Here is a 115,343-nt window from a genome sequence, read left to right as displayed (position 1 = left end):
ACTCATGCTGTTTTGCCTCTGTTGAAGGCGCAAAAATCCGGGCATATAGTCAATATCTCCTCAGTGGCTGGCCGGACAGCGCGGGCGGGCATCGGTGTTTATAATGCTACCAAATGGGGTGTGAATGCTCTCTCCGAAGCATTGCGCCAAGAAGTCCACAAGGACAACATCCGCGTCACCATTATCGAACCAGGTTTGGTGGATACGGAAATTGACAACCAAATTACCGATCCCGTTGCCAAAGAACGGATTCAAGAACGACGTAAGTCAATTCAACCTCTGCAAAGCGAAGACATTGCAGCTGCGATCGTTTACGCCCTCACCCAGCCACCACGCGTTAATGTCAACGAAATCCTCATCCGACCAACGGGACAAGAAAATTAAAGCTAAAGGGCAGGCTTAACGGGCGTGCCCTTTTTTAAATAGAAGCCCCATTATTTATTTTGGTGGTTCTTAATCTTAATTTTGAATGAGTGACTTTTGACTTCCCCGTTCGCGTAGCGTCTCCAAGAGTTGGGGCTGACCTGGAATGGAAGTTATTTGATGTTGTTAGATGGGAGCGTCGAAAGGTTTATTTCGACGCATTTATTGATCTCGCTACCAATCCACATCTGGATTCAGAAAATCTTATTAGTGGGATAGGTTCATAGATAGCCCAATCGTTGCACCAAGAAATCAATGAACGTTTGGACTCGGAGGGAATGGCGGCGATTGGGCAGATAAAGCGCATAAATGCCCATGTCCATATCTACTTGCGGATAGAATTGAAAATCGCTAAGTACGGTTTGTAGCCTGCCAACCCGAATGTCTTCGCCAATTAACCAGGTGGGCATAAGAATTAAACCTGCTCCATCTAGACAAACTTGTCGTAGAACTTCCGAATTATTCGCAACGAGTGAGCCATTAACTTTCACCTCACAGACTTCTTTGTCTCGCTTAAATCGCCAGATTTCATAGCCTGTGGAGTAGCTAAAACGTAAACAATTATGGTGGACTAACTCATTCGGGTGATCGAGTTTGCCATACTGTTGAAAATAGCTGGGACTCCCACAGACTTCGCGGGTATAGGCGGTGAGCTTGCGGACAATCCAACTGGCACCGGAGCGATCGAGGTTCCCCAGCCGAATCACCACATCCAGTTCTTCTTCCACCGGATTGGACAGAGCATCACTCAGCTTTAAATCGAGTTGCATCGCCGGATATTACACCAGAAAATCCTGCACTATCGGTGCAATGTGGAGTCGTCCAAATGCAACGGGCAGATTCACCCGCAGTAGCCCCCGTGGCACTTCATCAAGTTCTGCCACCGACAAATTTGCCGCTTCCACATCCTGAAGAATTTGCACCGCTTTGGCATAGTATTTACGCCCTTGGGGGGTGAGAGTAACGCTGCGAGTCGAGCGGTTGAAGAGTTGAGTATGCAGCAGTTTTTCTAGTGCGTTCACCTGACGGGTTGCAGAGGATACAGCAACGCCTAGCTGCCGAGCGGCTTCGGAAAAACCGCCCGTTTCAACCACTTTGGTAAAGGCTTGCATAGCAGCAAATTGATCCATTTGTTGAAGTCTATTTTTGCGTAAATTGCAAAGGTGTTTAGCAGCAAAGACATATTATCATTTTTTATGAGTGGAGTTCTGGTGAGATCACAAATTATTCAGGAAACCGCCATGACGTTAACGATCGAAATCACCTCAGATTTTATTTGTCCCTGGTGTTTAGTGGCAGAAACACGACTCAACAGAGCGATCGCCCAACTCAATCCGGCGGTAAACATCCAGCGCGTTTGGTATCCTTTTGAGTTAAATCCGAATATGCCGGAAATGGGGATAGATCGCAAAACCTACCGCACCCAAAAATTTGGCAGTTGGGAATACTCGCAGCAATTGGATGCGAAAACGGTTCAAGCAACACAAAATGATCGAATTGGGTTTCGCTATGACTTGATGACCATTACGCCTAACACACTGAAAGCGCATCGCTTAACCTGGTTTGCCATGCAGCAAGATAAAGCAACAACGATGACAGAACGCATTCTGAAGGCGTATTTCACAGAAGGAGAAAACATTGCCGAAGTCGAAATCTTAGCCAATCTAGCGGCTGAGGTTGGCATTGATGCAAAGGCAGCAAAAGCATTTCTGTTGTCTGATACAGGGATACAAGAAGTGCAAAAATTGGAACGTCAAGCGATCGCTCAAGGTATTCGAGGAGTCCCCAATATTCGCATTGGTCAAGAAGTTTTATCTGGCGCTCAATCCGTTGATGTTTTTCTTGCTGCCTTACAAAACGCAATGCATGAATTGACAACTGCTTGAAGCAAAAAACTAACACGATTGATCTAAACGATAAGGACAACACTATGACAAACCATTTAGGCTCACCCTCTAATCCCCGCAGAGTCAAACTTTATGGACAACCTAATTCAGCAGCAGCCTACGAAATTCGAGATTTTCTTAACCGCAGCGTTGTCGAATTTGACTGGATTGAATTAGTTGGCGATGAGGATTGCGATCGAGAACTTAGAATTTCAACGCTGAACGATATCCGCTTGCCTGTTATTGAATTTCCAGATGGCACTCAAATTTTTGCCCCGACCATTCGAGAGATTGCCCAACGGCTCGGTTGGGTAACACAACCCAGATTCAAAGAATATGATCTGTCGATTTATGGTGCGGGGCCTGCTGGCTTAAGTGCAGCCGTATATGCCGCATCTGAAGGGTTACGCACGGTTCTGATTGAACGTCACGCCGTCGGAGGACAAGCAGGCACCAGTTCCTTGATTGAGAATTACATGGGATTTCCCGAAGACATTAGCGGCGCTAATTTAGCCGAACGCGCCCGCCAGCAGGCAGTCAAATATGGTAAACCAACATTACAAGAATTACCTTACATATATCGAAGTCAAGCCAAATCTGGTACTCATTCATTTTATGCCTATGCAACTTTATATGTTATTAACAAGAATAAGCGTGTAACTCTAGCCGTCAGAGGTGTTCGCCGACTAGACACTAATGTAGCAATAATTACTTATTTATTGGCAGAACTTGAATCCCTTAAAATAAATGTAAAAAAGCTCTACCTAGATAGAGGATTTTTTAATACTCCTGTAATCAGATGGTTGCAAGCATTAGACATTCCATTTATGATGCCTGCTATCAAGACAGGAAAAAAGGGAGGAATTAAACAGTTTTTCAAGGGGAGAAAAAGTTATAAAACTACCCATACCATTACAAAAGACAAAGATGATTTAGTCACTTTTGACTTATGGATTATCTGTAAGTATAGAAAGGGGAAGCGTAAAAAACATGGGGTGCAATACTTGGCTTATGTTACTTATAAAATTAAAACAAATTTAGATTATATATATGAAGATTATCGAAAAAGATTTGGGTTCGAAAGTAGTTATCGGCTAAAAAATATTTGTCGAATTAGAACAAACAACAAAAATCCAGTATTGAGATTACTATTTGTGGGGATTTATTTTCTTTTAGTTAATATTTGGGTAAATATCCTTTGGCTGAGAATCAGTCGTAAAAGGAAAGGTAGCCGATTAATTTATAGGACACTTTTTGTATTAAAACAGATGTTGTCCTTTTTATCTCAAGCCATACAGCGCAAATATCAAGTAGTTGAAAGCATTTATATTCCAACAGGTTAGTACTAACAATTTCTCGACCAACTAATCATAAGTAATCATAATCTATACTATGTCTGCTAGTTAGAGAGTTGTGTATTAAAAAGTATTAAAAAATATAAGTATTTCCGCGATCGCTCTTTGCAGAAAAACTTTTTGGTTTACTGATTTATGGTAACGGGCGATCGGAGGATGACAAGTAAACATGTAGCGATCGCAGTCGAATAATGCAGTGCAGCCGACCGGATCAAAGTGATCGGTTTAGACCGAGAGGTTACTGGCTGCGGCTGACCTTCACCGTTAGCTGGCTTAAGTTATCTGTTGAAACACGACCAGAAAGTTTTCTTTTCGAGGCATCGCCTAAGCCAGCTACGCATCTAATTGCACATACCACTTCTAACAAGCATAATCGCCTACAATAGCGATTCTGACAGAGCGTACGATCGCCAGAAACCACCTATGAGATAAAATGCTACAGCATTAGTGCTTGGTCAGGGTAGCAATTCAATGGATATGGAAATAGCGATGTCTACGATGGTCACTGAGCTTGTCGTACCACTACCCTGCAGGAAGCAAGCTAGCAAGAGCGTCTCGTAGAGAAGTGCGGGCTACGCCTACGCTCATTTGTATCTACAAGTGCAATTTGAAACCGATGCAACTGAAAATTGAATAGATACTCGATGAAAATGGGTAGACGCGCAGCCGCTTGTCGTTAGACATCGCCCACTGATGATAGATAGTCAATACCAGTCAGCGATCGCAAGTCCCGCAACTCTAGAAAATTCTTTGATATTGTGAGTGACAAGAGTCGCTTGAAGTGCGATGTGATCGCTATTCCTGCAATCAAAAATATCCATCGGGCCAATTGGAGTTCCTTGCTTGTCTAACTGGGTGCGAATTGTAGCAGCAGCAAGAGCAGCATCATAATCGAACGGAACCAGATTTACTCGGCTCAAAAGTTGCTGAAGTTGCTGGGTGCGTTTTGCTGGGGAGGTGGATTTTTCAATACCGACTTGCAATTTCATTGATAACGATTGTCGGAATACTAATTTCCTCAGCAGGGATACTGACAAGGTTGTAAGCAACTTGTCCTTGACCCTTGAAGTAGTAAATCAGAGTATTGGTATCCAAAACGTACATCTAGAGACTTTCCCGTAAGATGTCTTGTTTAGCATTTAGGTGCTTAGTACGAATAAATTCAGCAAAAGTCAAGACCTCGCTGGCTTGCTCTTGGGGAAGGGATTTAACGAGTGCGTAAATCTGTTCAGCGATGTTCATAATCGGGTTTGAGATCAAGGTTATAAAAATCTTAGCAATCTGACCTTCTGACTGTCTTTAAATTTCATGCTCTCTTCGCAGATTTCAGTCCTCAGCACCCTGACTTCTGATTTAGTGAATGATTTCTCATCAAAGGATCAAGCTAGAGAAGTGTATCAGTCAGCAAGGAAGGCGATTCAAATATGAGAATTGCTTCAAAACTTTCGTTTAAGCGTCAACTATCTCTTCTAACCAAATGTATTTCAAAGGAATTCAATCTTCACACAGAGTTGGATAATCTGGGCTTAGTCTATGATGATCTGAGATATAAGAATAACGGCCCTATAGTTCATAGTTCTACCAAATATCTAACGCTAGATAGCTTGCTTTGTGATCACCATGAAGTGCCAATAGTTAGCTTTTTTCTGGTGCGGGTGGTCTTGACGTTGGTTTTGAATATGCAGGTTTTAAACATTTAGTAGCAATTGAGATTAATTCTCTTTTCTGTCAAACACTTAGCGCTAATCGTCCCGATTGGTCTGTAATCGGACTACCAAACTACAGCGGAGATGTGCGAAATAGAGAGGAAATTTATACGGTTTTGAAATTACTTGGTGTTTCCACACCATTTGAAGGAATCTTTGTAGGAGGTCTACCTTGCCAACTATTCAGCATCGCTGCTAACCAAAGATTTTCTAAAGATGGAGAAAATTTTAAGAGAGTGGGTTTTTCTCACTCTGAATATGGCGACCTTCTTTTCGATTTTATTTGGTACGTTAAAGAATTCAAGCCGAGAGCTTTTCTTATTGAAAACGTTACAGGTCTATTAGATTTAGATAGTGGCATACAACTGTCTGAGGCTCTCGCTATTTTGGCAGAATCTGGATATTCAATTGCTGAACCAACTATAGTAAACGCTGGAGATTACAATGTCCCACAAAATAGATATCGTTTATTTTTAATAGGTCATCTTACAACTAACGAATTTACTTTTCCTACGTCATGTTCAGGTGCTGTGCCATGTTATAAAGCCTTTGAAAAGCCAGTAATTGGTTTGGAAAACCACATAACACGAGAGCATAAAGCAAATTCCATAATTCGATACATGGATTTAAACTATGGAGAGCGAGATCATCTTGGTCGAGTTGCTCGATTAGACCCCAATTTACCATCTAAAACGGTGATTAGTGGAGGTACAAAAGGTGGTGGGAGATCGCATCTTCATCCTATTTATCCGCGAACATTATCTGTTTGAGAGTCAGCAAGATTGCAAACATTTCCTGATGACTTCGTTTTTTGTGGTTCTTCTGCACGCCAATTCACACAAGTTGGAAATGCTGTTCCACCCTTAATTGCATTTCAGTTAGCTCGTTCTATTTATTTCCAAATCTATACAGGTCAATCAAGGTATGAAGTGCTTGAGCCTACCTCTGTCAAAAGCACCGTCTAACAACCGTGTTGCAGCGAGGTCATAGCCATCAACAGCTTGAGTTTTGAATCGGTTGATGGCTGCATCAGTTGTTGCATCATCTACTGTTAGATCAATAGAAACAGCGATCATCAGGTTTTCATGATTTTTATTGACAAATTCTTGTAGTAAATGTTATAAGCCAAGAAATTTATTTCTTGGCGGGAGATTGGGCAGATGCAAGATATAAGTAAACAAACAAGACGCCTAACCCTACTCGCCTATGAACAATAAGGGTGTTAGGATATCTTTCACCAGTTGAATCTGACTTATGAAATTAGTTTGCTCCCAAAGCGATCTCAGTACAAACCTCTCACTCGTTAGTCGTGCAGTACCTTCACGGCCAACTCATCCAGTACTTGCCAATGTGCTGCTCCAAGCGGATGCTGAAACTAACCAAGTAAGCTTAACAGCTTTTGATCTCAGCTTGGGAATCCGCACCAGCTTTAACGCTGAGGTATGGCAAGGAGGTGCGATCGCACTTCCTGCTAAGTTACTTGTAGACATCACCTCTCGTCTTGCAGAGGGCGAAATCACTCTAGATGATGAATCAGCCCTCACAGGTGCAACACCAGGTGGAGAAGGTTTAATTGTCACACTCACACCTAAGAGTGGACATTACCAAGTACGAGCAATGGGGCCTGAAGAATTTCCTGAATTACCTGTAATTGAAAATACAGAAGTAATCCATCTTACTACCACCGCATTAATTGAGGGATTACGGGGTTCATTGTTTGCTACCAGTGCTGATGAAACCAAGCAAGTACTCACCGGAGTGCATTTAACAGTTAAACAAGATACTTTAGAATTTGCAGCTACCGACGGACATCGCCTAGCAGTAGTAGAAACTAGCAACGAGCGTCCTCTAGGCGGAACTAGTCAACTAGAAGTGACAGTACCAGCTAGAGCATTACGCGAACTCCAACGAATGTTAGCTCATAGCGCCTCATCAGATGAACCTGTAGCTTTATATTTCGATCAAGGTCAAGTCGTGTTTGCATGGCAAAATCAACGCTTGACTAGTCGCACATTAGAAGGGCAATATCCTGCCTATCGACAATTAATCCCCCGCCAATTTGAGCGACAAGTGACAATTGAACGGCGACAATTCGTAAGCACTTTGGAACGGATTGCTGTGCTAGCCGATCAGAAAAATAATATTGTCAAGCTCACTATTGACAGCGAAGCTCAAGAAATTACCTTATCTTGTGAAGCTCAAGATGTGGGCAGTGGTAGAGAGTCAATGCCTGCACAAATTTCTGGAGAAAATATTGAGATTGCTTTTAACATTAAATATTTGATGGAAGGCTTGAAAGAGTTACCATCTTCCGAAATTCAGATGCATTTGAATCAAAGCCTAACTCCAGTGATTTTTACGCCATTGGGTGGTTTGAAAATGACCTATTTAGCTATGCCGGTGCAACTTAGAAGTTAAAAAGAATGGTATAAACTCAACAAAAGCTTTATTACCCAATACGCTTGGGTTAAGATTTGATCCCGCCTAACCCTCCTTTTTAAGGAGGGAATTAACCAAGCCTTTTTAACACCTTTTTTCCCTGACCTCACAAAATCGCGTTGCTTCCACTATTACGATTATCATTATTATACAGATTTTTTTTATACCTAGACGTATTGATAAAATTTACTCGCTTTTAACTTGTTACTAATTAACACAATCTAATTGTTACTAATTAACACAATCTAACCTTTTCCCCTCTTCTTTATTAACAATAAAATACAGGACTTACGCAAAAAGGCAGTGAAAGCCTTGATTTACCGTAAGGGCAATTCATGAATTGCCCCTACATTTCGTACTTAATGCGTAAGTCATAAAACAGTCAAATTTTATACGGCTGATTATAAGTAAAAAGCTTTAGATAAGTAGTAAAATTTATTAAGTGTTTTCTGAGATGAAAATATGGAAATTTTACGCATACTAAGTTTGGGATTGCTTTTTGCTAGCTTTCCAATGTTTTTGCTGCTAACCTGCAAAGGTCGATTTTTGCTCAAATCGATGGTACTGGAGATCAAGCATGGAAAGAAATAGGTGATAAGTTCGGATCAATTGATCACAAATCCGGCAGCGTTGGCAAGGGTAAGAAGCTCCCCAGAAAACTTGCTAAAAAGTTATTTCCTCTGAGACCGCTAGGGAAACAACTTGTGCATCCACAGGACAGTGTTTTAGGTGCAGATAGCAGATGGCCTGAACCCGGACTGAGAAATAAAAGCTATAGTCGCCTAATTAAAAATGCCTTCAAGCCGGAATGGTGGAAGTCTAATCAACTGATTCAAATTGATGCTAAGGGTGTCAGAACTTTTGTTAATAAACCGGATCGCTCTTTGGAAACCAATGAGTACAGGTTAATAGAGTACAACTTCTCGCTATTTTTTGGGCTGGCAATTCAAATGTACGAATCTACGCTCATCGCTAACGATACCCCACTTGATCGCTTCTTGGAAGGAAACACCACTGCCCTAACTGGGCAACAGCAACGGGGGAAACAACTGTTTGAAGGTAAAGCTCAATGCAACGTTTGTCATAATGGGGCAGAACTTAGCAGTGCTTCTGTGAGTTCTGTGCAGAAACAAAGAATTGGGATTCTTAACATCCCTAATTTCAGCAGATTTGTCTTTGACAATGGCTTTTTCAATATCGGCATTAGACCGACATTAGAAGATGTTAGTGTTGGAGGTAATGACCCATTTGGGAATCCGCTTTCTGAAACGAAACTGGCTCTACTGCGAACTTTCCAGCAACTTCTCGGTTCTCCATCCAACACCATAGTTAGCTCTAAGGACATAATACTTGCGGATGGTAGTTTTAAAACTCCTGGACTCCGCAATGTCGAACTGACTGCCCCTTATTTCCACAATGGTGGTTCTTTAACTTTGCAGCAAGTGATAGAATTATACAATCGTGGCGGAGACTTCCGCAAGCAAAGCGCTCTTGCCGTGTTGGGATTAACTGAAGCCGAAAAAAATGACTTGCTAGCTTTCCTCAAATCACTCACTGATGAGCGAGTCCGCTATGAAAAGGCGCCATTTGATCACCCACAACTGTTTGTTCCAAATGGACATCCGGGTGATTCTACATACGTGATCAATGATGGTACTGGCAAAGCCACAGATAGTCTACTGGAAATTCCTGCCGTTGGTAGTTATGGTGGTAATGGCACTCCAAATTTCCTCGTAACTTCAAGACACAAGACAGTGGTAAGTAAATAGCATTTCCGTGTTGGGGAGCTTTTGGTGGGGGAAACCCGGCACTAACTCCCCAACAGCGGAAATTATACAAAATATTGAAATCGGGTTGCCAGGTGGAGCGATACAGACTGGCTGCTGATGGCATGAAGAACTTGATTGAAATCTTTACGTATAATTGCTGTTGAACTGTTGCAGTTGACTTCTCTACACCGCACCCAGGCAACTGCCGACGCTATTCAAGTCCTCAATCCTCTTCAGCTTCACATAATCAGCGCTAAATCACCTAAACTACCCAAGATATTAACAGTTAGTTGGGTGCTTGGTTGCGTAGACGCTTCTTCGGCTTGTCGCTAGACATAGCTCGTTTAGGGGGTTACTTAGAACATCGACATCAAACCGCTATTGGTATCCAGGTACTGTGGCGGGGCGGGTTAAAATTGCACGACAAGAGTCACGGTGGTAGCTCCCCAACCTACGGGAGTTGATGGTGCGATTTGGTGATTTGGATCACCGGAATTTCAATCCAAAATTCTGTACCTAACTCTGGCTGAGAATCACATTTAAACACACCACCGTGTTTATCCACGACAATCTGATAACTTATTGACAACCCCAAGCCCGTGCCTTTTCCCACTGGCTTAGTAGTGAAAAATGGGTCGCAGATTCTTGCCTTCAGGGCTTCGGATATTCCTGGGCCATTGTCCGCAATGCGAATTACTACGCTCTTGACATTACCTTCAAGCTCTCCAAGAGCAGTACGGATAGTAATTTGATTGCTATGAGGTTTTGATGGAGATTCCCTGTAATCTTCTAGAGCATCGATCGCATTACTTAAAACATTCATAAATACTTGATTCAGTGGCCCGGCATAGCACTCTACTAAAGGAAGATTACTATATTCTTTGACTAATTTAATAGCCGGACTTTCCGGTTTTGCTTTCAAGCGATGCTGCAAAATTAGCAAGGTGCTATCAATGCCCTCATGAATATCAACTGGTTTTTTTTCCGCCTCGTCAAGGCGGGAGAAATTCCGTAAACCCAAGACAATCTGCCGGATGCGATCAATTCCAACTTTCATGGAAGATAGAGTTTTAGGCAAATCCTCCATGATAAATTCTAAGTCTATTTCTTCAGAGCGATCGCGAATCTCAGGGCTGGGATTAGGACAGTCTTGCAAATAGAGGTCTAGTATACTGAGTAAATCTTGGGCGTAATCATTGACATGATTGATGTTGCCATAAATGAAGTTCACCGGGTTATTAATTTCGTGAGCAACACCAGCTACCAGTTGACCTAGTGAGGACATTTTCTCAGTTTGGATCAGTTGGGTTTGAGTTTGCTGTAAATCATGCAAAGCTTGAGTCAGTTTTTCTGTCTGCTCTTTGGTTTGATTATGCAATTGGGCTTGTTGAAGTGCAACCCCAAGCTGATTAGCAATTTGAGTGATGAACTTAATTTCCGAGGCTTCCCAATGGCGGGGTGCAGAATTCTGATAAGCTGCTAGCAAGCCCCATAGCTGTTGCCCGATAAATATAGGTGCGATCGCATACGCCTTTACTTGTAATTGCTCCAAAACCGCAATGTGACACTCCGAGTGGCCAGACTGATAGATATCATCAACTATATAGCTTTCATTATGGCGATATCGTCCACCTTGGGTTTCTTGTAAATAGCTATCTTTCCAAACTGTATTAAGATCATAACCTACAAGTTTTACCCAACCATCAACCACAAACTCGGCGATATATTCACCACTCCAATCTGGATGAAAGCGATAGACAGCCACACGATCCGCTTGCAGTGATTTGCAAATTTCTTGAGTGGTAGTCTGAAAAATCATATCTAAGTCAAGAGATTTTCGGATTTTTGCAACAACTTCAAACAATACCCGTTGCTGTTCTGCCGCTTGTCGCAAATCAACAGCCTGATGCTTAGTTTGTTCTAGTAAATCAGCTTGTTCCAGTGCTACAGAAAGCTGTGCAGCAACTTGGGTAGCGAACTGGATTTCTGAGGATTGCCATTCACGCGGTTGGTCGCACTGGTGAATGCACAACAAACCCCACAGTTCATCACTTTTAGCCAGTGGCAAAACTAAATTGGCTTTAACTTGGAGTTGCTCCAGCATTTGGACATAACAAACATTCAGTCCAGAGTTGTGGATATCAGCGATCGCATGGATGCGTCCCTGACGATAGAGAGCATCATACTTGTTCTTAAAGCAGTTGTCTTGAATTTTTAATGTTAAAGCAGAAGTAAACTCTGGCAAAACACCCTCTGAAAGAATTTCACCTTCATCGAGTTCGGAATTCGGGTCAAAGCGGTATACTACCACTCTGTCAGCATTCAAAGAGCGACGGACTTCATAGACAGTTGCGGCAAAAACTGTCTTGAGATCAAGAGATTCCCGAATTTTCGCAACAACTTCAAACAACACCTGTTGTTGTTCTGCCGCTTGTCGCAAACTTAACGTCTGCTGTTTTGTTTGCGTGAGTAATTCAGCTTGCTGGAGTGCTACACCTATTTGACCAGCAATCTGGCTGAGAAAGTTAATTTCGTATTTTTTCCATTGGCGCGGCCCAGTGTGTTGATAAGTTGCCAGCAAACCCCAAAGTTTCTGCCCAACAAAAATCGGAGCAAGCACAAAAGCGTGAATTTGAAACTGCTCTAGATTGTCGATATGACACTGAGCAAATCCCATATTATAGATGTCATCTACCGCAAATGTTTCATTGTTGCGGTAGCGCCCTCCCTCTGTGTCTTGTAAGTAAGTATCATTCCAAATAGTATTAATTCCTAGTTCCGATTGATTCGACCAATATGGACTAGCAGCCTCAAAATCGCCGACAAATTTCCCACCCCAATCAGAATCAAAACGATAAACAGAAACACGATCAGCTTTGATTAATTGACAAACCTCTTTAGTGGTTGTTTGAAAAATAGTATCGGTGTCAAGAGACTCACGAATTTCAGTAATAACTTTAAACACAGCCTGTTGTTGTTCAGCTGTCCGTTGCAGTTCAAGTGTACGCCTTTTGACTTGTTGTTCTAAATTTTCATTGAAGGTTTGAACCTGTTGGTAAAGTTCATACTGCTGAATTGCTGAAGCAAAGTGTTTACCAATGTCTCTAGCTAGTTCAATCTCTTCAAGTGTCCATTTGCGAGCTTGTGCCTTTTTAGATTCGCGCCAAACCTCAAAGGATTGTCGGGGGTAAAGTTGCCTTTGATCGCTGTCATACTGCCCCGCCCATAGAGTTTCTGTATCTATTTCATTGCGGAAAATACTTAAATAGCCCAGCAACTGCTGACGATACTGGAGTGGGATCATCAACATGCTGCGAATTTTAGTTGGTTGAAAAGCAACTTGCAAAGTTCGCAAGCCAGGAGTGTTATATATATCTAAAATCGCCCAAACATCATAATTACTAGACTTATAGTGTTCCTGCCAGACACTATACTGCTCTATCAGTGGATATATAGTTTGTTCTGGCATCATAGGTTGCTGTCCACAGATATAAAGCTTGATACAACTATTTCCTGGTATTAAGCATTCTGTTAAACTGGCTACGTTGCCATTGTGGAAATTAAAAGCTTCATTTCTAATGCAAAGCCTGCCACCAACACCATCAAATGCAGCTACGGCCGCTTCTAAGGCTGGCTGTAATACAATCGTGGGTAGTGAATGCAGTAGTGTAGAAATGCGATTAATGATAGCTTCGCGTTCGGCTTTTTCACGCGCTTGAGTCAGGAGGGTACTTTGAGCGATCGCCACAGATAGCTGATCAACTACCATCTGTACTGCTTCTAGTTCATATTCTGAAATCAAATGCGCTTGCGAATTATGAGACACCAGTAGCCCCCAAAGTTGATCTTGATGGAGAATAGGCGCTACTACAGAGGACTTTACCCCCATTGCCGTCAAATATTCAATATGGCAAGAGTCTACAGGGCGGTAACGGATCTCCTCTGATATGGTTTCTCCATTTTCCAACTCACGTAGGTGACTTTGACCAATCTCTTGAGTATCAACATTAATAACAGAACGCACCCGTGATTTGATAAATAGTTCACGGGCATCCAGTGGAATATCATCAGCAGGAAAATTCAATCCCACTAGCGACGGCAACCGATTTTCGTGAATTGACTCAGCAATCACCTGACCACTGCCATCGGCATGAAATTTGTAAATCATCACTCGGTCAGTTTTTAGTAGCGATCGCACCTCTGCTGTTGTCACTGTGATAATTTCCTTGAACTCTAAACTTCGTCGAATACGGTTTGTAATGCGGCGTAGTAAACTTTCTTGATGGTGACATAAGGGTAAATCTTGTTCAGGGTTGGAGGTCATTGCTTATAACAAAATAAATTAATAATTCGCAAACTGGCATAATTAAATCTAAAGCCATTCTGGTATTTATTTAATCAATTTGTCTTCAGTGCAACTACGGGTAAATCATTAATAAAAATCTTTATTTACCTTTTATAAAAAATCACCAAGATCTCACAAAAACAGACGCTAAAATAATTGCGTCTGTACTAGCTACAAGAAAAGATTCTTGCTTTTTAATTTTGAGTTTTTGTCAAACATTGCCGGAGCAACAAACTTAAACGCTTATATTGTCAGCAAAGCTGATTTTCAGATAGTCGTCTTCCATCTTTGCCCCTGCTGGTTGTAGGGCTGCTAAGGCTTGCGGCAAAACTAAGTTACGACGATGGTTGCCAATAGTAATGTTTAATTCGTCTCCGGTTTTACTCAGTTGAACTTGGTCTTTAGGAATACCAGGTAAGTAAAGTTCTAAGCTGTATTGGTTTTCCTTTTGCACGACTCTAAGAGTCGTTTCTTTGTAATAAACCTGAGTTGGATCTTCATCTTTATAAAGGGTTTCCTTCAGGCGTTCTAATGAAGCCAATCCACACATCTCCTCAGCAAACAGGGGAACTTCCTTCACAGGTAGAGGGTGAAAATTATCATGAATTTCCCGGCGATATTGCTCCTGACTTTCCTTCCAACGTTGGAAAAATGGATCTTGGACAACGCTAGGAATAATCCGATTAGCCACTACTAAATCTGTTGCAACATTATACAAACTCAGATAAGCATGGGCACGCAGAGACTCTTTAATCACCATCTTTTCGGGATTAGTAACGAGCCGCACTGAGGTTTGAGTATTGTCTGTTAATACTTTTTCCAGAGCTTCAATTTGTTCATAAAACTCATAAGGTGCATCCATCACTTCTTTATCAGGTAGCGAAAAACCAGCAATTGGTCTAAAAAAAGGTTCAACCAAAGGTCGAAGTGCCACCGAGATGTTTTGAAATGGTTTGTAAAAACGGCGCATATACCAGCCACCGACTTCAGGTAAACTCAGCAAGCGCAGTGCTGTGCCCGTGGGGGCTGAGTCGATAATTAAGACATCAAACTCACCTTCATCATAATGGCGTTTCATCCTTACCAAGCCAAAAATCTCATCCATACCTGGTAAAATTGCCAATTCTTCCGCCTGTATTCCGTCTAAACCCCTCGCCTGTAAAACTTGAGTAATGTAACGTTTCACAGCACCCCAGTTTCCCTCCAGTTCTTGCAGCGCATCCAGTTCTGCACCCCACAAATTTGGGCGAATTTTTTGGGGTGCATGTCCCAGTTCCATGTCAAAACTGTCTGCCAGAGAGTGAGCGGGATCTGTACTTAAAACCAATGTCTGATAGCCTAGTTCCGCACAACGGAGTCCAGTTGCAGCAGCAACGGAAGTTTTGCCCACGCCGCCTTTACCGGTCATTAAAATTACACGCATAGATGCTTCTGTCCTGCCTGAGGATTTTATTACATTTATTTACATTATCGACTGTTTAAAGAAAATAAATGCTGTTTCACCACGTTTAGGCGTGAACAATCTTCTCGATATAACTTTTAACCAAAAAGCTTTACCAGAAAACTACTGTAAAAAATTCAATTTAATAACCGTAGAGTGGGGATTACCCACCTTTACGATTGAAGACAACGACACTCGGATTGGAGTTGAGAAAGGTGTCGATCCAATAGAAGGGGGTGCTACAGGTACAATCAAACTGATTGCCGATCGCAAACCAGTACAAAGCACCACCTTAAACTTTCAAGCTCAAGGTGGTACAGCTAGTTCAGCAGATTATACTCTTGGCCCGGTAACTACAAACGAGCAAGATTGGGCTGAGGAAAATGGTAAATGGACGAAAACAGTTAGCAACGGCTTAACCGCAGTAGATGATAAAGTTTACGACCCCAACGAGACTGTAATTATTAAACTCAATCCTGGGACTAACTACGAGATTGATAATGCTAAACAACAAGTAACATACACAATTAAAGACAACGAACCCCTGATCAGCATTGAAAAACTACAAGATCCGATAGAAGCCAAGCAACACGGACAATTTAAAGTCGTATTCGACCAAAAGCCACCGCAAAACTTTAGCCTGTATTTACAATTGCCAGGAATCGATACAGTTGAATCTGGTAAAGCAACAAGGGGAACTATTGCCAATACAAAACCAGATTCTGACTATAAGTTGTATTACCGCTACAAACTAGACGACCAAAAGGAGCAAAAAGACTTCTCAAAAGATGCCATTAATACGGATTAGTTCTATTAATAAAACCGTTAACGAAGGTATCGATCAAAATGGACAATTTTTGGTGGAGTTGAGCGACCCTGCACCAGAAAATGGATTGAATATATATTACAACATTAGTGGTTCGGCAGAGCGATCGGAAGATTATCAGCTACTGGGTAACGATATAGGCAAGATTCAAATTGCCCCTGGTGAGAAAAAGGGGGAAATCAGCTTTAATGTTATTGATGATAATTTTGACGAACAAAAAGAAGCGATAACGATTGATTTATCCCAGCGTAATGGCTACATTCTCGATAATACATACAAGTCTGCAACCATTGATATCGAAGACAATGACAAAGCCAGGATTCAGATTGTTAATGTCAACACCCTAATTAAGCAAAATGGTGAATTGCAGGAAATTATTGCTATTTCCCTTAGTCCTTTAACGACTTCAGAGAATGGAAATAGTGCAACCTTTGCAGTGCGCTTGGATAGCCAACCTCTAGATGATGTGACAATTACTTTCGACGGTATTAACTTTGCCGAAAGTAAATTTAGTACCCCTTCGTTGCAATTTACTAAGGATAACTGGAATCAATATCAAAAAGTTATTGTTACTGGTGTTGACGATCAAGTGTTCGATGGTGATTTTAGCTACAAACTTGCTATTAAGACTACTAGTAAAGACGCGAACTATGCAAGTAATGACATCAGTCTGATCGAAATTGATAATCGCGATAATGATAGTAATTTCATCAGTGTCCAAAAGTTAAATGACCCCAATTTAACTAAGGAGAACCGCCAGGAAGAAATTAAGGAGTCGGTTCAAAAGCTAGAATTACAAACCAAAGCAGATATTAAAAAAGACTTGGAAAAAGAAGTTAATCTTGACTTCACCACTGTCAACAATACGAGTCCGCAAGCGAGTTTTTCTCTCAGTAATTCTGTATTGAAAGAAGATGGCAACCCACTCAAACTAACCGTTAACCTGGATCAAGCTGCGCCAGCAGATACTATAATTAAATACGGCGTAGTTAGTGGTAGCGCCACTGAGAATGTTGACTATAAGATTACTGGCGGTAGTTTTGCCTTATTGCGTCAAATTGGTAATACTAATCCCTTTAATGGCTTTAATGTTGGCAAAAATGCTAGTATTGCCTTCGGCGATTTAAATAATGATGGACTTTTGGATGCTTTAGCCGTTGGAACCAATGGTATTATTAACTACTACCAAAGTAACGATACTGAGAATAGTCCTTTATTTATTCAAAAATACGACACTGCTAATCCTTTTAACGGGGTTACTGTCCCTGACGGGGCGATCGCAATAGCTGATCTAAACAAAGATGGTTTAGCTGATGTAGTTATAGGTACAACTGGTGGCACTCTTAGATATTATATCGGTAGCAAAGAACAACCTCAATTTACCGAACAAATTGACAAGAATAATCCCTTCAATGGTATCAATGTCGGTAATAACAGTGCCCCCGTTTTAGTTGATTTCGACCTGAATGGTTTAACCGATTTAGTCGTTACCGCTGGCAATGGTAGTACTAAATATTACAAAGCTATCCTAGAAGGGAATGTAACAAAATACATCGAGCAAATTGATACTGCTAATCCGTTTAACAATCTCAACGGTCAACTTGGCTTTGCAGATTTAGATAAAGATGGTGACTTAGATGTAACTGTTGGTAGCGCTGATGGCACGCTCAAATACTACCAGAATAACAATGGAGTATTAAGCGCAACAGCTAACAATGACCTCGCTGGTGTTGGTAATAATAGCCGTCCGGTATTTGTCGATTTAGATGGCGATCGCCAACAAGATTTGGTAGTAGGTAACTTAAATGGTACTTTTGCTACATTTATTAATCTACCCGGCGTGAAAATTGCTAAGGGTCAAACTAGCGCCAGCATCGATATTCAGCCAATAGGCGATCGCATTGCCGAAAATACCGAAAGCATTGATATTCAACTATTTGACGGGACACAGTATAACTTAGACCCCAAAAATCCATCTAGTTTCAAGACTCAGATTACCTTGGAAGATGATAATGACAAAGCTGGTGTCACTATCAAAGCTTTACAACAAACAAACGTAACTACAGAGACTGGTAACTCTTTAGATTACGAACTAAACCTCAATTCTCAACCGATTACAGCTGTCACCGTATTTGTTGGCGCGAATAAACCAACAAAGGCGAAAATTATAACCCAGCCGGCTTCGACAATAAATCCAAAATTAGCTGATTTTCAAGCTCTGACATTCACTCCCGACAACTGGGATAAACCGCAAAAGTTTACAGTAGTTGGTGTAGATGACAAAATTGATGATGGCATTAATAAGCAGGTTTCTTACCAACTGTTAACCACGCTTGAGAGCGAAGACCTCAAATATCACAAGCTCAAGGTTGCACCAATTAACTTAACTAATACCGACGACGACACCGCAGGCGTTAACATCAACCTGCGCGGTGATGCGGGTAAAATTGAGGAAGGTACAACCAACGTCTTCACAGTCACCCTCAAGAGTCAACCAGTCGGGGAAGTCAAAGTAACTGTTATCCCAAGTGATGACCAAATTATCCTGAATGGAGAAAAACTAAATAGAGAAATTACTCTCACCTTTAACGAGAAAAACTGGGATAAAGAACAAGTCGTGCGGGTATTAGCGGTCGATGATAGTTTGGTGGAATACGATAGCCAAAGCTTAGTTTCCTTCAAAGTTGAGAGCGAGAAAGACCCTGTTTATAACAATACTAAATTGGCTCCCGAACCGCTCAAGGTCACAATCATCGATAATGACCTACCTACAGCGAAAGTCATGGCAGGTTGGAAAGGATCGGAACTCGAAGGTGCTTCCAGTGGGTTTATGGTGTATCTGAATCATGCTGCACCGAAGTGAGCAGGAGGTACGGGAATTAAAGTTAACTACGAAATTATTGGTGGTTCAGCAACCTATGACACCGACACAAGCAAAGCTGACTATCAACCCATCCCGAAAAAAGGTTCAGTAACTATCGCTCCTGGTGATATTCAAAATAACCTATTGATTGTCCCTATTGACGATAAATTAGTTGAATCAACCAAACTTAACGTTACCAGTAAAATAGTTACTCGCAGCGATTTAACCCTGGATGTAACTATTAAAGTTGATTCGAGTAAAACACTATCTACCAAAATTGCTAAAAATACGGAGTTAACTATTAAAGGGTTTAAAGCTGTCGTCACAGAAGATACTGAGCTAGACCCCAACCTCAGTCAAACCCTAGAGCAAAAAGCTACTATCAAAGTCTCGATTGCTAATGATGTTAATGACCTTAAAGGTTCTCAAAGTAAATTAGGAGCAATCGATCTGAGTGTCGTCGGATCAACCGTTGACCAAAAAGAGTTAACCCTTGGCTTACAAACGCTCGACTTGCAAAGTACCAACCCAAACCTCGCAATTATCAAAGGTACAGAATTAAATTTTGGTAGTGGTGTAGTAGCAACAATTGCAGATAATGCCACACTGCAAAACACTACAGGTCAAGTTGCAGGTCAAGTTAAAGTCTTAATCGATCCCCAAAAAGCTAACGCGATTAAGGAAGATTCTAAAACTAAATTAACAGACGAAACTATTCAAATTAAACTCCTACCGGGCGAAGGTTATCAATTAGGCGATGAAAAAACCGAAGCCATCTTAGGTATTGTAGATGACGACCAACCAGGAGTGAGAATTATTGAATTTGGTGATAATACCACTGTCGTTGAAGGAAAAACCGCTACTTTCCAAATCTCTCTCCTCAGCGAACCAACAAAAGATGTAACCATCACTATCATCGATCCGAACGGTCAAACTCGAGTTCTGAATAATAAACTCACCTTTACCCCTCAGAATTGGTATAAATTACAAACCGTTACCGTTAGTGGCGTTGACGAAGGAGTTATCGAACCTGGGGACTTCCATACCTCTTTCCTGAAATACACAGTCGATAGTGAAGATGCTACCTACAAGAACTTTGCGGTTGCCGACCAACAAATAAATATCATTGATCGCCTGATCGATAAAGAAGAAGCGATCGCAGGTGTTAGGGAAGGTTTAAGGAGTAGCAGCGAAATCCTGAAGAATTTAGAACTACCAATCATTGGTAGTGCAGATGGTAAAGTACCTTCGATTACTGAAGGCTTAGATGATGAAGTAGCGAAAGCCATTGATGGTACAGACAACCTGACTACTAGTAAACTTGAAAAAATCTTATAAACAACTCTGCACAACTTTAAGATTTCCCTGAAAAAATTTGGGATCGACTCCGAAATCAAACCCTTTGCAGGTGTTGATGTGAAAGTTGAGATGACCGAGGATGAAATCAAAGTCAACTTTAATGTCTCAAATACCTATAATCTCTTTGATTTTCCCCTTGATGCCGATTTAGGTTTACCCGCTTTGGGTTTAAAAACCCAAGGAAATGTTTCTAGTTCCTTTAATTACAACTTCAGTCTTGGGTTCGGTTTCCATAACGATTTTGGTTTTTACATTGACACAGAAAAAACAAAATTTGATGCTGGTTTCAATGTTAGTTTAGGCGAAGGAGTTTATGGAACTGACAGTAAAGGATACTACTTTGAGGCAAACGTAGACAAAAAGAATCCCGATACCAAACCAAAGCGTTATTACAACGACCTACAATCCGTTGGTGAGTTTACCTTCTTAAAAGACGAAAAAAACAACAAAGATTACTGGGATAAAAACAACAACGGCAAAATTGACGACAAAGACCAAGATATTACCAAAGACCCGATTTTAGAATTAGACAAGAATGGCAACAAAAAAATAGATCGGAACTTATAAGGGAAGGCAAATCTTTGGTTCATGCAGCTTGATGTTGCTAATGACCCCAATAATCCCAGCCAGTTAAGTATAAACTTTGGCGCTAGCTTGTCGGATGACTTAAGCAAAAAAGTTAACTTTTTGGATATCAACGGTAATGGGAATCTCGACTTTACTGATACTAATGGTAACGGTGCGTAGGATAAAGGCGAACCCTATACCGAACCGACAGGAAAGGTTAAAACTGTTGCCGATCCAAAGAACCCAAAAGCTACAGTTCAGGAGTTAATATTTAACCCCCAAGACCCCGTTCATAAGGCACTTGACAAGAACAAGAACAACCAATTTGACGCCTTGGAGATAACAGTTAATGCTAAAAAGGCTCAAGTTCTGACTTTTGAAGAGCAACCAGTAGAAGTTTTCTTGGATGTAAACGGTAATGGTAAAGCCGATGCCTTGGAACCTATTGGTACGGGGTTTAAGGACGCTAGTGGAAGCTTTATCTTAAAATATGACTCCAAAGACCCCAAACATCAAGCTGCTGACAAAAACAAAAATGGTACTTTTGATGTCCTACAGCTGGTTTAGATATAGTTGATGGTGGTGAAAGAAATGGCACTGTGGTATTGGTGACGACATCTTAATTGGTGGTGCTGGTGCGGATAAATTTGAATTCTTATCACTCACAGATAATGGCTATGACAAAATTAGCGATTTTGATTCAAGCGATAAGATTTATATTGCCATTAAAGGATTTGGAACAGCAGATATAAGTAAGTTCAAATACAACAATGGTATCTTGTCCTACAACGATATCAACTTAACTTCAATTGAAAATAATGGTTTGTTAGTCCAAGATTTATCCATCGATAAGCAAATCGTTTTGTTTTAACTATTCTCCAAGAGGGTAGGTAATTCTTACCCTCTTTTCTATAGCAATCCGGTTTGATTTTTGTTGGCAAAGGAATAGCGTTGTTAACAAGTCTAAGTATTTGTAGGGTGGGCAGTGCGTGAGCCGCACTGCCCACCCTACGTATATTTCAAAAATCTTCCGAGGATTTCTATATTCTCAATAATCATCAAAGTAATTGTAAAGACCTATGTTATTAGATAAAGTTCTTCAGCGTGGTGTTGTTAAAGTTAGTATTAACAGTTTTGCTCCTGGCTTTTCTGTCCTCAAAACAGACGGTAGTTATACAGGATTTGATATTGATTGGTCTCACTCTTTAGCTGCGGCTTTATTTGGCGATGCTAATAAAGTTGAGTTTGTTCCACTCGATTTTTCTAAAGGTTTTGATGTAACCACCAATAGTTTGGTAAATGGGGAAGTTGATGTTATTGCTTCACCTACTACTGTTCGCAATACTTGGGATACTAATCTCAAAGTTGACTTCTCACCCATCCATCTCTACAACAGCCAACAGATTTTAGTTAAAGGCGATCGCAATATTAACAATATCTTTGGTTTAAAAGGCTTGACCATTGGTACTCCTAAAGGTACAAACGCTGGTAAAAATCTGGTTAGTTTTTTCAAATCCCAAGGTATTGATTTTACCTTACGCTAGTACGAACAAAGTCAATTAATTGAGGCTTACGCGAAAAAAGAGATTGATGCAGTATCCACAGACCGCACCCTTCTGTATAGTAGTCTTCAGTTCTTGAGCGATCCGAAAAATAACAAAATCCTTGACACGGAGATATCGAAAGAACCTCTAGCTGTTACTATTCCTGAAAATGACTCGGAATGGGCAGATGTAGTTAAATGGGTAACTTATGCACCTATTCAAGCAGAAGAATTTGGTATCACCTCAAAAAATCTTAATGAAGTTATCGCCCATAGCACCAATCCAGCAATAAATCGTTTCCTTGGTTTAGAAGATAATTTAGGTAAAGAACTTGGACTTAACAAAGATTTTGTTACCAACATTATTAAACAGGTTGGTAACTATGACGAAATCTACAACCGGAATTTTCCTGGTTTAGAACGCGATCGCAATCATCTTTGGGAGGATGATGGTTTACTCTATTCTCCTCCCTTCGCTGGTACACTGCCAGATAAATTTACGCTAACTGATAACAATAATCGCAATCTTTTTCAAGAAATCAAGGAACGTGGAAAGGTTAAACTTGGTGTAACTGGTAATTTTCCTGGTTTTGCTGTTCAGAATGCGGATGGTAAATGGCAAGGCTTTGATATTGAATTAGGTAAAGCTGTTGCAGCAGCTGTTTTTGGTGACCCGAATCAGCTTGAAGTTACCGTCGTACAAAATTTCTCCCAAGGTTTTGACGATGTAGCTAATGGTGCAATCGATATTTTCGCTGCGGGTATAACTAATAACTTAGTTCGAGATGCAGCACGGGGTGTTGATTTTAGTCCTACTTATCTTTATACCGGACAAGATTTTGTCGTCAGAAAAGACAGTGGAATTAGCTTGATTTCCGATTTAAACGGCCGCAAAATTGGTATAACTAACTCTACAAGCGGCTTACAAAATATTCGAGACTATTTAGCAAAGTTTGGTGGTAGTTTTATTCCTCAAACTTTTGCGACAATAGCAGAGATGCTTGACGCTTATGACCGAGGTGAAATTGATGCTATTTCTACAGACCAACCTATTATTGCGGGGTTAATTACCAAGCTATCAAATCCCGACGACCACAAGCTGCTTAATAATGTGATTTCTAAGGAACCTTTAGCCTTAGCTATCGACGAAAATCAGTCAGCATGGGGAGATTTGATTAGATGGGTAACATACAGCTTAGTACAGGCAGAAGAGTTTGGTATTAGCTCGGAAAATATTCAGAATTTAGTAGAAATTAATACTGACAATGACCCGACAAACAACTCTACGGATGAAATTCGTACTTTCTTAGGTATTGACAGCAACATAGGTAAAGGATTAGAAATTTCTAATGACTTTGTTGTTAATATAATCAAGGCAGTTGGTAATTACGGAGAAATATATAAGCGAAACTTTGGTAGTAGCATTCTCAATCGTGATGAAAATAAACTTTATCTCGATTATGGTCTGCAATACTCGCCTCCTTTTGCAGTTAACTCAATTGCTGCTACCGTAACACGGCAAAATGCGATCGCTTCCTTAGCTGAAAACGTTTATACCAGTAAAGGATTGAAAGTTGCTGACATTACGATCGATAAAGAGGGATTAGGTAAAGAAAGCCTCATTCTTAAAAATACTGATGTCGATTTATTTGAAATTCGTGGTAAAGAATTATTTTTAAAAGCAGGCGCTCTCCTTGATTTTGAGACTAATCCACAATTAGATATTACCATCGAGGTTAATGAGCCTGGTTTCAACAATGAAATCAAAAGTAGTGCTTCTATCTCCATCGCTATTACTGATATCAACGAATCTCCCGTTACTCTCAGCCTCACAAAGAGCGAAGAAGGCAAAACTTGCTTCGTTTAAATGGAGACCTGAACCGCGCCAATTTAGAGTTTGCATTAATTAATAAAGATATTGGCAAGGACAACGTTCACGAAGTTGGACTATTTGTGGTAGACGACACCCAAGGTCGCGTTAATGGTTTACTTCCCAGCGATCCCGGTTACTTACAAGCTGCCCTCAGCCGCAGTCAAAGCATTTTTTCCGTAATTTTCGATGAATTTGTACCCAACCCGACACGCAATTTAGAAAACTTTAGCGGTAAATTACTCTCCTTCTACTTAGTTTAAAACGGTAGTACTGATGAAGTGCTAAGTAATCCTGCGGCACAAAGTAAAGTTCTATTTGGTTGTGCCAACAATGTCTTACAAATTACTGACAATGGCAGCAACCAGTTTCAGTTGAGCTTTGAAGACCAACTTGGCGACCCTAACCCCGACTTAACGTTGAGTGTTAGCCTGACGCAAACAGCCTCACCCCTTGGTAGCAGACTCCAAGAGAAAGTTGAACGGCAGTTAATTGACCTTACAGAATTTAGCGGTCAATCAGTCCAAGCTATATTACCCATCGTCAAAAGCGAAGCTGTTTATCAGAATACAGTCGGCTTCTACCGAGTCGAAAATGAACAGGGCACAGTCCTAGACCCCCTGACGGGACAATTATACAATCCTGGAGATAAGGATTATACAGAATATGCGTTACGTAGTGCGTCATCTAACGGGCCCTGTCATTGCGGCAGAGCCGCAAGTCAAAAGGCGGAAGCCCTCCCATTAGGCATTAAGAGTTAGAGACTTATTTTCGAGACAATTTCTAAAAGCTTGTTCTAGACTTCGTTTAGCTCAGAGTTATCTCTGAATTCTGCTGTATGTCCCATTTCTTTACTTCTTATTCCAGAGACTTAAAAATGCTTGAGAGATGGCTGGGGTGATCTGACTTTGTAAGTGATTTAGTGCATCACGATGATTTTGATTGTTGTCATCATAATAAGTGAACACATTCGTCAGCTTGACAATCTCAGGATTTTGATCATTTGTCCCCCTCCATTTGTTAGTAACTTTGTATAAAACGTCCTTGGGTAGATTTTGTTGTAAGTTATTTAGGGCTGCGATGTAAGAAGGATTTTGAGGATTATTTTTGAATTGGAAGCACAAATCTATCAGCTTGAGTTGTGAGTGTGGCTGCGGCTGAGGCTTATTTGTTAGACTAGGTTGCTGTAGAATTTGACGCTGTTCAGTAGTAGCAATGCCATTTTCAGTTAAACCCTGAGATTTCTGAAATTTTTTGACTGCTGTATAAGTGGCTGGCCCATAAAAAGGCTTGTCTGAAGGAATTTCGGCATTGGTTGCAAAACCGTGAAACTTCAATCTATTCTGAAGTCCTTTGACTGTATCTTCCATTACACTTCGAGTCTCCAAATCAGCGTTACCATTAACCCCAAGTTTTTGTGAGTACTGTTTCTGAAACTTTTTAATCGCTTCTTCAGTAGGATCATCTGTCAAGGAGTTGTTATTCCGCTTCCAGGGAGCAAATTTTGTCAAATCAGGCTTAGGGTCTATCTCAGGAGCTAAATATCCCAGCCCGATCAATATATGACGGATGACTTCAGGGCTACTAACGGCCATGCTTTTTGGTTCCTTTGCTACTAAACTACCATTTAATGTATCTGGTTTTACAAAAATTAAGTAAGTAGAAATAAACAAATCTAACATGTCTTGTTTGCAAGGCGTTTCAAAAGTTAAGCAATGTGTGACGAAAAGCTGCAACTCTTTGAGAGGTTCGGCGTAGGCGACTACACACGGAGAAAAAAGCTGGTTTTAAGTCTTGGTGGGCGATCGCGAGCGCTTATTCTCAGCTATTGATGATGATACTACGCAATGGTTCCTTTACACCAGCTTGTAAGCGGCTCTCCGTACTTGTGCGATCGCTCAACAAATTGTTGTTGAGCGACATGGGCGATCGCTGAAGGTGGATTCAGTTCTAGGATAAGGAACAGAGTTTACGAGTTGTGATGCGTAAAGCCCCCTGCGTCTTTATAATAAGTCTTTAAGCGGACATGATATGACTAGAGGCAGCAGCCCAGATGAATGCATTCTCAGGCGGGAGTTTGGGAACGAGGAAAAAGGGTAAGCGATCGCTTCGGGTTACTTCCAAATAGCGATCGCATCTATTACAGCAGATTTAAAGTTATTGAAGTACAGTGCTTTGGTCTACAAACCAGATAAAAAACCTTTTTGACTCCTAACTCCTAACTTCTAACTCCTAACTCCTAACTTCTAACTCCTGACTCCTAATTCCTGCTGTAATGATATTAAGCAGTTTGAGCGCTCTTTTTTGATGTTTGGTTTACGCCACCTTTCAAGCGGGTTATCCTGCTTTTGCGGATGCGCTCGCTTTTGCGAATACCACCCGCCATCTCATATTCGCGGCTATCGTTACCATACTTGAAAGCAACTCCCATCAACATTTTCGCAGTAAGATTACCCAAACTTGTTTCCAACTCTTCAATCTCGGTTCGGTAAGAATCAATCATGGCTAGAGCGCTGTTATACTCATCAATTTTGGTGCGTAACTGCTCAATTAGTTGTGTCAAGTTTTTTAAGTTGTGAGCATCCCCAAAATCTATGGTTGGATCAATCGCCTTCAGTCCAGAGGCTCTTAACTCAGCCTTTTCTAGAATACGGGATATTAGTTTTTTACGAGACATAAATTTACTCTTGTCAAAAGCTTATAAAGCTAGCTTGTCTTACAAAGACTGGATATCGCACCCGTATAATCCGCAAAATATTGTGTTTTTTAGGACTAGCTTAATGAGTAATTTCCGTCGTTTTTTTGCAGCATAACGGCAGATCGAGTGTTAATAACGACAACTTCAGCATTCATAACAACACCTGAAATTTTCCTTATAAATGCTTCAGTTTTAGTAACGAAAACTTCAAGATTCATAATAACAGCTTAAGTTATACTCACAGCATCTGAAATTTTTCTTATATATATTTAAGTGTTAGTAACGACAATTTTAGCATTCATAACAACACCTTAAGCGTTAGTGACAACAGATTAAATTTTACTTATAACATTTTTTGGCATAGTGACAACAGTTTTTTGCATAGACGTAACCCGGTGTAGGCATCGCTCTTATTTCAAGAACTGCTGCGATCGTTTTTAGCTATTTCACCATTTTGGCAAAAGAGAGCTACGATCGCATTACCTAAGAGAAAATTAGTCACCAGAAGCAATGAAACCGCGTTATTCAAGGGACACTATAAAAAGTGTGCTAACAAATGCTATGATAGTCAGTCAAATAACAAAAAATGCAAGCTTGAGACAAAAGTATTGTCAAGTACAACTGATATTGGCACTCTAATTAGCCCTTAAAAAAGAAAACTTACCATTGGCACCGTTTGGTTCCATCTTGAGTTGTGCAACGTAAAACTCTTTTTGAATTACATCACCTACTGGTGTAAAAGCAATTTCACCGAGAGGAGTTTGATATTTTCCTCTTAGTAACTCCTTATTCAATTCTGTACGCAACTGTGGCAGTGTCAATTTGTTAATATTACTTTTTTTATCTAAAGATTGAAGAGCCTCTATATATATCTGTAACGCAGCAAAAGCTTGAGCACTTACTTGGGGTGGTTCTCTATGATATTGTTCAAGGTAGGCTTTGCGAAATGAGGTGTTAATTTCATTGGCATACACAGGGCTATAAGCTTGAGCCACAATCACGCCATCACAAAGCGCTCTGCACACAGAAAATATATGGGATGTGTTAAAACCATTGCCACCAACAATTATTCCTTTATAACCAAGTTCTCGTAATTGTTTAACTAAATTACCTCCATCTACAGCTAACCCGGATATAATCGCTAAATCTGGTTTTAAATTAATAGCATCGCTGGCTTGAGCTTGAAAGTCGGTATCTGTAGTTTGAAACTTTTGGACTGTGACTAAATCCAATCCTAAATTTTTAACTGTTTTTTGAAATATTTCTGTTTCCGACTTATTGAAAGCGTCATTTTGAGCGTAGAATACAGCTACTCTTTTAAGATTAGGATTTTGCTTGAGTGCAGCTTTCACTGAATAAGGAGCGACGACAGCAACAGATGAAGAAACACGAGCCACATAATCACCAATTTCGGGAATGCCTTTAGCAGTGTTTGATGCTCCAATCACTGGAACTTGATTGCGTTCTGCTACGGGGTCAGCGCTAAAAGCTTGTTGTGATAGCGTAGGGCCAACAATGCCAACAACTTTATCTTTACTAATTAAAGTTTGAAAAGCATTAATGGCTCCAACTTCATCGCCACTAGTATCTTGATATACTAATTTAATTGGTCTCCCATTGATACCTCCTTTGTCATTAAAATACTTCTGGGCAATTTTTACTCCATCAGTTCCCTCTTGACCAAGTAATGCTACATTGCTCGTTTGTGCGAAGGCGATACCGATAGGAATAGGATTAGCTGCACCTGTTGTCGCTGTTGGATTATTTGCAAAATTCGCTTCATTACTGCCACTTTTAGCACAAGCTACCAGCAGCATAGAGCATGTAAATAGTAAGGCAGTTTGATGTGTGAGCGCTTTTTTCACAGATGTATGACGATGATGTTTGTTAGGATAATACTGGATTTTATTGTAAAAGTTGAAACTAAATAAATGGTCAGCCCCAACTCTAGGAGACGCTACGCGAACGGGGAAGTTAAAAGTCAAAAGTCAAAAGTCAAGTGAAACTGGTAACATACTCGTTATAGTTTGCATTTGCGAGTGAAAACGTAAAAACACTTATTTAATGAGGTGATTGTTTACTTGTGGCTAAGTAGAGCAATTATCTACTTTTTTGTATTAAGAGTGTTGGGATGAGGGGGCTAGCACTGCAATCGTTAAAGTATTGCGACAAATATAATTGTCATAATCAATCCCTGTGGTTAGGGATTAATTATGGCGATCGCTCATACGGAACTGCGATCGCTTTTCTATTGGATCGACCCGCCATTACTTCTATAGTTTCAACTTAGACTGCATATTTTTTATGCAATTGTGGCAGGAGTTATGGGGTCAATCTGCAATATTTTCAGAAGAAAACCAAGTCTGTGACGAGGAACCGAAGAACTGTCATGTCCTTTACACGTCTGATAGAGAAGGCATATTTTACGCGCCACCCTTTACTCAAAATGAATTTTCCTCAGTTCAGCGATGTCTAGTGACAAGCTGGTTCACGTCTACGCTTAGAAAACACGGGAGCAAGTAGAACAGGGTTATTCTGGTTGCATAAGTCGAATAGACCCCCCTTATAAAGGGGGGAAACTTGAAATCTTGCCCCCTCCCCTTTATAAGGGGAGGGGTGATTCAAGGATTTTTGCAAGAGGTCTATTGTTTTGAAGGCACATGGAGACGCTAAAACAACAAATGCGATCGCCGAAGTAACAAATGCGATCGCCGAAGTAACAAATGGGTTCGCCGAAGTAACAAATGAGTTCGCCGAAACAACAAATGAGTTCGCCGAAATAACAAATGAGTTCGCCGAAGTAACAAATGCGATCGCCGAAGTAACAAATGAGTTCGCCGAAATAACAAATGAGTTCGCCGAAGTAACAAATGAGTTCGCCGAAGTAACAAATGCGATCGCCGAAGTAACAAATGCGATCGCCGAAATAACAAATGAGTTCGCCGAAGTAACAAATGAGTTCGCCGAAGTAACAAATGGGTTGACTAGCAAGAACCGCAGGCATCGCCATGATTGCAACAATTTAGCTTTGTCACGCCAGCGTAACGCACCGCAAATCTTTGGTGGATGAAGTTTTTTCGACTTGTGTGTACACCATAGCCCTTTAGGAGAGAGGTCAAAGTGTATTGCATACAAACGAAAAGCGCTATATAAACTAAACTAGTAAACTTGTATTTTCACTTCCCTTGGAATGTTTCGTTCTCCATGCAACCTGCAATCCGGATTTTGCTACCACATCACCACTTTTGACTTTTGACTTTTGATTTTTGACTTCCCGCTAGGGCGTGGCATCCAGCGTTTTTACAATTGGGCAGGACTTTAGAAGAATGTGCGGCGAAGTACCGCAGGTTTTGTCAGAAGTACCGACCACAGGCGAAACCAGAACAGCGAAACCACTGGGGGAGCAGCTTTTTACCATCGGTGATCAAAGGTGGGAAAGCTAAAAAGTCGTCGCCTGGACAGATGAGCCTACCTTGGGAGAAGCAGAAGGTAACTGAAAGTACGGAGGTGCATGAGATTGCGGCAAAATTTATTCAGGCAAACTGTTATCAGCCGCTAGTGCCAGGTATCGGTTTTGCGTAATGCTGATTATTGCGTGGGAAATGAGGCTGAAATAAATGTTTGCAAACTTCTGAAAACCTTATATGTTACACTTTGCAAGTCGCAAGAAAATAAACGACTGCTCAGCGCCGGGACCCGCCCCCTCACCCCAAAAAGGTAGGCTACCCCTTCTGTTTGCATAAAAGTTGTTTTTAATACGCTTGTACAGTTCGTCGGATGACACGAAATTGTCGTCTCCGCCTTTGTCTTGTACTTGATTGTCTCCAGTTCCTTTTTCATCATACCATCCGACTGCCTTGGCAAACTGAATATAATTTTGATAATCCCAGTCATTCCAGTACTCCTTAATAGTTTCTTTAACAAACCAATATCTAGTGTCTAGTTTTATACCAAGTCTATTCCCAGTTTTGATCCATATCTCCTTTTGCACACTAAAGCCAAAACGATTGTCTGCATTCACCCAAAGGTGGTCTATTTTTTGTAGGTCTGGACAAGAAAAATTATTGATAGTGTCATAATCTGAAATATCTTTTTGAGCAACATTAAGCATTAGTTCTTGTGTTTTTTGGTCAGCCCACTCCCAATTTTTAGCTTTCAAAAAATATTCAAGTTGAGCATATAAATGTTTAGTAAAAGATGCTTCAACTTCTTTATCTTGAGGATTTAGCTCAATTAAACTTCGATAAAGCGATTCAATATTTTCGCCTGTAAGCAACTGATTATCTTTGGTAAAATCAGTCTCATTAGGATGATTTTTTAAAATATGAAATGCTGTATTGTAAGATTCTATAGCTTTTTTGATTTGTTTCTCTTGGGCTAATAAATAACCTTGACTTTTTTGGAATAATACTTGAATTTGTAAGCCTTGACTGGAATCTTTTGCTTTCTTATCACCTTTCGCTAAAAACTCCTGACTTTGCTTAATTTCTGATTCTGCGGATTTTAGCTTTTTTAGCTTTTGATATGCAAGTGAACTAGTTGCGAAGACTAATGCTTGTTTAAGTTCGTGATTCTTAACATTAAAAGATAAAGCAGAGAGCCTTAAAGCCTCAGTTGAACTAAAGGTAATCTCTTCAGAGGTAGAGTTAGTCTTTTTTTCTAGTTCTCCAGCCAAATCATTTAATTCCTGAACAGCTTTAATTTCTTCCTTTGTTTTATCGAGTTGTGTTTGAGCAAATTTAACCTGTTCATCTGCTGCCTCAACCTGCTTTCTAGATAATACCCCTACAATCGCTGCTCCTGTTAATGTTACAATTAAAACGACAATCCCAATACTAATCCTTCGTTGAGCTTTCCTATTAGCCTCACTGAGTAATTGGTTTCTTGCCTCGACTGCTTCCTTGTCCTTCCTCTCTCGTTCCAAAGCTGCTTCTTGTTTTTGAGCAGCAATCTCCTCCTGAATTTCTTTCTCTTTACTAGCTGCTAAATACTGCTTATCTTGATAACTTAAATTTTTATCCTTTGCCCATTCTTCTGCTTCTTGTAATGCCTTGCCTCGCATCAGCCATGAATCCTCAGTACTTCCAGAAGCGACCCAAAAGCGAAAACTTTCTGAATATGGGCGCAGATTTTTTAATTGGCTTTCAATCCAACTGGAGTCAAATATTTCATAATAAATTTGGTTATAAATTCTTAACTTCCCTTGCTGTCTAACAACCAATCCTGATAATTGCAATTCACTCTGCTCTAAAGTATCATCTGCTATTACCTGCGATCGCTCTTCACTCAATCTGACTTGTTGATAAAGTTCTAGTAAGTACCCTGCTCGTTGTTCATCTCGCAAAATTCTGGCTTGAATTGTTCGTAAATGCTCAGGCTCATCCTGTGATTCCCAACTTTCAATAATCCGCGACTTGACAATTTGTTCAACTGAAGGAGGATTTTCTTGCTCAGATTCCTCAACCAGAAACTGACAAAGCTTTTGAGTCAAAAATGGTTGTCCTCCCGTCCACTGCAAGATTTTCTGCATTATCGCTTGGGGACTGCTGAATTTACTACCTAGACCACTTTCTAATGGTTTAACTTCGTGCAATTGAAAACCTTTGAGGGAGATAGCCTGACCAATATTAAACGGAGTACGCTGTTTATCTCCAATCAAATTACTAGGTGATGCGACCCCCAATAAACAGAACGTAAGGCGATTATATTCCGGGTTATCAACACGCTTGTTATAGCAGGCGCGAATTAATGCAAAAAAGTCATCTGTGGGAAAGTTTAGGCTCAGGACGCTATCGATTTCATCAATAAAAATAACAATATTTTCTTGGACTTCAACAAGTAATACTTCTTCCAAAAACTTGCGAAATCTCGTCACCAATGTATTTAACTGGTTCTCTGACCACCAATCACCAAAATCCAAATCTAATCCAAAACTATCAATGAGCGTGTCGATTAAATCTGCATACCATTGTTCGGGAGGTACATTCTGAATACCTCCAGCCGAAAGGTCAACAGCTGCACACTTTACACTGTCCTCTCTCAATTGCTGCATGGTTCGCACACGCAAGCTAGACTTACCGCTTTGGCGCGAATTTAGTACGTAACAAAACTTTCCTGCTTTTAGTCCTTCGTATAATTGGGCATCAGCTTCTCTTGTGACATAGGTACTGGCATTTTCAGGCAGACTTCCAGAGAATATGTATTGGTCCATGATTTACCTACTCCAAACGAGTTGAGAAATACTGACGATACAAATCACAACCAGGAACACAATCATTGCTAGAAAGTTTTACTAACCCCAAACTATGCAACTTAAAGGCAACTTCAGTATCTAACCTCACAGGTGTATTCGTCATCACTACTTTTTTATACCCTAACTCCAACTGAGGATTATGTTGTAAATGCCACAGTTGTTGTCGCAAGTGAGCGCTGAAAATTCCCTGCTCTGTTGGTGCAAGTCTTAGCAGTTCTTCTAAGGTTATTTGCTGGCTTTTGAGGTGAGCGATGGCTTGTTGCATCAGATAGGGATGTCCCCCTAACAAGTCTATCAACCTACTTAAGTCCTGTTTCCCCAACAGCCCTAACTCATTCTGCTTGGCGAGTTTTGTTACTTGTTGCAGATTAAATTCAGGTAAATCAATCGCCAGTCCCACATTAAAGGGGGAATGATTACTATCCAAAGAAGGATAAGATTCAGTAGAGTGAACTACTACTAACCGCAGTTTCTTCCAGATATTACCAATCTTGTCCCCTTGTTTAGCTGCTTCATACCACCCACGCAGGAGTAAACAGAATTGGGGAAAAATCTCTGGATAATCAAACAGTCTCTCAAAGTTATCTATAGCTAAAACTAAAGGAGTATCAGTAACCGATAATAAATATTTTTGGAAATAGCGAGTGCAGTTCTTATTCAGTCCAAAAACTTCTTGCCAGTGTTTATCTAGTTGGGGTTCTAGTTCCAGAGTGTCAGCAACATAAACACACAACCATTGTAGAAATGTTTTTAAGTTAGCCAGAATATTGACATCAGCAAGTTGTAAATCTATTTTTGCAGTTTGATAACCCTGGTGTCTTGCATAGTCTAGGGTTTTCTCCAGCAGTAATGTTTTACCCATTCTTTGCGGGGCTTTAAGACGAATTAACGCTCCTGGTTGCACAAGAGCCTCATAGCATTTATTTTCAATGGGTGGTCGTTCAATATATATAGTTGTATCTGCCCCCATTACAGAGTTCTCAGCTACTTGTAACTGTTGTTCAATTGCATTTAACTTGTCACTAAGCTCCTTCAGGGTGCGTTCTTCTGACTGAAGCTGGTGTTCATATTGAAACTTGCGTGATGGATCTGTTTCAATAATCCATGCATTTCGTATCCTTGCAATCCTCTGGCTTAGGAGTGCGTAGGCTTTTTCGAGTGAGTCTTGTTCTTGCTGCGTAGGCGAAGCCCGCCATAGGCATCGCTCTCTTTGATTTTGTGATTGTGCTGAATTACTTGATCTTACTGTCTGCTGCTCAAGGTGAATATTGTAGATGTCACCGCCAATTTGCCCAGTATTTACAGACTCAGCATTAATCAATCCACTGCCAAACTGGGAATTGCGTAAGTCGTTGTCTGCTTGCTTCGGGTCTTCTGAGTCGGGCATGGGTTTGATTTGAGCGTTCTTAAGCGTCTCTGTTTTGAATGTTACCACCTATTTGGTTTGAGTTAACTATCTGAGCATTGACAAGTCCACCAGCAAACTCTGGGTTATGCATATTGTAGGTTAAAACTTTTCTAGGATTTTCTGCCAGTGCTTTTTGAACTGATCCTTGCTGTTCCACTATCTCAAACAGGCGGTTAATTTGTGTTTCCTGTTTGGTAATTAGCAAATCTTTATCTTCAAGTCTTGCTTTGTATTGCGCTTCTAAAGCTTTATTCGCAAATTCATAGCCCTGCATAAAGTCGTTGTGGATTTTCGCTTTGTCCGCATCAGGGACAACAGCTACTCTGACTAAAAGAACGTCATCACCTTTCTTCTCAATGCTTTGAACATCTAGTTGACTGCCTTGGTTTTCAACTTCTAATTTTTTGAACGAGTAGGCGAAAGCATCCCAGTCGATACCGTTGCGGAAGATTAAGTCAACTGTTTCTAAGGATTTTTGGAATAGCTTGGTGAATTCTTTAGGGGCGAAATTACCACTGCTGGGACGACGTTCTTGTTGATTTTGGCGGAGGTAAATATAGTCACAGATTACATCATCCAACCTTGTAGCACTATTAATATTCCAATCTTCTAAATAACTACCAGTAAAATTTGCCGAAGTAAAATCTGTCGATAAAGCTTGAACTCTAGTAAGGTTTGCTTCACTTAAGTCAGCTTTAGTTAAATTAGCATGGCTAAGGTTTGCATCACTCAGGTTAGCTCCTTTTAAATTCGTTTTCAGTAGATTAGCCTCACTAAGGTCATAGCCCATTAGATTCGCTTCACTAAGATTTGCCTTACTTAGGTTAAATTTAAATATAAATTTTTGTAAATGAGAATAGTCTGTTCTTGGGAGATGAATCGCATCTACATTAAACTTAACTCTAGCAAATTTAGTACCATTTAACATAGCTCCAGTAAAATCACTATAATCAATACGAGCACCGCTTAAATCAGTATTAGTTAAATTAGTCCTAACTAGAATAGCTCCATCGATCAAGGCACCTATTACGTCAGCATTAGTTAAATCAGCATCCGTGAAATCTGTATCGTTAAGGTTAGCTCCATTCAAATTAGCTCCATTCAAATTAGCCTACTTTAGCTCGATATTACTAATATCACTCCTACTTAAATCAGCTTTATTTAAATTAACACCATTTAAATTTTTAGGAAAGTATTTACATTGATTATCTGAAAAATGGATACCTGGGCTAACTATAATCCCATTCAATTTAGCTTCTTGAGAATACCAATGATGTATAACATTTCCGCTTAAATCAGGTATTATATATGGGTTTTCCTTTCTCCAATCATTCCAAATTTCCACTCCTTGGTTAAGTATTGCCAGATGTTCCTCATTCGCCATCTTGAGTTAACCCCTCTGCTTTATCTATGCAAGTAAACTACTCTGCCTCCTGCCAACCTTCTAAAGTTGCCACAAGTATGTTGACAACTCATTGTTCAGTAGGCAAAAAACCAAACTCCGATTTAATATTCCAGCGCTTACCGTCGTGAAGCAGTAGCGTTAACTTGTCGGCAGTAAATTCAAAATGCAACTGACGCTTTTCAAACTCTGGCCAAGCAGCTTTAAAGTTTTGCTTTTTTAAATCCCGAAACGCAACCGTCATGTGGGGCGCAAAAGGGCGGGTTTTAGAAACCTTGTCAACAATTCCCAAGTTGCCTTCTGTATAAGCTATTAAATCAGCTTGCAGAGTCAAAAGTTCTTGACTTCTGACTACATTAATGTATATGACACGAGGCGCAAAGGCATCAAACCCCCTGAGTGTAATTGCTACTGGCTGTTGTCCACTGGCAAACTCCTTCAAAGATGCTTCTAATAGTGGCAAGTTAGCATCTGCCCATTCAAAGGGCGGTTGCAGGGTAATATGAGGCGGAGACTTTAGCGCTCCGCTACTAGTATAGTGATCAGCAAAGTAGTGCTTAATCTGGTTGGCGTAGTCTTGAATGTCTTGCGGTGGTAAAAGGGCGACAAAAAAACGGCTCATTCAATTTTAGATTTTGGATTATAAGATCATTGCTGTTCAATACTCAACAGCAAACGCCCAAAGGATATTATAGATAATAGATATAGCCCTGCGTTAGGCTAAAGCCTAACGCACTCTAGTTAAGATTTAGCCATATTGCTACTCAATGCAGGCATTATTCCTCGTTTTTAGCGATGCCTGCGGCGGGCGTAGCCATCGCACTTTATAACAACTAGTACAGGACGGCGGAAATAAGCAGACCATTGAAAAGCCTTAAAGAGCTTATTCCATAATACTTTTGACTTTTGAATGAGTGATTTTTGACTTCCGCCTTGCGGTACTAGATGTCTGCTGCCGAGTCGAACGGCTACCACATTCCTGATTAAGGCGAGGACAGCTACCTGCTGATATCCTCCCACTGGATGCAGGGCGCTCATTTTTCATTCTAGCCATAGAAAGCAGTAGAGGCTTTTATCGACGACTGGGGATTTTATTACTTCAGATGATTTTCAGTTAAACAAACTCGTATTTAAGATTATAAATAGTGAAATACTAAATTTGTGGGGAATTAATTTTCGCTTGCGACTAAGGAGTAATAATGGTTTTAAGACAATATCAACGTGCTGTAGGCGTATTTACTCATCGTCGAGATGTAGAACAGGCACTATATGAGTTGAGAGATTCTGGCTTGGCAATGGAGAAAGTATCTGTAGTTGTACAGAATGCAGACCGCAATCATGAAATCGCCGATAATGAAATTAAAGATCGCACTGGTGATAAAGCTGACGAAGGTGCAACAGTAGGAGGGCTTTCAGGGGGCGCTGTTGGTGGGTTGACTGGTTTATTAGTAGGTCTTGGTACTTTAGCAATCCCTGGAGTTGGGCCAATAATGCTGGCTGGCGCAGCGGCAACTGCTTTGGCTACAACCCTTGTAGGGGCAAGTATTGGTGCTGCAACCGGGACTTTTGCTGGTGCATTAGTTGGTTGGGGAATGTCGTCAGAGCAAGCTAGAGCATATAACGATCGAGTAGAGGATGGACACTATTTAATAATCGTGGATTGTACATCTGTTGAAATTGGTAAAGTAGAAGCAATTCTACAGCGTTGGGGTATTGAAGAGTTTGGCATTTACGAGCATCTCAACAGTGAGCGTGGAACTACAAATTATCTGACCACGACAACTTCTGCTACTGCCATTCCTAATAAAAGTGGGATTTTACCTAAATATGCTATTAGTTACTTTCATAACATAGATAATGCTGAAGCGGCAATTAACGATATGTATGTCGCAGGTTTTTCAGTAAACCAGATTTCCTTAATTTGCAAAGACTTTTCTCAATTCAAAGGGTCAACAGGCGTTAATTTAAGTGACCGCTTTGACGCTATGAGGCTAGGAATAGCAGATGAGTGGGCACGCTTTTACAACGAGCAAATTGAGCAAGGCAATTACATACTCATCGTTAGTGGCACAGATAATGAGCTTGATCAAGCTAGCTCTATTCTGGGCAATTATGGGGTTCAAGAGTGTCAAATTTATGACCCAATGTTAATTCGTTCCTGAAAACGAGTACCGGAAAATTTAACAATTTTGTCAGAGCAAATCAATATACAGCAATACTTTCAAAATACTGCGCTCTTTAGCTGTATCTGTTACAGCTGATCAGGAACGCAGAAAGTTAACTATTTCAAGTCTGTCAAAGGAGGAAAATATTCTTGATCAAGTAGAGTAATGTGTTAATAATATTCCGCCCGGAAAACGGGCGAATATATTACGATCAAGGAATTGTGCTAGCTAAATTACATTTCTAAATCTCCTGAGAAATTTAGAAATGTAATTAATAGCCCTCTATAGTATAACCAGCAGATTGAACTATCTGTTTAATTGTCTCTTCAGAAGCCGAACCTTCAACAGTTATGGTTTTTGCATTAACATCCACATCTACTTTGGCATCAGATACCATAGTCTGAATAGATTTAGTTATTTTTTGAACGCAGTCATCACCTTTAATATTTGTAACTTTCAATTTAGTTGCCATTACTTACCTCATTACGTCAACTGGAATTTCCATTTAATCAATATAATAACAGTTGAGATAGTGACATACATCTTACTGAAGTAAGGTAATTGGGGATTACAGTGATAGTAGTAAATAATAACCGTACATCAATCTTTGTTAACAGAGTTTGCTGGCAATAAAACGAATTAATATGCCAAAATATATCAAATAATTTCTGAAAATACACCTAGTACTACTAACTTCTAAAAAGCCGCTTTTTTAGTTTGTTCTGAAGATTCCACTAGACATTGCAGATTCTCCTATAGGCGTTCCTGTTTGACATAGTTATTCTCACAGCATTGGCTGAACATACAAGCGTCTATACGTAAGTCACAAAACCTTTTTATCTGTAGTTTTTAACTTATTGTTATTCTTCAGGTACTTATGCCCAACTTATATAGCATATAGACATCCAAAAAGCAGCTATCTTGTGGCATAGATATGCTTTGGGCTTCGCAGCAAAAACATATATTGGCAGATTTGGTGTGATTGTAAAACTTGGACTTTTCGATGTTAAGTCCATACTCCATCTCATTGGAGCCAATTCATTCCCGCGATAATTTGCTATATTTCATCAGAGAGCGTAATCTTGCTTAATATATAGATATTGATAGATATAACCAAGAGACTCAATACGTTCGGTGTGCAATGGAATTATTAAATTGTGCCTTACCGATAATCGCTTGTAAATGACTTCTAAAATGTAAACTGCAAGAAAATCCTCCATTATTATGACTGTAAAACTCCATACTGAAAAAGACTTTCTTACGGCAAGCACTAGTATAAAGATAGATAAAGAAACAGAAAACGAAAAAGTTCTATGTTCTCATTGTCAGCGCACCGTTACCAATGGTATTAAATGTAAAGGGATTTGTGTGGCTGACAATGACTATTAAGGTATGAATTTTATCAAACATTTATGGTAGCGGCAGTATTAACACCTCTATGGTGGCAAGTTCCTTGAGTTCAAGAATTAACTCGTCTTTTAGCACCAGAAGATTTGTTATGGTGTCGTGTTACTAAAATTGCTCAACAATCACTCGCAGAAAGATTTTTAGTATTTCCTGCCGAATTATTTGAAATCTTGGTGATGCACTTGGTGATGCAGTTGCAGCAGAGGTGGGCGGTTTCGTTCTTGGAGCAGTGACGATGCTACTATTACGTCGCAGGACTAAGCAAGGAACCCAAAGGATATAGCAAATCAAGTGGTAAAAAGTACTTGCCATAAAAGTAAAAATACTGACTTTAATCGCCGTCTCAAAGCAACCATAGTAGTTTTATTGGTCTGGGGTGGTGTGAGTTTGCTGCACTGGCTACCAGAAACACAATGGTTGATGCTGGGATTAACGGCAATCCTGAGTGTTCAAACGTTACGGATGCTGGTAGCAAAACCAGCAGCGGCGGTGATGGAGAGTGAGATTTATTTACCGTCAGTCTCGATTTTAGTTCCGGCTAAAAATGAAAGTCCAGTCTTGGCTGATCTAGTTTACAGCTTATGCCAATTGAATTATCCAAGCGATCGCCTAGATATCTGGGTCGTTGATGACGGTAGTACCGATGAAACCCCGCAGATTTTGAGGGAATTACAAACTCAATTTCCATCTTTACAAGTTCATCGACGGGAATCAAAAGGTGGTAAATCAGGGGCCTTGAATGCGGTGTTTCCCTTTACCCAAGGGGAGATTATCCTAGTCTGTGATGCGGATGCTCAGTTAAGAGCTAATTTTCTCCGGCAAACAGTACCTCTGTTTCAGAAGCAAGCTATCGGTGCAGTGCAAGTGCGAAAAGCGATTTCTAATGCTAATACCAATTTCTTAACCCGTTGCCAGCAGATGGAAATGAACTGTGATAGCTTTCTGCAAACGCATCGCATTGCTATTGGTGGAATGTCTGAACTGCGGGGTAATGGGATGTTAGTTAGTCGGGAATTGTTAGAAAAGTGTCAAGGTTGGAATGAGAACACTGTCACCGATGACTTGGATCTTTGCTTCAAACTCTATTTAGCAGGTGCGGAAATTGAGTTTGTTACAGTTCCATCAATTCAAGAAGAAGGTGTAACTACTTGGGAAAAACTTTGGTATCAACGCTGTCGTTGGGCTGAAGGTGGCTATCAGCGCTACCTCGATTATTTTCCGGAAATTTTTACTTTAGGTTGGGCGAAAGAAATTGATTTACTATTGTTTTTTATATTGCAATTTCTTCTGCCAATTGGACTAATACCCGACTTACTTTGGACTATATTTTATAGCCATCATCTCGTTCTGTTTCCACTCCAGACACTACTCAGCATCATTCTGACAATTGCTTTTATTGTTGGACTTTACCTATTTCAAAATTTACGAGGATGGTCTTTGCTTTGGGCAACAATTCAAGGGTCATTATATATGGTGCATTGGATTCCTGTGATGATTGTAACAACTTTAAAGATGTGTGTGCAGGAGCGATCGCGCTGGGTGAAAACTGAACATCGTGGTCAAAATCCTGACAGTGATTCTGGCAACAAATAAAATAAAATCTAATATGCCTGCAAAAGATATTTATCACGATGCTGTTAAAAATTCTTTAATTAAAGAAGGTTGGATAATTACAGATGACCCCCTACATTTAAAATGGGGTCAAAAAGATATGTAGATTTAGGAGCAAAACAACTTTTAGCCGCAGAACAAGGAACTAAAAAAATAGCCGTAGAAATTAAAAGTTTTGTCAGTCCTTCAGAAATGGCAGATCTCAAAGATGCCATCGGCGGATTTATTATGTATCGTGCTGTTATCAGTCGCCTATAACCTGATAGAATATTATACCTAGCAGTGCGTGACAGCGTATTCACAGCTTTATTCGAGGAACCAATTGGTACACTTTTAAGAGAAAGTGAAAATCTAAATTTACTTGCTTTCAATCCTGAAACTGAGAGGATTATCCAATGGATACCTTAGATAACTATCGACGCATAATCAAAGAGGTGTTAATACCTTATACACAAATTCCCTATTCTTATGCAGAAATTGAGTGTAGAACAGTCTTTGATAGCGAAAATGACAGCTATTTGCTGATAACTTTTGGTTGGGATGGTGCTAAAAGAATTCACGGTTGTTTAGTTCATATTGACATTATCGATGGCAAAATCTGAGTACAACGTGATAATACAGAAGATGGTGTTACCTACGAATTAGAAGCTGCTGGAATTCCTAAAGATAAAATTGTCTTAGGATTTCACCCGCAAAATGTCAGGCAATATACAGGATATGGTATTGCATAAATTTAACTGAGAAAATCGGAAAAATGAGCGATGCCTACGGCGGTAAACTACGCGCTGGCTGAAAACTGAGCATAGTGATATAACGGCATAAGGTTTATCCCACAATTACCGGATAATAGTTAAGTTGCTTGAATTTGAGGTTACTTATGAAGCCACTACATTATTTAATATTCCATCCTGACGAACAAAGGACAAAAACTGAAGTCAAAGGTGAAGCTTTGATTGAGAGCCAAGTCACAGATTGGCAAGGTTATGTTTGGGTGGATAAACCGGATGGGTCAAATGAAGACCCATTTGTATTTTCAGAAACGTGGCTCTATTCATACTGTCATGCCGCGCAATTACGAAGAAAAGAATCGTTAAAACATGCCTATGTCAGAGCAGGATCATATCTGTTTTTCTGTAGTGGAGATGCTGCCCAGAAAGGAACTATTCAGTTAGACACAGTTTTTATTGTAGATCACGTAGCCAAGTGGATGGATAACCCACAAAGGCTACCTGAAGAGTTTCAACAGCACTACCAAAACAAGAACTCTGACCTATGGCTAAGACATTTCATGCATCCTTTTCATTGCTGTCATAAGGGAAAATACACCTATGTGAGTAGGCAACAGTTTCATAAAAAAGATGACTATTCTTTTTTGCCAATTTCTCAGAACGGCGATAGAGTAGAGTTTAATTTAAAGTTACTTACACCCGATCTTAAATCGAAAATAGAACACAAGACAAGTGGAAGATATCCAGTAATATTAAGCGAAGAAGAAAAAACATAATTACTGAGAATAATATTATCTCTAACGAGTATTCAAGTAATTCAAAATCTGACTCGATTGCACAACGATATCAAGATAATAGATTCTTACAGCACACGCTGTGGAGCAAAGCCGGTAAGCAGAGGAAAGTATTAGGTGTAGCCTTGCTAAACTCAATCGTGATTTATGAGTAGCAGTTAAATTGTGCAACCATAAGTGATGTCTACGACGGGCTGCGCCTACGCTATTTCAAAACAACTTCAGGCAATCTTTTTCCACTCAAGCTACCATCAATATTAAGATAAAAACTAAAAACTAGAGCCAGATGAGTCTTAACCTTAACCTGCCAGCAGAACTAGAAAACGAACTTTACACTGAAGCCTTTCAACTCAATTTACCCTTATCAGAATATATTTTACGTATTTTATATACAAGAAAATCTGTAGATAATTTACCCAAAACTGGAGCAGAACTTGTTACATACTGGCAAAATGAAGGTGTAATCAATTCACGCCCCGATATTACTGATAGTCAAGCCTATGCTCGTCAGTTGCGCCATCAGGCTGAAACACGGGAGCAATCATAGGTAAATTTAATGTACTTATTGGATACAGACATTTTGATTGACATTCAGCGCGGTCACACTCCTGCAATTGCTTGATTTGCCAGCCTTCCAGAAGTACCGAGTATTCCTGGCTTTGTTGTTATGGAACTCATCCAAAATGCTCAAAATACCCAACGAGTCCGCAATACTCTCAAGCTCGTTGCTCCCCTACCTGTAATTTGGCCTAGTGAAACTGACTGTGCATTTGCTCTATCAAATTTCACCAGCTATCACCTATCAGATAATTTAGGCTTACTTGATGCTTTGATTGCCGCTTGCGCTGTTGGCAGAGGAGCTACACTATGTACTTTCAACATCAAGCATTACAGGATTATAACTGACCTTACTACAGCACAACCTTATACACGCTGAAGTTGGAATTGAAGATATGAGGCTAACATAAATAAACTTTTTATTGATAAAGTGCTAGAAAATCTCAAAGCCATGCCCTAAAACTTGCAAGGAAGGCAAGGGAAAAAATCATGTTGGATTTACTGATTCAAAACGGGTTAGTTTTCGATGGCTTAGGCTCTCCACCTGTGCGTAGAGATATCGGCATTCAAAATGGCCGCATTGTCACCCTTGCACCCTCCTTAACTACCCCAGCGCGTGAAGTGGTTGATGCTTCTGGATTATGGGTGACACCTGGATTTATAGATATTCATACTCATTACGATTTAGAGTTAGAAATTGCACCAGGATTGAGTGAATCAGTGCGTCATGGTGTTACCAGCGTTGTCATTGGTAACTGTAGCTTGTCTGTTGCGATCGGTGAACCCCAAATCCTGGCTGATATTTTTCAGAGGGTAGAGACACTTTCCCATCGGCTGATTGCAAAATGGTTGAAAAAGTCGGTTTCCTGGCAGACACCAGCAGAATATTTACAGCATTTGCAACAATTACCCCTTGGCCCCAATGTTGCCCCAATGTTTGGACACAGTGCCTTACGCGCTCATGTGATGGGATTAGAACGCAGCTTAACCGTTCAGCCGACAAAATTTGAACTAAAAGTTATGCAGCGCATAGCCACAGATGCTTTAGAGGCTGGCTTTATTGGCATTTCTATTGATATGTTTCCCTGGCATCGGATGAGTGGAGAATGGCAAGGCTGCACAATTCCCTCTCAACACGCCAAATTTAAAGAATATGCAATGTTGGCGGATTTGTGTCGGCGGGGCCAACGCGTTTTTCAAGTCACACCCAATTTACAACGACTTGCATCCTTTATGGAGATTCTGCGTATAGGTTCAGGGATTGGACAAAAACCACTGCGGCTAACTGTCCTCTCAGCCTTGGATGCCGTACACGATCGCAAACTATGGCGAATTTTTTCCCCCCTACTTTTTATTTGGAATCGGCTTCTAAATGGTAATGTGCGCTTTCAAACCCTAACCGAACCCTTCACCATTTACTCTGATGGATCTGTGACTCCCTTATTTGAAGAATTCTCCACAGGGGCACAACTCAATGGCTGTCAGTCACCAGAGGAAAGGCAACAACTATGGGCATCGGAAATTTTTCGTCGTCAGTTTCGCAAAGAATGGCTGAGTAAATGGCGTAAATCATTCCATCGTCAGTTAGATTTGATGGAAGTTATTCACTGTCCCGAAGCAAGTTGGCAAGGGTTAAGTTTTGCCCAAATCGCTTGTCAAAAGCAACAAGAACCAGTAGATTTATTCATCCACGCACTACAAAAATACGATACAGATTTACGCTGGGTGGCAACAGGAGCAAACGATCGCCTAAAACCCCGTTTAGCGATGATGCAGCATCCCTATATTTTGCCTGGTTTTACCGATGCAGGCGCTCACGTCCGTAACCTGGGGTACTATGATGGAGCTTTGTCTTTGCTCAAACAAGCAGTTGCAACGAAGTTCCTTTCACCGGAAGCTGCGATTTGCCGCGTTACCGGAGAACCTGCTGGTTGGTTTGGTCTTGATACGGGAGTTCTCAAAGTTGGTGCGAAAGCGGATATAGTTTTACTCAATCCTAATGCTTTAAATCAGCCAATTAGCCCCCAGGTGCAGATATCAGATCCAGTTTTAGATGGTGAACCTCGGATGGTTAAGCGTGGTTCGGATGAGATTGTGCAAGGGGTTTATATTAATGGAGTTCGGGTTGTTTGTGGGGGTAAGGTGAGCGATCGCTTGGGACGGGAAAAATTGGGAACTGTTTTGTTTCCTTGTTGAAGTATATCACGCACAGACGCAGAGAAAAGTTTGAGATTTTAGCATTGAATTAATTTTATTTCACATCAGCAATGACTTGGCCAATATCTTGAGGAGTTGCACCTGTTGCTAACATTGCCCGAATCAACAATTCAATTGATACTGAAGCATCACCATTTTCAGCTTTAGCAATCCGAGGTTGGCTAGAACTAATCCTAGCAGCGAGTTCACTTTGAGTCATCAGTTTTTGCCGACGCTCCTTCAAGTTTTGGCTGAGAGCTAGCTTAATTTCAACAAAGATAGTTTCTTCAGGTGTTAGCTCCAAAAAATCTGAAACTGTGCCAATTTTCCAGCCTTTAGATTCCAAACGTTCTTTCTTCGCTTGATCCATCACATTACTCCTGTTGATCGGTATCGTATTTGCTCAGGCGCTTTTTGCAAACTTCAATTATCTTCTTGGATATTGTTCTCGTTGTTTTATTAAAGACTTCAACAATCAAAATTGCATCGTCATCAATTCGATAAATGATTCTCCAGTTTTTATCTGCATCTCGAATACGTAATTCATCACAGTGAATTCCTATACTTGGCATAGGGCGTGAATGTGGCAACCCAAGGGATTCACCTTCCTGTAATTGTCTGAGCACAACACCTGCTTCCATGCGTGCTTCTTGAGTGAAAGGTGGGGTTTTAACTTCACCATGTAACCAAACTAAAAGTTTACTTTGATCTCCCATGCTGTATTTATATCATATCTGATATACCGATATAATATACCTATGAAAGGGAACTTTATTTGTAGAGCGATGCCTACAGCGATCGCACTCTTCGCACTAAATGGGTATAGCTTTACTTGATCCCAATATTTGAGATAAGGTGAAATACTTGTGAATTCAATAGTCCTAGAACTACGAAGAGATGCCCTCAACCCTTCTATTTCTGTCCTAATTCTTCTCCGTAAGGCTTATGTAGTTGCTAGGAAGCTAAACATCAGGCAATTTCAAGAATGGATCGAGTTGGAACTCAATGGGTATAAAGGGCATCCAATACCTGAATATCGAACTGTGAGAGGTCAACTAAGAGCATGGAATCCCTATCATAGGTGGCATCAAATAGTCACGGATGACCAGAATATTTTAAATTTTTTTGAAACCGTTTGCAAGTGCTCTATTAGGCAATCAATTAGTGAACTATCTGCTTTGACTAATGATGCAGATAATGAATTAAATTTCCAACTGCCGCCCACAGTAAAATCATTTTTGGCTTCTCTTGTGGATACTTCGGTAAAAATTAGCATCAGCAAGGCAAGTTTAAAAAGGATTGTGGAGTCTGTTAGAGATGTGATTATTGAATGGGCTTTAAAGCTAGAAGAAGATGGAATCACATGCGAAGGAATGGTTTTCTCTCAAGAAGAGAAACAGACTGCTGCTAAACAAGATTATAGTGGTTTCATTCAGATTATTAATAATATAGAGCAGTCACAAATGCAAAATTCTTCATCCGAAAGTCAATCAAGCTCAGAATCCTTCAAAAATGACCTTCGTGGAGCAAACGTGGGCAATTTTGCAAACCAAGTTTCCGGTAACGCACGACAGCAAGCAAATCAGCATATCCATTTATCCGAATCGAAGAAGACTCTTGCAGAAGCAGCCGAGGAGATTCAGCAACTCTTGAAGCAGTTAGAGCAAACGAATCCGACTGCAACTGATCTACAAAAGGTGGCTTATGTTAACGATGAAACTACTCCAAGTTTCAAGCGTCGTGTCACTGGTGCGCTCCAAGCAAGCGGTGAAACAGCAATTGACGAGTTTATCTTAGAGAATAAGTATCTTAAAGTTATCAAAGCGGCTATCAAGGGTTGGTTGCAGCCAGGTAGTTGAGTGCGATCGCTGTTCTTGTCAGCTACGTTAACGAAATATAACGCGCTATTTTCATGAGAGTGATACCTACGACGGGTGGAGCGATCGCTTTATTCAGCAATTGTACCTCACCGATAATCACTCCTCAATGGCTTGTAAAATTTAAACAGCAAAAAATTCTTCCATGCTTATTCTTATGAATGTAAAACTTCAGACCGACGAAGACAAGCTACAGGCAAGCACTAGTATAAAAATAAATGAAGAAACAGAAAACGAAAAAGTTCTATGTTCTCATTGTCAGCGCACTGCTACGAATGGTATTAAATGTAAAGGTATTTGTGTGGCTGATAATGAGTATTAAGGTATAAATTATATCGCTCTTTATTTTTGTCGGCTATGTTAACGAAATATAAAGCACTATTTTTATGAAAGCGATGCCTATAGTGGATAAAGTGCGATCGCTAAGTTTCAAGGAGAGCATAGCCACGAAATCTGATGCACTACATAACCCGACATTTTGGCAATGCTATGATGCTGTTAACCTGAAGTCAGTAAATAAACAAATCTAGTTATGCTCTACAAAATTCCACTACTACTTACACCTCAGCCAGAGGGTGGGTTTACGGTAACTTCTCCACTTTTGCCAGAACTGATAACCGAGGGGAACTCTGTGGATGAAGTTTTAGTGAATGCTAGAGATGCATTTGAAGCGGTTCTTGAAGTATATGAAGATTTAGGTAAAGAGCTTCCTCACAACCTACAATCTGTAGACCAAAACTCACCAGCCTTGATAGAAACAATTATCTCTACCAGATGAACTATAGAGAAGTTGCTAAGAAATTATCTAGGCTTGGATGTGAAGAAATCCCTAGACGTGGTGGAGGCTCACACAGGAAGTGGTTTAATCCAATTACGCAGAAAGCAACTGTACTTCCTGACTGGAGTGGCCGCGATCTAAAACTAGGAACATTACGAGGAGCCATAAAACAACTAGGAATTGAGTGGTCTGACTTTGAAGAGACATAACAAGTCATTGTACTTACTGTAAGTAGGGGATTGTATAATTGCCCTCATTACAAAAAATCGATAGCATGAGGGTATAACTCAAGTTATACCAATCTATGAAAACAGCGATTTCCATCCCCGATCCTCTCTTTGAAACTGCTGAATAATTTACAAAACGCATGGAATTATCCCGTAGTCAGCTTTATGCTGTGGCACTTCAAGCATACTTGCGATCGCATAAACAGGATCAAAAAATCTTTTGTGATTATAGAAGGTTCGCATTTTCAGCAAGATTCAGCGAGGTTATAATTTGGTTTATTTTTCTTGTCATGCTCTGCATTATTGTTAGAATATTGGCATAAAATTTAACCAAATCACCTCTTTTAACACATCCTTTTATGACGGACATCAATTTTAATTCTAAACAAAAAGTAAGAAATCGAATGAATAATCAAACTCTGGATCATCCTTTTACTGATTATTGGGATATTTTTCTTCTTAAACATCAGCATCCAATTAATATTACTCTACACATTCTGGGGATATTCTTTTTTTACAGTTTACTCTTTTATACTTGGAAGTTACAAAACTTCTGGTTACTCTTGGGCTTACCGTTAACTCAATTATTGGGATTAACCGGACATTTCTTATTTGAGCGTAGCCATATCGATTTACAAGATGCTGTTTTTTCTTGGCGGGCTTCTTACTGTTTAGGTAGAATGTTAATCAGGATTTTTATGGGCAAATATCGAGATGATATTCGCCAACGACAAGAAAGATTAAATAATTAGCTATCAAACAATTATGCACATATTCAATAATTGGAATGTAATTGCTAAGGGTTGGTATATTGCCTGTCCTAGTCATGAGATACCTAAAAAAACAGCAAAATCTGTAGAAGTGTGCGGTCAGAAAATTGCCATTTTTAAAGGTGAAGATGGGCAAGTACGGGCTTTGGAGGCTTACTGTCCTCATTTGGGGACAGATTTAGGAATTGGGAAGGTTGATGGTAATTGGATTCGTTGTACATTTCATCATTGGGCATTTGATGAAACAGGGCTTTGTAAAAATATTCCCTGTCAATCAGAAATTCCTACTCAAGCTAAATTACAAGTTTATGCAACAGAGGAAAAGTATGGATTTATTTGGATTTATCCAGATGCTGAAGCACCAGAGGGAGTGGTTGATTTTGATGAATTAAAGGGTAAAGAAATTGTTACAAAAACTGATATTACATTTGAAAGAAATTGCCATAATCATATTTGTATGATGAATGGGATTGATGCTCAACATTTAAAAACAATTCATCATTTAGACATCAAAATGGATCTGTTGCTACATCGCAGCGAATTAGGCACGCAAATAGACTTTACAATGCGGGGACAATTTCCTCAAACTACTTGGAGAGAAAGGTTAGGTCAAAGATTTCTTGGTTCTACATATCAGTATTCAATGCGTTATGCTCATGGTTGCATTGGTTTGTTAACAATGATGAAAGAGGTCCGGTTTTTTCCCCCACTGTATATGATATATGCTTATACTCCAATTGCACCTGGAAGAACGATAATTCAACTGATTTATGTAACTGAAAAACGTAAAGGTATTGTGGGATATCTGCTAAGTCAGTTTTTGCTATTCTGTACGCGTTTGGCTTACTATATGCTCAGAGATGAAGATGGCAAGATTTACGATAATATTCGCTTTAATCCGAAGTTGCTCCTTAATATTGATCAGCCATTAGCTCAATATATGGAGTATGTAAACCAGCTAAAACCGTCTCGATGGTCAAAAATAGGGATGTAGAATAGTAGATTGGGTTAGCGACAGCGTAACCCAACAAAAGCTTTGGTAATGTTTCGTTTCTCAACCTAACCTATATCTGAATTCTTTTGTAGAGTGGACAATGCCTATCAACCCTTATTGAGAAGGTGCAAGATGTGAATACAGAATTGTAGTGTAAATAACCATTTTGGAATCTGTCACATTACACCGTAAATTTACCAAATTGGTCGATAAAGTGTTAATTACAAACATATTACAAATCGACTTTAGGTAATTTCCGAATAATGAAGAGTTTGCTGATTCCTGTTAAAAAGTTGCAACCAAGCGATCGCACCGCAATGTATGTGTTGCTGCAAAATCACTTTAAAGGTATAACCTGGGATGGGTTTCAAATTGATCTAGAGCGCAAAAACTGGGTTTTGTTGTTAAGAGATGAAACATCTAATGTACTCAAAGGATTTTCAACTCTGATGTTATGCCAAAAAACTTTTTTGGGAGAACAAATTAGTGTGGTATATTCCGGCGACACTATAGTTGATCCTAGTGCTTGGTCGAGTACAACACTACCACGTAGTTGGATTGCCGCCATCAATTTTCTGCATCAACACTATTCAGAAAATAAACTTTACTGGTTGCTAATTTGCTCTGGTTTTCGCACTTATCGTTTTCTCCCTACCTTTTGGCAAGATTTCTACCCCCGTTATGATGTCACAACACCTGCCGATGTTAACAATCTAATGGTGAATTTTGCACAGGAATACTATGGTAGCTTATATCAAGAAGCAACTGGTATTGTCCGGTTCCCGCATCCCCAAATTTTACGGGAAGGGTTGATTGAAATTCCATCAGGACGACAGACTAATCCCCACATTCAGTTTTTCGAGGAAAATAACCCCGGCTATCGGTTAGGGGATGAATTGGTTTGTTTAACTGAAATTAACTATGACAATCTCACCCGTGCTGGACAACGGATGTGGCGGTCAAATTCATTATTAGAATCTGTGCAAGATTATGTTCTTATTTAATTTTTACTCATACAAATTAAAAAAAAATGCGACAGTTCAGGTATTGAATCAAAGCTGCTAATCACCGAATTTTCGATGTTAAATTTTGGATAATGGAATTGTTGGCAAAGCCTCTCGTAGAGAAGATTCAAAATTCAAAATGGTTTGAACCCCCCGAATTTATACTTGCTCTGCGAGAAGCAAGCTAGATGGAATAAATTTAAAATCCAAAATATAAAATTAATTGACAAGCTCACTTCGGCTACGCTCAGTGCATCGCCTGATTTTATTGCTGGGGTCAATCTAAAATCTAAAATCTAAAATTCTTTGACTTTCCCTGCCTACCTCTATATATCAATGTTTAGCGAGCATAGGTGATATTTTATGCATTCTACCAGCCCACACTCAAACTTTAACAATCCAACACAATTTGTGGAGGGATGGTACTGGGCATTACCATCGAGAAAATTAAAAATTAGCAAGGTAAAAGCTATAAAACTGCTAGGTAGAAATCTGGCAATTTATCGGGGAGTCAGTGGTCAGGTGGTGGTGGTGGATGCTTATTGTCCACACATGGGCGCTCATTTAGCAGAAGGTAAGGTAGAAGGTGATGGAATTCGCTGCTTTTTTCATAATTGGAAGTATGACAGTCGCGGAATTTGTGTAGATGTTCCTTCTCTTGGAAAACCGCTACCTGTGTGTATTAAAACTTGGGACACGGCGGAAAAGTACGGCATGATTTGGGTTTGGGTGGGAGAAGAAAAGCCAAGTTCGCTGCCCTTCGTACCAGAACTAGAACAGGCAGATTGTGATTATATATTGGGGACTCGGTTTGTCAAAAACTGCCATCCCAATGTCTTACTAATTAATGCAATTGATGCTCACCACTTCAATACAGTACACAATCTGCCCTTAGAGATTGTATTTGATTCCCAAGATATCAATCCCAATGCTATTACCTTCACCAACACTACACGGGGAGGGGATGATTCCTGGTTAATTCGCCTGATTCGCCCTTTATACCGCAACGAAGTTACTTATAGTATGTGTTACTGGTATGGCAGCACTGGCACTGTGACGCTAGGCCCAGATTTCCTACATTTCTACATTATATTTACACTGCGAATGATAGAAGGTGGTAAAACTGAAGGGCAAACAATTCTTGTGACTCCCAAGCGTTCAGGATTTTGGGGATGGGTTTTAAATCGTGGTTTGTTATGGTTAACCCAGCAGGTTGGTAATTACTTTGCAAAAGGGGATACACAGGTATTTCAGACAATTCAGTTTGATTTGAAGACTCCCACTAAAGCAGATCAGTCTATTCTGCAATTTATTCAGCACGTTAATCACCAGAAAGCCTTAACCTGGGTAACTTGGGACACTGTTAATTATCCAAATATTCAAACCCGATCAACACCTAACCCGGAATTCACATTAATTGAACAGGAAAAAAATGGATTTCAAATATAACATTGTCGGTTTTGACTTACCGCACACAGATTCTCATGACCGTTTGCGACGGATATTAACAGCAGCATTACCAAATCAAAATAATTATGCTCCTTCCCTGCAATTAAATTATTGGGATGCTGAATTTTTCAACTTACATCAAGTCAAAATTTTTCAACAATCTAATATTAATGAACAATTTGCTATTCTGGAACTTGCCAACCGCAGTCTGTTAGAAGAATCATATTTCATTGAAAAAGCAGGTGTTAGCTACATGGCAAAAATGGTACTGTTAGCAGAAACAGTTGAAGAACGAATGCTTTATGGATTGTTTACGGCTGATGAATCTACCCACCTTCACCAAATTAGCCATTTTTTACCAGAAATAGAAGTAACTAGCACGGATGATCCGTTTTTGCGCTTATTATCAGAAGTGGTTGAAAGTGCAGATAAAACAGTTTTGTTGTTTGTGCTGCAAGTTGTTTTAGAAGGATGGGGTTTAAGCCATTATCGGCGTTTAGGGAAGGAATGCCGCTATCCAGTTTTAGCAGAACTTTTTTCCAGTTTTTTACAATCTGAATCCCGTCATCACGGCACGGGAACTATCTTGTTTAATCAAATTCCAGTTTCAACATTCAGTCAAACAACAATTATCGATGTATTGGCACAGTTTTTGTTTATGGTACAGGTGGGACCACAAAGCTTACTAGCAGCAGTCGAACAAGTAAAAGGACATCTGACGCGATCGCAAAAAATCCAAGTTCTAGAAGAACTGAATACCGAAACCCACAGTGGAACGCGATTACAAATATTGCGATCGCTCATGGGGGGAAAATCAGCCCAGTCTATCCTGCAAAGCTTAGAAGAACGCGGAGCCTTTCAACCACTCCCCGCCCATCAATGTGTGTAATAAATATCAATCTTATCTCTGCGTAAAATAAAAACGAATATGGAAAAAACTATTCATCGCAAATTACAAATTAACCACACCCGTAACAAACAGCAAGACCATACTGCTTTAATGGATGAAGCAGTTAGCAATTTTCGCTATGAAGATTGTCAAAACGAGTATTGGAACCCAGAGGAATTTTCCCTACTATATGGTACACCTTTATGGGAACAGTCCAGCCAACATCAGCGTGTAATTTTGAACCAACTTTACTGGGTAGCTTACTACTCACAAATTGTTTCTGCTGAAATTGCAACTATTTTTTTCAATCAAACCAGTGCAGCCGGACTTTACGCTCAAGAAGATTTTCGCTTAATCTGCGATACATTAGATTTGGAATCCTCCCAAGAGCGATCGCACATTAACGCCTTCCGCACAATTGCCAAACAGGTTGAACAAGCGTTGTTTGGGGAACTTATTTTTACCTACCCCATGCGCGGTCCGTTTACGGAAACGATGGTTTATGCTGACACCAATGCCCTAAAAAATTGGTGGAAAAAAATTCAACTTCAATACTTTGGGCTGATTTCTGCAAATAATACTTTTTTGGCTTGTCAGTATTTCACGGTACGGGGAGTGCGGACATTAAACGGCAAGTTAGTACAGCACAAACTCAGCAATTATTATCATAAACATCCCCATCCTGAAGCTGCTCCAATTCCTGCTAAAGTCTCCTATTACCACTTTATGGATGAAAGTTTTCACTTCAATAGTTCGACAATTATATCTCACGATGTTGTTACTTGCCTTAAGCCACCGACAGCTTTTGAGCGACTGGTAGCTAATTTAGGATTGTGGGGATGTCAGCGCGATCACTTTCATTTTTCAGCTGCGATTAACGGCATTTTTTGGTATGATCCGGCGCTGTATAGCAATATTTATCAAGTGTTGCGATCGCCTATTTTTGAGATGAGTGACAAAGATGCTAAAGAAATGATGCGGCGTTGTTTTACAGAGGATTCGGAAGGATTACAGCGCAGTTTTTCAACTCATCAGGAGGCGATGAAATCTTATCAAGTGTATGTTGAAAAACTCGATTATCTTTGGCAACGTAATCAGGATATGTCGTTGATGGCTACTAATTCAATTTCTCGATATTTGGCAACTCAAAAAAGAGCTTTTCAAGGTTTTGAACATAAAGAGGATTTGTTTTTATCTCACGCAGAGACGTAGAGGCACAGAGAGGAATGGAATAGTGTTGTTTAGGTAAAATTGTTTTGTATTATGGCTAACTTCTGTAAGATATCCTTTCCAGGAAGTGATTTTGTTCCTATCACTGTGGAATCTCATCAAAATTTGTCTGAACATCTCACGATTCAGAATTCACCTGTTTTGTTTGGTTGTCGGACTGGTATTTGTGGCACTTGTTTGGTTGAGGTTATTGGTGATATTCCTCCTCCTCAACCTGATGAACAGGAAATGCTGGAGACATTAGCACTCAAAAATCCCAATGCACGATTAGCCTGCCAGCTAGACCTAACAGCTAATATCGCAATTCAGACATTAGAAAAATAAATTTGCTTAATACTCCAGTGTTTTTATACATCTTACCCATCATCAAGGCTATTGCTCTATTAAAACTGAACTGATGATTTATCAGCATCTTGGAAATTAGCCTTTTGATGATTTGAATTGCGAAAATTTGCACTTCCTAGAGAACCTATAAATATAGCCTTATCAAGATCGGCTTCTTCAAAGCTAGTGTCGTTAGTATAGGAATAGCAATTGTCAAATTCTGCTTCCTTGAGATTAGAACGACGGAAATTTGTATCCTGGAGCATTGATTTAAAAAATTTTGCCTTTCTAAGAAGGACATTCTCAAAAATAGCACTTGCAAGATTAACCTCTCGAAAAACTACTTCACTCATATCTGTTCTTCTATTTTTTCCACTGAAATTAGTACATTTGAGACTAGCTTCTTCAAAACTCGCTCCTTTAAGATAAGCATCACCAAAATCAGCCATATCAAGACTAATCATCAGACCTCTTTTACGAAAAACAGCGCCCTCTAGATCAGCATTTCTAAAATTGGCTCCGCCAATATCTGCCCCGCTAAAAATAGTATTCTTTAAGCTAGAACCTTCAAAATCAGCATTGGTTAATATTGCTTCACTGAAATCAATTCCATCGAATTTTTGCCCCCTGCCTCCACCCATATTTATCCGATGTACTCGCTTCCATTTTTCATCAAGCTTAGTAGTGTCGTCGATTATAGCATCTCTTAAATTTGTATGTTTGAGTTCAGCTTGACTCAGGTTAGCACCTTGTAATTCAGCTTTTACAAGAACGGCAAGCTTAAGCTTTGCACGATTGAGTTTTGCATACTTTAGATTGGCATATTTGAGATTGGCACTGGTTAGGTCTGAATCCTGTAAATCTGTTTTTTCTAAATAAGATTCATTCAGTAAAGCATTGTTTAACTTGGATTTATTTAACCTTGCTCCTTTAAAAACTGATCTTGTAAAATTTGTTCCTTGTAAATTTGCATTTGAAAGATTTGCATTTTCTAAATTAACGCCTGAAATTTTAGCTCCTCTCAAATCAGCGTTACTGAGTTTAGCCTTTTTCAGATCCGCACCTCTAATGTCACAAAAGCTAAGATCTATAACTATATCTCTCGGATCTTGCTTGTTATTACGTCTACAAATTACTGTTAATGCTGCCTGAATGTCAGTTGTTACTGAAATTGACTGCTCTGTTCTAATTTTTTTCAAAATTGATTGGTATGTAGATTCTCCTGACTGATTATCATCTACTTCAGGTTCTGGTTTAAATACTGATTTTCCTTTCAGTGATTGATCTCTAATATAAGATGTGAGAACTTCTATTACTGTCCAGTGTTCTTCTGGAGAACTCCGAGCGATTTGTTCGAGTGCAAAAATTCCACCTACTCTAACTCCTAATTCATTACTGCCTAGCTGATCGACGGCCTTAGCAAATCTTTCGGTTATCTGTTTTTTTTCTGAAGCTACTAGATTGAGCCATGCTGTATATGCAGTTACGAGAAAAAGTAACCCACTAATTAATTGAAATACAGAACTGTTAAACGTGTTCTGTAAAGTAAGAATATCACGCTTCATCGCAATATAGTCTTTAGGCTCAATCGGTTTATTCTGATTGACTTTGATTGAGTCTATTTGTTGTACAAAGGATTCAAGCTGATGTTTTTGACTGAACCAATAGCCTGCACCCACAACAATAGACACCACAATAAGTCCCATAGGAACAATATCTTTTAACTTAGGCATATTTACTCGCTTTTAGAATAAGGTTAATAGCAAATTCTATTTGATAAAACAGCTAACTGAGAGTGGTATGGAATAATTATTTAGACTGACTGTTTCAGTTTCATATCCTGATTCAGATAATTACTCAGCATAACACACCTGTATCATAAATCGGACGGCGAACTTTAGGATTACTTTATGCTAAACCTGTATCCTTATCTATAAATGATTGCTCTCTCCCACCCACCATGCAATTTGCAGATTTCTGGTACATTGTCGCACTCAGCGAACAGTTACAACTTAACAAAGTATTATCACGCACCGTTTTAGGAGAATGGTTAGCAATATTTCGTGGTGAAGATGGACAACCCGTAGCTTTGCGCGATCGCTGTTTACACCGCAATAGCCGTCTCTCATCAGGTAAAATCTGTAAGGGTGCTTTACAATGTCCCTATCATGGTTGGGTATATGACGGAGTTGGTAATGTTATTGCTGTTCCAGCCGAAGGAGATGATTTCAAACCTTCCCCACAGCGTCGAGCCAAGTGTTACGCTACCAAAGAACAGGATGGCTATGTGTATGTGCGGTTAACCGATGGCGTTGATTTTGAACCCTTTTCTATGCCTCACTACAAACAAACGGGATGGGAAACGGTGCGGGTAATTAACCGTTTTGCTAACAATGTTACTAATTGTGCAGAGAACTTTATTGATATTCCCCATACGGCTTTTGTTCATCCTGGTGTTTTCCGTACTTCCCGCAAACAAAAGTTAGAGATGACTGTAGAACGCTGTCATGGTTCGGTTTTGGTGGAGTATCGCAACGAAAACAGTAATTTGGGATGGTACAGTCGTTTTCTGAATTTGCAGAGTGCAGAGATTAAACATAGCGATCGCTTTTATATGCCAAATATTACCTCTGTGGAATATAAAATGGCACAGAATCGCCATTTATTCATTACCAGTCAATCTATTCCCGAAACCGATAATTCAACTCTGGTTTACACCGATGTCACCTATAACTACGGTATCTGGAATAAGTTAGCACGTCCCTTTGTGCAGTGGACTGCTCAACACATTATCTGCCAAGACGTGGAAATTTTGGGTATTCAGGGGGAAGCGATCGCTAAATACGGGACACAATTTTATAATACGTCTGCGGACACAATTCATATATTTCTAGAGTCAATTATAGCAGCTATATCTCGTGGAGAAGATCCGCGTTTATTGCCAAATCAATCAGTAAAAGTTACATTTTGGGTTTAAGAATAATTCGTAATTAATCAATATCAGTGTGAGCAATCAGAAGTGAGAATACAAAGCTTTGCACAATTACTAATTTTTGCTTTTTTTATCGGATTAGTTGGTTGGACTATTACCAATCAAGTTGGACGAACTCAACTTAAAATAAAAAGTCGTGAAGATTGGTTACTAGATGGTATAGGATTAACTATTCAAGGAATTTTGATTCCCTTACTACAAGCGACTTTAGTTTATTTTTTTTATCAACATTTACTACCCACTCAACAAGGATATTTAAAAGTCCCATTAATTACAAATTTTATTATCAGTTTTGTTGTAGTTGATTATTTATATTATTGGAATCATCGTTTATTACATACTAAATTTTTTTGGAAAGTTCATCAAGTCCATCATACTATTACTCAGATGGATGTATTAGGAACTTCTCGCAACACACTTTGGACAAGTTTGTTAATTGTTTATTTATGGATACACACTTTGTTTTTGTATCTGTTAGCCGATCCGACAGGTTATTTACTTGGAGTAAGTCTAACTTCTGCCTTAGATTTATGGAGACATAGCCGCTTGATGATTCCCACAAATACCAGGCTCTATCAATTATTATCTTCTTGGTTAATCTTACCCCAGGATCATACTTGGCATCATTGCCGCGAAATCTGCAATTATAACTATGGGGCTAATCTGAAAATTTGGGATAAGTTACATGGAACATATTATGAAAACAAAAAATTGCCATCTATGATTGGAATTCCTATCTCATTAAGCTTGGTAAAAAAACTTTTATTTCCATTTTAATGACAATTTTAAGTAAAATATTTTATTTTTTCCCGCCTTTATATTATTGCTAACTGGCGCAGCAATAGTCTATCTCGCCTATTCACCTAATATCTTCAGCATTCTAGCAGTGTTCCTTTCTATTTATGGGCTACCAGTGCTAGTTTACCGCTTGCATGAATGGGTTTATCCTGTGCAGGAAGGTATAAGTTATCTACTAGGTAAAGAATATAGTCCTTGGTGGGGTAGTCATCAAATCCAGGCAATTTATATTGCAATTCCAGCGTTGGAAGCAGTGCTGCGACTGATTCCAGGGGTATTTTCATGTTGGTTGCGATTGTGGGGTGCTAAAGTGGGGCGAGATGTGTACTGGACAACAAGATTGGAGATTGCCGATCGCAGTTTATTAGAAATTGGCGATCGCGTTGTTGTTAGGCATGGTGTCGGTATCTATTCTCACATCATTAAACCCCGCAAGCAAAATTTAATGTTGTATGTCAAAAAAGTCAAGATTGGCAGCAATGTTTTTGTGGGAGCCGGATCTAATCTTGCTCCCGGTGTAGTCATTGGTGATGGTTCTTATTTACCAGCAGCCACCAAACTTTATCCTAATCAGCAGGTGCAATAATGCGTCCGATTATTCAGCTTTTTGGGCAAATTCTCGCACCAACTGCGAGGCGATTTGATCAAGCTTTGGATAACCCAGAGTTAATGCAGATATCTGTAAAAAGGGAGATTTGCGATCGCTTAATCAAGAGTGAGTATGGCAAAACTTTGGGGATTCATTCTGTAGACGATTGGCAGCGTGTACCAATTGTAGATTATGATGCACTCGAACCCTGGTTAAATCACAAAAATCAGCAAATTGCCTTCACACCAGAACCCATTTTGTTCTATGAAAAAACCTCTGGTAGTAGTGGGGCAGTAAAATGGATTCCTTATACTCAATCTTTGCGGCGATCGTTTAATCAAATGTTTTGCGTCTGGGCGCATGATTTGATTGTACACGGCCCAAAATTTTCCACAGGTAAGATTTATGCTTGTATCTCGCCGCAATTAAATGTAGCGGATAGCCAAACTTTACAGGATGATCTAGATTACTTAGATGGCTGGTTGCGTTGGTTTTTGCGTCCTTGGTTGGTGATGCCAAATAAACTTAATCGGCTGCATGACGCGAACTTGTTTAAACATCAACTGGCTTTAGCATTATTAGAGGCTGAAAAACTAGAAATTATTTCTATTTGGAGTCCTAGTTTTCTACAAGTACATTTAAAATATATTCAAGAAAATCAGGATTTATTACGAGCAGAATTAAACAATCGGATGTCACGTAATCGCCTGCAACTCCTCACCAAAAGTAATATTCCCTGGATGCGACTCTGGCCAAATTTGAAGCTGATTTCTTGCTGGGATAGTGCCAATGCAGCAGATCAAGCTCAGGGATTGCGATTGCAATTTCCAGGTGTATTAATTCAAGGTAAAGGACTACTAGCAACCGAAGCACCAATAACAATTCCGTTGATTGTAGCTGGGGGATATGTTCCAGTTCTTGATGAAGTGTTTTTCGAGTTCGAGTCCGATACTGGTTCCCTGTATGGTTTACATGAACTCAATATTGGCAAGGAATACACGATCATTTTGTCGCAGAAAGTAGGTTTGTATCGTTATCGAATTGGCGATCGCATCCGGGTAACTCATTACTATCGCCACACTCCCTGTTTAGAGTTTCTTGGACGACATCAAGCCATTAGCGATTTGGTGGGCGAAAAGTTGCAAGAAACCTTTATCAATAATGCTCTTAGTCTGTTGAACTTGCAAGAAACTAATTTTAAAAGCTTGATGCCGATTGCCGAACCTCCACACTATATTCTATTACTAGATTCAGCAAAAGAAACCCCAGAAATTATTGCTCAACAACTGGATCAGGCTTTATCAGAATCACATCATTACAAAAGAGCGCGAGCGATCGGTCAACTTGCACCACCACAGGTTTTAATCTCTAGTCAAATTCCGGAAGTGTTAGTTTCCCATCGTATCCGCACTGGAAGTATTTGGGGAGGTATTAAGCATCCAATTCTTGCAACATCACCCATTAGCACTGAACTTTTACAAGAATTGAAGTTGAAAATTGCCCAGAAATAGCTTACCAAGCATTAGGGCGTGTTTTCAAACTCGCTGTATCCTAAAAAATAAGCGATGGCTGCGCCAACGTCTTCGACGAACGCAGGCAGGATGCATTCTTGACAGGTTAAAACAAAATTACTTTTTTCAATAGTAGTTATGCGATAAATTATCGAATCATCTGGGTATTTAATTAAACTTTGTACAGAGTTGTTGTTCTTAACAATATTTTTTGAATTTAGAATTGCTGCTCTTGGCTAAAGTTGTGGGGAGATGTCAAAACAATAGTATTGCCTCTGTTGACGATATCTCCAACAAGTTAACCCGGAATCTGAGTCAGAATTGGTAAGGTAATCACAAATTCTGTTCCTTGACCTGGGGTAGAATTCACATCCAAAGTTCCACCATGTTTTTCTACAATAGACTGAGCGATCGCTAGTCCTAAACCCGTACCTCTACCAACATCTTTGGTGGTAAAAAGATGGTCAAATACTTTTTGTTTTACTGATTCACTCATGCCTTTACCATTATCAGCAATCTTCACCTCTACCTGTTTCTCTTTCAATGAGGTGGTAATTGTAATTCGGTTGGAATTAGCTTTAATTTCTTTAAAACTCCGACCTGTATTTGATTCATCCAATGCATCAATGGCATTCGCTAAAATATTCATAAATACCTGATTTAATTGTCCTGGAAAGCATTCAATTTTCGGTAAATTGCCGTACTCATAGTTTACTTCAATGGCTGGACGTTCTTCGTTAGCTTTTAGGCGATGTTTGAGAATTAGAATCGTACTATCAATACCTTCATGGATATTAAATAGCACTTTGTAGGCTTGGTCTGCACGAGAGAAAGTGCGGAGACTGGTACTGATATTTTTGAGCCTGTCACACGCCATAGTCATCGAATCCATCATTTTAGGCAAATCTTCTAAGCTATATTCCAAGTCGATTTCTTCAGCATGGGTGAGAATTTCATTTCCAGGAGTAGGAAAGCTTTCTTCATATAATTTCAAGTGTTCGATAATATCAGCGAAGGTAGGTTTGGCTTGTTTGAGACTCGCAGCAATAAAACCCAAAGGATTATTCATTTCGTGAGCCACCCCTGCGACTAAGTTACCTAATGCAGACATCTTTTCACTTTGTACAATTTGTAATTGAGCGTGCTGAAGTTCTTGTAAAGCTGCTTCTAGCTGTTGAGCATATTCTAGCGAACGCTGATAAAGTCGGGCATTTTCTATAGAAATTGCCGCTTGAGCGCAAAGTAAGTTGAGCAGTTCGACGCGCTCATAGGTAAAGGTTCCAGTCACCAGATTGTTTTCTAGGTATAACACACCCAGCAACTTTCCTTGATGTAAAATCGGACTGCACAGAATACTTTTGGGCTGCTGTTGCTGAATGTAAGGGTCATGAATTAATTGCGGATGTACTGTGGCATCAATAATCACCACAGGTTGTAAGCTGTGTTTGACGGTATTAATTAAGCCAACTGGCACACCCGTTGACTCTTCAATTGGCTGTGAGTTGAGCAACATTGAGGAAAAATTGATTTTGGTATTTCCCTTGCTCTCTATAGCGGTAGCACTACTAGTAAGTTCTGCTAATGCTTGAATCCGTAAATTACCTGACTTCACAAGCATTAACACGCACTTATCTGCTCCGGCATTTTCAATAACGATATGCAGCAATGATGAAAGCAGTTTTTCGAGTTCGATTTCGCCTGAGATAGTTTGGGAAGCTTTGAGAATGGTAGCTAAATCTAGAGCCAAAGAGACACTGCTACTACTGAAAGTATGGTAAGTGGTAGCGGTCTCCAAGGTGAAGATAGTTTCGTTAGTTGAGAAAGGAAAACGGGTTTGCTCTAAGATGGGGGCGAGTAATTGGGGATAACGTTTTTCCAGATCGGCAACTTTGGCTTTGGCTCCCCAGCGTGCGTAGCAGTAGTAAGCTTCTTGCATATATGCTTGAGCCACTTTTTTTTTGCCCCAATCAAGGTAAAATTTAGCTGCTAGTTCGTTAGCCAGAGCTTCTTGTTGAATATATTCGTTTTCTTTAGCTCCAGCGATGGCGCGATCGTATAAGTCAAGTGCCTCAAATCGCTGACCTAAGACCCAATGACGCTCTGCCTCTACTAAATCAAATTGATGCTGAAAATTCATCGCTGCAACTATGGCTCGAACTTTTAGGTGTTTCTGATTTTCGTCAACCTTCAAGAGCAATTTTGCTTGTTCAGAGGGTTCAACTTTAGAATAGACAGATAGACGAGCCAAAGAATCGTAGTAATAGAAAACAGATACAGATAGCATTCCTGCACCACCTTTAAGGTAGCGCTCTCCTTTATCTCCATTGCTAACTGCCGCTAGAGCATCATCAAACAAGTAGCTAAAAATTAACTTAATTAGATAAAATTCATGGAGTGTAAACTGATCATTCTCTTTGAGTAGAGCAGGTACGAGTTTTTCCTCATTCCAGTATTCATCAATTAATAAATTTGAATTTTGACTATATTCAGTTATGACTTCAATCGTTTGTCGAAGAATACTAAATCGAATCGAAAAAGATTCGCTACTTACAAAATTAGACTCGAAAGTTTTGATTTCTTCTTGCAAAATATCTAAATTTTCTGCACTCATCAAATAGGTATAGAAAAGTCGGAAAAATGTTGATACAATTATATGTACAAAATCTCCAGCTTCTAGTCCAAAAATATAAGATTTTTTTAATAAATTGATGGCATCTTGGACAGGTAGCTTGTTAAATTGATTAAATGCAGCTACTTTAAAAATAGTCATGCTTTGAACAGATTTTACTTCAAATCTGTCTACAATTCTTAAAGCCAACTGCCCAAACTTGTAGCCTTTTTCTAGTTGATTTAATACTGCATTTAAAACAATAGCAAAGTCAGCGTATCCTGGTGCTGAGAGTGGTGCATTGCCGTATTTAAGCGATAAATTAACTTGTTCACAGGCAATAATCGGAAATAGGTGGGGAGCAGCCTGATGCACAGAGGGAGTGAGGCTGATCATAATTTTCAGGGCAACTAAAGCCTGAGGATCAGTCATCAGAGGTAGATCAATTAAGCTTTCAATCTGACGCTCTCCCAATATTGACAACGTGTTTTCTATAGCTTGGTGAATATCTGAAGGGGTAACAGATTCAGATAAGGGTATTCCAAGCTGTTGGAGAGTTTGACACCCAATCTCAATTGCTTTAAGCAGCTGCCCTTGTACCTGATAAGACTGGAGCTTAATTTCATAAACCTTCACTTTATCTAATAGAGTTGTCGCTCGTTGGAGCACAACTTTAATCAGCGATTCCATCTGCTCAAATTCATTACTGAGAAAGGCAACTTCAGCAGCAGCTTGATATAAATTTCGTGTCAAATCATTAGCAATTTCCCAGCCATCACTAATTACTAACTGAATACCCTGATTGAAATATTGTAGAGCTGCATCATAAGCGATCGCTTCTTTAGCTTTGTGACCTGCATTGAGATTGAGTTGAGCTAATTGCTGACGTTTACTTGGCTGGGTAATGAGTGGAATTGCACAATTGAAATGACCGACAATCTCAAAAAGCTGCTCTGCTTGCTGGGCTGATGACGTATTTTGTAAAAGTAATTGCCCGATTTGGAGATGGGTTAACTGTTTCTGTTCTTCTGGAATCATAGAAGAGGCAGCTTGTTGGATACGATCATGCAAAAATTTGTATATAACTGCCTTTTCTATTACGCTACGGTCAGCCGTTTGCGCGTCTATATTCTTTGTTATCTGGTCGCTGTTTTCTAATGACAAATGCTGATAAAACTTATAAGCTTCACTAGTAGGTAAAATTAATCCTTCTTGTAAAGCTTTCCATAAAATAGCTGCCGTTTCTATTTCGGATTGTTCTGAAACTATTGCCAAAGTTGCTAAATCAAACTGATTTCCAATACAAGCAGCTAACTGTAAGACTTGTTGAGTGGATTCAGGGAATCTGCGTAATTGACCCACCATATATTCTACGACATCATCTGTAACTGCTTGCTGATTTACTTGTGTAAGATCACATTCCCAACAACCGGAATCAAAGTCAAATTTAATGAGTTTCTCTTGATGCAATCCTTTGAGAAATTGTGTTGCAAAAAACGGATTACCTTGAGTTTTTTGATAGATCAATTGAGAAAGAGGCGATGATAAATTTTCTGTACATTTCAGTGTGTCAGCAACTAACTGATTCACTTGGCTTTGACTCAGTGGTTTTAAAGTAATTGTATTAATCGTTGCTTGCGTTTTTTGAATCTCGCTCAAAGTCAACATTAATGGATGTCCTGGATTGACTTCGTTATCACGATATGCACCAACTAACAAAAGATAACCTGTATCAGCTATCAATAGCTGCATTAAGTTTAGGGATGCCGAATCTGCCCATTGCAAATCATCTAAAAACATTACTAATGGATGTTCAGCACTAGTAAAGACTTGGGTAAACTTTTGGAATAATAAATTAAATCTATTTTGTGCCGCAGCTCCTGATAATTCTAGAGCAGGTGGTTGTTCACCAATAATTCTTGATAATTCGGGGATAACTTCAATAATTATCTGTCCATTTTCCCCAATAGCTGCTAATATCTGGCTTTTCCATTGCTGGATTTGAGCATCATTTAGAGTTAACAATTGCCAGATTAAATCTCGAAATGCTTGCACAAAGGCACTCAAGGGAATATTACGTTGAAATTGGTCATATTTCCCTTTGATAAAATAACCGCGTTGACGAACAAGGGGTTTATGAACTTCGTTAATAATTGCCGTTTTCCCAATCCCCGAAAAGCCAGCTACCAGCATTATTTCTGTCGCACCTTTGCTGACTCGCTCAAATGCTTGCAGGAGGGTTCCCACTTCTGTTTCTCGTCCATAGAGTTGATTAGGGATAATAAAGCGATCGCACACATCTCGTTGAGCAATTGGGAAACTCTTAATTTTGCCTGTTGACTGAAGTTGAGTTAAACAATTTTCTAAATCAAATTTAATTCCTAATGCACTTTGATAACGCTCTTCGGCATTTTTAGCCATCAATTTGATTACGATGTCACAGAGAACTTGGGGAATCTCTTTTCTGTTCTCTATTAAGAGTTCCTCCGTCCCTTGCGCGTCTCCCTTAGGAGAAGTTCTGCTCGCCGTCAGCTAGTGCTCAGTCTTCTCTCTATTCCCTAAAAGTGGTACTTGTTTAGCAATATGACAATGCACTAACTCCATCATATCGTTTGATTGAAAGGGTAACTCTCCTGTAAGTAATTCATAGAAAGTGATACCTAAAGAATAAAAATCAGTCCGGTAATCCATCCCTCGATTCATTCTTCCTGTTTGTTCTGGAGAAATATAAGCGAGTGTCCCTTCTAACACATTGGGACTGATGAGCGTTTGAGTTGATCGTGGTAGTAAAGATGCAATACTAAAGTCAATTAATTTAACTTGTTTGGTTTCTGGATTAATTAAAATATTCGCGGGTTTAATATCTTTATGAATAATCTGAGCGCGGTACAGTATATCTAAGCTATTGCACAGGGCGATCGCTATCTGTAAAAATTCCGTGAGATTTCGTAGACTTTTCCCTGTTCCCCATTCTTTAAGAGAAATTCCCCCAAAGTCTTCCATCACTAACGCATAACCATTTTGGTATGTTACCAGACTGTAGGTTTGGATGATTAGAGGTGAGTTGAGATTTTTGGTAATGGTGTATTGATTGCGAAACGACAAGAGTTCCGAGAAGCTAGGATAATGATTTTTCAGTAGTTTAATCACCACAGCTTTATGATCAGTCTCTCGATACCCACGATAAACTAGAGTTCTCGAACCATTGTAGATTTCTTCTGTTGCGTAGTATCCGGGAATACTGACAAGAGTGCTGACCATGTTGCTAAATTCTGGTGATTTTCAATTTATTGTTCCCAAATTAGTAAAGCCAGTTTGATGTCAGGTAGTAAACATTATTGTGGCTTAACTTTAGATTCATACAAAGAGAAAATTCTCCAGAATAATCAGATGACTGCGTTTTAGATTCGTATTGACAGAGAAACGGGTAAGCGGGGGGCACAGAAAGACTGGACATTGGATGCCTCTTGTCAGATTGAGGCGCAGCGCAATTGGTCGAGCTAGTTTTAAATTGCCTGGATTGTGAACAAGCGCCATTTGGCAAAGGAACGCTGGTAAGATTTCGTGGACAAAACGCTCAAATATTGCACCCAGCATTTACCATAGCGTCTGCACTTTACTGCTTGCGATCGCATTGCTTTATTATCCGGCTATTTGTCAAGTTGACAGGGCTAGGGTACACCCTCACCCGCTCAATTAGGACTCAAGTGTTGCAATTGGTAAGCGTATATAAATCCATCCTTAACTCCAATTGCCCACTTTAACGTGCTTCAAGTCCATTGTCAAAACACTGAAATTATTTGTGATACTCATTTCGGGTAGCAGTCCAGATTACTATTTAGAACAGGGCTATAGCAATCCTAAATGAGTCGTGAAAATCTCCGATTCCTCTCTCTGCGCTCTCTGCGCTCTCTGCGCCTCTACGGTTAATTTATTTCTACAAATGATTTAGGACTGCTATATTTCATTCTAAAAGCTTGCTTGAGTGTGTCTAATCCAAAAGAACATAATCTTTGAACATGCGCCATGTTTTAAAATATTTGAGAGCGATATAAATTAAGAGTAAAATTCCGAGCGATTGCAAAAATCTCAGGTAAAGGTTTAGTGCGGATTCTAGAACTATCTTCTCCTTGAGTTACATCTCGAACATAATGAATTTTATTCTCAACACCCCAATATCCTCGGATGCGTTCACCAAACTCTTGTGCTGTTGCACTTAAAGAAGAGATGCGATCGCGCACATATAAAGAACGCGATCGCTTGTCTGATGAGCCGGACTGACTCGCCGGCGAAACGGGTTAAGCCAGCAGTAAGAGGAGGTCTAAATACCCTTATGTAACATAGTTACGAATTACGGATTTTTAAAGATCGGTGTTTGTAACGGACTATGCATAGTAGAACAATTAGCAATACAAGCGCTTTGATCATTGATGGCTCCACTACCTTTTTCACTTCCGTAGGAGTTTTAGGAGTAACATTACATGGAATCTCAATGATCTGTGTGTGATCAGAACCATTACCACTAGGAGTCAGATCGCATTCGCCTTTGCTGGTGAGAGACAAAGGTGTAAGTGTATTTCCTGAAGAAACAGATGCTTGATCTGAGGAACTATCGCCATTCAGTAGTAAAAGCAGAATTAAACCAAGACCCCCAATTCCAATTATTGGCCAGAGTGGAAAGGAATCAGAACTGTCTTGTACCAAAACATCTCCCACAGAGCCAGGGAAAGTATCGAGTCCCATAGCTTCTCCCTCCAACGCTATTGGATTGTCACTCAGCAAAATATCTCCTGCGACATCTTCTCCCAAAAGCTGATTCAATTCCTGTGGAATCGCGTTATTGGGACGTCCGAGTTCCCCACCATCTTCGGAGTATGGAAAGGATAGTACTTCAAAAATCCTCTGTTGGAGTTGATTGTGATCTCCAGAACTCAACGCATCCAAACCTGTAGAGATTTTATCTAAATAAAAATTAGTCATCTGTGGCGACAAACCCAGAGACTGAATCTGCTCCTTAATGTTGGAAATTTTTGAGGCCTCCTCAAACAGCAATCGTCCGTATGACAATTTCAAGTCTAGTAATCCATTACGGAGGCTGACCGAGTTATTGACTCCTGAGTATGGTGACCAGTAAAACTGCTTGGTTACAAGTCCAAGTCCTTCTACTGGGTTGCGACCAAAAGGTTGTCCAAGAAGGTATTGAGATCCATCCATGATTGCGGGGGATTGGTTTCTCCAAAATGAGGCGAAAGGCACCGCAGAGAGATTGGGATTGTTACCGTAAAAGCTAGCGAAATTCTGGAAGTTTTTCTCCCCACCTGCCGCTCGGATCAGGAGATTTTGATAGCTAGTCCCGTTATTTAACTCCACTAATCGTTGGATTACCGATCCAGTTTTATTGCAGGTCAGACCAAATCCCACATTACATGCAGGAATTACTCGCATCTGGCTGAGATTCTGGTTATTGATTTGATATTGGAGATACTCATACTCTAGTCCTTGTTGGATACCATAGCGTCCAATATTAAGCTGTGCAAAAGCAGACTGGTACGTAGTGAGTACTACTGCAACAGATGAGAATGCGATGGTCGCAAAGCCAACCGCCTTCAGCATCACAATTCTTTGAACAATTGATTTAGGCAAGATGCACCTCCACTAAACGACAGCAATTTAATTGGGCATGGGGCATTGCTTATTTATCTGCATCTCCCTCATCCCCCAGTCCCCACTCCCCAGTTCAACTCTTAGGTAAATAAATGTTGATCGTGATTCCGGTACCTTTAAGACCTCCTGATGAGAGTGTGTGATATAAGACCAATGCCCGGTTTGGTTGGTCGAAAAGAAACCCCCGATGCGTGGGTTTGATTTTCCCTTGCTTTACTAAGGAAACGAAGGCTTCTAAATACCTACGTATACCTTGACGGTTCTCTTGACTAGTATTCATATGACGCTCAATCAGCATCATAAAGAAGTCCAAGCTACGATTTTCCTGCCCTTGAATCAGACTGCCCTGATCTAGGAAAGAACTTGCTATGAGCCTGCTATCAACTTGTTTAACTTTAAACAGAGTAAAGTAACGCCCTTCTTTTTTAGGATCGTTTGCATAACAGACCCAGGAACCCTCTTGATTCTGTGTAAAACCCTGTTCAGCAAGGTAAGAAAGCAAAGAATTACTTGCCTTGGTTTGTGGTGGAGGTAATAAATCTTCAATCGGATCTAAAGAGCAAATCCTCTGCGTTGTTTTCCGTTGAGAAGCAGCAGGAGGCTGCTGGGTATAGACACGTAGAGGCTTGTCATCAGACATTGCCATGCTAGACATCGTAGCCAATGCAGATACTTGGAGAACGAGCGCTCCAAACAAACGAACAATGATATTCATGTTTTTCCTGTTACTCTTGCTTACGTTGTTAATAATCGAGTCGTTACTAAATCAGGATTGATTTAGCCTTACTTAATCATTTGTTAAATTTAAGAGTTTGCCTCATTTGGTCGAGCGTAGGCTAAGTTTTCACCAATCAAATAGGACTTTTATATAGCTAACTAAGCATAAAGAGAATCAGTATCTAAATAAAACACACAATAATAATGTATTATTGACAATAAAAATTGAGCTTTTTGATATTTTTACATATACAAAAAACAATTGACATCGGGTCAAAACTTTTTATTTACTATTGTCTAATTTTTTTTACCATTATCAGAGGGTTTTATACCTTCCTAGCTGGCTATATATGATTCCTAAAAAAGGGCTTTGTTGGCTCTTTAGTACCTTATATAAGCAGACTTGCAAAAGCTCTGTGCTTTGCACGTTGGTGCTTTTGTTGATTTCCTGGGTGGGTTGAATAACTTTTTGTTTTTGGAGGCAGCACACCTAACTAGCTATTTCAGCATGGTGACAATTTGATGTATAAAATAATATCTCATGACAGTAAAATAATATTACCATGAGCTTGAGACATGCAACAGGATTGTGGACAGTTGTCAAAGTTGTACACGGTGAATTCTAACCACCTCTTCATTAAATTTCATGGCAAATAGCTGAGAGCCAAAGTCAATACACAACACAGAGCGCTCATGGTCGGATTGAAATTCGTCAATACTGGAGTGTCCCTGTTGAGCAACTAGAGGAACTACCAAATCAAGAAAAATGGCTAGGACTTCGGAGTGTAGGAATGGTAGTATGTGAGCGCAGGCTTTGGAATAAAACAACAATTGAAGTTCGCTTGTATATTAGCAGTTTAGAGCATGATGCATCGGTATTAGCCCATGCTGTACGTAGTCATTGGGGAATAGAGAATTCTGTACATTGGGTACTATATATGACATTTTTTTTATGTTCGCGAAGCGGCTCTGAAAGAGCAGATGCCAGCCGCATCCGTAAAGACAATGCCCCTTTAAATTAATAGCTTAATGTCTTAAATAAAACTTAATCGCCGAGTAAAATACGTATAAAGAATATACTTTGATCACTAACCCAAATTGCTAGTTATGCTGCCGAGCGATCGCATCAAACAAAGTTAAATTAGATTACTAAGTATAAAATTTACGATTTAGCTATAGCAATCCGAAATCATTCGTGAGAAAATACGTATAAATATTAATGTAATATATAAGACTAAATACAGGGTGTACTAATGTGGATGCTTTAGCGAAGGTCACTGAAGGTATCGCTAACAGAGTTTATCGAAAAGAGCCAAGACAAGCGTGAGGTCAAAAGAGCGATGCCTTCTCTTTCAGAGACGCTACCGCGAACGGCAAGGCTTCTCTACGAGAGGCTACGCCAACGCCAACGCAGTCAAGATGTTACTCTCAGGATACAAGCACCTCTGCAATTATGCCAATAGAGCGTTGGCGCAGCCCGCCACAGGCATCGCTCGATATGGCGGTTACTTGAACCTATCCCACTATTTTAAAAATCCCTACTTCTTTTCGTAAAATGTGCTTGAAAACCTTGATTTTTCGTTTTCAGTTCTCAATAAGCTTAAGCTTTGTAGCAGAAATATTATTAGTGGGATAGGTTCAAGTAACATCGACGTAATACTCTCATTGGTATCTAGGTACTATAGCGAAGTTGGTTAAAATTGCACTACCTCTGTGTTCGCCTCTGGTCTCGTAGAGAGAGTTGGCAGCGATCTTGAGAGACTTAACGGGAAAAGTCAGCTTGAATAACCACTACCAATCACTTTTTCTACTACTCATTTGCAGCAAACTGAATTATGGGATGCGATCGCAAAAATTGGATATTAAAGCTTTCTCTGCTTGATGGGTTGAGCCGGATTACCTGCATAAATAGTCATCGGCTCTAGTGAACTGCCGGTAACGCCACCTAAAGTCAGTATTGCTCCCCGACCAACAGTGACTCCTGGGCCAATTACGGACTTGGCAGCAATCCAACTACTCTCTTGAATATGGATTGGAGCATCAATCAATTTAAAATCGGGATGATTCCAGTCATGATTTCCTGTGCAGAGATAGACCCCTTGAGATAGACAAACATGGCTTTCGATGGTGACAGGAGCAAGGTTATCTATCCATGCATCTTCTCCAATCCAAACAAAATCACCAATGTATAACCGCCAAGGAAATTTTACCCGCACTCCAGGTTTAATGCGGACACCTTGACCGATTTGAGCTCCAAAACTGCGGAGTACCCAAAGCTTAAAAGCTGAAAATGGTAGCCAATAACTTTCAACTAAGGGCGACCCAACGAAATACCAAAGAAGTTGCTTCCAGTATGGTGCGCCTGGAGTGTAATTGCCGACTGTGTATTGATCTAGACGCATGGGGTGGGTAAACAAGAGTAGGTTCAAATAATTCGTAATTGATAATACTCGCCTCCGGCGAGAAGCAAGCTACGTAATTCGTAATTGAATTCTTAACTACGAATGACGAATTACGAATTAGTAATTAGTTAAAGGCTGGCTCCTGTATGACCTGTGACGATCCAAAGCAGGGAGCAATATCACGAATAATATGCAGGAGGGATTCTTAAGTTCGGTTCGATGGTACGATGATCGGAGTAAAGGCAATGCCTTGACTAGCAAGGATAAGGGTAGCGATCGCCTTGGCTCTGGGCATGTGATAATCTGAAGTAATTAGAAATAGGTGTTGTCTTTGCTATTGCTGGAAAACCCTTACTAAGGTAGTAAAGTTAGTCACAGTATCTGTAGCACGGTAATCAAGGTAAACCCGGCTATCCGCAATACCTGCGTCTTGGAAAATTGCCCGTGATTTGTTGGGAGGGCTGCCAGAAGAAACCCAAATTTTTAGGACTGGATGAAATTCGGCAAACTGGGCAGCGAATTCTTCTCTGTCTTCGCCACCACCAAGCACCAGGATAGCTTGGGTTGGGGCGCTTGGTAGTAGGCGATCGCTAACCGTACTGGAATGAACAGTAGCATTACGATAATCAATGCTGCTAGGGCTAAAAAGACCATTTCTTTTACATTTGTGACGATCAGAAGATTTCACCAAATATACTGATTTCTCCTGTCGTTTAGCCCTCAATATTGTCAAACTGTAAAAAATATTTATTTATTTGCTTATGAAAGTAGCAAATCCTGGTGTTAAATATAGAACTTTAATAATTCAAGTTTAGATGAAAATATGTATAAATGTGAACGAAGATTTGAAGTTTATTTTTTATAAATAGAGGGCTTTTTAATTCCATGTTTGACAATTTTACGAACTCCATTACGTAGGGCAGCATCGTCTTGTGACATGATATCTCTCAACTTTTGTTCTTGTCGGACTCGGAAGGAGGTAACGTGAAAGTAATCATAATCATATAACGCAATAATTAGTTTTTAAATTTCTCAGCTTCTATGAGTCGAATGCTCAAGAGTATTTCTGCCAGAATACGCTGAAAGGCATAATAACAACCATGCCAACCATCTAGAATACCGCCTTTGATAATCAAGCAATAAAATAAAATTATAAAAGGTGCAAGAATTTTTTGTCTGCGGATGCGATCGCCTAAATTAAGTTCACTAGTAGGAGTTTCTAATAATTTTTTTACTTCCAACACCGTATAACGATCCTGTGCCCATAACCAACGGTTTAGGGGTTTGCGATCGTCGTGGTGAATATAGGTAGAAAGTGTTGCAGAGCTACCGAACTGTTGCAAAAGTTGTGTATGTCCATCATCTATATACGTAACTTTGCTTTTACGAAAAAGCACTTGACGGTGTGGAAGTATACTACTACGCATTGGTTTACCAAACACACAATACTTGAATCTACCAAAATAGCCATCAATCTTTCCATCCACTGGCAGATCAGCAATTTCAGAAATTAACTCATCAGTGACTATATAGTCTGCATCTAGAGATAGCACCCACGGCGACTGAACTTGCTCTAAACCATAATTCCACTGCCTAGCATGGGTATCAAATTCCCGTTGCAATAAGTGAACTTGTGGATAGGAGTTAAGAATTTCTAAAGTTTTATCAGTACTATAGCTATCAATAACTATAATTTTATCTGCCCAAGTGAGTTGCTGAAGTGTGCGTTCAATATTTGGGGCTTCATTATAGGTGAGAATAAGAGGAGTAATCTGTTTTAGCATATAAAAAGTAAATCTATCATAATCAGATCAATTCCCTACAAAAGTACTGGAACAAAGCATAGACTTCCAAAGATAGGGAAATCTGCCTGCAAAATTAAACTTGATGTTTGTATAATTTTCTGTTTCGAGTAAAGCAGTCATAGTTGCTACAGAAAAAAACTTTATGTGACCACCATCCCAGAGAGTAGTGAAGTGCTTATCCATTTTTCCTGAAACAGCAAGCATAAGATTTTTGAGATAGCCATGATAAGGGGTAGTAAGAATTAAATGACCATTTGGCTTGAGGCATTTTTTGGCATTTTTAACCAACTCTTTGGGATAAAATAAATGCTCAATTACCTCAGCAGCAATAACGATATCAAATTTTTCTCCTAATTCTGTATCAGGGAGATTGTAAATGCTGGCTTCAATAAAGCGGCAGTTGGGAAAAGTCTTATTAGCTAATTTAACACCAGACTGAGATTCTTCAATGCCAACAACCTCATAGCCTTGCTGTGCAATTAAGTTGCTCAAACTGCCATTACCGCAGCCAATATCTAAGATCCGCAGCTTTTTTTGATGTTCAATAATATCAACATATTCAGATATCATCTCTATTAAAGGTTTAATAAGATACTTATGATGGTGTCCCGATTTACTCTCAGAATATGAATATTCGTATTCGTTACTAGATGAAATCATAACTAATTTTCTGTTCTAAGATTTATTAAAGATGTTATTAATAACATCGTGGTAAACTTAAATTATTTTTGAGGTTATTAAACCAAAGTTGGAGGCAACTAACATTGATTCAGGAATTAAGCCATCTGATTTTAGCGATTCTAGCAGAGCAGCAAGCTAGTAAGGGTTAGATATTACTTTCCACTGGTTAATCTGGTAGGATAAAATCCGCCGATAGTTTCTCCCAGGTGATAGGAGGTAAGGTATTTCGCGGTTGAACTTTTAAGCGTATCATGGTTATAAACGATCACTAAAGTAATCCAGTACTCCTATCTTGATACTCCCCGGTCTAAAGAAACAGGATTTTCATGCGTTTTTGTTATAATATCTTGATAAACTGAAATCAATTTTGAGGCTATACTATCCCAAGTATAATTTTCTAATATAAATTGACGAGCGCAATCGCCCATATTTTTCGCTTGTATGGGATCTTGCAAAAGTCCAATTAAAGCATTACCTATTTGATCAGCATTAATGTCAACTACACTAGCTGCTTTAGCCTCCGCAGCTTCCGGAAAATTACAGCCATTTGTGATCACACACGGTAAACCCGCAGCCATACCCTCCAATACAGACATACTAAATCCTTCAGAATAGGAAGGAGCAACATAGATTTTAGCGGCTACTAAAGCTGCATATTTAATAGTACCTGTAAGCATTCCAGTAAAAGTGACAGCATCCTTACAGCCTGCTTCGCTAAAATAACTTTCAGCAGTGGGTAAAAATCCTGTATTGTCTGGCCCAGCAACAATTAGGTGAGTTTCAGGAAATTTTTCGTGTGCTTTAGCAAAAGCAGGGGCTAATAAATCTAATCCTTTTTTTGGATCAATGCGACCTAGAAATATAATTAGTGTTTTGTTGCGAGTATTGGGAAACTGTTCATAAAAAAGCTCCGCGCTAGGTAGAGATTCAAAATTTGTGCTATTGATACCATTAGGAACAAAAACTAAAGGCGTTTTTAAATTAAGTGTGTTTATGTGTCTAGCTTCAGTAGAAGCTATCATTTGAATAGCATTAGCTTTTTGTAATGATCGGTTTTCAAACAAAGTGAAGTAAATTTTTTTCTTCCAACCTTTATAAGCTAATGCCCAAGGTTCCATCATTCCGTGGGGAGTTGCAATATATGGAACTATGCGAAATTGACAAGCCAGATGAGCAGCTAGAATTGGATAAGAAAAAATGGCATTAGTGTGTACTATGTCATAGTCAGATACATTTTTAAATAACCATTTCGTCATTAACCAAGTAAACTTGTAATCTAAAAAATTCAAATAAGGAAAATACTGTACTCTATAATTGTTTTCCGTAATCCATTTATTTAAAGGTACATCTAGAATTGTAGAACCATTAGCATTAGTAGCTACTATATCAACGCTAACACCTAATTTACCAACTGATTCTGCTAAATCAAGAACAACTTTTGTAGAACCACCATAGACATTTCCTAATGCAGGGATAACCATTAAAATTTTCATTGTTATTTTTTGCCATTTTCATGAACTGCTAAAGCATATTCAACTGCTTGCATTAGTCCTTGAGCAAAATAGTCAGGAGAGAATTTTTGAATATGTTCTAAAGCAGCTTCGCCTATTTTCTGTAAGTCAATATCTGCTGAACTCATTTTCAGCATTAACTCAGTTAGCTGTTGACTATTCTCAGGATCAAAGCCAAAACCATTGACTCCTTCAATGATTAAATCTTCATAACAGCCACATCTATTGGAAACTAATACTGGTAAAGCTGCTGCCATTGCTTCATTGACTACTAAACCCCATTGTTCTTGAATACTGGCATGGATGAAGCAACCTGCATGGGCAAAGTAAAGCAGCATTTCATCTTGTTGAAGAAAGCCAGGAAGATGAATATGCTTTTTTAAGCCAACTTCGAGAATTTGTTGTTCAATATTTAGCCGCATCTGTCCTTCACCACATATAACCAAATCCCAGGCACTCTCACCCATTATCTGATGATAAATTGCATAAGATGAGATCAAAAATGAAAGATTTTTTTTGGGAATAAAGCGATTAACCGCTAAAAAGTAAGGATTATTAACTGGTCTAGGAAGAGATTTAATTTTATTCGGATGAAACGCATCATTTTCTACTACATCATATCCTACAAATGTTGCTTCTGTGGGCATACCTAATTTAACTAAATATCTTTTATGTGGTTGTCCTCCTACCAGAGCAGATTTATATTTTGTAACAATAATACTTTTTAATGCCTCTCGCCACCAGGAACGAGGGGAATCATTTTCAGTAGTTTCTGACAGTAAAATAGCAGGCTTACGATGCCATAAGCACCAAGCTAAAGTGAAAAGCATTGCAGGTTGAAAATAACCCGCAATTGCTATAACACTGGGATTTACTTTTTTAAGAATAGAATTCAACTTTTGCACTAATTTAAAAATACTAGTTTTTTCAAGAGCTTGTTCTTTAATCACTGAAATTAATGACAAATGTAAATTATCAACTTTTATCTGCCAGGCATATTCGTCTTGATAACGTGCTAATTCTATAGCCACTACCTGATTTTGCAGGTTTTGATTGCAATTTGCTAATCTCTCGATTCTAGCAATATGATAAGGTCCATAATTAGAAAATAAAATTCCAATGGTAATCTTCATAAATTCTCAAGTATTGTCTCCTAATTCTGAATTGATAGCAGAATATTTATACTTGGCTCTAGAATAGTAGACTGTTAAACTTACAAAAAAAACTTGAAATATTGCCTCTTGCCAAAATCTTCCTATGCCGTGCGTTAATCCTACCATTGCTGGACTAACTAAACCCATATAAAGTAGGCTGCTAAAAATGCTTTTTTGATAAACAGCAGATATCCAAAGATTTTTAAAAAAATATGCAATCAGAGCAAAATAAAAGCAGCCTAAGTAGCCAAATTCGGAAAATGAATCTCCAATACCAGTCTTCGTACTCCCAGTAGGAATTATATAACCATACAAATTATTTAGTGTATCTTTTGTTATTAAATTGAATTGTAAAGATTTTTTTAAGTCATAACCTACGATTTGTCCAGGAACATATTGAAATACGATGCTATCCCACCAACCACTTCCATATCCATATCTACCTGTCTTCTCGGTTGCATCTGCTATTAATGCAGCATTTCTCAATTCCAATATGTCACCTTTTTGCTGTGTTTCAAATGCTCTTTGAGAGGCGGATAATACTTCCTGCCACTTACTGTTAAAAACCAAATCCCAAAAATGGCTACGTAACTCCCCAACTACAGGAATAATAAAAACTAGAAGCACTACAGCTGTGATAATTGCCGCTCTTGGGGGTACATAACGCAAAACTAGCCAGAATGAAAGACCTATAATAATTATGAATGTCATCGTGGATTGCCGCCGTCCCACAAAAATTGGTTGTACTACAGGCCAACCAGCAATAATTGTCAAAATGATATTAATAACTTTGGGACGCTTTAATGTCTGTAAAAGAAAAATCCCGAAAGCTATGTTGATAACTTGAGCTAGAAAGACATATATAGTAGCTGGTCCTGTCCATGTCCCACTATCACTTCTTTGGATAGTTGTAATAGCCAGTAAAAAACCAAACAAGTAGCCTTGAAACATAAGGGCGATTCCTGCTATAAATAACTTCCGCTGGTCGATAATGATGTTTAATTTTTTCAATAATTTTGTATTAGGTTTCATTGTATAGCCTATCCAACAGGCAGCAGCACAGAGGCATGACATCAATAAAACCCTTTCTAGTGCGTCTTGAGTCACTAGACCAGGATTGTTAATTAATGCAAATACTTGTGGCATAAGAAACGAAATAAACATGCTACCCATGAAGAATGGATATTGATAAATTCGCTCTATGCGAATTATTCCCCAACCAAATAAGCATATGCAAATAATAATTAGTAAATCTCGATATATTTCAACCATAAAATATAAACTTAAGAGCTTATAGCAATTTTAGTTAATTGGTAAAAATTGGGCGATGTAAAAACCTTTTCAAAAAACCGGATTTGTGAGTGCTTGCAAGATACTTATTAATTAAGTAAAAATCAATTCAAGCTTGCTTATGCATTAGTATCGTGTGCAAGACAGTCACGAAACATTTGTAAGTAACTTGGAGCAAGACTTTGCCAGGAAAAATTTATACGTACAAACTCTTTGCGCTGAATTCTGTCTTCCACTAATTGCGATCGCTCCAATAGATCAATTAAAGCTGTACTCATAGCACCAGGCTTTGAAAAGTCGGCAAACACTGCCTGCTCCCCCAAAACATACCTCATGACTGGGTGATCGTTAACAATACAGGGAAGTCCGTAAATCATAGCCTCTAGATAGACTCTTCCAAATCCTTCTTTGAGGGAACCAAGTACAAATATATCAGCCGCTTGGTAATATTTAGCAACTTGCTCATAAGGTACTGAGCGAGCAGTAAACCCATCTTTGCCTAACTTTTGAGATGCTAAATCAATAATGGGAGGGCTATTAGCGTCCATGTATCCTAACATGACTAAGTACGGTCTAGGTTCTGGTAAAGCAGCTACTTCATCAACTACATAGTCCATGCGCTTATGTATAGCACTAATCCAGCCTACACTGATAACAATTGGGCGATCGCTAGGTAAGCCTAGCTGTTGTTTAATATTTTGTCGTTCTTCATGATTGAGCAAAGGATCTCCATCTGGTACGTTAATGCCGTAGGGAACAAGAAAGTGCTTTGAGGGTGGTTCTCCAGCTTTTAATGCCAGTTCTCTGTAAAATGGTGCTACTTGTTGAACATAGTCAGTTCTAGTAAAAGGTGGATTACAAGGGCCTCCATTAGAAAAGAGTAACTGATAAGGTATACCAATTTGCTTACGCCACCAGTATAGTTGAAAACCAAGGTTAGAATCGCTGTAGAAGATGATATCTGGCTTGCCCTTTTTAATATGGGAAACAAACTGAATAAAAGAAGATAACTGTTCAACTACATAGCCATTGCGTCGGATAAACTTACCCAAAAAAGGTGCTAGTTTTCCATTACGAGGCAAATTCCACAATCGATGTTCATCTAGTTTTTCATCTCCTGCACCCTTGAATAGTTCAATTTGCAGTCCTTCAGTACTATGTAGCCCATTAAAACATTCACGGGCAAAGGTTTCGATACCTCGGTTGATGATACCTACACCTGTGCAGGCAAGATAAACTTTTATTGTTTTGTTCATTTGATTATTTTTATTTTAAAGGTTCCATCCAAAACCAGGACATCTGCTCTGGTCGCCATTCACTAACTGCCCAGTCAATGTATGAACTAGGTAAAAGTTGAGTGTAAAAGGTATGGTAAGGAAAATCATTTTTATATCGATCTTTTTGCCATATTCGCTTTATGTAATGAGTGGATTCAAATCTAGAGTAGATTTCTTCAGCCAAACCTCTGGTAATAAAATCGTGTAACTCAACCAAAATACAGGTATTTTTAAAAGATGGTACTTTATCAGGATTAAGCAGATTTAGCTCATAGCCTTCAACATCACAAATAACTAACTTTTTACTGTTTCCCAAAAGCTCCTGTTTTAAGTCTTCTAGTTCACATTTGCCACAGATTTTAATTTGGTCAAATACAGAGTTTAGTTTTGCCATTTGAGCGATCGCATCCTGTCCCTTGGCTTCCATTTCGTAAACAATAATTTGTGTTGATGGATTTTTCAAAGCCATTCCTACTGCATAGTAACCTTCTCCCCCACCAATATCGATTATCTTTTGAAGATCTAACTGGCAAGCCTTTTCTATAAAGGGGTTGAGTTCTCTTTCATAGATGCCAAGTAACTTAGGGATATAAGCACTCCCAATAGATTTTTCAATGTATCGCATACCAGCAAAAGGACCAGCTTGCACTTTATAAGTAGTCTTAGCTTGTGTTAAATGGGTTAAATAACCAATTGGACGCCAGTTCTCTGGAACGATTTTTCTCACAAGGTTAGCTAGCATAATTTATACTTGATAAAGAACAAAAAATTCAAATATTTATAGCAATGTCAATTCTCGATAAAGATATACTTAATTTAAAAAAACGTAGACACATATCGGCTTACCGTAGGCTACCGTCAAGAACGCCCAGAAAAATAGGGCTACTCATTAAATGCAAGTTTATAGATAATTGGTAGAACTAGTGGTATGTATTTAAATTTGGCTATTTTTGCTTTCGTATTCCGTCAATTGGTTTACTTTCATTTCAAAAGTTAAGTTCGCAATTATGCAACTAGATTAATTCCATGAAATGGGCGTAGTGGTGCATCTGGTAATACCCTAAGAGCATCTACAACTTCCTTGTAATCCAAAGTATGTCCTAGTTGCTAGGAAGCAGTAGTACGTTTTCTTCTAGTTTAAATTTCCTCATATCTTCAAGAGAAAAAGATTTACCTCTTGTTCCATCCTCATTAACTTTAAAACATTTGTAGCCCATACCATTAATATAATTGACCAAATCTTCTAGGCTTAATCCCATATCTATCACAGCTTGAGGAATCACCTCTATAAGTAAAGCACCAATTTTTTTATTGAGCAGCATTGTCTGAGCACCTTGGAGAACTAGCAATTCTGCTCCTTCAACATCAATCTTTACAAAATGGATAAAGTCTACATTTTTTTATGACAATAAACATCAATTGTTATACAATCAGACAGAAAATTACCAAAGTGGTAATTTTCTGAAATTTGGATTTTGTTTTGGCATGGACTATCCAATCTATCAGTAAAGTTGATATAACCACAAACATTTGATGCTGCTAATTTATTTTGAATAATATTATTTTCTAAATGATTGTCTTGAATATTAGACTGTAAAATAGAGAATGTAGATGGAATTGGTTCAAAGGCATGGATGTTGGTGTTGTGACAACTTAGTGCCATCATAATGCTAAAAACCCCTACGTTTGCCCCTATATCAAAAGCACAACCTCCATCTTGTATAAGAGACTGGGCAAGTTTTTGTTCACGCTTCAACGTCATATTATTAATACTATTATTAACATAATAAAATTCACTAAAATGACGAAAATGACCTAATAACCCCCCAGAAGGAATCTTAATTTTTGGATCTAATCCAATGAACTTTTGTAATGACCATTTAGAATATAAAGTAGCTATTTCTTGATTTGAAAGAATGGTTTTAGTATTTTTAAAAAAGTTTCTCATGTTTTTATGGTTGTATAGTAAGAAAGCAAACTTACGTAATTTATGAAACTATTGTTACACTAAATATATTAATGAAAAAATAGTAAAAATCGGGAAACAACAAAATCTTCGGTATGAAAGCATTATTCTACTTTAGATGCATTTGCCCTGGTAGTAGTAGGATAACAAATGAATATTTTTTATCCTTATTATGGATATTAAGTAAATATTTAATCTAAGTAAAGTTACTCAATGCTTTTATAAGTAATTGATTAATTTCGTCTGAAATTGGTTGTGGTTGAGTATCTTCAGAAAAAGCAGAACGAGTACGGTCGAGAATTGGCAGTAAGAAAGCATGAATTAATCGTTGTACAAACCGAATATGTGGCGGTCTCAAGTGATTTATGAACTGATAGCGTGGTAAATTTGTACCTGGTTTCCAGTATTGCAATTCAGGTTTGTCGTTACTCACAACAAACTTATGCCAATCTGCTTCTGACCATCTTCTGACCAATGGTTCTGACCAATTTTTGCGATTAGTTAAATCAGCCACCATGATTGCTCGTAATCGATTGCGACGAATTAGTTGAACCGGATCGCGGTGAGGATAGTGTCGAATTGGTAGTCTTTCCCTTGCCACCAAACCTGCATTAATAGGAAAAGAGCAGGTTTCAGGCCATTTCATAGTGCTGCGATAGCGACATAAGCGGGGTTCGCTATAATAGCTAGCCGTAAAATAACGCCGACGTTCCGCAATTGGGCGTTGGCGATCATTAATAGTTTCTTCATCTCGTTCCCATGCTGCTACTTCTGCTTCGGTTAATTGGAAGTCATAGTACTGGTGATAAACAATAGTTTCAGAGGGGCGCAGATATGTTTTCACAAATTCAGGTGGTGGAATGTGGTGAAATTCATCAGCATCAACTCTTAGAAACCAATCACCATCTCGCATTTGCTCACGGGCAATATGAAACATATAGCCACGCAATTTATTTTCAGAGAAATATACTGCTTCTTTACGAATTGGCTTAACGCGCTGATCATGGGAGGCAACATCTAAAACAATTTCCCATGTATTATCAACGCTACCAGTATCAAAAACGTATACAACATCAACCCATTGGAGGAGATGTTCTAAACACTGCTTAATAATATCTGCTTCGTCACGTACAGGAAGTAAAGCATGAAATTTCATAATTTATTGGAAATAATGTTCGACTTCTACTAAAGGTACACATTCTCTTTGTTTAAGCATCCGATAAAGTTGGAAACAGTCTGAATTGACAGGAGAGCGCATACTAAAATCAGTCAAAGCTAATTTAAAGCCTTGCACCAATCCCTTGAGCATATTTATTGGACGCTTAACCTTGATACCGTAAAGTATTCCTTTGACCGATGTACCCAGCAGATAGGGTAAAAGATACTGTGATGATGCGTTGCAATAAAGGAAAAGAATATCGTTTTGTCGGCCAAATACATCGGCTTTAACCGAAACTCTATTAGGGTGTTGAAAATGATGAATAGGGTCAGATGTTCCTAAGCGAACAAAGAAATTATTTTGCATAAGGCGAATACATAAATCTCCCTCTTCTCCCATATAGAAGAAAAACTCTTGGTATCCCCCAGCTTTTAAAAAAGCTGATTTCAGTACAGCATGAGCAGCTGCAACAAAAGCATGAGTCAGATACACCTGAGACTTATCTGGAGCTTGAGTATTGACTTTTTCAGTTTGAAGAATATTACAAAAGGGAATAGCAACGGCTCCAATACGACTATGATCAAATTCTGCTAGGGTTTGCTCAACAGTGTAAGGAGATTGAAGAATAGAATCATCATCTAAGGGAAAAACTACTTCAGTGTTAGCTAATTCTACTCCTCGGTTACGGTGATAACAAGGGCCTCTGTTTTCAGAGGAACGATGATATTCAATTTCAGGAAATTCTTTAGACATCATTTCTTGAGTACCATCACTAGAAGCATCATCCATAATTAAAATCTTCACCGGGACACTTTGATTCTGAGCTGCATGAATAGCCTGATGCAAAAACTCACGTCGGTTATGAGTTGTAAACACAATTGTGGCTTTTGGTAGCATACAATTTACTTCATTTTGTAAATCAGAAAGATGCCAGTCCTGATGTTGAAGACCATTATAAATTTTTTAAACAATTTAAAATAGTCGCTGTTTATACTGAGTTAAGTGACTAAATATGGATTTTTCTAAGGCCATTTTGCTCATTGTTACTAGTAATTCAGGTTGAGTACAAAGTAACTGTAATTTCCTCACAATCGCATCTACATTGCGTATTGGTACGATAAATCCATTAATGCCATCTTCTACGATGGAGCCAGTGTTTGGTGTTGCGATCACAGGTAAGCCGCAGGCTAAAGCCTCGTAGGTTGCAGTAGCAGAACCTTCGCAAATGGAGGGGAGTAAAAACACGTCTGCCCAATTATAATGAGCCATAATTTGGGAGCGGGGAACTTGCCCCACCAATTCCAAGTTCTCCTGCAAAGCTGCTACTGCATCAGGCAAAACTTGAACTGGACCCACCACACGAAATATGGCTTTCCCTTTCAATTGTTTAGCAGCTTCTAGTACGTAAGGTATTCCCTTACGCAATCCTACAGAACCTATAGTCAATACTCGCAACAGTCCTTGGTGTGGGGTTTTAATAGAAGGCTGAAAACTGGCATCAATACCATAGGGAACAACGACACAGCGCTCTTTTAGTCCTTGGCATTGTTGAATAGTATCACGCACAAAGTCTGAACCGCATAGAATTACATCAGCCAGTGACCACTCTTGTTGTTCTCGTTCAATGTACTCTGCTAGATATTCATTTTTCTGTAGGGGTTCTTCCCAACCAGGATGCAAAGCTTGTTCTTCTTGCAGAAGCTGCTTTTCTATTTGATAAGGGGCAATAGTTTGTTCCATCACTGTTTTTAATCCGGCTTGTTTTGCCGCCTGTAGAAGTTCCAGCCCTGCTGTATTGAAAACATACACGCCATTGCCACGTAATCCTTGACGCAGAATAAGCCGCCCAAAAGTTTTTCCTGCCCAAAGAAATGTTTTTGTAGTCTCAGAGGCAGAACTAGCTTTGCGTAAACGAGAAATATATTCAAAGCCAAAACCAGAAAAAGCTGTGATTAGGTTGGGGTTAATTCCATAGGGAATTCGACCGGTAAGCCTTGCTAAAGACTTACTCTGAAATTTTGGGGGAATCAAACGCAAATATTTAGGAAAGCCTTTAACAGCACATATATCAGTATAAAAGTGTTCTAACTGTCCGGCTTCATGTAAAATACGTGGAATAGCGTAGTGCCTTCTAGCACCTAGTTGAGCTACTGTGAACTTATCTTTATTTTGCCCAACGTTAAATTGATTAATAGATTGTATTACTGATTGCATAAGTAAGAGCTCCAAAGCTTTTTTAATACTGAATAAGAATATCGCTCTAAATAAAATTGTTGTAACTGAGCTTGATCAATTTCACCCTGGGCTAGTTTATGTACCATCTGTTTAATAGCAGAGACGAATACGGGCGTTTTGCCAAAAGATTGATTTCCCTGTTCAGATGATTTGTCTTTATTTTCAACATCTGCATAAACTCTTGCCTGATCTGTCCTCCAACGTTCAGGCGCAACTATTAAAACATTTAAATTATTAACTCCATAATCAGGTATTCCACCAACTCCATAGGCTACAAAAGGCACTCCACAAGCCATTGATTCTAACAGTACTAAAGGCGCTCCCTCAGCCCCTACAGTAGGCAGTAAGGTCAAGTCATAAGTGCTGATCAGATCAACATAGGCTTGTCCATCAGGATACCTACCAAAACATTTAATGCGATCGCCAATAGCTTGAGATGCAATATATTCTCTAATTAATTCTTCCTCTGGCCCGCTACCGTGAATGTGCAACTCATCCAGTACATCTTTGAGGTATTCCCATTGCTGCACTAGCCAGAAAGCTTGCTTATGTGGTACTAAACGACTGAAAAGAGCCGCTTTAGCTTTTCCTAATTCAACAGTTCTTGATATAGGCTGAGGCAAACAAGCAGTTAACTCTAAAGGTTCTGGTATCGCTGGAATAGCTGTAATTTGTTTTTCCCAGCCAAAACTCTCTGCAAAATTTTCTGCCACAATCGGAGACTGTCCTATTACTTCATGAAAACACCACCGTACTATCCATCGAGAATGACGCCAACTACCGACAAAACCCGACATCACTTCATGAAAAATCCGCTTAGTGTGGGAACCTAAAAAGAGAGGTGGGAGAAACAAGTTCCAACCTGTACCAACTGCGAGATATATATCTGGAAAAAACTCTCTAACATTTGTTGTAATTTTTGCCAGATATTGAATTTTAGATACAAAATATTTTTTTCTTTCTTGAGTGTGACAAAAAATAAAATTAACCTGATCACTCTGAAACTGTTGTATATCTTGTAAATCTAAAGGCGAAGGTAGTTGATTTGCAACTGAAATAACAATAACTTCAAATCCCTCCTCTCCTAATGCTTTAGCTAGCCATTTCAAATGAGTCTGGATACCACCTTGTCCTAAAATGTTTCCTGCAAGTAAAATTTTCATATTTTGTAGGAAAATTAAATATGTCAATAATAGATTTCACTTTAATAAAATTTTGAAATATTCATAACTTGGGATCTAAATTAATTTGTAAAAAAGCTGCAAATATTGCAATAAAACAAAAACAAACAGAATTTTTTAAAATTTTGGTAACCTTTAGTAATTTAGGTATTCTAAGCTTGATTTTAAAATCCAATTTTTATGTTTAACTAATAACTTAATATAACAGTTAGTGAATATAAAAAATTTTATGTCTAACTTACCCAATCGGTTTTAAAGTTCTTTTTTCAACTAAGAGAAAGAAAAACCATGCCACTAATACTGCTAGTGAAGATGCACTAAGTGTAGGAATCAAGGTAAGAAATCTTTCTCCCAAAGGAGCTACAGAGATTTTAATAAATAATAAAACAGGTCGATGTATCGCGTATAGTGAGTAAGAAAAAAGACCAAGTTTAGTAAATAAACTTCCTAGTTTACAACTCCAAAATTTATTTCCTTGAGGTTTTATGCTCCAATACAATAAACCACCCAATGGCAATGTAGAACTAAAAGCTACTAGGCTAGAAAGTTCAAATAAAGATGCTATGAGAACAATAATTACTCCTAAAGTAGCGATTAGCCAATATCTTTTAGGGAGTGCAGCACGTCCTGCTTCTACTTCTGCCAGGTAAAATCCAAAAGTCCAAGTAAACAAAAAAGGTAAAAAAATAGGATTACCAGAGCCACGATAAGGAAGTAAATCCGATAAATTCAGTAAAAAATCACCAGATATATATATTAGACTAATTGTAAATGTCAGAGCTAAAGTCTTTACCACTCCATATTTACGAGAAATATAGAAAAGTATTGGATAAACTATATAAAAGTGTATTTCCAGAGCTAAAGTCCAGAAAACTGTGTTACTTCCAAAATATGGTGCTGCTAGCCCTGGTAGAGCTAATAAGCTCATAATAAAAGTAAATAATGAGTTGCTCTGTCTAGAATCAACCTCCGCTGGATAATGTGTTCTTACATAAGTATCAACTAAAGCGGTAATTAACAAAGCAGCTATGTAAGTTGGGTATATTCTCCAGATACGTCGGATTGCATACTGTTTGAGATTTAAGCTAGTTTTGCAGTCAGAGATTAACTGCTGTGCGCCTCGTCGGTGGATGCAGTAACCACTAATTATAAAAAATAGATTTACAGCTAGACCACCGAAGTATAAAGGGGCTGTAGCATAGCCTAACCAAGAATTAATATCTATACTCAAACCATATTGCTTCCATATCTCCCCCAAACCAACCCAAAACATAGGTCGAGCATGGTAGAAAACAACTGTGAGGGCAGCTAAACCTCTTAAAGCATCAATGGAGTTTAAGCGTGCTTGGTAAGACAGGCTAGTAGATGTCATAGAAATTTTTGATTTCAAGTTGATTGAATAATTTGCTCTTTAATAGATACTTGAGATTTATACAAAGACCAATACTCACCCTGAAGTGCTAGTAGTTCTTCATGCGTTCCTTGCTCTGCAATTCTACCGTTATACATAACAATAATCTTGTCAGCTTTCTCAATTGTAGAAAGGCGGTGAGCAATTACAATTACAGTACGAGCGCGGCTGACTTCTTCAATTGCTCTCTGAACAATCCTCTCAGAATTTGAATCTAATGCACTAGTTGCTTCATCCAAAATTAATATGTCTGGGTCGCGCAAAATTGCCCTGGCGATCGCTATTCTCTGCCTTTGTCCACCAGATAGCCTTGCACCCCGATCTCCCACAATAGTATCAAAACCTTCTGGCAATTCCTGAATAAACTCATAAGCATAAGCTTTTTTTGCAGCTTCAATAATTTCTAACTTCGTCGCATCTGGACAACCATAAGCAATATTTTCCTGAATTGAAGTATGAAACAAGAATGTTTCCTGACTTACCATTGCAATAGAGTTTCGCCAAGAAGCAATTTGATATTCTCGTAAGTCAATTCCATCAATTTTTATCCTGCCAGAATCAGGATCATGAAATCTCATCACTAAATCGGCTAGGGTTGATTTGCCACTACCTGATGAACCAATAAGGGCGGTTATTGTGCCTTTTTTAACAGGAAAACTTATACTTTTCAGGGTAGGTTCTGAATTAGCAGCGAAAGTAAAACTAACATTTTCAAAATTTATTCCAGATGTCAAACCTCTGTATGGCTTCTGGCCATCTGGTAAATGTAGTTCATCTGTAGATAACAAAAAATCATTAATTACTTCTAAACTACCTGATAGTAATGCTAGTTGGGAGCGTAAACCATTAAGATGATTAATTCGCGGTATCATTCGCAATAATGTATACGTATAGGCTAACAATAAGGGTAACCCCCCACCTCCTGTGGCAGAAACTAGGTTTGAACCTACACCAAGAAGCAACAACAGTAGGGTAATTCCTGCCGTTTCAGTCAGGGGAACTATTGCTGAATTATATTTAAAAGCTCCTAGTTCTGCCACATAACGGTTTGTTAAATATTTGTCAGCACGCTCTAGCTCCCTTGATTCGGACTTAAACGATTTAATTACTCGAATTCCACTCAGCAACTCTGTAATAAATGAAGAAAATTCGTCGATAGAGTTAGCCGCTTTACGTCCATAAATTCTAACAGAATTTAGCACTGCTTTGAAGAGCAAAGATACTACTAATAAACTTATTACACTAATTATTGTTAATACAGGTGATAACCCAATAAGTACAACTAAAAGTATAAAAACCATCAGTATTTCTCTAATGATTTCTATCACTTGAGAAGATAAAGTTTCACTGCGTTGGGCTTGTTCATTTACGAAACTTAATAAAGTCCCTATATTTGATCGATTATAAAATGATACTTCTAGTTTTAAAAAGCGTTCAATGCAAACTTTACGAAGTAAAATTCCAATTCTGAGTTGTAAATTATTAATATTAATATTTGAAAAATATAAAAAAATATTTTTAATAATTGTTAAGCTCAGTAGACTGATGAACAATATTGGCAAATGCCAACTTTTAGGAAAAAAGGCATATAGTTCAACTATATTTCTGACAATTATTGGTGATTGACTGATATTAGATAAACCACCCCCCAATTCTTGAAGAATTAGCATCACAACAGGAGTGGAAATTCCTTCTAAAACAGAGGTAAACAATGCTAATATCAAAGATTTAATTGCTAAATATCGCTGATCAATAATTAATTTTATAAGTATACTAATAGCTTTATTTTGCAGCATTACTTGATAGCTAGCGATATTTGATTGTCATAAAGTTTAGGAAAATTTTGTTTTGTCTGCTCTAGGGAGTTAGATAGCTTTAACTAAAGTCTGAAATTTTTGATTTATCAGCGTTGCCAGACTAGAAGCTTCTGTCCATTAGCCTCTACAGGCTCAACTGCTAAGTTTAGTCCTACTGACTTTAAAGAATCAAAGATTTCATGATGAAGTTCTTCAGAGGCATTATGCAATTCCATAAAAATTAAATTTACCTGTTTGAAGATATCTATATGGGAACGTATAAAGGCAAACTCACCTCCCTCAATATCTATCTTCATCAGATCAATGACTCTTTTACCCACTACTTCTTGCAAATCAATGAAAGAAATATTGAAAGGTTTTGTTCCTTGGCTGTACTGCATATTCGTAGCCAAATAATTCTGCGGTTTAATCCAAAGTGTTGCGCTACCATCTTTTTCTCCTAGAAGACCTTGCTTAATTTCAACTCGGTGGCTTAGACCAGCATTTGATATATTTTTTTTGACAATTGGTAAAAGATATGGATTGGGTTCAACAAGAATATATTCGGTATCTGAAGTACCAAACTTAGTCTGAAAACAAATGTCTGCCAAAATACTGAAATGACCACAATGTGCGCCACAGTCCACTACTAATTTTGGAGAGCTATTAACCCATTGAAATACTTGCCAGTAAAATGGATGGCAAAAAACATCTTTAAAGCTAGCTATTTCATATTTATTTTTAAGTGTAACTTTGAATTGATTTTGCAAATTAAACTCGCAAGTGATCCAACGAGCTAAACGTCTGTAAAGAAAGAATGGTAAACTCATTTAGCAATACAAGTAATATAAGTTGTTAAATCTTGGAAGTTTGCTTTAATTAATTGCCTTGCTTCCATCATCAGCACCACATCCTGCATCTTATATTTTGCCTGCCATCCCAGCTTGTTCTTCGCTCCAAAACTTTAGATCCTCCTAAATCCTCCTTAAAAAGGAGGACTTTGAGAAGGTTTTTCCCCTCTTAAAAAGGGTGACTAGGAGGGATATCGATACAACGGTAGACTTTTCAAACAATTCTTAAGGTTTAACTCACAAACTGGAAACCATTCAGACCTTGATAACCAACTTGTCTGGCGCTCCTACGAGTAAACTCCCCAACAGAAGGGTTTCCGAGAGAATCAATCACTCCCGTTACTTGCTGCCATAGTTCTTGTGGTGCTACCGAAATTTCATAACTACGATCATCACATTTACGAATGTGATACCAAGTTGTTTTCTGACACTTTTCGCACCAAAAAGCTTCTAACCATTCCCCTTCTATAGGCACTGCGGTTTGGTTAGCTACTAACATCAACGCATTCCGCCGACTTATCCCTCGTTGCTGTAATTGACCTGCTTGGTCAGCAAACATTTTATATTTCTGACTGACGCTATCGATATAGCAGCTATGAATGGGGCAATAAATAGCCCGTCGCTTGGAACGTTTCCGATTTTGGTCACACCTTCTCTGCAATTTCACCTCCTATATAGACAAAAACTATGAGCAAGGAAGGCTATGTTGGAGGGACTGAGATCAATAAGACCATCAAAGCCCAACTCCGAAAAAATACGGCAAAAATACTCAATTAACTCCAATATGCTTACGCTTACTTTACCTCACTTTCAGACATGGTTCTGATCTCATCAGACAATAGCGCCTGTTGCAAAACATCTAAGTATTGTTGAGAGATAACTTTCGGTGTAAAGTGCGATGATCGCAAATACTGGCGACCTGCTTTGCCCATCTGCTCTCCTGTTTGTGGATCTCGACTCAGAAAGCGAATAAATTGCGCTAGACCTTGACCATCTCCATTGTCAAATGTCCCACCACAGTTGGCTTCAGACATCAGTTCTCTAAGATATGAAGTCTGTGAGCAAATTACTGCTATTGGTCGCCCAGAGGCTAAAGCTGAATAAAATTTGCTGGGAACAACTAAACCCTCAGTAGTTGCATCTACACTCACTAGTGATAGATCGCAAGCTGTTAAAGAATAGGGTAACACTTGCTGATCTTGATAAGGTAAAAACGTAAAATTGTTCAGCCCTAACTGATTTACTTCCGTGATTAATTCTTCGCGTTTAGCACCACCACCAATACAGACAAACTGAATTGGCTCATCTTGTAGTTGTTTTGCAGCTTCCAACATGGTGTCGATGTCATGGCAGCGACCCATATTGCCAGAATAGAGTACGGTAAATTTGTTAACTAAATTATACTTCCAAGCAAACCAGTTTTCTCGCTTGGCAATCGGCACAATCACTTCTGGGTTTGCCCAACTGTGAATTATAGAAATTTTATCAGCTACTTCGGGACAATGCGCTACTACCTGTTGTTTCATCGCCGGACTAAGTACTATAATCCCCTTAGCCTTTAACCAAACCTGTTTGTTGATCCCACGCCACAAGCGTACTAGCCAATTACCTTTTGAAATTACGCCTAGTGCGATCGCAATATCAGGGTATAGGTCATAGAGTATACACACATAGGGCAATCGGAACAATAAATAAGCCAAATATCCTATAACTGGCAAAAACGGAGGAGCTGTAGTTAGTAGTAATATATTGTTGCGACGCCAAGCTTTCAGGAGATAGAGCGTAGCACGTAAGGTATATAGTACCCCATTAACAGCTTTACCACGAATCCTTCCCGGCCAGAGTTGGGCTGTGCGCGATCGCTGAATTCTGATTTGGTCAGCCCATTCAACTGCTGGGGCCGTATGAGAGCTAAACGCATATCCTGGCTGACTTGTAAAGACTTCAACATCCACCCCTTGCTTCCCTAACTGTTTCACTAGTTCTTCCAGCAACTGCCCTGTAGCAGCATAATCTGGGGGAAAAAATTGGGTGACTACAGACAATTTAATTGATTTTTGAGCTTTTACAAAAGGTTCATTCCTTACATCTAACTCAGTAGAAATCGATTGCAATAATTTTTGATTAATCCATTCATTAAGTTGATTAATTCTCATCAGCTATGTTCCTAGTCTAGAGTAGAAAAATGCTTGTTTATTTACTCAATGTTTGAAATATTAAAGCTATATATTAAAGTCTCCTTGAGCGAAAAAAATTAAAGCGAGAAATCTAATCTATCGTCAGGAGTGAGATGCTTTACCAAGAGAAAACAAAGGTGTCAGTCGTCAGAATAAAGCCTGAGTTTTGTAGACTTTGGGATGAATAAAGGGGTTTACAATCCCCACTAAATCTATATATTTAGTGGTCAACTTTCGTAGTGGCGGGTTTGAATCCCCCACTGATAGCGCCACGCAAAGCAAGTCCGCGTACCCCTTCTCTTAAGCAAGCTAGCAAGAGCGTCTCGTAAAAGACCGTCTTGATTCTGACTCCTGAATTCTTCTTTAATTTGGGGCACTACGCACGGGAGCAACGCGAAAAAGTGAGAACCAACAAATATTGTCACGTTGTCACTTTAAAAACTTTTTCAAGCTAATAGCATCAGTAAAAACACTAAAAAAACGGGAATTTTGCTCAGTTTATTATTAATAAACCAATTTTATTGATAAGAAAAATCAAATATAACAAAATCGCGCTGCTCCCCTACGCACCCTGTGGCAAAGCTTTTCTACGAGAAGCTACTTAAATGACAACACTAAATTAATACGTGTAATTACTTAGCTAATCTTGTGCATCCTAGATTTTGTTTTAGGCTGTATTTGATTTATTACGTGTAATATCCGCTGCCCAACACGGTATCATGTTTAAATCCAGAAGACCAAAACTTCATCAATATTTTATAAAAAATTAATATTTTAAAAGATATTATCGCAAAACTTTTATAATATCAATATTTTTAAGACTTATGCACTGTAGAAATTAATTAGTACATATATACTATTATAACGAATATAGGGCGTTTCAGGCTTTTACTAATCATCCTTTGATAAGTAGCCCAGGCATAGTCAAACCCGGCTATCGCTGATAAAACGTCGAAAATCAAGTTTGAATAGCTAAAACTCGTACTGGATATTTGGTGTTTTCTGTCAATGTTTAAATTCTATTGTTATACTTTGGGTGAGCAGAGACCAAAGGTTACATTTTTACAAAATCTTTACAGACTAAATTTAAGGATAAATACTGAGCTTTCATCAAATAGATATAAACTAAATATTATATATTTGGTATATATTATTGCTTAAATTCAAACTGCCTAACTGAAACTTTCAAAAGCCTTTCTACTGCTCCTGTTCAATGTATTACCAAGTATTAAACATATGATCGAGAATTATCCTTCTCAAAACTCAAATTCTAATCGCAGTAATAACTCTGTGCCTCCATTTCCTCAAAATCAACCTGTTCCATGGGCTGAAGAACAAGAAGATGACTGGAACTTTCAAGAATTTCTAAGTATTTTACGGCGACGCTGGCTACTCATGGCAAGTGTAACGATTGCTGTAATGACACTTGTAATGATTAACTTGGTGGTAAACCGGAAGCCCCCAGAATATGAAGGCAGTTTTCAACTACTGGTAGAACCTGTAGAACCTGTAAATAATGACAGCAAAGTTATAGATGTTGTCAAAGATTTTAATGTACAAAAGTCTAGTCTAGATTATGAAAGTCAAATTCAGGTTCTTAAGAGTCCTGAACTGATGAAAAGCACTCTTAAACAGTTGCAAGCCTCCTATCCAGAAATAAACTATTATTCTCTTCTCGAATCATTAAAGATTAATCGGTTAGGAGAAACCAAGATTATAGAAGTTCGTTATCAAAGTAGCAATCCAAAGCAGACTCAAGTTGTACTAGAGCGAATAGCAGAAAATTACTTAGACTATAGTCAAGTAAAGAGGCAAACCCAATTACGTCAAGGGGTTCAGTTTATTGAAAAACAATTGCCATTTATACAAAATCGGGTCGATCAGATCCAAAAAGAATTGCAACTTTTTCGACAAAAGTACAATTTTAACGACCCAGAAACCCAAGTAACGCAAATTGCTTCACAAACTGTTGATTTCTTTCAACAAAAACAAGCAATTGATCTACAGTTAGCCCAAGCTCGTGCTAATTTGGCTATCCTACAAGGAAAAGATGGAGTAACGACAACGCTGAATAATGCTATCCTACAAGGAAAAGATGGAGTAACGACAACCCTGAATAATGATATCCTACAAGGAAAAGATGGAGTAGCGACAACCCTGAATAATGATATCCTACAAGGAAAAAATGGATTAACGACAACGCTGAATAATGCTCCTTTATATCAACAGTTGATTACTCAAATACGCCAATTTGATGTTCAGATTGCTACAGAATCAACTCGTTTGCAAGAAGAGAATCCAATCATTCAAACATTAAAAGAGAAACGAGCTAGTCTTTTACCTTTGCTACGTCAAGAGAAAACGCGCTTATTGGATGTGAAGTTTGCCGAAGCAGCGACACAGCTTCAAACCTTAGAAGTACAAAACCAAGAACTTGCCAAAATCGAACAAAAACTTGCACAAAAACGCGAGCAACTACCAGTTTTGGCACGAGAATATGTTGATTTACAGCGGAGATTACAGATTGCTACCGAAAGTTTAAATCGATTTCTGTCAACCCGCGAAAATATCCAAATTGAAATCTCCCAATCGGATATTGGCTGGCAATTCCTTAAAGTACCAACTACCCCAGATAGTCCTATTTATTCTGTTTCTACTCAACGCAATTTGATACTAGGATTGGTTGCAAGTATCCTCTCAGGAATTGGTATTGTTTTACTTGTAGAAAAGCTAGATAATACCTACCATACTATTGATGAACTGAAAAAAAAGGTCAAACAGCCATTGTTAGGAAATATTCCTTTTGAAAAGCAAGTTACAACTAAGAAAAACCGGACTATTAATCAGAAATTTCCCTTAGCAAATATACAAAATTCTCTTTCTCAGGGAGTTGCTGGGTTGGCTGTTTTACCAGATAATGAGTATGATTACTTTTCTACCAACTTTTCAGAAGCTTTACGGGTACTTTATAGCAATATTCAACTACTCAGTTCCGATCACCCGATTCGTTCTATAGTTATTAGTTCAGCTATGGCTGGTGATGGTAAGTCTACAGTTGCCCTCCATCTAGCTAAAATAGCTACAGCAATGGGGCAACGAGTCCTACTTGTAGATGCTGATCTTCGTAAACCCACAATTCACGACCGAGCAGCTTTAAATAATCTATGGGGATTAAGTAATTTAATTTCTACAAACTTGCCAGTGGGAGAAGTAATACGACAACTACCTTCCATGAGCCAATTATCTGTAATCACAGCTGGCCCAATACCACCCGATCCCACAAAGTTGCTCTCATCTCAAAAAATGAAGCAACTAATGGCAGATTTCCATAACAGTTTTGACTTAGTGATTTATGATGTCCCTCCCTTGGTGGGATTAGCCGATGCTAGCCTGATAGTACCCCACACTGATGGGCTTTTGATAGTAGTCAGGATTGAGAAAACAAATTCCTCGATGTTAAAAGTAGCTTTAGATAATCTGAAAATTTCTCGGTTGAATATATTAGGCATAGTTGCTAATGCTCATAAAAGTACCACCAATAGTTATTATTAGAAAATAAATAGTCGCGTCAGCACTACCACTAGCTAACTACAACCAAAGTGCGTTGGCGCAGCCCGCCGCAGGCATCGCTTTTTTCCAAAATACTGCGTGGTAGGTACCAGGAGTTAGAGGCGGGAAGCCGCGAATTGCAGGCAATCGAATGACGGTTGGCGATATTGCCATGCTGTTAGCTCTCACCGGGGACGTGCAGCAACTGAACAGCTTGGCGCTTGTCAACCTCAGAACGCAAATCATATTTTTGTGCTGTAGCCGGATCGGCATGGCCAGCTAGCTGACTGACAGTTAAAATTGACGGCGATCTGGTTTGTGCGTTCTTAATTAGGACTTAAGCATAGTACATAAATACTATACTTGATTTGGGTATTTCAGCCGTGTTTAGCACAAGGGCGATGTCTGCCTTGAAAAGTGACGCTCCTGTCTTGAAAAGTTCAGTTCGCCTTTGGCGTTGCCGCAGACAAGCCTCTCGAACGCGAACAGCGTCTTCAAAGGAAAAGAGAAGGCTTTACGCTGCCTATCGGCGGGAAACGACGCAATACACTTTTCGCTACGTCGAAGAGGCTGCGCTAACACAGACGCTCTCTACGAGCCGCTCTTGCTAGCTTACTTAAGAGAAGGGGTACGCAGACTCGCTTTGCGTGGCGCTAACGGCGTCAGCCGCCGCTCCAACTTTTCGCTACGACGGGCTACGCCTGTGCTTATGTTGCGAATAAATCTTTCTTGATGCGAAGCGCCTGAAACGACCAAAAACCGTAATTCATATTATGGTTAATTTGTACAGTGTGTAAGTCCTACTTAATCAGCCCTTTCAAGATGAGCATATGTACTATCAAAGTTTTTATGGCATTTCAGGCATCGCCTGGAATTGAACAAAGAGATTATGCATTACTAAGCTGTTCCACAAAAACCAAAGCAGATATTGGACGCTCGTGTCGTGCACCCCCCAAGAAATGTACAATTTTAGATTATCCAAACTAGATGTAATTTAGCTTACATTTTTCGATTTTGACTGCCTATCCCCAATCCCTAATCCCCAGTAAAGAGTCCCTTTTATAGCCCTATTCTTGCGTATATCTAGTCTAGCGTAGGCGCAGCCCGCCGCAGGCATCGCACATTCCCTTATAATCCCTGAAATCCTTTTACCATGTACATTTACCATTTACGGATAAGCCTATTAGCTAGCCTACCGAGGCCGCTCATACTGTAAGATGTCTATAATCTAGCTTGATGATGTGAAAAGCTAAATAAAAATATCTATTTGATAATTGCTGAAGTTCGGATCAATTTAAATTTTTAACTGCTTATGCGTCCTCGCCAAGAAATTACGGAGATGTTCTCAACCTTCGTTGAGTTGGAAGGAGACAGATTCAGCAAATGGTTGATTGATATCAAACTGCATCGAAGTATCCAAACTTGTTTGGAGTCTTCACCATTCGTCCCTAACTCAGAAAACTTTTGGGCGTTACATTGGTACAAGCACTGGCGAGAGCAATCTAATAGTCTTGCTAAAATGCATCTGTCTGCTTATTTACAAGAACCAAATTATTGGGCTGCCAAAAAAACAATTGGGAAATTTACAAATAGTCAATACAGCCTAGCAGATTATTTTCAAATGGCGAATGCTGAAATCGAAACAATTCTTAAAAACTTTAATCCAGAAAAATGCTCTAGTTTAAAAGCCTATAGCACTATGGCAATTCCTAGTCGGTTAAAAGACATTTTACGTCAACGCAAGGAAACTGATATTTGCACAAATTGGGCATTGTTACGCAAAGTAAGCAAAAAGCAGTTATTAGAAGCTCTTGATCACGCAGGATTATCACCTACTCTAATTGCCCAATATCGGCTGGCTTGGACTTGTTTCAAAGAACTTTATGTGCAAAGCCAACCAGGAGGCACAAAGTCACTACCAGAACCAGAACCCCAACTTTGGGAAGCTATTGCCAACCTCTACAACCGCGAACAAGAAAATCAATTAACTCAACCTACTCCAGAATGCGCTACTGAGAAAATTGAACAGTGGTTAACCCAGGCAGCTATCTACGTGCGTATTTATCTGTATCCACCTGTTAGTTCTTTAAATTTAACGATATCAGAAGATGACAGCATGACAACTCTTGATTTGCCAGATCTATCCTCTGACTCATTAATCACTGAGATGATAGCCCAAGAGGATGCCCAAAACCAACAAAATCAACAATTTCAGATTCAAGATATATTGTTAAAAGCTTTACAAAATATTGAGGCTAAAACCCAGGAAATACTTAAACTTTACTACCAACAGGGGCTGACTCAGCCACAGATTGTACAACGTCTACAAATGAGTCAGCCTACTGTTTCTCGCCGACTCCTTAAAGCTAGAGAATCCTTGCTAGCAACATTGATTCAATGGAGCCAAGACACGCTTAATATTTCTGTAACTTCCAACCTAGTTAAAGATATGAGTACCGCTTTGGAAGAATGGTTGAAAGTTAAGTATGGCAAATCTAGCTGACGTTATGAAAAATGAGGTAGTAAAATGACTTCTGCTTTTACAGAACCGCAGGAACTATTGTTAGAAATATCACCATTATTACAGACAAGTTCTTGGCAAGAAAGCCAAATTTACGCCACACCTAGCAGTCGCTGGCGTGCTTACATGAATCAAATTTGCCTTCATGCGTTTTTGAATTGGGTAAAAACTGAATATGTTCCGGAAGCAAGTATCTGGTACAGTTCCCCTGGTATTCCTGCTTTTTGGGAATTTGTCAATGGCACAGCAATTTTGTTAAAGGAAAAGCGAGTCGTTTTAATTCCTAGCGAGGCAATTGATGATAGCGAGTTAGAAGTTCCTCAAGAATGGGTAGACATTTCTACTTGGGCAGCAGACTATTATTTACCAGTACAAGTCACACCAGATGGCGAGTGGGTAAGAATTTGGGGCTACATAACCCATAAAGAACTTAAATCATTGGCACACTATGACCAAGTAGATAGGACTTATTGTATAGATGCACGGCACTTAATTAAAGACCTTAATGCTTTTTGGATCACCTACCAATTTTGTGGAAGAGAGAAGATGAAAGCTGCGATCGCTCCACTACCAGAATTATCGACTACTCAAGCAGAAAATCTTGTGCAACGGTTAAGTAATTACTCTGTAACATTTCCTAGACTCGCAGTACCATTTATAATCTGGGGAATGCTACTAGAGAATGAACAGTGGCGACAATGGTTATATCAACAGCGACAACGAGCGCAATTTTCCCAAGTACAAGTGAATTTCAGTCGTTGGCTAGAACAGATTTACGATGCTTCTTGGCAAGCTATAGAAACTTTTTTTGAGCCAAACTCCAGTAGTCTAGCTTTTAATTTCCGCAGTTTTTCTGGGTTAAATGCTGCCGCTATCAAACGCGCCAAGCTGATTGACTTGGGAATGGAAATAGAGGCTCAAAAAGTTATTTTATTAGTTGCCTTAATACCAAAGGCAAACCAACAAGTTAGTCTTCGCGTGCAGCTACATCCAGCTTGTAATGAACCTTATCTGCCTGCTAATATCAAGCTAGTTCTACTTTCAGAGCAAGGGGAGATAATTCAACAAGTACAAGCAAGAGTTCAAGATATCTACGTGCAATTGAAACTCTTTTATGGGGAAGTGGGAGAATGTTTTAGCATCCAGATTGCTCTGAATAATTATCAAATAACAGAAAATTTTATGATTTAGTCATTAAGAGCTAACCAGGGGAAACGCATCTTATTTACTGATAAAAACTAACAAAAATTTTAGAATTATCCAGATAATTCTAAAAATTGATAAGATTATAAGCAGAATTAATCAACTGTTATACCAAAGCATGAATTAGCTTATCTCAGATTGAATAATTCTTTATTAAGACTAATAAAACTTATTTCTTGGGTACATAAAACTAAATTTTTGTAGAAAAAAGTGAAAGTTTCACGTGTAATCTTCAATTCAAGCGTTAGCTAAATTGTCGAAAATTATCCAGCAATTGTGATTTTGTGCTTGATCTTCATTCAATATTTTTTTAATGCACTATCAAATTTACTAGACAAACTTTAAAAGTGCGGTAGCCGTCGCCTGCCACTAACTTTCCTTCACAATCATGATCATTTTGATTCGTTCAGACACTTGTTTGCCTTAAAATCCTCCCTTGTTATAGTGTTGACAAATTCCGCCTTGCTCAAACTATGGCGCAAATGCGTGCATCCAGCGATCGCAATTAGTCATGAAAAAGAACAAAAAACTGCTCATCTAATCACTCTAAACCTTGTAAAACACAGCATTTTAGGCGATTGTGTTGACTAACTCACACTATCTGACTTTAATTTATCTGAAAAGAGAATAATCAGGGCTATTAGTCGGGGATTTAGCAATGGCATATTGATTATTGGCTCAAACTCAGATAAATAGACAAAACCCTGACTAGCAAAAGATTTTATATTTTAATCTGGTGAGATTGATTAAACATGGCTATACATATCTTAAGCTTCGGGATTGAATATTTAGATGCGTTTGCCCTGATAGCTACAATATGTGAGTTTAAGTTTTTTGTTCAGTAAAGGATAACACAAATGGTCGCTCTAAACGATAAAATTGGTTGACTTTTATAAGGTATAGAGATCAGCTAGACAATACATTTCACACTTGTGCCAACTTGATTGCATGAGTTTGTAATTGGGTTAGCTGAGTTAGGCCATTAACTTGCCACAGAAGGTTAATGCGTTGTTTGTATTCAACCTTCTACTATATCAATCAAGCGGATTGAACAGATCGTTGCATACTTTAGATGGGTTTGTTCTGAAGAGCCAGCGGCGTCAAATAGGCGTTGATTAGTCATTAGTTAATTACGAATCGCAGAGTTCACTTGACTTATGAGTAAGCTAGTTGTTTTCAGTTTGTTAGGAGGAGATTTAAATAAAGGATTTCCTGTTGTCACAGCTCAACTTTGGCATCATAACCAATTTTTACTCGTCAAATTAACAGGGAGTCTGCCAGCAGTACCAGAACTAAGCCAACTCTACCACAGATGGCAGTTACTCTACGAAGCCATCCATCAACGCCTGGGTAGCAACCAGCGGATAAAAGTGCATTCGCAAGATATAACCAATATTTCTGTGAATGACTTCGATGAAGTGTGTCAACAGCTACAAGCAAATATCAATGCTTGGTTGAAATTTGAGTCATTTCAGAATATTGAGCGGCAGTTGCGGACTCTACTTAATCGGGATGATGAAATTAGAATTATTATTGAAACAAATATAGTTCTAATGCATCGGTTGCCTTGGCATCTGTGGGATTTTTTTAAAGATTACCCTAAAGCTGAATTAGCTTTAAGCAATCATGAATATGCATCTCCTCAAGTATTGCCAAAATCTCCTACAGGTAAAGTCAAGATTTTGGCAATTCTAGGCAATAGCGTTGGTATTGATATTGAGCAAGACGGCGCTTTGTTACAAGGTTTAACAGATGCCCAAACTACGTTTCTTGTCGAACCAACACGTAAACAACTTGATGAGCATTTATGGGATCTAGATTGGGATATCCTATTTTTTGCAGGGCATAGTACTAGTATTGCTGATGGGGAGATAGGAAAAATTTACATCAATCAGACAGAAAGTTTAACAATTTCCCAGCTTAAAAATGCACTGAAGACAGCAATTAGTCGCGGCTTAAAACTGGCAATTTTCAATTCTTGTGACGGAATTGGTTTGGCACTAAATTTAGCTGATTTGAACATTCCCCAAATGATTATAATGCGGGAAGGGGTGCCAGATTTAATCGCACAGGAGTTATTAAAAAACTTTCTTATTGCCTTTGCAGGTGGCAAAACACTTTACCTAGCTGTGCGAGAAGCACGAGAAAGACTTCAGGGATTGGAAAATGAATTTCCTTGCGCCAGTTGGTTGCCAGTGATCTGTCAAAATCCTACAACTGTTCCTGCTACGTGGCAAGAACTATCTGGCAATTTTGGTGATATTAAATTTGTGGGTAAAGTTCCGATAAAAGGTAAAATGGCGACCCCAAAAACTAAATTTTGGACTGTACTAATTAGTACTTTTATTGTGGCTGTTTCAACAATAGGTTTGAGATATTTGGGAGTCTTTGAGAAGATTGAACTGCAAACTTTTGACCAAATGCTACGGCTGCGACCTAAGGAAGACCCAGATCCAAGGTTAATAATTGTTGAAATCACCGAAAAAGATATTCAATCTCGACAAGAGACAACGCTTGGGCTAAAATCAATTTCGGATAGTACCTTAGCTACATTACTTAGGGAATTACAAAAGGATAAACCGCGAATTATTGGATTAGATATTTACAGAGACTTTGGCGACCCCCCGAATAAGTTACAACCAATAAAACTTTCCACAGAAATTAGTAAAGAGAATGTTGTTGTTACCTGCAAAAGCCGCGATAGTAAATATGACCCCCAAGGTGTTAAACCTCCCAAAGAAGTACCTGTAGAACGTCAGGGTTTTGCTGATGCAATTCAAGACCCTGATGGTATCGTCCGTCGCCAAATTTTGATGATGGCACAAGAGCCTTCTTCGACTTGTACAACGCCTTATTCGCTCTCGTTGCAATTAGCTGCTCGTTACTTATCCTACGAAAATATTCAACCTAAATTTAATGAAGATTATATACAGTTTGGCTCTAAAGTGTTTAAACGTTTAAAACCTGATCACAGTGGTGGTTATCAACAAGGAGTTGATTTAGGCGGAAATCAAATACTTGTCAATTACCGTAATACTGATTATCAGAGAGTTTCCCTTGAAGATATATTGAGCGATAAAGTTGATCCTGATCTACTTAAAGATAAGGTAGTTATCATTGGAGTGACAGCTAACACTGTCAGCGATACTTGGTCAACTCCCTATAGTAGTGCACAGCAAGATTACCAAGAAATACCAGGGGTATTTATACAAGCGCAAATGGTTAGCCAAGTTTTGAGCGCAGTTTTAGACAGACGTCCAATTATTTGGGTTTTGCCTTGGTGGGGCGATATTCTCTGGATATACGGCTCGTCTGTAGTTGGGAGTCTGATTGTTTGGCGTGTTCGTTCGCTGTCAGATAAGGGATGTGCCATCTTTGTGACAGTTGTCATTTTATATGGAGTTTGTGCGATCGCTCTTTTAAAACAAGGGCTATGGACACCATTTATTCCCTCTGCTTTTGCTGTGGTTGCAAGTGGTGTTGTAGTTATATTTATTCAAAGTCGGCGGGAATTTTCCACTACTCCACAATCATTAGTTGAGTAATGTAAAACTATCTTCTATTAATTATAAGAAGGGGTAAAAGTAGCGAGGCTGCAACGAGTAAGGTGTAACACTGGCGTAGAGGTCAATTGAAACATTTATCAACGTCACAAATCCGTGATTAACCTTGCCATGCGGAGCAAGAATTGCAGTACAGTTTCTTCGCGGGTAATAATATCAACTCTGCCATCCATACCCAATTGAATTTGACATTTCTTTGAAGTGCGACCTAATGCAAGTTTCTCTGGCTGAATTGTGACTTCGTAAAAAGCGCCTACAGCAGTAGCTTTGGGGGTAGAATTTGTATCAGCATTTGCATCGTTTTTTTGGGAACTAATAGCATCTGGGGAAATTGCTTTTACTTCGCCTTTGAGAGTGCCGTAATCGGGATAAGGACAAGCACTAACTCGCATTTGCACCTTTTGACCGATTTTTATCTTACCTTTTTCCTCAGAACCGACAGCTGCTTTGATAACTAAAGGTGCATGACCGGGAACAATTTGGACAACTTCCTCCCCTGCCCGGAGAGTTTGACCGGGGTTTCTCAAATTTAGCTTGGAAATAATCCCGTCTGCTGTAGCCGTAATAGTAGTTTGCTTTAGGTCGATTTCAACTTGCTTGAGTTCGTTCTCTTGGCGCTCTAATTGTTTTTCAGTTTCAATTTTCTCCTTTATAAGTGTTTGACGTTCTCTTTCTAAGGTTGCTTTATTCACTTCCCCAGAGGCTTTTTCTTGAGCAATGTGTTCAGTTGCAACTGCTACCTCTGCATTGCTTGGGTTGAGAGCTGCAATAGCGCGAGCGCGTTTAGCAATAGCCCCATTAACAGCTTGTTTTAGCCGTTCATTTGTTTTTTCTTGTGCCTGATAAGTTGCTTTTTGCGCCTGTACAGCTTGTTGTTGCTGTTTGACAGCCAGCTGTACTTCTTCTACTTGGTCGCGGGATAATGCCCCTTGTGTGGCGGCACTTTCATATCGGTTCTGCTTTGATGTCGCTGCTCCTAAAGCCGCCTCAGTCGCGTGGAGATTAGCTAGTGCTGATTGTAACTGTGCTTCCCCTGCATATAATTCTTCTTGGGCCATTTTGATATTGGCTTCTGCTTCTTGGAGTTCAGTGATCGTGGTAATTTTTTTGTCTTGATGATCGCGATCGCGTCCCTTCAATTCAGCTTTAGCAGAGGCGATAGTCCGATTGGTGCGATCGCTTTCAGCTTGAATTTGATTATCTAAAGCATTAATTTGAGGAACAGTTTGAATTAGTTGTAACCTAGCTTGTTGAATATTGGTTTGCAACTCGTTTTTTTTGGTTTGCAGTCGAGAGTCATCAATAGTGGCAATTATATCTCCTTTTTGCAGCGTTTGATTTTCTTTGACGTAAATCTGCATTACTTGTCCTTCTGTCGCAGCCTGCACAATTGGCAATTCACCCGTAGTCCGGACAACAGCTTGCCCTTTGACCGTAACTTTATATTTAACAAGCGCAGCCACCGGAACAGCTAACGACAACACAAACAGGATTATTAGTCCGCCAAATGTAGTCCAACGGCTGATTGGTGGGAGAAACTCGTTGTCTTGAACTAAGGGTAAAAAATTTTTGGGAGAGTTACTAATCATAAGTGCTGAGTATATGTAAGCTGGCAAACAACTATTAATTAATTCCGAAAAACTAAAGAAGATTTAAAACCATTTTTCTCCGGACAAATCTCATCAATAAAGCTTAAATGCTCTCCGGGAATCTGACGTAATTCTTCTGGAGTTCCTTGAATTTTTAGGTGTCCATCTTCAAGCAACACAATCCAATCAGCCCGTTTTATAACTTGAGGGCGGTGGCTAATCATAATTGTAGTTTTGCCTTGACGGTGATTAAGTAATCTATCCAAAACTTTAGTTTCACTTATTGGGTCAAGAGCACCTGTGGATTCATCTAAAATTAATACAGGTGGGTCAGTAACAATTGCTCTAGCTATAGCTAATCTCTGTCTTTGTCCGCCAGAAATATTTGCACCAAATTCGCCTAAAACAGTTTGATATTTATCGGGTAATTTACTAATAAATTCATCTGCACCAGCAATTTGGCAAGCAATAACTATCTCCTCAAAACTAATGTTTGGATAACTGAAGTGAAAATTATCAACAATCGAACGGCTCCAAAAATGAGGTTCTTGGGGAACTAATACGACTTGCTGTCGCAAACATTCTAAAGATAAGTCTTGCTGGTTGTATATGCCATAACGGATGTTACCAGATTGGACTTGATATAAACCAGTAATTAATTTGCCTAACGAGCTTTTCCCACAGCCAGATTCACCTATTAAGGCTACTACTTGACCACCAGGGATAGTTAAAGAAAAATTTTCTAAAAGGTCAGTTCTACCAGCATGGTGAAAGTTAACTTGAGAACAAGTAATATCTGCATTGCCAGGAATTTCTGCCCAAGGTTTTTTAAAGTCATTTTCATCTTCTGGAGTAGCATCTATCACTTCTGTCAAGCGTTGAACGACAATTTGAGCAGTGATAAATTGATCAATTAGCCCGACTACTGAAGCTAAAAAGCCAAGAAAGCTGCCACTCATACCGCTGTACGCCAGCAGTTGACCGATAGATAATGTCTGATTAATCACCAAGCTAGAACCTAACCAGAGTATGCCAATATTCGTCAATTTGGAAAGAATACTCGTAACTGTGCTGCTGTAAAGCCCCAACTTCATCGTTGTCCAGCCTAAGTTAGCAATCCGACCAAAATTTGTCTGATACTCTTGCCAAGCTTGCGGAGTCGCTTGGGTGGTTTTCAGGACTTGAACACCGCGAAAGGTTTCGACTAAAAAGCCTTGATTTTCCGTACCTTTAACGATTAGGCTGCGAGTTTTCTGACGCAAAGCGGGAAGAAAAAGCAGGTTTACTCCTGTGACGATGACAAAAGCGGCGACGGAAGCGAGAGTAAGTTCCCAACTATAAAAAAGCATGAAACCCAAGGAAACCAGAGCCACAAAAAATTGACTGGGTAAACCAAGGACAATTTGGGAAACTAGATTATTGATCGTATGAACATCAGCAATCCGGCTAACGACTTCCCCACTGCGACGGGCTTCAAAATATGATAAGGGTAAGCGCAACAGTTTTCGCCCGTATTCTAGAATTAGCCCGTATTGCAACCGTTGACCAAAATGACCAATCAGGTGAGATTGTACTAAACCAATGGCATTTTGAATTAGGTTCATGGCAATGACGCCAATTGCCACTGTTGTTAGCAATTGGGTATCTCCCCGCACTAGCACGTCATCGGTGAGGAGTTGCATCATTAAAGGGGAAGCCAGGGACAACAGCCCGATCGCAAAGTTGATTGCGATCGCCTGAATTAGAAGGTTACGATAGGGCTTGATGCGGGCAATGAAGCGCCCAAAACCGCCTATTTTATCTTCTGATTGCTCATAAAAGCGGCTGTCGTCTGGCATCAGCAGCAGCATCACACCACCACTCCAACCCGCCATTAACTCTTTTAAGCTGAGATAACGGATACCAACTGCGGGGTCTGAGATCACACATTTTTTCCCCTTTAGCCCGTAAAATACTACCCAGTGGTAGCCTTTCCAGTGAATGATCGCTGGTAAGGGGACTTCATTTAATTTCTCAAGCAGTTCTGGGGTAGCTTGAACTTGACGGGCATGGAATCCCAGGGTTTCTGCTCCCCGCCTTAAACCTAATAGTGTAGTTCCTCGCGTTCCCGTGCCCACTGCTTCTCGCACGCGATTGAGGGCAAAGGAGCGTCCGTAGTATTTGGTTACTGTGGCTAGGCTTGCTGCACCACAATCCTCTTCACTGTGTTGGAGAACAACCTGGTATTTCATAATTAAAGACTTATTGTATTTTAAGAATAAAGGTCGGGGTTTTAGCCCCGACTTTGACTAGGTGTCCATTTTCTGAGAAGGTAGTTGCAAGCGCTTGCAAGTTCTTGCTTGAGCTTCAACCCGCAACGCAAAACTTGGAAGGCGATACGGATATTTAACTGCCTCAGAAATATATACTCTGAGGCAGCTTTGCCCTCTAGACAAAAATCACTCTTAAGGTTGCTCTTAAGTCAAATCTACCCTACACGAAAAGCGGAAGTGATTACGTTGTTATTAGCCCCAAGATAATAGCTTCCTGGTCCCAGAATACCAGTAGATTGTCCTTTAAAATTTGAGTCGTCAAAGAAATTCCACCTACCCCGTATAATCTTAATGGATGAGGCTTGATCGTTAAAACCGTTAACTTTGCCTTTGTTATTTAGCCCAATGTTGGGATCACCATCACTTATCGATGCATTGAGCCGTAGAGACTTCCCTGTGAAATTTAAATTGTCGTAGAAAATTACATCTGGGTCGTTGCTTCCCTTGTAATGAACGCCACCACTACAGGTAGCAGCCACCTCATCGTTAAGTTCCTTCACCGCGCTGAAACTCAATTGTGCTAATGTTTTCTTGTTCATATCTCCTCTGTTGTTGATGTTAGACATTGTTTCTCCCCGAAATTTCAAATTGGAGCTGGAACTGAAGGTAATTGCTGGTTTGGCTTGACTCTGATTCTTAATTGGTAGCAGTGATTGAATTTTATTCACTGTTGGGAATCAGAGTTGTTTCCGGTTTCCTAACCTGACTGATTCTTAATTGGTAGCAGTGACATGATTCTATTCACTTGATTCAATAACGCCAATTTGGTAATATCCTCTCTTGTGCATAAGTTGATTGTCCTCATATTTACAGTACTTACGCATTGACAAGAGATTGATTATGTGCGTTAAAGCCCACCTTCTGTTTTAGATATTCGAGGATAAAGTCACGAGCTACTTGAAGAGATCAATACCGTAGACATCGCCTGTTTTTTCCTTTTTGATTGACTGCATTTATTGTCTATTTTGTCAAAACAGAAGTCCTAACTTAATACTCAAGATTGAGGCTGACAAGCTAAATTCCCTTTTCTATAAGAGAATGTAATGTCTTTTAGAACTGCGCGTTTGGATTGGTTAGAAGGTCTAGGAATTGCGATTGTCAGTGCGATCGCTTTGAACTCGAATTTGACTCGGAAAATACCACCCAGTGGTAGCCTTTCCAGTGAATGATCGCGGACATTGGAACTTCATTGGCGTTGCATAATAGAGGGATGAATTGAGGTGTTATACTGTGCATTGCCGATACTGCAAGTTGACAGTTATAAGAAAAAATGGTAAACAAAGAGGTAAGCCAAACCTATTTTGAATATCTTTTAAAAGTGCGCGTTTGGACTGGTTGCAAGGTCTAGGAATTGCGATCGCCTTATATGCAAATATCACTGAACACTGCCAAAACTGCCTCAAAAATTCATACTTTGAGGCAGTTTTGCTGTCTAGACAAAATGCCTAGAAAAATTGTAGTCAAACTCACGGTTCACGCTCGAAAGATGAGATCGTGTCGTTACCAATATCAAGGTATCCAGTAAAAGGATATGCTCCAGGGCCGAGAGTAATTTTGGTGCCTTTGAAGTTGGCATCTGCATAGAATGCCCAATTTCCTTGGTTAATTCTAATTGAGGATATTTGGTCATTACTCGCGTTACCTATATAAGAGTAGTCACTATCTGTAAAGAAGATTGGGTTCTGAAAATTGATATCTCTGTAAATTTCTAATGCATAACCACCTTGAATGGTAGCAGCCTTTTCACAGCTGAGTTCTTGAAAAAGAACATCGTTGTTCATATCTACTCCGTGGTTGTTGATGTTAGACATTGTTTCTCTCCAAAATTTTAGATTGGGGTTTCAACTGAAGGTAATCGCTGGCTTGCTCAGGGCAAACGCATCTAAATTACTCTTGATCACAACCAAGGTTAAGAACCAACGAAAAAATCAGCATTTCTCGTTTGATTTATTTTCCCCTACTCAAAGCGATGTCTACGACGGGCTACGCCTACGCTAAATCTATGTCAAGAAGTATCTATAAATGCAACTGTTTTCAGCTTATTGACAATAAACCTTTTTTGTTGACATTATGCGGCCGCCCTGCTGGCTTGATAACCTGACTGATTCTTAATTGGTAGCAGTGACATGATTTTATTCACTGTTGGAAATCAGAGATTTTTAGCTTTGCTAACCTGACTAATTCTTAATTGGTAGCAGTAACATGATTTTATTCATCAGAGCAAACGAAACGCACGTAATTTGTGAAACCCTTGCTGTATAAGGATATTGATGAAAAAATAGCCTCAATGATAAAACGTTCAAATCCTTGCTATTAAAGGATTCTTATACTTTAGATGCGTTTGCCCTGGTTTATTCACTTGATTCAGTAACGCCAATTTGCTAATATCCTCTCTTGTGCATAAGTTGATTGTCCTGACACTTACAGGACCAGCCCTTTCAAGGTGAGCATATGTACTATCAAAGTTTTTACGGCATTTCAGGCATCGCCTGGAATTAAACAAAGAAATTCTGCATTAAACTCTAAATTTTTGGGCTGTAAATTAAGCGATCGCATTCGCCAGAATACCAAAATTCGATTAAAACGCCATTTATTTTCTAGTACAAGCGTTCACGTTGAAAGGGCTAACTTACAGGACTTATGCATTGACAAGAAACTGACTATATGTATTTGAGCTTACCTTCTATTTTAGATGTTCGAGCATAAAGTCACGAGCTACTTGAACAAATAAATGCCTACGGCATCGCCTGTTTTTTGCTTTTTTCTACTTCACTTTTTGTCTATTTTGTCAATGCATAAGTTCTAACTTCTACTCAAGATTAAGGCTGACAAGCTAAATTTCCTTTTCTATAGGAGAGTGCAATGTCTTTTAGAACTGCGCGTTTGGACTGGTTACAAGGTCTAGGAATTGCGATTGTCAGTGCGATCGCCTTATATGCAAATATCTCAGTTGCCCAAATCATCCCAGACGGCACTCTGCCAAATAATTCCAATGTGAAATTAGAGGGCAATACCAGGATTATTCAGGGTGGAACCACAAGAGGTGCTAATCTGTTCCACAGCTTCTCTGAGTTCTCTGTTCCCAATGGTAGTACTGCTTTTTTCAATAATGCATTGGATATTCAGAACATCCTGACACGAGTAACAGGTAAGTCTACCTCTGAGATTAATGGTTTAATCAAATCTAACGGCCCAGCCAATCTGTTTCTGATTAATCCTAATGGGATTATTTTTGGTAAAGATGCTAGTTTGAACATCGGCGGTTCCTTTGTGGCCACAACAGCCAATGCCATTGGGTTTGGCAATTTGGGATTTTTCAGTGCCTCGAATCTAGAAACACCTTCACCCTTGTTAACAGTAAATCCAAATGCCTTATTATTCAATCAAATTGCGGCTTCCCCGATTCAAAATAGTTCAACTGCGCCAGCAGGAAAAGATCCAGCGGGTTTTAAAGTATCTGGTTTACGAGTTCCAGATGGTCAGAGTTTGCTGCTAATTGGCGGCAATGTCAACATGGATGGTGGTCAATTAAATGCTTATGGTGGTCGAGTCGAGTTGGGAGGATTGACATCAAGGGGAACTATAGCGCTTCAGATAGATGGTAACAACTTTCGCTTAGGCTTTCCTGCTGAAAGTGCGCGAGCGGATGTTTTATTAACTAATAAATCTCGTGTATATGTAGAAGCTGGTGGTGGTGGGAATATTGCAGTTAACGCCCGGAATTTAGAAGTTTCGGGCAAAAGCGTACTGAGTGCTGGAATAGGAAGTGGTTTGGGGTCAGTTAATTCTGTTGCGGGAGATATTACGCTCAATGCCACAGGAGAAATAAAAGTTGTGGGAGAAGGAAGCAATGTATTCAATAGCGTGCGATCGCAAGCAGTGGGCAATGGGGGAAATTTAACTGTTAATACCCGTGAATTGCTGGTAAGGGATGGGGCACAGGTTGTTGCTAACACATATGGTGCCGGAAACGGTGGAAATTTGGATGTTTCAGCACAAACTGTGCAACTAATTGGTACATCTGCTAATAGTCAGTTTGTCAGTGGCTTGTTTGCTAGCACAAACGCAAACGCAATAGGGAATGGGGGAAACTTGACGATTAAGGCTGGTTCGTTACTGGTTCGGGATGGGGCACAGGTTAGCACTGACACATTTGGCGCAGGCAAGGGAGGTTCTTTAACTGTAAATGCCGACACAATTAAAATCATTGGTGCAAGCGGCTTGTTTGCTCAACAAAATACTCAAGGCGCAACAGGAAATGTAGGAGATTTGACGATTAACACTAAAACCTTACTAGTACAGGATGGGGCACAAGTTAGTACCGGCACATTCGGTGCAAGTGAGGGCGGAAATTTGAAGGTCAATGCTGACACTGTGGAAGTTATTGGTAGCAATACTTTTGATGGTTCTTCCAGTAAGTTGACTACTCAAAATAACCAAGGCGCAACAGGGAATGCAGGAGATTTGACAATTACTACGAAAACCTTGTTAGTACGGGATGGCGCACAAGTTGCCACTGGCGCATTCGGTGCAGGTTCAAGCGGGAATTTGCAGGTAAATGCTGACACTGTGGAAGTTATTGGTAGCAATACTGTTGATGGTTCTTCTAGTACTTTGACTACTCAGAACCAAGGCACAACAGGAAATGCAGGAGATTTGACAATTACTACGAAAACTTTGCTAGTACGGGATGGCGCACAAGTTGGCACTGGCACGTTCGGTGCAGGTTCAAGCGGGAATTTGACGGTAAATGCTGACACTGTAGAAGTTATTGGTAGCAATGCTGTTGATGGTTCTCCCGGTGGCTTGTTTACTAATGCTGATAATGCCGATCTGAATGCTGATATAGGTGCAACTGGAAATGGCGGTAACATAACGATTAACTCCAATGAGTTGCTGGTGCAAGATGGAGCATTAATCTTTGCTGGTGCAAGAGCTGGTAGAGAAAGTCCAAGTAATGGAGGAGACATAACAATTACTACCCAAAAATTGCTGCTTCAAAAGGGTGCATTAGGTGCTGGTACTAGAGGTGCTGGTAGGGGAGGAAATGTGAGTATTAAAGCTGATACAGTGCAATTGAATGGCTTTGGTGCTGCTATCTATAGTGATACAGATTCAACTGGGGATGCAGGAAATTTGACGATTAGCACTAAAATTTTAACAGCACGGGATGGGGCACAAGTAAGCACTGGCACATCAAGTGCAGGCAAGGGGGGAAATTTGACGGTAAATGCTGATACTGTGCAAGTGATTGGTACTTCTGCCGAAGATTCTGCCGAAGATTCTACAGAACGTTTTCCCAGTGGCCTGTTTACCAGTACTAGACAAAACTCAACCGGGGCGGCGGGAGATTTGAAGATTAATACTCAACAGTTGTTGGTTACAGATGAAGCGGGAGTATTTGTGCAAAGTCTTGGAACTGGAATTGCAGGCAACTTATTCGTAAATGCTCGCTCTATCCGTTTGGACAATGGCACTCTCAGCGCTGACACGCGCAGCATCAACACTGATCCCAATCAACCACAGGCAACTATCACTCTGCAAGTGAAAGACTTATTATTACTAGGTCGTGGCAGCAATATCACAACTGACGCTCAAGGAGAAAATGTCATCGGTGGCGATATTAACATCAAGACCAATATTCTTGCCGCCTTTGAAAACAGCGATATCACTGCCAACTCTAATGACTTTCGTGGCGGTAATGTCAGAATTAATACTAAAGGTATCTTTGGCATTCAGTTTCGGGATATAGCTTCCCCAAACACAAATGACATCACCGCTAGCGGAGCAACTCGCGAGTTGAGCGGTAATGTGCAAATCACTACACCTGATATTGACCCCACTCGCGGCTTAGTCGAACTCCCAATTAATCTAGTTGATGCTTCTAGGCAAATTTCTAATGCTTGCACTCCTGGAACTCGGCAATTCCAGAATACTTTTGTGGTAACAGGACGCGGCGGACTACCCATGAGTCCCACTGAACCATTACAAGATTCAAGTACTGTGTCTGCGTGGGTGAGATTAAGACCAAAACCAGAAAACTTGGCAAACACAACGCCTGTGCCACAACCAACAGCAGTTTCAACTACTCCCATTGCTGCTACAACTCCAATTGTGGAAGCTTCTGGCTGGGTAATTGATCGCAATGGAAACATAAAACTAGTAGCACAAGTTCCTCAATTCAACCCTCACAGCCCTTGGCAAACACCTGCTTCCTGTGCTGTATCTCAGTGAGGTGTGATATCATATCCGGTTAATCAACCTGAGTAAAAAATGTTCGTAAGTCAGGACTGAAGTCATGATTTTGTTCGCGTAGCGTCTCGTAGACAGGACTAAAGTCCTGATTACCAACCAAAGTTTTTATTATGGGTATTTTACCGGACATGAGATGAAATATGGCAAAACTTCAGTTGCCAAAGCGAGTAGTTAGATTTGCGGTAACTCCCGTATTCCTATTTACCCTTGCTATTTTCCTGACTATTATCCCTAGCACATTTGCTAAACAACAAAAGACAAATTCACCAGACGGGTTTCACATCCAAACCAATAAACCCCCAGCCACAATACCACAGTCACTTCTTGAGCAAGGAGAAGCACTTTATCAAACTGGACGCTTTACTGAAGCAGTAAATGTTCTACAACAAGCTGTCCGTATCTATCAACGAGAAAGCAATAACCTCGCACAAGCCGCAGCGCTGACTAACCTCTCTCTTGTATACCAGCAACTCGGCTCCTGGAAAGAAGCTTATGCAACTATTAACAATAGCTTAAATTTACTTGGCTGGGATGAGATAAATCAAAAATTAAATGTCAACAATCCAAAATCTGAATTGTTAGAAATTCTTGCACAAACTCTAAATATTCAGGGCGAATTGCAACTAGCACAGGGACAAACTGATGCATCTTTTCAAACATCACAACAAGCAGAGCAAATCTGGAAGAAATTAGGTGACAATGCTGGAGTAACGCGCAGCCGGATTAACGAAGCACAAGCCCTACGAGTTGCTGGTTTTTACCGCCGTAGTTTAGATATATTGAATGAAGTATCCCAACAATTAATTTCCCAACCTGACTCACTTGTAAAAATAACAGCTTTGCGATCGCTTGGTAATGTCTTACAACAATTAGGCGAACTTGAGGAATCCCAGAAAAACTTACAACAAAGCTTAGAAATCGCTCAACGTCTGCAACTGCCTCTAGAAATTAGTTTGACGGAATTTAGCCTCGGTAATACTGCTAGGTCGTTAAGTAATATTAGAGATGCGATCGCTGATTATGAAAATGCTGCCAAAATTGCACCAAACCCTCTGGCTAAAGTTCAAGCCCTGATTAATCAGCTGAGTTTGCTGATCGAAAACGAACGCATCACTGAAGCAAAGTCATTAATACCCACAATCCAATCTCAACTCCCGAATCTGCCTACCAATCAAGCTGGTATTTATGCACGAATCAATTTTGCTCAGACTTTGACCAAAATTAGTAACAAAAAAGACATAGTAGAGATTCTGGCAACTAGCGTTCAGCAAGCCAAAATAATCGGCGATGAACGTGCCGAATCCTATGCACTGGGAAGCTTGGGAGAAGTTTACGAGCAGAACCAACAATTGCAACAAGCACAGGATTTGACGCAGCAAGCCTTATTTATGGCTGAAAAAATTGATGCCTCAGATATAGCTT

General features: G+C 39.4%; 101 protein-coding genes and 4 pseudogenes (2 of these 105 cut by a window edge). 56 read left to right on the top strand and 49 right to left on the bottom strand.

Features of this window, described 5'->3' with window-relative positions:
* Nucleotides 1-384, top strand: partial view of an SDR family oxidoreductase gene (locus V7K85_RS09245; protein WP_334812908.1) — the end only. 453 nt of this gene lie to the left of the window's left edge; 384 of the gene's 837 nt are visible here — the last part of the coding sequence; its start codon lies off the left edge, out of view; it ends in the stop codon at nucleotides 382-384.
* Between the two features lie 260 nt (nucleotides 385-644).
* Here the strand turns inward: V7K85_RS09245 and V7K85_RS09240 are convergent, their stop codons facing one another.
* Together V7K85_RS09240 and V7K85_RS09235 are read right to left on the bottom strand one after the other, a co-directional pair.
* Nucleotides 645-1,193, bottom strand: coding sequence for a substrate binding domain-containing protein (locus V7K85_RS09240; RefSeq protein WP_334812907.1), 549 nt, complete (start codon nucleotides 1,191-1,193; stop codon nucleotides 645-647).
* Between the two features lie 9 nt (nucleotides 1,194-1,202).
* Nucleotides 1,203-1,553: a LysR family transcriptional regulator gene (locus V7K85_RS09235; RefSeq protein ID WP_334812906.1), complete on the bottom strand. Its 351-nt coding sequence runs from the start codon at nucleotides 1,551-1,553 to the stop codon at nucleotides 1,203-1,205.
* A 111-nt stretch (nucleotides 1,554-1,664) separates the two neighbouring features.
* Between V7K85_RS09235 and V7K85_RS09230 the strand changes: the two genes are divergently transcribed.
* Together V7K85_RS09230 and V7K85_RS09225 are read left to right on the top strand one after the other, a co-directional pair.
* On the top strand, nucleotides 1,665-2,309 hold the full coding sequence (locus tag V7K85_RS09230) for a DsbA family oxidoreductase (protein WP_334812904.1): 645 nt from the start codon (nucleotides 1,665-1,667) through the stop codon (nucleotides 2,307-2,309).
* 44 nt (nucleotides 2,310-2,353) lie between these two features.
* Entirely contained in the window at nucleotides 2,354-3,652 is a 1,299-nt protein-coding gene (locus tag V7K85_RS09225; RefSeq protein WP_334812986.1) for an FAD-dependent oxidoreductase, read from the top strand.
* A 716-nt stretch (nucleotides 3,653-4,368) separates the two neighbouring features.
* On the opposite strand, the gene V7K85_RS09220 is transcribed toward V7K85_RS09225, so the two are convergent.
* Both V7K85_RS09220 and V7K85_RS09215 read right to left on the bottom strand, forming a co-directional pair.
* Nucleotides 4,369-4,653 (bottom strand): VapC toxin family PIN domain ribonuclease, encoded by a 285-nt coding sequence (locus V7K85_RS09220; RefSeq protein ID WP_334812902.1) that lies wholly within the window; start codon nucleotides 4,651-4,653, stop codon nucleotides 4,369-4,371.
* Nucleotides 4,631-4,768 carry a hypothetical protein gene (locus V7K85_RS09215; RefSeq protein WP_334812900.1) on the bottom strand — a complete coding sequence of 46 codons (138 nt, stop codon included), beginning with the start codon at nucleotides 4,766-4,768 and terminating at the stop codon, nucleotides 4,631-4,633. The genes V7K85_RS09220 and V7K85_RS09215 overlap by 23 nt, the downstream gene beginning before the upstream one ends.
* A gap of 595 nt (nucleotides 4,769-5,363) precedes the next feature.
* On the opposite strand from V7K85_RS09215, the pseudogene V7K85_RS09210 reads away from it, so the two are divergent.
* Nucleotides 5,364-6,140 (top strand): annotated as a pseudogene (locus V7K85_RS09210) (DNA cytosine methyltransferase); the annotation flags it as partial.
* Between the two features lie 12 nt (nucleotides 6,141-6,152).
* Nucleotides 6,153-6,335: a DNA cytosine methyltransferase gene (locus V7K85_RS36440; protein WP_442940563.1), complete on the top strand. Its 183-nt coding sequence runs from the start codon at nucleotides 6,153-6,155 to the stop codon at nucleotides 6,333-6,335.
* Here the strand turns inward: V7K85_RS36440 and V7K85_RS09205 are convergent.
* On the bottom strand, nucleotides 6,288-6,446 hold the full coding sequence (locus tag V7K85_RS09205; protein ID WP_334812898.1) for a hypothetical protein: 159 nt from the start codon (nucleotides 6,444-6,446) through the stop codon (nucleotides 6,288-6,290). The genes V7K85_RS36440 and V7K85_RS09205 overlap by 48 nt on opposite strands.
* A gap of 178 nt (nucleotides 6,447-6,624) precedes the next feature.
* Between V7K85_RS09205 and dnaN the strand changes: the two genes are divergently transcribed.
* The 3 genes from dnaN (at nucleotide 6,625) to V7K85_RS09190 (ending at nucleotide 9,911) form a co-directional block, all read left to right on the top strand.
* Nucleotides 6,625-7,788, top strand: a complete 1,164-nt coding sequence (gene dnaN, locus V7K85_RS09200) for a DNA polymerase III subunit beta (protein ID WP_334812896.1) — start codon at nucleotides 6,625-6,627, stop codon at nucleotides 7,786-7,788.
* 725 nt (nucleotides 7,789-8,513) lie between these two features.
* Nucleotides 8,514-9,578: a cytochrome-c peroxidase gene (locus tag V7K85_RS09195; protein WP_334812894.1), complete on the top strand. Its 1,065-nt coding sequence runs from the start codon at nucleotides 8,514-8,516 to the stop codon at nucleotides 9,576-9,578.
* A 135-nt stretch (nucleotides 9,579-9,713) separates the two neighbouring features.
* Complete coding sequence (locus tag V7K85_RS09190) at nucleotides 9,714-9,911, top strand: hypothetical protein (protein ID WP_334812892.1); 198 nt, start codon at nucleotides 9,714-9,716, stop codon at nucleotides 9,909-9,911.
* Nucleotides 9,912-10,029: 118 nt separating this feature from the next.
* On the opposite strand, the gene V7K85_RS09185 is transcribed toward V7K85_RS09190, so the two are convergent.
* Both V7K85_RS09185 and V7K85_RS09180 read right to left on the bottom strand, forming a co-directional pair.
* Nucleotides 10,030-13,902 (bottom strand): GAF domain-containing protein, encoded by a 3,873-nt coding sequence (locus tag V7K85_RS09185; protein ID WP_334812890.1) that lies wholly within the window; start codon nucleotides 13,900-13,902, stop codon nucleotides 10,030-10,032.
* A gap of 256 nt (nucleotides 13,903-14,158) precedes the next feature.
* The gene (locus V7K85_RS09180) at nucleotides 14,159-15,346 is read right to left on the bottom strand and encodes a TRC40/GET3/ArsA family transport-energizing ATPase (protein WP_334812888.1); all 1,188 of its coding nucleotides are present in this window, start codon (nucleotides 15,344-15,346) and stop codon (nucleotides 14,159-14,161) included.
* Nucleotides 15,347-15,437: 91 nt separating this feature from the next.
* Here V7K85_RS09180 and V7K85_RS09175 point away from each other — a divergent pair, with 91 nt between their 5' ends.
* From V7K85_RS09175 to V7K85_RS09125, 11 genes are all read left to right on the top strand, one after another.
* Nucleotides 15,438-16,172: a hypothetical protein gene (locus tag V7K85_RS09175; protein ID WP_334812886.1), complete on the top strand. Its 735-nt coding sequence runs from the start codon at nucleotides 15,438-15,440 to the stop codon at nucleotides 16,170-16,172.
* Nucleotides 16,153-19,053: an FG-GAP-like repeat-containing protein gene (locus tag V7K85_RS09170; protein ID WP_334812884.1), complete on the top strand. Its 2,901-nt coding sequence runs from the start codon at nucleotides 16,153-16,155 to the stop codon at nucleotides 19,051-19,053. Before V7K85_RS09175 ends, V7K85_RS09170 begins: the two co-directional genes overlap by 20 nt.
* Nucleotides 19,037-19,165, top strand: a complete 129-nt coding sequence (locus V7K85_RS09165) for a hypothetical protein (protein WP_334812882.1) — start codon at nucleotides 19,037-19,039, stop codon at nucleotides 19,163-19,165. Before V7K85_RS09170 ends, V7K85_RS09165 begins: the two co-directional genes overlap by 17 nt.
* Nucleotides 19,166-19,197: 32 nt before the next feature.
* Complete coding sequence (locus V7K85_RS09160; RefSeq protein ID WP_334812881.1) at nucleotides 19,198-20,391, top strand: hypothetical protein; 1,194 nt, start codon at nucleotides 19,198-19,200, stop codon at nucleotides 20,389-20,391.
* 78 nt (nucleotides 20,392-20,469) lie between these two features.
* Nucleotides 20,470-20,979, top strand: a complete 510-nt coding sequence (locus V7K85_RS09155; RefSeq protein ID WP_334812879.1) for a hypothetical protein — start codon at nucleotides 20,470-20,472, stop codon at nucleotides 20,977-20,979.
* Between the two features lie 21 nt (nucleotides 20,980-21,000).
* Nucleotides 21,001-21,159: a hypothetical protein gene (locus V7K85_RS09150; RefSeq protein ID WP_334812877.1), complete on the top strand. Its 159-nt coding sequence runs from the start codon at nucleotides 21,001-21,003 to the stop codon at nucleotides 21,157-21,159.
* Between the two features lie 153 nt (nucleotides 21,160-21,312).
* Nucleotides 21,313-21,546 carry a hypothetical protein gene (locus tag V7K85_RS09145; protein WP_334812875.1) on the top strand — a complete coding sequence of 78 codons (234 nt, stop codon included), beginning with the start codon at nucleotides 21,313-21,315 and terminating at the stop codon, nucleotides 21,544-21,546.
* A 512-nt stretch (nucleotides 21,547-22,058) separates the two neighbouring features.
* Nucleotides 22,059-22,523 (top strand): transporter substrate-binding domain-containing protein, encoded by a 465-nt coding sequence (locus tag V7K85_RS09140; RefSeq protein ID WP_334812873.1) that lies wholly within the window; start codon nucleotides 22,059-22,061, stop codon nucleotides 22,521-22,523.
* A 93-nt stretch (nucleotides 22,524-22,616) separates the two neighbouring features.
* Nucleotides 22,617-24,389, top strand: coding sequence for a transporter substrate-binding domain-containing protein (locus V7K85_RS09135; protein WP_334812872.1), 1,773 nt, complete (start codon nucleotides 22,617-22,619; stop codon nucleotides 24,387-24,389).
* Nucleotides 24,377-24,655, top strand: a complete 279-nt coding sequence (locus tag V7K85_RS09130; protein ID WP_334812870.1) for a hypothetical protein — start codon at nucleotides 24,377-24,379, stop codon at nucleotides 24,653-24,655. Before V7K85_RS09135 ends, V7K85_RS09130 begins: the two co-directional genes overlap by 13 nt.
* 18 nt (nucleotides 24,656-24,673) lie before the next feature.
* Nucleotides 24,674-25,153: a hypothetical protein gene (locus V7K85_RS09125; protein ID WP_334812868.1), complete on the top strand. Its 480-nt coding sequence runs from the start codon at nucleotides 24,674-24,676 to the stop codon at nucleotides 25,151-25,153.
* Nucleotides 25,154-25,243: 90 nt separating this feature from the next.
* Here V7K85_RS09125 and V7K85_RS09120 read toward each other — a convergent pair whose 3' ends face one another.
* On the bottom strand, nucleotides 25,244-26,074 hold the full coding sequence (locus V7K85_RS09120) for a peptidoglycan-binding domain-containing protein (protein WP_334812866.1): 831 nt from the start codon (nucleotides 26,072-26,074) through the stop codon (nucleotides 25,244-25,246).
* A 375-nt stretch (nucleotides 26,075-26,449) separates the two neighbouring features.
* Between V7K85_RS09120 and V7K85_RS09115 the strand changes: the two genes are divergently transcribed.
* Entirely contained in the window at nucleotides 26,450-26,587 is a 138-nt protein-coding gene (locus tag V7K85_RS09115; RefSeq protein ID WP_334812865.1) for a hypothetical protein, read from the top strand.
* 86 nt (nucleotides 26,588-26,673) lie between these two features.
* Here V7K85_RS09115 and V7K85_RS09110 read toward each other — a convergent pair whose 3' ends face one another.
* Nucleotides 26,674-27,069 (bottom strand): hypothetical protein, encoded by a 396-nt coding sequence (locus V7K85_RS09110; protein WP_334812864.1) that lies wholly within the window; start codon nucleotides 27,067-27,069, stop codon nucleotides 26,674-26,676.
* Nucleotides 27,070-27,725: 656 nt separating this feature from the next.
* Nucleotides 27,726-28,907: an ABC transporter substrate-binding protein gene (locus V7K85_RS09105; RefSeq protein WP_442940566.1), complete on the bottom strand. Its 1,182-nt coding sequence runs from the start codon at nucleotides 28,905-28,907 to the stop codon at nucleotides 27,726-27,728.
* Nucleotides 28,908-29,221: 314 nt separating this feature from the next.
* Here V7K85_RS09105 and V7K85_RS09100 point away from each other — a divergent pair, with 314 nt between their 5' ends.
* The 3 genes from V7K85_RS09100 (at nucleotide 29,222) to V7K85_RS09090 (ending at nucleotide 30,672) form a co-directional block, all read left to right on the top strand.
* Entirely contained in the window at nucleotides 29,222-29,380 is a 159-nt protein-coding gene (locus V7K85_RS09100) for a hypothetical protein (protein ID WP_334812863.1), read from the top strand.
* 360 nt (nucleotides 29,381-29,740) lie between these two features.
* Complete coding sequence (locus tag V7K85_RS09095; RefSeq protein ID WP_334812862.1) at nucleotides 29,741-30,160, top strand: hypothetical protein; 420 nt, start codon at nucleotides 29,741-29,743, stop codon at nucleotides 30,158-30,160.
* 236 nt (nucleotides 30,161-30,396) lie between these two features.
* A complete protein-coding gene (locus V7K85_RS09090) occupies nucleotides 30,397-30,672 on the top strand; it encodes a hypothetical protein (protein ID WP_334812860.1) in 276 nt (91 codons plus the stop codon).
* Between the two features lie 58 nt (nucleotides 30,673-30,730).
* Here V7K85_RS09090 and V7K85_RS09085 read toward each other — a convergent pair whose 3' ends face one another.
* From V7K85_RS09085 to V7K85_RS09060, 6 genes are all read right to left on the bottom strand, one after another.
* Complete coding sequence (locus V7K85_RS09085; RefSeq protein WP_334812858.1) at nucleotides 30,731-33,301, bottom strand: AAA-like domain-containing protein; 2,571 nt, start codon at nucleotides 33,299-33,301, stop codon at nucleotides 30,731-30,733.
* A 7-nt stretch (nucleotides 33,302-33,308) separates the two neighbouring features.
* On the bottom strand, nucleotides 33,309-34,730 hold the full coding sequence (locus V7K85_RS09080) for an AAA-like domain-containing protein (RefSeq protein ID WP_334812856.1): 1,422 nt from the start codon (nucleotides 34,728-34,730) through the stop codon (nucleotides 33,309-33,311).
* 19 nt (nucleotides 34,731-34,749) lie between these two features.
* Nucleotides 34,750-35,856, bottom strand: coding sequence for a pentapeptide repeat-containing protein (locus tag V7K85_RS09075; RefSeq protein ID WP_334812854.1), 1,107 nt, complete (start codon nucleotides 35,854-35,856; stop codon nucleotides 34,750-34,752).
* Between the two features lie 6 nt (nucleotides 35,857-35,862).
* A complete protein-coding gene (locus V7K85_RS09070; protein ID WP_334812853.1) occupies nucleotides 35,863-36,135 on the bottom strand; it encodes a hypothetical protein in 273 nt (90 codons plus the stop codon).
* 88 nt (nucleotides 36,136-36,223) lie between these two features.
* Nucleotides 36,224-36,775: a 2'-5' RNA ligase family protein gene (locus V7K85_RS09065; protein ID WP_334812852.1), complete on the bottom strand. Its 552-nt coding sequence runs from the start codon at nucleotides 36,773-36,775 to the stop codon at nucleotides 36,224-36,226.
* 167 nt (nucleotides 36,776-36,942) lie between these two features.
* Nucleotides 36,943-37,191: a hypothetical protein gene (locus V7K85_RS09060; protein WP_334812851.1), complete on the bottom strand. Its 249-nt coding sequence runs from the start codon at nucleotides 37,189-37,191 to the stop codon at nucleotides 36,943-36,945.
* Nucleotides 37,192-37,352: 161 nt separating this feature from the next.
* Between V7K85_RS09060 and V7K85_RS09055 the strand changes: the two genes are divergently transcribed.
* Entirely contained in the window at nucleotides 37,353-38,315 is a 963-nt protein-coding gene (locus V7K85_RS09055) for a hypothetical protein (protein ID WP_334812850.1), read from the top strand.
* Between the two features lie 274 nt (nucleotides 38,316-38,589).
* Here V7K85_RS09055 and V7K85_RS09050 read toward each other — a convergent pair whose 3' ends face one another.
* Entirely contained in the window at nucleotides 38,590-38,790 is a 201-nt protein-coding gene (locus V7K85_RS09050) for a heavy-metal-associated domain-containing protein (protein ID WP_334812849.1), read from the bottom strand.
* Nucleotides 38,791-40,016: 1,226 nt separating this feature from the next.
* Here V7K85_RS09050 and V7K85_RS09040 point away from each other — a divergent pair.
* The 7 genes and pseudogenes from V7K85_RS09040 to V7K85_RS09005 all read left to right on the top strand — a co-directional run bounded on the left by V7K85_RS09040 (nucleotide 40,017) and on the right by V7K85_RS09005 (nucleotide 45,612).
* Nucleotides 40,017-41,318: a glycosyltransferase gene (locus tag V7K85_RS09040; protein WP_334812848.1), complete on the top strand. Its 1,302-nt coding sequence runs from the start codon at nucleotides 40,017-40,019 to the stop codon at nucleotides 41,316-41,318.
* 13 nt (nucleotides 41,319-41,331) lie between these two features.
* A pseudogene (locus tag V7K85_RS09030) lies at nucleotides 41,332-41,744 on the top strand (XisH family protein).
* A pseudogene (locus tag V7K85_RS09025) lies at nucleotides 41,732-42,067 on the top strand (XisI protein). The pseudogenes V7K85_RS09030 and V7K85_RS09025 overlap by 13 nt, the downstream one beginning before the upstream one ends.
* Nucleotides 42,068-42,213: 146 nt before the next feature.
* Entirely contained in the window at nucleotides 42,214-42,840 is a 627-nt protein-coding gene (locus tag V7K85_RS09020) for a hypothetical protein (protein ID WP_334812846.1), read from the top strand.
* A gap of 304 nt (nucleotides 42,841-43,144) precedes the next feature.
* Nucleotides 43,145-43,405, top strand: coding sequence for a hypothetical protein (locus tag V7K85_RS09015; RefSeq protein ID WP_334812845.1), 261 nt, complete (start codon nucleotides 43,145-43,147; stop codon nucleotides 43,403-43,405).
* A 120-nt stretch (nucleotides 43,406-43,525) separates the two neighbouring features.
* On the top strand, nucleotides 43,526-43,795 hold the full coding sequence (locus V7K85_RS09010; protein ID WP_334812844.1) for a VapC toxin family PIN domain ribonuclease: 270 nt from the start codon (nucleotides 43,526-43,528) through the stop codon (nucleotides 43,793-43,795).
* Nucleotides 43,796-43,905: 110 nt separating this feature from the next.
* Nucleotides 43,906-45,612, top strand: coding sequence for an N-acyl-D-amino-acid deacylase family protein (locus V7K85_RS09005; protein ID WP_334812842.1), 1,707 nt, complete (start codon nucleotides 43,906-43,908; stop codon nucleotides 45,610-45,612).
* 55 nt (nucleotides 45,613-45,667) lie between these two features.
* Here the strand turns inward: V7K85_RS09005 and V7K85_RS09000 are convergent, their stop codons facing one another.
* Nucleotides 45,668-45,982 carry a helix-turn-helix domain-containing protein gene (locus V7K85_RS09000; protein WP_334812840.1) on the bottom strand — a complete coding sequence of 105 codons (315 nt, stop codon included), beginning with the start codon at nucleotides 45,980-45,982 and terminating at the stop codon, nucleotides 45,668-45,670.
* A gap of 4 nt (nucleotides 45,983-45,986) precedes the next feature.
* Nucleotides 45,987-46,328 (bottom strand): type II toxin-antitoxin system RelE/ParE family toxin, encoded by a 342-nt coding sequence (locus tag V7K85_RS08995; RefSeq protein ID WP_334812838.1) that lies wholly within the window; start codon nucleotides 46,326-46,328, stop codon nucleotides 45,987-45,989.
* Nucleotides 46,329-46,478: 150 nt separating this feature from the next.
* On the opposite strand from V7K85_RS08995, the gene V7K85_RS08990 reads away from it, so the two are divergent.
* The 11 genes from V7K85_RS08990 (at nucleotide 46,479) to V7K85_RS08940 (ending at nucleotide 55,154) form a co-directional block, all read left to right on the top strand.
* Complete coding sequence (locus tag V7K85_RS08990; protein ID WP_334812836.1) at nucleotides 46,479-47,471, top strand: AbiTii domain-containing protein; 993 nt, start codon at nucleotides 46,479-46,481, stop codon at nucleotides 47,469-47,471.
* Between the two features lie 413 nt (nucleotides 47,472-47,884).
* Nucleotides 47,885-48,019, top strand: coding sequence for a hypothetical protein (locus tag V7K85_RS08985; RefSeq protein WP_334812835.1), 135 nt, complete (start codon nucleotides 47,885-47,887; stop codon nucleotides 48,017-48,019).
* 2 nt (nucleotides 48,020-48,021) lie between these two features.
* Complete coding sequence (locus tag V7K85_RS08980) at nucleotides 48,022-48,267, top strand: type II toxin-antitoxin system HicB family antitoxin (protein WP_334812833.1); 246 nt, start codon at nucleotides 48,022-48,024, stop codon at nucleotides 48,265-48,267.
* Nucleotides 48,264-48,476 (top strand): type II toxin-antitoxin system HicA family toxin, encoded by a 213-nt coding sequence (locus tag V7K85_RS08975; protein ID WP_334812831.1) that lies wholly within the window; start codon nucleotides 48,264-48,266, stop codon nucleotides 48,474-48,476. Before V7K85_RS08980 ends, V7K85_RS08975 begins: the two co-directional genes overlap by 4 nt.
* A gap of 422 nt (nucleotides 48,477-48,898) precedes the next feature.
* Complete coding sequence (locus tag V7K85_RS08970) at nucleotides 48,899-49,246, top strand: Mpo1-like protein (RefSeq protein WP_334812829.1); 348 nt, start codon at nucleotides 48,899-48,901, stop codon at nucleotides 49,244-49,246.
* Between the two features lie 13 nt (nucleotides 49,247-49,259).
* Entirely contained in the window at nucleotides 49,260-50,258 is a 999-nt protein-coding gene (locus tag V7K85_RS08965; RefSeq protein WP_334812828.1) for an aromatic ring-hydroxylating dioxygenase subunit alpha, read from the top strand.
* Between the two features lie 263 nt (nucleotides 50,259-50,521).
* On the top strand, nucleotides 50,522-51,262 hold the full coding sequence (locus tag V7K85_RS08960) for a hypothetical protein (protein ID WP_334812826.1): 741 nt from the start codon (nucleotides 50,522-50,524) through the stop codon (nucleotides 51,260-51,262).
* A 363-nt stretch (nucleotides 51,263-51,625) separates the two neighbouring features.
* Nucleotides 51,626-52,711, top strand: coding sequence for an aromatic ring-hydroxylating dioxygenase subunit alpha (locus V7K85_RS08955; RefSeq protein ID WP_334812824.1), 1,086 nt, complete (start codon nucleotides 51,626-51,628; stop codon nucleotides 52,709-52,711).
* Entirely contained in the window at nucleotides 52,695-53,600 is a 906-nt protein-coding gene (locus tag V7K85_RS08950) for a ferritin-like domain-containing protein (protein WP_334812822.1), read from the top strand. The genes V7K85_RS08955 and V7K85_RS08950 overlap by 17 nt, the downstream gene beginning before the upstream one ends.
* A gap of 39 nt (nucleotides 53,601-53,639) precedes the next feature.
* Nucleotides 53,640-54,812 (top strand): P-aminobenzoate N-oxygenase AurF, encoded by a 1,173-nt coding sequence (locus tag V7K85_RS08945; protein ID WP_334812820.1) that lies wholly within the window; start codon nucleotides 53,640-53,642, stop codon nucleotides 54,810-54,812.
* Between the two features lie 51 nt (nucleotides 54,813-54,863).
* Complete coding sequence (locus tag V7K85_RS08940) at nucleotides 54,864-55,154, top strand: 2Fe-2S iron-sulfur cluster-binding protein (protein WP_334812818.1); 291 nt, start codon at nucleotides 54,864-54,866, stop codon at nucleotides 55,152-55,154.
* Between the two features lie 59 nt (nucleotides 55,155-55,213).
* On the opposite strand, the gene V7K85_RS08935 is transcribed toward V7K85_RS08940, so the two are convergent.
* Nucleotides 55,214-56,887 (bottom strand): pentapeptide repeat-containing protein, encoded by a 1,674-nt coding sequence (locus V7K85_RS08935; RefSeq protein WP_334812815.1) that lies wholly within the window; start codon nucleotides 56,885-56,887, stop codon nucleotides 55,214-55,216.
* A gap of 227 nt (nucleotides 56,888-57,114) precedes the next feature.
* On the opposite strand from V7K85_RS08935, the gene V7K85_RS08930 reads away from it, so the two are divergent.
* The 4 genes from V7K85_RS08930 to V7K85_RS08915 are packed head-to-tail and all read left to right on the top strand — an operon-like array spanning nucleotide 57,115 to nucleotide 61,044.
* Entirely contained in the window at nucleotides 57,115-58,131 is a 1,017-nt protein-coding gene (locus V7K85_RS08930) for an aromatic ring-hydroxylating dioxygenase subunit alpha (RefSeq protein ID WP_334812813.1), read from the top strand.
* 42 nt (nucleotides 58,132-58,173) lie between these two features.
* Entirely contained in the window at nucleotides 58,174-58,923 is a 750-nt protein-coding gene (locus tag V7K85_RS08925; protein WP_334812812.1) for a sterol desaturase family protein, read from the top strand.
* Between the two features lie 46 nt (nucleotides 58,924-58,969).
* On the top strand, nucleotides 58,970-59,530 hold the full coding sequence (locus tag V7K85_RS08920; RefSeq protein ID WP_334812811.1) for an acyltransferase: 561 nt from the start codon (nucleotides 58,970-58,972) through the stop codon (nucleotides 59,528-59,530).
* Nucleotides 59,530-61,044, top strand: a complete 1,515-nt coding sequence (locus tag V7K85_RS08915; protein ID WP_334812810.1) for a GH3 family domain-containing protein — start codon at nucleotides 59,530-59,532, stop codon at nucleotides 61,042-61,044. Before V7K85_RS08920 ends, V7K85_RS08915 begins: the two co-directional genes overlap by 1 nt.
* Before the next feature lie 298 nt (nucleotides 61,045-61,342).
* On the opposite strand, the gene V7K85_RS08910 is transcribed toward V7K85_RS08915, so the two are convergent.
* The 4 genes from V7K85_RS08910 to V7K85_RS08900 all read right to left on the bottom strand — a co-directional run bounded on the left by V7K85_RS08910 (nucleotide 61,343) and on the right by V7K85_RS08900 (nucleotide 70,031).
* Nucleotides 61,343-66,073, bottom strand: a complete 4,731-nt coding sequence (locus V7K85_RS08910; protein ID WP_442940562.1) for a trifunctional serine/threonine-protein kinase/ATP-binding protein/sensor histidine kinase — start codon at nucleotides 66,071-66,073, stop codon at nucleotides 61,343-61,345.
* A gap of 111 nt (nucleotides 66,074-66,184) precedes the next feature.
* A complete protein-coding gene (locus V7K85_RS36435) occupies nucleotides 66,185-66,913 on the bottom strand; it encodes a serine/threonine protein kinase (protein ID WP_442940561.1) in 729 nt (242 codons plus the stop codon).
* A gap of 1,083 nt (nucleotides 66,914-67,996) precedes the next feature.
* Nucleotides 67,997-69,295 (bottom strand): hypothetical protein, encoded by a 1,299-nt coding sequence (locus tag V7K85_RS08905; RefSeq protein ID WP_334812809.1) that lies wholly within the window; start codon nucleotides 69,293-69,295, stop codon nucleotides 67,997-67,999.
* A 94-nt stretch (nucleotides 69,296-69,389) separates the two neighbouring features.
* Nucleotides 69,390-70,031 carry a hypothetical protein gene (locus tag V7K85_RS08900; RefSeq protein ID WP_334812808.1) on the bottom strand — a complete coding sequence of 214 codons (642 nt, stop codon included), beginning with the start codon at nucleotides 70,029-70,031 and terminating at the stop codon, nucleotides 69,390-69,392.
* 643 nt (nucleotides 70,032-70,674) lie between these two features.
* On the opposite strand from V7K85_RS08900, the gene V7K85_RS08895 reads away from it, so the two are divergent.
* Both V7K85_RS08895 and V7K85_RS08890 read left to right on the top strand, forming a co-directional pair.
* Entirely contained in the window at nucleotides 70,675-71,055 is a 381-nt protein-coding gene (locus V7K85_RS08895) for an ISAs1 family transposase (RefSeq protein WP_334812982.1), read from the top strand.
* Nucleotides 71,056-71,373: 318 nt separating this feature from the next.
* Entirely contained in the window at nucleotides 71,374-71,496 is a 123-nt protein-coding gene (locus tag V7K85_RS08890) for a hypothetical protein (RefSeq protein ID WP_334812807.1), read from the top strand.
* Between the two features lie 399 nt (nucleotides 71,497-71,895).
* Here V7K85_RS08890 and V7K85_RS08885 read toward each other — a convergent pair whose 3' ends face one another.
* The 20 genes and pseudogenes from V7K85_RS08885 to V7K85_RS08790 form a co-directional block, all read right to left on the bottom strand.
* On the bottom strand, nucleotides 71,896-72,435 hold the full coding sequence (locus V7K85_RS08885; protein WP_334812806.1) for a WcaF family extracellular polysaccharide biosynthesis acetyltransferase: 540 nt from the start codon (nucleotides 72,433-72,435) through the stop codon (nucleotides 71,896-71,898).
* A 128-nt stretch (nucleotides 72,436-72,563) separates the two neighbouring features.
* Nucleotides 72,564-73,089: pseudogene (locus V7K85_RS08880) on the bottom strand (YdcF family protein).
* A 362-nt stretch (nucleotides 73,090-73,451) separates the two neighbouring features.
* Nucleotides 73,452-74,219 (bottom strand): glycosyltransferase family 2 protein, encoded by a 768-nt coding sequence (locus V7K85_RS08875; protein ID WP_334812805.1) that lies wholly within the window; start codon nucleotides 74,217-74,219, stop codon nucleotides 73,452-73,454.
* Between the two features lie 27 nt (nucleotides 74,220-74,246).
* Nucleotides 74,247-74,900, bottom strand: coding sequence for a class I SAM-dependent methyltransferase (locus V7K85_RS08870; RefSeq protein WP_334812804.1), 654 nt, complete (start codon nucleotides 74,898-74,900; stop codon nucleotides 74,247-74,249).
* 308 nt (nucleotides 74,901-75,208) lie between these two features.
* Nucleotides 75,209-76,414, bottom strand: a complete 1,206-nt coding sequence (locus tag V7K85_RS08865) for a glycosyltransferase (protein ID WP_334812803.1) — start codon at nucleotides 76,412-76,414, stop codon at nucleotides 75,209-75,211.
* 2 nt (nucleotides 76,415-76,416) lie between these two features.
* On the bottom strand, nucleotides 76,417-77,565 hold the full coding sequence (locus V7K85_RS08860) for a glycosyltransferase family 4 protein (RefSeq protein ID WP_334812802.1): 1,149 nt from the start codon (nucleotides 77,563-77,565) through the stop codon (nucleotides 76,417-76,419).
* Between the two features lie 6 nt (nucleotides 77,566-77,571).
* A complete protein-coding gene (locus V7K85_RS08855; RefSeq protein ID WP_334812801.1) occupies nucleotides 77,572-78,858 on the bottom strand; it encodes a hypothetical protein in 1,287 nt (428 codons plus the stop codon).
* Between the two features lie 137 nt (nucleotides 78,859-78,995).
* Nucleotides 78,996-80,132 carry a glycosyltransferase family 4 protein gene (locus tag V7K85_RS08850; RefSeq protein ID WP_334812800.1) on the bottom strand — a complete coding sequence of 379 codons (1,137 nt, stop codon included), beginning with the start codon at nucleotides 80,130-80,132 and terminating at the stop codon, nucleotides 78,996-78,998.
* 10 nt (nucleotides 80,133-80,142) lie between these two features.
* The gene (locus V7K85_RS08845; protein ID WP_334812799.1) at nucleotides 80,143-80,895 is read right to left on the bottom strand and encodes a hypothetical protein; all 753 of its coding nucleotides are present in this window, start codon (nucleotides 80,893-80,895) and stop codon (nucleotides 80,143-80,145) included.
* A 358-nt stretch (nucleotides 80,896-81,253) separates the two neighbouring features.
* On the bottom strand, nucleotides 81,254-81,538 hold the full coding sequence (locus V7K85_RS08840) for an FkbM family methyltransferase (RefSeq protein WP_334812980.1): 285 nt from the start codon (nucleotides 81,536-81,538) through the stop codon (nucleotides 81,254-81,256).
* 5 nt (nucleotides 81,539-81,543) lie between these two features.
* Nucleotides 81,544-82,101, bottom strand: coding sequence for an FkbM family methyltransferase (locus V7K85_RS08835; protein WP_334812798.1), 558 nt, complete (start codon nucleotides 82,099-82,101; stop codon nucleotides 81,544-81,546).
* Nucleotides 82,102-82,315: 214 nt separating this feature from the next.
* Complete coding sequence (locus V7K85_RS08830; protein WP_334812797.1) at nucleotides 82,316-83,275, bottom strand: glycosyltransferase family 2 protein; 960 nt, start codon at nucleotides 83,273-83,275, stop codon at nucleotides 82,316-82,318.
* A gap of 3 nt (nucleotides 83,276-83,278) precedes the next feature.
* Complete coding sequence (locus tag V7K85_RS08825; RefSeq protein ID WP_334812796.1) at nucleotides 83,279-84,175, bottom strand: glycosyltransferase family 2 protein; 897 nt, start codon at nucleotides 84,173-84,175, stop codon at nucleotides 83,279-83,281.
* Between the two features lie 75 nt (nucleotides 84,176-84,250).
* Nucleotides 84,251-85,492 carry a glycosyltransferase family 4 protein gene (locus tag V7K85_RS08820; RefSeq protein WP_334812795.1) on the bottom strand — a complete coding sequence of 414 codons (1,242 nt, stop codon included), beginning with the start codon at nucleotides 85,490-85,492 and terminating at the stop codon, nucleotides 84,251-84,253.
* Nucleotides 85,480-86,676: a glycosyltransferase family 4 protein gene (locus tag V7K85_RS08815; protein WP_334812793.1), complete on the bottom strand. Its 1,197-nt coding sequence runs from the start codon at nucleotides 86,674-86,676 to the stop codon at nucleotides 85,480-85,482. Before V7K85_RS08815 ends, V7K85_RS08820 begins: the two co-directional genes overlap by 13 nt.
* A 256-nt stretch (nucleotides 86,677-86,932) precedes the next feature.
* The gene (locus V7K85_RS08810; RefSeq protein WP_334812791.1) at nucleotides 86,933-88,084 is read right to left on the bottom strand and encodes an acyltransferase family protein; all 1,152 of its coding nucleotides are present in this window, start codon (nucleotides 88,082-88,084) and stop codon (nucleotides 86,933-86,935) included.
* The gene (locus V7K85_RS08805; RefSeq protein ID WP_334812789.1) at nucleotides 88,081-89,901 is read right to left on the bottom strand and encodes an ABC transporter ATP-binding protein; all 1,821 of its coding nucleotides are present in this window, start codon (nucleotides 89,899-89,901) and stop codon (nucleotides 88,081-88,083) included. Before V7K85_RS08805 ends, V7K85_RS08810 begins: the two co-directional genes overlap by 4 nt.
* A 107-nt stretch (nucleotides 89,902-90,008) precedes the next feature.
* Nucleotides 90,009-90,731, bottom strand: coding sequence for an FkbM family methyltransferase (locus V7K85_RS08800; protein WP_334812787.1), 723 nt, complete (start codon nucleotides 90,729-90,731; stop codon nucleotides 90,009-90,011).
* Nucleotides 90,732-90,984: 253 nt separating this feature from the next.
* Nucleotides 90,985-91,413 (bottom strand): hypothetical protein, encoded by a 429-nt coding sequence (locus tag V7K85_RS08795; protein ID WP_334812785.1) that lies wholly within the window; start codon nucleotides 91,411-91,413, stop codon nucleotides 90,985-90,987.
* Nucleotides 91,414-91,546: 133 nt separating this feature from the next.
* Complete coding sequence (locus V7K85_RS08790) at nucleotides 91,547-92,908, bottom strand: glycosyltransferase family 4 protein (RefSeq protein ID WP_334812783.1); 1,362 nt, start codon at nucleotides 92,906-92,908, stop codon at nucleotides 91,547-91,549.
* A gap of 1,257 nt (nucleotides 92,909-94,165) precedes the next feature.
* Here V7K85_RS08790 and V7K85_RS08785 point away from each other — a divergent pair.
* Nucleotides 94,166-96,481, top strand: coding sequence for a GumC family protein (locus V7K85_RS08785; RefSeq protein ID WP_442940560.1), 2,316 nt, complete (start codon nucleotides 94,166-94,168; stop codon nucleotides 96,479-96,481).
* Between the two features lie 36 nt (nucleotides 96,482-96,517).
* Here V7K85_RS08785 and V7K85_RS08780 read toward each other — a convergent pair whose 3' ends face one another.
* The gene (locus V7K85_RS08780) at nucleotides 96,518-96,652 is read right to left on the bottom strand and encodes a hypothetical protein (RefSeq protein ID WP_334812781.1); all 135 of its coding nucleotides are present in this window, start codon (nucleotides 96,650-96,652) and stop codon (nucleotides 96,518-96,520) included.
* Between V7K85_RS08780 and V7K85_RS36430 the strand changes: the two genes are divergently transcribed.
* The 4 genes from V7K85_RS36430 to V7K85_RS08765 all read left to right on the top strand — a co-directional run bounded on the left by V7K85_RS36430 (nucleotide 96,615) and on the right by V7K85_RS08765 (nucleotide 103,747).
* The gene (locus V7K85_RS36430) at nucleotides 96,615-96,761 is read left to right on the top strand and encodes a hypothetical protein (RefSeq protein WP_442940565.1); all 147 of its coding nucleotides are present in this window, start codon (nucleotides 96,615-96,617) and stop codon (nucleotides 96,759-96,761) included. The genes V7K85_RS08780 and V7K85_RS36430 overlap by 38 nt on opposite strands.
* Nucleotides 96,762-97,790: 1,029 nt before the next feature.
* Nucleotides 97,791-98,981 (top strand): sigma-70 family RNA polymerase sigma factor, encoded by a 1,191-nt coding sequence (locus tag V7K85_RS08775; protein WP_334812779.1) that lies wholly within the window; start codon nucleotides 97,791-97,793, stop codon nucleotides 98,979-98,981.
* A gap of 24 nt (nucleotides 98,982-99,005) precedes the next feature.
* A complete protein-coding gene (locus V7K85_RS08770) occupies nucleotides 99,006-100,190 on the top strand; it encodes a DUF1822 family protein (protein WP_334812777.1) in 1,185 nt (394 codons plus the stop codon).
* Between the two features lie 1,169 nt (nucleotides 100,191-101,359).
* Nucleotides 101,360-103,747, top strand: a complete 2,388-nt coding sequence (locus V7K85_RS08765) for a CHASE2 domain-containing protein (protein ID WP_334812775.1) — start codon at nucleotides 101,360-101,362, stop codon at nucleotides 103,745-103,747.
* A gap of 104 nt (nucleotides 103,748-103,851) precedes the next feature.
* Here the strand turns inward: V7K85_RS08765 and V7K85_RS08760 are convergent, their stop codons facing one another.
* The 3 genes from V7K85_RS08760 to V7K85_RS08750 all read right to left on the bottom strand — a co-directional run bounded on the left by V7K85_RS08760 (nucleotide 103,852) and on the right by V7K85_RS08750 (nucleotide 108,334).
* A complete protein-coding gene (locus V7K85_RS08760) occupies nucleotides 103,852-105,354 on the bottom strand; it encodes an HlyD family secretion protein (protein WP_334812773.1) in 1,503 nt (500 codons plus the stop codon).
* A gap of 38 nt (nucleotides 105,355-105,392) precedes the next feature.
* Complete coding sequence (locus V7K85_RS08755; protein WP_334812771.1) at nucleotides 105,393-107,585, bottom strand: peptidase domain-containing ABC transporter; 2,193 nt, start codon at nucleotides 107,583-107,585, stop codon at nucleotides 105,393-105,395.
* A 236-nt stretch (nucleotides 107,586-107,821) separates the two neighbouring features.
* Nucleotides 107,822-108,334, bottom strand: a complete 513-nt coding sequence (locus tag V7K85_RS08750) for a beta/gamma crystallin-related protein (RefSeq protein WP_334812769.1) — start codon at nucleotides 108,332-108,334, stop codon at nucleotides 107,822-107,824.
* A 375-nt stretch (nucleotides 108,335-108,709) separates the two neighbouring features.
* On the opposite strand from V7K85_RS08750, the gene V7K85_RS08745 reads away from it, so the two are divergent.
* Nucleotides 108,710-108,835: a hypothetical protein gene (locus tag V7K85_RS08745; protein WP_334812768.1), complete on the top strand. Its 126-nt coding sequence runs from the start codon at nucleotides 108,710-108,712 to the stop codon at nucleotides 108,833-108,835.
* Nucleotides 108,836-109,132: 297 nt separating this feature from the next.
* Here the strand turns inward: V7K85_RS08745 and V7K85_RS08740 are convergent, their stop codons facing one another.
* A complete protein-coding gene (locus V7K85_RS08740; protein ID WP_334812766.1) occupies nucleotides 109,133-109,477 on the bottom strand; it encodes a beta/gamma crystallin-related protein in 345 nt (114 codons plus the stop codon).
* 1,051 nt (nucleotides 109,478-110,528) lie between these two features.
* Between V7K85_RS08740 and V7K85_RS08735 the strand changes: the two genes are divergently transcribed.
* On the top strand, nucleotides 110,529-113,900 hold the full coding sequence (locus tag V7K85_RS08735) for a two-partner secretion domain-containing protein (protein WP_334812764.1): 3,372 nt from the start codon (nucleotides 110,529-110,531) through the stop codon (nucleotides 113,898-113,900).
* Between the two features lie 161 nt (nucleotides 113,901-114,061).
* Nucleotides 114,062-115,343: the 5' end (the start) of a CHAT domain-containing protein gene (locus V7K85_RS08730; RefSeq protein WP_334812762.1), read on the top strand. Its footprint extends 1,343 nt past the window's final position; only the first 1,282 of its 2,625 coding nucleotides appear in the window; the start codon lies at nucleotides 114,062-114,064; its stop codon lies off the right edge, out of view.

The sequence above is a fragment of the Nostoc sp. genome, from assembly GCF_036917615.1.
In the GTDB taxonomy this organism is placed as follows: Bacteria; Cyanobacteriota; Cyanobacteriia; order Cyanobacteriales; family Nostocaceae; genus Nostoc.
The sequence above is the reverse complement of the archived record's forward strand: the minus strand, read 5'-3'. Positions and strand labels throughout refer to the sequence as shown.

Bases quoted from the DNA above. Each gene is read 5' to 3' on its own strand.
- V7K85_RS08945 (WP_334812820.1), top strand. From the start codon at position 53,640: ATGGAAAAAACTATTCATCGCAAATTACAAATTAACCACACCCGTAAC.
- V7K85_RS08830 (WP_334812797.1), bottom strand. From the start codon at position 83,275: ATGAAATTTCATGCTTTACTTCCTGTACGTGACGAAGCAGATATTATT.
- V7K85_RS09220 (WP_334812902.1), bottom strand. From the start codon at position 4,653: ATGAAATTGCAAGTCGGTATTGAAAAATCCACCTCCCCAGCAAAACGC.
- V7K85_RS08760 (WP_334812773.1), bottom strand. From the start codon at position 105,354: ATGATTAGTAACTCTCCCAAAAATTTTTTACCCTTAGTTCAAGACAAC.
- V7K85_RS08930 (WP_334812813.1), top strand. From the start codon at position 57,115: ATGCAATTTGCAGATTTCTGGTACATTGTCGCACTCAGCGAACAGTTA.
- V7K85_RS09170 (WP_334812884.1), top strand. From the start codon at position 16,153: ATGCCATTAATACGGATTAGTTCTATTAATAAAACCGTTAACGAAGGT.
- V7K85_RS09105 (WP_442940566.1), bottom strand. From the start codon at position 28,907: ATGCTGCTGGTAGCTTGTGCTAAAAGTGGCAGTAATGAAGCGAATTTT.
- V7K85_RS08960 (WP_334812826.1), top strand. From the start codon at position 50,522: ATGAAGAGTTTGCTGATTCCTGTTAAAAAGTTGCAACCAAGCGATCGC.
- V7K85_RS08860 (WP_334812802.1), bottom strand. From the start codon at position 77,565: ATGAAGATTACCATTGGAATTTTATTTTCTAATTATGGACCTTATCAT.
- V7K85_RS09100 (WP_334812863.1), top strand. From the start codon at position 29,222: ATGAGGGGGCTAGCACTGCAATCGTTAAAGTATTGCGACAAATATAAT.
- V7K85_RS08780 (WP_334812781.1), bottom strand. From the start codon at position 96,652: ATGGCAATATCGCCAACCGTCATTCGATTGCCTGCAATTCGCGGCTTC.
- V7K85_RS09205 (WP_334812898.1), bottom strand. From the start codon at position 6,446: ATGATCGCTGTTTCTATTGATCTAACAGTAGATGATGCAACAACTGAT.
- V7K85_RS09050 (WP_334812849.1), bottom strand. From the start codon at position 38,790: ATGGCAACTAAATTGAAAGTTACAAATATTAAAGGTGATGACTGCGTT.
- V7K85_RS09115 (WP_334812865.1), top strand. From the start codon at position 26,450: ATGCATTCTCAGGCGGGAGTTTGGGAACGAGGAAAAAGGGTAAGCGAT.
- V7K85_RS08820 (WP_334812795.1), bottom strand. From the start codon at position 85,492: ATGCAATCAGTAATACAATCTATTAATCAATTTAACGTTGGGCAAAAT.
- V7K85_RS08775 (WP_334812779.1), top strand. From the start codon at position 97,791: ATGCGTCCTCGCCAAGAAATTACGGAGATGTTCTCAACCTTCGTTGAG.
- V7K85_RS08955 (WP_334812824.1), top strand. From the start codon at position 51,626: ATGCATTCTACCAGCCCACACTCAAACTTTAACAATCCAACACAATTT.
- V7K85_RS08825 (WP_334812796.1), bottom strand. From the start codon at position 84,175: ATGCTACCAAAAGCCACAATTGTGTTTACAACTCATAACCGACGTGAG.
- V7K85_RS08765 (WP_334812775.1), top strand. From the start codon at position 101,360: ATGAGTAAGCTAGTTGTTTTCAGTTTGTTAGGAGGAGATTTAAATAAA.
- V7K85_RS08975 (WP_334812831.1), top strand. From the start codon at position 48,264: ATGAACTATAGAGAAGTTGCTAAGAAATTATCTAGGCTTGGATGTGAA.
- V7K85_RS08980 (WP_334812833.1), top strand. From the start codon at position 48,022: ATGCTCTACAAAATTCCACTACTACTTACACCTCAGCCAGAGGGTGGG.
- V7K85_RS08815 (WP_334812793.1), bottom strand. From the start codon at position 86,676: ATGAAAATTTTACTTGCAGGAAACATTTTAGGACAAGGTGGTATCCAG.
- V7K85_RS09180 (WP_334812888.1), bottom strand. From the start codon at position 15,346: ATGCGTGTAATTTTAATGACCGGTAAAGGCGGCGTGGGCAAAACTTCC.
- V7K85_RS08970 (WP_334812829.1), top strand. From the start codon at position 48,899: ATGAATAATCAAACTCTGGATCATCCTTTTACTGATTATTGGGATATT.
- V7K85_RS08835 (WP_334812798.1), bottom strand. From the start codon at position 82,101: ATGAGAAACTTTTTTAAAAATACTAAAACCATTCTTTCAAATCAAGAA.
- V7K85_RS08875 (WP_334812805.1), bottom strand. From the start codon at position 74,219: ATGCTAAAACAGATTACTCCTCTTATTCTCACCTATAATGAAGCCCCA.
- V7K85_RS08800 (WP_334812787.1), bottom strand. From the start codon at position 90,731: ATGAGTTTACCATTCTTTCTTTACAGACGTTTAGCTCGTTGGATCACT.
- V7K85_RS09005 (WP_334812842.1), top strand. From the start codon at position 43,906: ATGTTGGATTTACTGATTCAAAACGGGTTAGTTTTCGATGGCTTAGGC.
- V7K85_RS08935 (WP_334812815.1), bottom strand. From the start codon at position 56,887: ATGCCTAAGTTAAAAGATATTGTTCCTATGGGACTTATTGTGGTGTCT.
- V7K85_RS08740 (WP_334812766.1), bottom strand. From the start codon at position 109,477: ATGTCTAACATCAACAACCACGGAGTAGATATGAACAACGATGTTCTT.
- V7K85_RS08885 (WP_334812806.1), bottom strand. From the start codon at position 72,435: ATGCGTCTAGATCAATACACAGTCGGCAATTACACTCCAGGCGCACCA.
- V7K85_RS08950 (WP_334812822.1), top strand. From the start codon at position 52,695: ATGGATTTCAAATATAACATTGTCGGTTTTGACTTACCGCACACAGAT.
- V7K85_RS09085 (WP_334812858.1), bottom strand. From the start codon at position 33,301: ATGGACCAATACATATTCTCTGGAAGTCTGCCTGAAAATGCCAGTACC.
- V7K85_RS09240 (WP_334812907.1), bottom strand. From the start codon at position 1,193: ATGCAACTCGATTTAAAGCTGAGTGATGCTCTGTCCAATCCGGTGGAA.
- V7K85_RS08755 (WP_334812771.1), bottom strand. From the start codon at position 107,585: ATGAAATACCAGGTTGTTCTCCAACACAGTGAAGAGGATTGTGGTGCA.
- V7K85_RS08870 (WP_334812804.1), bottom strand. From the start codon at position 74,900: ATGATTTCATCTAGTAACGAATACGAATATTCATATTCTGAGAGTAAA.
- V7K85_RS09010 (WP_334812844.1), top strand. From the start codon at position 43,526: ATGGAACTCATCCAAAATGCTCAAAATACCCAACGAGTCCGCAATACT.
- V7K85_RS08915 (WP_334812810.1), top strand. From the start codon at position 59,530: ATGCGTCCGATTATTCAGCTTTTTGGGCAAATTCTCGCACCAACTGCG.
- V7K85_RS08965 (WP_334812828.1), top strand. From the start codon at position 49,260: ATGCACATATTCAATAATTGGAATGTAATTGCTAAGGGTTGGTATATT.
- V7K85_RS08985 (WP_334812835.1), top strand. From the start codon at position 47,885: ATGCCTATAGTGGATAAAGTGCGATCGCTAAGTTTCAAGGAGAGCATA.
- dnaN (WP_334812896.1), top strand. From the start codon at position 6,625: ATGAAATTAGTTTGCTCCCAAAGCGATCTCAGTACAAACCTCTCACTC.
- V7K85_RS09000 (WP_334812840.1), bottom strand. From the start codon at position 45,982: ATGGATCAAGCGAAGAAAGAACGTTTGGAATCTAAAGGCTGGAAAATT.
- V7K85_RS09110 (WP_334812864.1), bottom strand. From the start codon at position 27,069: ATGTCTCGTAAAAAACTAATATCCCGTATTCTAGAAAAGGCTGAGTTA.
- V7K85_RS08735 (WP_334812764.1), top strand. From the start codon at position 110,529: ATGTCTTTTAGAACTGCGCGTTTGGACTGGTTACAAGGTCTAGGAATT.
- V7K85_RS09140 (WP_334812873.1), top strand. From the start codon at position 22,059: ATGTTATTAGATAAAGTTCTTCAGCGTGGTGTTGTTAAAGTTAGTATT.
- V7K85_RS09060 (WP_334812851.1), bottom strand. From the start codon at position 37,191: ATGAGCGCCCTGCATCCAGTGGGAGGATATCAGCAGGTAGCTGTCCTC.
- V7K85_RS09015 (WP_334812845.1), top strand. From the start codon at position 43,145: ATGAGTCTTAACCTTAACCTGCCAGCAGAACTAGAAAACGAACTTTAC.
- V7K85_RS09065 (WP_334812852.1), bottom strand. From the start codon at position 36,775: ATGAGCCGTTTTTTTGTCGCCCTTTTACCACCGCAAGACATTCAAGAC.
- V7K85_RS09230 (WP_334812904.1), top strand. From the start codon at position 1,665: ATGACGTTAACGATCGAAATCACCTCAGATTTTATTTGTCCCTGGTGT.
- V7K85_RS08940 (WP_334812818.1), top strand. From the start codon at position 54,864: ATGGCTAACTTCTGTAAGATATCCTTTCCAGGAAGTGATTTTGTTCCT.
- V7K85_RS09165 (WP_334812882.1), top strand. From the start codon at position 19,037: ATGCTGCACCGAAGTGAGCAGGAGGTACGGGAATTAAAGTTAACTACG.
- V7K85_RS09235 (WP_334812906.1), bottom strand. From the start codon at position 1,553: ATGGATCAATTTGCTGCTATGCAAGCCTTTACCAAAGTGGTTGAAACG.
- V7K85_RS09055 (WP_334812850.1), top strand. From the start codon at position 37,353: ATGGTTTTAAGACAATATCAACGTGCTGTAGGCGTATTTACTCATCGT.
- V7K85_RS09120 (WP_334812866.1), bottom strand. From the start codon at position 26,074: ATGTTAGATTTGTTTATTTCTACTTACTTAATTTTTGTAAAACCAGAT.
- V7K85_RS09215 (WP_334812900.1), bottom strand. From the start codon at position 4,768: ATGTACGTTTTGGATACCAATACTCTGATTTACTACTTCAAGGGTCAA.
- V7K85_RS08785 (WP_442940560.1), top strand. From the start codon at position 94,166: ATGATCGAGAATTATCCTTCTCAAAACTCAAATTCTAATCGCAGTAAT.
- V7K85_RS08850 (WP_334812800.1), bottom strand. From the start codon at position 80,132: ATGAACAAAACAATAAAAGTTTATCTTGCCTGCACAGGTGTAGGTATC.
- V7K85_RS09020 (WP_334812846.1), top strand. From the start codon at position 42,214: ATGAAGCCACTACATTATTTAATATTCCATCCTGACGAACAAAGGACA.
- V7K85_RS08865 (WP_334812803.1), bottom strand. From the start codon at position 76,414: ATGAAAATTTTAATGGTTATCCCTGCATTAGGAAATGTCTATGGTGGT.
- V7K85_RS08890 (WP_334812807.1), top strand. From the start codon at position 71,374: ATGCCTTCTCTTTCAGAGACGCTACCGCGAACGGCAAGGCTTCTCTAC.
- V7K85_RS08855 (WP_334812801.1), bottom strand. From the start codon at position 78,858: ATGGTTGAAATATATCGAGATTTACTAATTATTATTTGCATATGCTTA.
- V7K85_RS36435 (WP_442940561.1), bottom strand. From the start codon at position 66,913: ATGGTCAGCACTCTTGTCAGTATTCCCGGATACTACGCAACAGAAGAA.
- V7K85_RS08900 (WP_334812808.1), bottom strand. From the start codon at position 70,031: ATGAATATCATTGTTCGTTTGTTTGGAGCGCTCGTTCTCCAAGTATCT.
- V7K85_RS08910 (WP_442940562.1), bottom strand. From the start codon at position 66,073: ATGGCTAAAAATGCCGAAGAGCGTTATCAAAGTGCATTAGGAATTAAA.
- V7K85_RS08770 (WP_334812777.1), top strand. From the start codon at position 99,006: ATGACTTCTGCTTTTACAGAACCGCAGGAACTATTGTTAGAAATATCA.
- V7K85_RS08745 (WP_334812768.1), top strand. From the start codon at position 108,710: ATGTCTTTTAGAACTGCGCGTTTGGATTGGTTAGAAGGTCTAGGAATT.
- V7K85_RS09080 (WP_334812856.1), bottom strand. From the start codon at position 34,730: ATGCCCGACTCAGAAGACCCGAAGCAAGCAGACAACGACTTACGCAAT.
- V7K85_RS08790 (WP_334812783.1), bottom strand. From the start codon at position 92,908: ATGAGAATTAATCAACTTAATGAATGGATTAATCAAAAATTATTGCAA.
- V7K85_RS08845 (WP_334812799.1), bottom strand. From the start codon at position 80,895: ATGCTAGCTAACCTTGTGAGAAAAATCGTTCCAGAGAACTGGCGTCCA.
- V7K85_RS09150 (WP_334812877.1), top strand. From the start codon at position 21,001: ATGCAGCTTGATGTTGCTAATGACCCCAATAATCCCAGCCAGTTAAGT.
- V7K85_RS09185 (WP_334812890.1), bottom strand. From the start codon at position 13,902: ATGACCTCCAACCCTGAACAAGATTTACCCTTATGTCACCATCAAGAA.
- V7K85_RS08995 (WP_334812838.1), bottom strand. From the start codon at position 46,328: ATGGGAGATCAAAGTAAACTTTTAGTTTGGTTACATGGTGAAGTTAAA.
- V7K85_RS09225 (WP_334812986.1), top strand. From the start codon at position 2,354: ATGACAAACCATTTAGGCTCACCCTCTAATCCCCGCAGAGTCAAACTT.
- V7K85_RS09070 (WP_334812853.1), bottom strand. From the start codon at position 36,135: ATGGCGAATGAGGAACATCTGGCAATACTTAACCAAGGAGTGGAAATT.
- V7K85_RS08805 (WP_334812789.1), bottom strand. From the start codon at position 89,901: ATGCTGCAAAATAAAGCTATTAGTATACTTATAAAATTAATTATTGAT.